Origin of the sequence: Thalassotalea sp. LPB0316, assembly GCF_014898095.1 — a bacterium.
GTDB lineage: Bacteria > Pseudomonadota > Gammaproteobacteria > Enterobacterales > Alteromonadaceae > Thalassotalea_G.
Genome location: NZ_CP062946.1, coordinates 2306855 through 2422197 on the forward strand (window position 1 = coordinate 2306855; position 115343 = coordinate 2422197).

General features: G+C 41.7%; 101 protein-coding genes, 7 tRNA genes, 3 rRNA genes and 1 pseudogene (1 of these 112 cut by a window edge). 77 read left to right on the forward strand and 35 right to left on the reverse strand.

Annotated features, from left to right (window positions below):
* The 9 genes from LP316_RS10235 to rrf form a co-directional block, all read left to right on the forward strand.
* Positions 1-472: the final stretch of an acyl-CoA dehydrogenase family protein gene (locus LP316_RS10235; protein ID WP_193020901.1), read on the forward strand. Its footprint begins 686 nt before the window's first position; the window shows 472 of its 1158 coding nt (coding positions 687-1158); its start codon lies off the left edge, out of view; its stop codon occupies positions 470-472.
* An 8-nt stretch (positions 473-480) separates the two neighbouring features.
* The gene (locus LP316_RS10240) at positions 481-1257 is read left to right on the forward strand and encodes an enoyl-CoA hydratase (protein WP_193020903.1); all 777 of its coding nucleotides are present in this window, start codon (positions 481-483) and stop codon (positions 1255-1257) included.
* A gap of 9 nt (positions 1258-1266) precedes the next feature.
* Positions 1267-2391, forward strand: a complete 1125-nt coding sequence (locus LP316_RS10245) for an enoyl-CoA hydratase/isomerase family protein (protein WP_193020905.1) — start codon at positions 1267-1269, stop codon at positions 2389-2391.
* A gap of 20 nt (positions 2392-2411) precedes the next feature.
* Positions 2412-3308, forward strand: coding sequence for a 3-hydroxyisobutyrate dehydrogenase (gene mmsB / locus LP316_RS10250; protein WP_193020907.1), 897 nt, complete (start codon positions 2412-2414; stop codon positions 3306-3308).
* A 9-nt stretch (positions 3309-3317) separates the two neighbouring features.
* Positions 3318-4079, forward strand: a complete 762-nt coding sequence (locus tag LP316_RS10255; protein WP_193020909.1) for an SDR family oxidoreductase — start codon at positions 3318-3320, stop codon at positions 4077-4079.
* 829 nt (positions 4080-4908) lie between these two features.
* Positions 4909-6449 (forward strand): 16S ribosomal RNA (locus LP316_RS10260).
* 71 nt (positions 6450-6520) lie between these two features.
* Positions 6521-6597, forward strand: a tRNA-Ile gene (locus tag LP316_RS10265).
* Positions 6598-7065: 468 nt separating this feature from the next.
* Positions 7066-9942 (forward strand): 23S ribosomal RNA (locus LP316_RS10270).
* A 102-nt stretch (positions 9943-10044) separates the two neighbouring features.
* A 5S ribosomal RNA gene (gene rrf / locus LP316_RS10275) occupies positions 10045-10159 on the forward strand.
* The 16S, 23S and 5S rRNA genes sit together here with 1 tRNA gene alongside, the layout of an rRNA operon.
* Before the next feature lie 382 nt (positions 10160-10541).
* Here the strand turns inward: rrf and LP316_RS10280 are convergent.
* The 7 genes from LP316_RS10280 to LP316_RS10300 all read right to left on the reverse strand — a co-directional run bounded on the left by LP316_RS10280 (position 10542) and on the right by LP316_RS10300 (position 18252).
* On the reverse strand, positions 10542-11351 hold the full coding sequence (locus LP316_RS10280) for a hypothetical protein (RefSeq protein WP_193020911.1): 810 nt from the start codon (positions 11349-11351) through the stop codon (positions 10542-10544).
* Positions 11352-11722: 371 nt separating this feature from the next.
* Entirely contained in the window at positions 11723-12022 is a 300-nt protein-coding gene (locus LP316_RS10285) for a hypothetical protein (RefSeq protein WP_193020913.1), read from the reverse strand.
* A gap of 130 nt (positions 12023-12152) precedes the next feature.
* Positions 12153-13298 carry a DUF547 domain-containing protein gene (locus tag LP316_RS10290; RefSeq protein ID WP_193020915.1) on the reverse strand — a complete coding sequence of 382 codons (1146 nt, stop codon included), beginning with the start codon at positions 13296-13298 and terminating at the stop codon, positions 12153-12155.
* 196 nt (positions 13299-13494) lie between these two features.
* On the reverse strand, positions 13495-13629 hold the full coding sequence (locus LP316_RS16080) for a hypothetical protein (protein WP_264298960.1): 135 nt from the start codon (positions 13627-13629) through the stop codon (positions 13495-13497).
* 62 nt (positions 13630-13691) lie between these two features.
* A complete protein-coding gene (locus LP316_RS16085) occupies positions 13692-13826 on the reverse strand; it encodes a hypothetical protein (RefSeq protein WP_264298961.1) in 135 nt (44 codons plus the stop codon).
* Between the two features lie 189 nt (positions 13827-14015).
* Positions 14016-15611 carry an ABC-F family ATPase gene (locus LP316_RS10295; RefSeq protein ID WP_193020917.1) on the reverse strand — a complete coding sequence of 532 codons (1596 nt, stop codon included), beginning with the start codon at positions 15609-15611 and terminating at the stop codon, positions 14016-14018.
* Between the two features lie 406 nt (positions 15612-16017).
* Positions 16018-18252 carry a YgiQ family radical SAM protein gene (locus LP316_RS10300; RefSeq protein ID WP_193020919.1) on the reverse strand — a complete coding sequence of 745 codons (2235 nt, stop codon included), beginning with the start codon at positions 18250-18252 and terminating at the stop codon, positions 16018-16020.
* Between the two features lie 281 nt (positions 18253-18533).
* Between LP316_RS10300 and LP316_RS10305 the strand changes: the two genes are divergently transcribed.
* Positions 18534-21014, forward strand: coding sequence for a S9 family peptidase (locus LP316_RS10305; protein WP_193020921.1), 2481 nt, complete (start codon positions 18534-18536; stop codon positions 21012-21014).
* A 147-nt stretch (positions 21015-21161) separates the two neighbouring features.
* Here the strand turns inward: LP316_RS10305 and rrtA are convergent, their stop codons facing one another.
* On the reverse strand, positions 21162-21770 hold the full coding sequence (gene rrtA, locus LP316_RS10310; protein WP_193020923.1) for a rhombosortase: 609 nt from the start codon (positions 21768-21770) through the stop codon (positions 21162-21164).
* A 137-nt stretch (positions 21771-21907) separates the two neighbouring features.
* Between rrtA and LP316_RS10315 the strand changes: the two genes are divergently transcribed.
* From LP316_RS10315 to LP316_RS16180, 4 genes are all read left to right on the forward strand, one after another.
* Positions 21908-22582: a tRNA-uridine aminocarboxypropyltransferase gene (locus LP316_RS10315; protein WP_226960720.1), complete on the forward strand. Its 675-nt coding sequence runs from the start codon at positions 21908-21910 to the stop codon at positions 22580-22582.
* Positions 22583-22585: 3 nt separating this feature from the next.
* Positions 22586-24355, forward strand: coding sequence for a gamma-glutamyltransferase (gene ggt / locus LP316_RS10320; RefSeq protein ID WP_193020925.1), 1770 nt, complete (start codon positions 22586-22588; stop codon positions 24353-24355).
* A 228-nt stretch (positions 24356-24583) separates the two neighbouring features.
* Entirely contained in the window at positions 24584-24838 is a 255-nt protein-coding gene (locus LP316_RS10325) for a type II toxin-antitoxin system RelB/DinJ family antitoxin (protein WP_226960721.1), read from the forward strand.
* Positions 24825-25106 (forward strand): type II toxin-antitoxin system YafQ family toxin, encoded by a 282-nt coding sequence (locus LP316_RS16180; RefSeq protein ID WP_193020929.1) that lies wholly within the window; start codon positions 24825-24827, stop codon positions 25104-25106. The genes LP316_RS10325 and LP316_RS16180 overlap by 14 nt, the downstream gene beginning before the upstream one ends.
* Before the next feature lie 153 nt (positions 25107-25259).
* Here LP316_RS16180 and LP316_RS10335 read toward each other — a convergent pair whose 3' ends face one another.
* Positions 25260-25691, reverse strand: coding sequence for a hypothetical protein (locus tag LP316_RS10335; RefSeq protein WP_193020931.1), 432 nt, complete (start codon positions 25689-25691; stop codon positions 25260-25262).
* A 133-nt stretch (positions 25692-25824) separates the two neighbouring features.
* Entirely contained in the window at positions 25825-26790 is a 966-nt protein-coding gene (cysK, locus tag LP316_RS10340; protein ID WP_193020932.1) for a cysteine synthase A, read from the reverse strand.
* A 152-nt stretch (positions 26791-26942) separates the two neighbouring features.
* On the opposite strand from cysK, the gene LP316_RS10345 reads away from it, so the two are divergent.
* Genes LP316_RS10345 through LP316_RS10360 form a run of 4 tightly spaced genes read left to right on the forward strand, consistent with a single transcriptional unit; the run spans position 26943 to position 30722 of the window.
* Positions 26943-27788 carry an AAA family ATPase gene (locus LP316_RS10345; RefSeq protein ID WP_193020934.1) on the forward strand — a complete coding sequence of 282 codons (846 nt, stop codon included), beginning with the start codon at positions 26943-26945 and terminating at the stop codon, positions 27786-27788.
* A gap of 3 nt (positions 27789-27791) precedes the next feature.
* Positions 27792-28964, forward strand: coding sequence for a vWA domain-containing protein (locus LP316_RS10350; RefSeq protein ID WP_193020936.1), 1173 nt, complete (start codon positions 27792-27794; stop codon positions 28962-28964).
* 17 nt (positions 28965-28981) lie between these two features.
* Positions 28982-30187, forward strand: a complete 1206-nt coding sequence (locus LP316_RS10355; protein ID WP_193020938.1) for an RDD family protein — start codon at positions 28982-28984, stop codon at positions 30185-30187.
* Entirely contained in the window at positions 30165-30722 is a 558-nt protein-coding gene (locus LP316_RS10360) for a hypothetical protein (RefSeq protein ID WP_193020940.1), read from the forward strand. The genes LP316_RS10355 and LP316_RS10360 overlap by 23 nt, the downstream gene beginning before the upstream one ends.
* A gap of 16 nt (positions 30723-30738) precedes the next feature.
* On the opposite strand, the gene LP316_RS10365 is transcribed toward LP316_RS10360, so the two are convergent.
* Positions 30739-31194, reverse strand: a complete 456-nt coding sequence (locus LP316_RS10365; protein WP_193020942.1) for a methylglyoxal synthase — start codon at positions 31192-31194, stop codon at positions 30739-30741.
* 162 nt (positions 31195-31356) lie between these two features.
* Between LP316_RS10365 and LP316_RS10370 the strand changes: the two genes are divergently transcribed.
* Entirely contained in the window at positions 31357-32364 is a 1008-nt protein-coding gene (locus tag LP316_RS10370) for a glucosaminidase domain-containing protein (RefSeq protein ID WP_193020944.1), read from the forward strand.
* A gap of 2 nt (positions 32365-32366) precedes the next feature.
* Here the strand turns inward: LP316_RS10370 and LP316_RS10375 are convergent, their stop codons facing one another.
* Positions 32367-32762, reverse strand: a complete 396-nt coding sequence (locus LP316_RS10375; RefSeq protein ID WP_193020946.1) for a DUF1761 domain-containing protein — start codon at positions 32760-32762, stop codon at positions 32367-32369.
* A gap of 221 nt (positions 32763-32983) precedes the next feature.
* On the opposite strand from LP316_RS10375, the gene LP316_RS10380 reads away from it, so the two are divergent.
* Together LP316_RS10380 and LP316_RS10385 are read left to right on the forward strand one after the other, a co-directional pair.
* A complete protein-coding gene (locus tag LP316_RS10380) occupies positions 32984-33235 on the forward strand; it encodes a type II toxin-antitoxin system ParD family antitoxin (RefSeq protein ID WP_193020948.1) in 252 nt (83 codons plus the stop codon).
* On the forward strand, positions 33228-33521 hold the full coding sequence (locus LP316_RS10385) for a type II toxin-antitoxin system RelE/ParE family toxin (RefSeq protein ID WP_193020950.1): 294 nt from the start codon (positions 33228-33230) through the stop codon (positions 33519-33521). Before LP316_RS10380 ends, LP316_RS10385 begins: the two co-directional genes overlap by 8 nt.
* Before the next feature lie 189 nt (positions 33522-33710).
* Here the strand turns inward: LP316_RS10385 and LP316_RS10390 are convergent, their stop codons facing one another.
* Entirely contained in the window at positions 33711-34589 is an 879-nt protein-coding gene (locus LP316_RS10390; protein ID WP_193020952.1) for a hypothetical protein, read from the reverse strand.
* 4 nt (positions 34590-34593) lie between these two features.
* On the reverse strand, positions 34594-35367 hold the full coding sequence (locus LP316_RS10395) for a hypothetical protein (protein ID WP_193020954.1): 774 nt from the start codon (positions 35365-35367) through the stop codon (positions 34594-34596).
* 344 nt (positions 35368-35711) lie between these two features.
* Here LP316_RS10395 and sbcD point away from each other — a divergent pair, with 344 nt between their 5' ends.
* The 4 genes from sbcD to LP316_RS10415 all read left to right on the forward strand — a co-directional run bounded on the left by sbcD (position 35712) and on the right by LP316_RS10415 (position 42767).
* The gene (sbcD, locus tag LP316_RS10400) at positions 35712-36962 is read left to right on the forward strand and encodes an exonuclease subunit SbcD (RefSeq protein WP_193020956.1); all 1251 of its coding nucleotides are present in this window, start codon (positions 35712-35714) and stop codon (positions 36960-36962) included.
* A complete protein-coding gene (locus tag LP316_RS10405) occupies positions 36959-40663 on the forward strand; it encodes an SbcC/MukB-like Walker B domain-containing protein (protein WP_193020958.1) in 3705 nt (1234 codons plus the stop codon). The genes sbcD and LP316_RS10405 overlap by 4 nt, the downstream gene beginning before the upstream one ends.
* Positions 40664-40731: 68 nt before the next feature.
* On the forward strand, positions 40732-41214 hold the full coding sequence (locus tag LP316_RS10410) for an FKBP-type peptidyl-prolyl cis-trans isomerase (RefSeq protein ID WP_193020960.1): 483 nt from the start codon (positions 40732-40734) through the stop codon (positions 41212-41214).
* A 260-nt stretch (positions 41215-41474) separates the two neighbouring features.
* Positions 41475-42767: a metal-dependent hydrolase family protein gene (locus LP316_RS10415; RefSeq protein ID WP_193020962.1), complete on the forward strand. Its 1293-nt coding sequence runs from the start codon at positions 41475-41477 to the stop codon at positions 42765-42767.
* Between the two features lie 63 nt (positions 42768-42830).
* Here LP316_RS10415 and LP316_RS10420 read toward each other — a convergent pair whose 3' ends face one another.
* From LP316_RS10420 to LP316_RS10435, 4 genes are all read right to left on the reverse strand, one after another.
* Entirely contained in the window at positions 42831-43700 is an 870-nt protein-coding gene (locus tag LP316_RS10420) for a DMT family transporter (protein ID WP_193020964.1), read from the reverse strand.
* The gene (tsaA, locus tag LP316_RS10425) at positions 43690-44424 is read right to left on the reverse strand and encodes a tRNA (N6-threonylcarbamoyladenosine(37)-N6)-methyltransferase TrmO (RefSeq protein ID WP_193020966.1); all 735 of its coding nucleotides are present in this window, start codon (positions 44422-44424) and stop codon (positions 43690-43692) included. Before tsaA ends, LP316_RS10420 begins: the two co-directional genes overlap by 11 nt.
* Before the next feature lie 3 nt (positions 44425-44427).
* Positions 44428-44742, reverse strand: coding sequence for an Rcs stress response system protein RcsF (gene rcsF, locus LP316_RS10430; RefSeq protein WP_193020968.1), 315 nt, complete (start codon positions 44740-44742; stop codon positions 44428-44430).
* 144 nt (positions 44743-44886) lie between these two features.
* The gene (locus LP316_RS10435; RefSeq protein WP_193020970.1) at positions 44887-47013 is read right to left on the reverse strand and encodes a cation:dicarboxylate symporter family transporter; all 2127 of its coding nucleotides are present in this window, start codon (positions 47011-47013) and stop codon (positions 44887-44889) included.
* A gap of 155 nt (positions 47014-47168) precedes the next feature.
* On the opposite strand from LP316_RS10435, the gene LP316_RS10440 reads away from it, so the two are divergent.
* The 4 genes from LP316_RS10440 (at position 47169) to LP316_RS10455 (ending at position 52121) form a co-directional block, all read left to right on the forward strand.
* A complete protein-coding gene (locus tag LP316_RS10440; protein ID WP_193020971.1) occupies positions 47169-47324 on the forward strand; it encodes a DUF3012 domain-containing protein in 156 nt (51 codons plus the stop codon).
* A 247-nt stretch (positions 47325-47571) separates the two neighbouring features.
* Positions 47572-48693 (forward strand): efflux RND transporter periplasmic adaptor subunit, encoded by a 1122-nt coding sequence (locus LP316_RS10445; protein WP_193020973.1) that lies wholly within the window; start codon positions 47572-47574, stop codon positions 48691-48693.
* A gap of 3 nt (positions 48694-48696) precedes the next feature.
* Positions 48697-51834 carry an efflux RND transporter permease subunit gene (locus LP316_RS10450; protein ID WP_193020975.1) on the forward strand — a complete coding sequence of 1046 codons (3138 nt, stop codon included), beginning with the start codon at positions 48697-48699 and terminating at the stop codon, positions 51832-51834.
* A 50-nt stretch (positions 51835-51884) separates the two neighbouring features.
* On the forward strand, positions 51885-52121 hold the full coding sequence (locus LP316_RS10455; protein ID WP_193020977.1) for a hypothetical protein: 237 nt from the start codon (positions 51885-51887) through the stop codon (positions 52119-52121).
* 75 nt (positions 52122-52196) lie between these two features.
* On the opposite strand, the gene LP316_RS10460 is transcribed toward LP316_RS10455, so the two are convergent.
* Positions 52197-53180: a rhodanese-related sulfurtransferase gene (locus LP316_RS10460; RefSeq protein WP_193020979.1), complete on the reverse strand. Its 984-nt coding sequence runs from the start codon at positions 53178-53180 to the stop codon at positions 52197-52199.
* Between the two features lie 313 nt (positions 53181-53493).
* Between LP316_RS10460 and LP316_RS10465 the strand changes: the two genes are divergently transcribed.
* The 3 genes from LP316_RS10465 to LP316_RS10475 all read left to right on the forward strand — a co-directional run bounded on the left by LP316_RS10465 (position 53494) and on the right by LP316_RS10475 (position 57233).
* Entirely contained in the window at positions 53494-54546 is a 1053-nt protein-coding gene (locus LP316_RS10465; protein ID WP_193020981.1) for a hypothetical protein, read from the forward strand.
* Positions 54547-54642: 96 nt separating this feature from the next.
* Positions 54643-55131 carry a YfiR family protein gene (locus LP316_RS10470; RefSeq protein WP_193020983.1) on the forward strand — a complete coding sequence of 163 codons (489 nt, stop codon included), beginning with the start codon at positions 54643-54645 and terminating at the stop codon, positions 55129-55131.
* Complete coding sequence (locus LP316_RS10475; protein ID WP_193020985.1) at positions 55128-57233, forward strand: EAL domain-containing protein; 2106 nt, start codon at positions 55128-55130, stop codon at positions 57231-57233. The genes LP316_RS10470 and LP316_RS10475 overlap by 4 nt, the downstream gene beginning before the upstream one ends.
* Before the next feature lie 45 nt (positions 57234-57278).
* On the opposite strand, the gene LP316_RS10480 is transcribed toward LP316_RS10475, so the two are convergent.
* The 3 genes from LP316_RS10480 to metG all read right to left on the reverse strand — a co-directional run bounded on the left by LP316_RS10480 (position 57279) and on the right by metG (position 60726).
* Complete coding sequence (locus tag LP316_RS10480) at positions 57279-58205, reverse strand: 23S rRNA (adenine(2030)-N(6))-methyltransferase RlmJ (protein WP_226960722.1); 927 nt, start codon at positions 58203-58205, stop codon at positions 57279-57281.
* 43 nt (positions 58206-58248) lie between these two features.
* Positions 58249-58599 carry a VOC family protein gene (locus LP316_RS10485; protein ID WP_193020987.1) on the reverse strand — a complete coding sequence of 117 codons (351 nt, stop codon included), beginning with the start codon at positions 58597-58599 and terminating at the stop codon, positions 58249-58251.
* 99 nt (positions 58600-58698) lie between these two features.
* Positions 58699-60726, reverse strand: a complete 2028-nt coding sequence (gene metG / locus LP316_RS10490) for a methionine--tRNA ligase (RefSeq protein WP_193020989.1) — start codon at positions 60724-60726, stop codon at positions 58699-58701.
* Positions 60727-60853: 127 nt separating this feature from the next.
* Here metG and apbC point away from each other — a divergent pair, with 127 nt between their 5' ends.
* Positions 60854-61963, forward strand: a complete 1110-nt coding sequence (gene apbC, locus LP316_RS10495; RefSeq protein ID WP_226960723.1) for an iron-sulfur cluster carrier protein ApbC — start codon at positions 60854-60856, stop codon at positions 61961-61963.
* Positions 61964-61966: 3 nt separating this feature from the next.
* Positions 61967-62560: a dCTP deaminase gene (gene dcd, locus LP316_RS10500; protein ID WP_193020993.1), complete on the forward strand. Its 594-nt coding sequence runs from the start codon at positions 61967-61969 to the stop codon at positions 62558-62560.
* A 94-nt stretch (positions 62561-62654) separates the two neighbouring features.
* On the opposite strand, the gene LP316_RS10505 is transcribed toward dcd, so the two are convergent.
* Positions 62655-63581, reverse strand: a complete 927-nt coding sequence (locus LP316_RS10505) for a gluconeogenesis factor YvcK family protein (RefSeq protein WP_193020995.1) — start codon at positions 63579-63581, stop codon at positions 62655-62657.
* A gap of 371 nt (positions 63582-63952) precedes the next feature.
* Between LP316_RS10505 and LP316_RS10510 the strand changes: the two genes are divergently transcribed.
* From LP316_RS10510 to LP316_RS10540, 7 genes are all read left to right on the forward strand, one after another.
* Positions 63953-64028, forward strand: a tRNA-Ala gene (locus LP316_RS10510).
* Between the two features lie 73 nt (positions 64029-64101).
* Positions 64102-64177 (forward strand) — tRNA-Glu (locus LP316_RS10515).
* Between the two features lie 77 nt (positions 64178-64254).
* Positions 64255-64330, forward strand: a tRNA-Glu gene (locus tag LP316_RS10520).
* Between the two features lie 41 nt (positions 64331-64371).
* Positions 64372-64447 (forward strand) — tRNA-Glu (locus LP316_RS10525).
* 43 nt (positions 64448-64490) lie between these two features.
* A tRNA-Glu gene (locus LP316_RS10530) sits at positions 64491-64566 on the forward strand.
* An 82-nt stretch (positions 64567-64648) separates the two neighbouring features.
* Positions 64649-64724: transfer RNA gene (locus tag LP316_RS10535), tRNA-Glu, on the forward strand.
* A gap of 193 nt (positions 64725-64917) precedes the next feature.
* Positions 64918-66141: an EAL and HDOD domain-containing protein gene (locus tag LP316_RS10540; protein ID WP_193020997.1), complete on the forward strand. Its 1224-nt coding sequence runs from the start codon at positions 64918-64920 to the stop codon at positions 66139-66141.
* A 37-nt stretch (positions 66142-66178) separates the two neighbouring features.
* On the opposite strand, the gene LP316_RS10545 is transcribed toward LP316_RS10540, so the two are convergent.
* A complete protein-coding gene (locus tag LP316_RS10545) occupies positions 66179-66811 on the reverse strand; it encodes an arylesterase (RefSeq protein WP_193020999.1) in 633 nt (210 codons plus the stop codon).
* Here LP316_RS10545 and LP316_RS10550 point away from each other — a divergent pair.
* The 3 genes from LP316_RS10550 (at position 66810) to LP316_RS10560 (ending at position 71141) form a co-directional block, all read left to right on the forward strand.
* The gene (locus tag LP316_RS10550; RefSeq protein ID WP_193021001.1) at positions 66810-67517 is read left to right on the forward strand and encodes an ABC transporter ATP-binding protein; all 708 of its coding nucleotides are present in this window, start codon (positions 66810-66812) and stop codon (positions 67515-67517) included. The two genes, LP316_RS10545 and LP316_RS10550, sit on opposite strands and share 2 nt — an antisense overlap.
* Before the next feature lie 2 nt (positions 67518-67519).
* Complete coding sequence (locus LP316_RS10555; protein WP_193021003.1) at positions 67520-70012, forward strand: ABC transporter permease; 2493 nt, start codon at positions 67520-67522, stop codon at positions 70010-70012.
* A gap of 73 nt (positions 70013-70085) precedes the next feature.
* Positions 70086-71141 carry an AI-2E family transporter gene (locus LP316_RS10560; protein WP_193021005.1) on the forward strand — a complete coding sequence of 352 codons (1056 nt, stop codon included), beginning with the start codon at positions 70086-70088 and terminating at the stop codon, positions 71139-71141.
* 30 nt (positions 71142-71171) lie between these two features.
* Here the strand turns inward: LP316_RS10560 and LP316_RS10565 are convergent, their stop codons facing one another.
* Genes LP316_RS10565 through LP316_RS10575 form a run of 3 tightly spaced genes read right to left on the reverse strand, consistent with a single transcriptional unit; the run spans position 71172 to position 72456 of the window.
* Positions 71172-71579 carry a lysozyme inhibitor LprI family protein gene (locus tag LP316_RS10565; protein ID WP_193021007.1) on the reverse strand — a complete coding sequence of 136 codons (408 nt, stop codon included), beginning with the start codon at positions 71577-71579 and terminating at the stop codon, positions 71172-71174.
* A 4-nt stretch (positions 71580-71583) separates the two neighbouring features.
* Entirely contained in the window at positions 71584-71886 is a 303-nt protein-coding gene (locus LP316_RS10570; RefSeq protein WP_193021009.1) for a YciI family protein, read from the reverse strand.
* Between the two features lie 3 nt (positions 71887-71889).
* A complete protein-coding gene (locus LP316_RS10575) occupies positions 71890-72456 on the reverse strand; it encodes a septation protein A (RefSeq protein ID WP_193021011.1) in 567 nt (188 codons plus the stop codon).
* A gap of 263 nt (positions 72457-72719) precedes the next feature.
* Here LP316_RS10575 and LP316_RS10580 point away from each other — a divergent pair, with 263 nt between their 5' ends.
* From LP316_RS10580 to LP316_RS10640, 13 genes are read left to right on the forward strand one after another with little or no spacing between them, the layout of a single operon-like run.
* Positions 72720-73001 carry an STAS domain-containing protein gene (locus tag LP316_RS10580; RefSeq protein WP_193021013.1) on the forward strand — a complete coding sequence of 94 codons (282 nt, stop codon included), beginning with the start codon at positions 72720-72722 and terminating at the stop codon, positions 72999-73001.
* A gap of 12 nt (positions 73002-73013) precedes the next feature.
* Entirely contained in the window at positions 73014-73376 is a 363-nt protein-coding gene (locus LP316_RS10585; protein ID WP_193021015.1) for a response regulator, read from the forward strand.
* Positions 73377-73380: 4 nt separating this feature from the next.
* Positions 73381-75441, forward strand: coding sequence for a chemotaxis protein CheA (locus LP316_RS10590; RefSeq protein WP_193021017.1), 2061 nt, complete (start codon positions 73381-73383; stop codon positions 75439-75441).
* A complete protein-coding gene (locus LP316_RS10595; RefSeq protein WP_193021019.1) occupies positions 75438-75971 on the forward strand; it encodes a chemotaxis protein CheW in 534 nt (177 codons plus the stop codon). Before LP316_RS10590 ends, LP316_RS10595 begins: the two co-directional genes overlap by 4 nt.
* Entirely contained in the window at positions 75964-76440 is a 477-nt protein-coding gene (locus tag LP316_RS10600; protein ID WP_193021021.1) for a chemotaxis protein CheW, read from the forward strand. Before LP316_RS10595 ends, LP316_RS10600 begins: the two co-directional genes overlap by 8 nt.
* A 26-nt stretch (positions 76441-76466) precedes the next feature.
* The gene (locus LP316_RS10605) at positions 76467-78827 is read left to right on the forward strand and encodes a methyl-accepting chemotaxis protein (protein ID WP_193021023.1); all 2361 of its coding nucleotides are present in this window, start codon (positions 76467-76469) and stop codon (positions 78825-78827) included.
* A gap of 9 nt (positions 78828-78836) precedes the next feature.
* Positions 78837-79685, forward strand: coding sequence for a CheR family methyltransferase (locus tag LP316_RS10610; RefSeq protein ID WP_226960724.1), 849 nt, complete (start codon positions 78837-78839; stop codon positions 79683-79685).
* Positions 79686-80327 carry a chemoreceptor glutamine deamidase CheD gene (gene cheD / locus LP316_RS10615; RefSeq protein ID WP_193021025.1) on the forward strand — a complete coding sequence of 214 codons (642 nt, stop codon included), beginning with the start codon at positions 79686-79688 and terminating at the stop codon, positions 80325-80327. It abuts the gene before it with no gap.
* Positions 80327-81391: a protein-glutamate methylesterase/protein-glutamine glutaminase gene (locus tag LP316_RS10620; RefSeq protein ID WP_193021027.1), complete on the forward strand. Its 1065-nt coding sequence runs from the start codon at positions 80327-80329 to the stop codon at positions 81389-81391. Before cheD ends, LP316_RS10620 begins: the two co-directional genes overlap by 1 nt.
* Before the next feature lie 12 nt (positions 81392-81403).
* Positions 81404-81715 (forward strand): STAS domain-containing protein, encoded by a 312-nt coding sequence (locus LP316_RS10625; RefSeq protein WP_193021029.1) that lies wholly within the window; start codon positions 81404-81406, stop codon positions 81713-81715.
* A gap of 3 nt (positions 81716-81718) precedes the next feature.
* Positions 81719-83440 (forward strand): SpoIIE family protein phosphatase, encoded by a 1722-nt coding sequence (locus LP316_RS10630; protein ID WP_193021031.1) that lies wholly within the window; start codon positions 81719-81721, stop codon positions 83438-83440.
* Positions 83431-84378 carry a GGDEF domain-containing protein gene (locus tag LP316_RS10635; RefSeq protein ID WP_193021033.1) on the forward strand — a complete coding sequence of 316 codons (948 nt, stop codon included), beginning with the start codon at positions 83431-83433 and terminating at the stop codon, positions 84376-84378. Before LP316_RS10630 ends, LP316_RS10635 begins: the two co-directional genes overlap by 10 nt.
* 23 nt (positions 84379-84401) lie before the next feature.
* A complete protein-coding gene (locus tag LP316_RS10640) occupies positions 84402-85565 on the forward strand; it encodes a response regulator (protein WP_193021035.1) in 1164 nt (387 codons plus the stop codon).
* 72 nt (positions 85566-85637) lie between these two features.
* Here the strand turns inward: LP316_RS10640 and yfaE are convergent, their stop codons facing one another.
* The 5 genes from yfaE to ubiG form a co-directional block, all read right to left on the reverse strand.
* Positions 85638-85901, reverse strand: a complete 264-nt coding sequence (yfaE, locus tag LP316_RS10645) for a class I ribonucleotide reductase maintenance protein YfaE (protein WP_193021037.1) — start codon at positions 85899-85901, stop codon at positions 85638-85640.
* A 41-nt stretch (positions 85902-85942) separates the two neighbouring features.
* Positions 85943-87073 carry a class Ia ribonucleoside-diphosphate reductase subunit beta gene (nrdB, locus tag LP316_RS10650; protein ID WP_193021039.1) on the reverse strand — a complete coding sequence of 377 codons (1131 nt, stop codon included), beginning with the start codon at positions 87071-87073 and terminating at the stop codon, positions 85943-85945.
* 107 nt (positions 87074-87180) lie between these two features.
* Complete coding sequence (gene nrdA / locus LP316_RS10655) at positions 87181-89451, reverse strand: class 1a ribonucleoside-diphosphate reductase subunit alpha (protein ID WP_193021041.1); 2271 nt, start codon at positions 89449-89451, stop codon at positions 87181-87183.
* A 357-nt stretch (positions 89452-89808) separates the two neighbouring features.
* A complete protein-coding gene (locus tag LP316_RS10660; RefSeq protein ID WP_193021043.1) occupies positions 89809-90510 on the reverse strand; it encodes an HAD family hydrolase in 702 nt (233 codons plus the stop codon).
* The gene (gene ubiG / locus LP316_RS10665; RefSeq protein WP_193021045.1) at positions 90507-91214 is read right to left on the reverse strand and encodes a bifunctional 2-polyprenyl-6-hydroxyphenol methylase/3-demethylubiquinol 3-O-methyltransferase UbiG; all 708 of its coding nucleotides are present in this window, start codon (positions 91212-91214) and stop codon (positions 90507-90509) included. The genes LP316_RS10660 and ubiG overlap by 4 nt, the downstream gene beginning before the upstream one ends.
* A gap of 101 nt (positions 91215-91315) precedes the next feature.
* On the opposite strand from ubiG, the gene LP316_RS10670 reads away from it, so the two are divergent.
* Together LP316_RS10670 and LP316_RS10675 are read left to right on the forward strand one after the other, a co-directional pair.
* Entirely contained in the window at positions 91316-92587 is a 1272-nt protein-coding gene (locus LP316_RS10670) for an APC family permease (RefSeq protein ID WP_193021047.1), read from the forward strand.
* 140 nt (positions 92588-92727) lie between these two features.
* Positions 92728-93261, forward strand: coding sequence for a DUF962 domain-containing protein (locus LP316_RS10675; protein WP_193021049.1), 534 nt, complete (start codon positions 92728-92730; stop codon positions 93259-93261).
* Positions 93262-93374: 113 nt separating this feature from the next.
* On the opposite strand, the gene LP316_RS10680 is transcribed toward LP316_RS10675, so the two are convergent.
* Positions 93375-93629 (reverse strand): TIGR02922 family protein, encoded by a 255-nt coding sequence (locus tag LP316_RS10680; RefSeq protein WP_193021051.1) that lies wholly within the window; start codon positions 93627-93629, stop codon positions 93375-93377.
* A 403-nt stretch (positions 93630-94032) separates the two neighbouring features.
* Here LP316_RS10680 and gyrA point away from each other — a divergent pair, with 403 nt between their 5' ends.
* The 10 genes from gyrA (at position 94033) to LP316_RS10730 (ending at position 105129) form a co-directional block, all read left to right on the forward strand.
* Positions 94033-96735 carry a DNA topoisomerase (ATP-hydrolyzing) subunit A gene (gyrA, locus tag LP316_RS10685; RefSeq protein ID WP_193021053.1) on the forward strand — a complete coding sequence of 901 codons (2703 nt, stop codon included), beginning with the start codon at positions 94033-94035 and terminating at the stop codon, positions 96733-96735.
* Positions 96736-96933: 198 nt separating this feature from the next.
* Positions 96934-98019: a 3-phosphoserine/phosphohydroxythreonine transaminase gene (gene serC, locus LP316_RS10690; RefSeq protein WP_193021055.1), complete on the forward strand. Its 1086-nt coding sequence runs from the start codon at positions 96934-96936 to the stop codon at positions 98017-98019.
* A 1-nt stretch (position 98020) separates the two neighbouring features.
* Positions 98021-99301, forward strand: a complete 1281-nt coding sequence (gene aroA / locus LP316_RS10695; RefSeq protein WP_193021057.1) for a 3-phosphoshikimate 1-carboxyvinyltransferase — start codon at positions 98021-98023, stop codon at positions 99299-99301.
* Positions 99302-99478: 177 nt separating this feature from the next.
* A complete protein-coding gene (gene cmk / locus LP316_RS10700) occupies positions 99479-100156 on the forward strand; it encodes a (d)CMP kinase (RefSeq protein ID WP_193021059.1) in 678 nt (225 codons plus the stop codon).
* Between the two features lie 98 nt (positions 100157-100254).
* Positions 100255-101919 carry a 30S ribosomal protein S1 gene (gene rpsA / locus LP316_RS10705; protein WP_193021061.1) on the forward strand — a complete coding sequence of 555 codons (1665 nt, stop codon included), beginning with the start codon at positions 100255-100257 and terminating at the stop codon, positions 101917-101919.
* Positions 101920-101995: 76 nt separating this feature from the next.
* Positions 101996-102283 (forward strand): integration host factor subunit beta, encoded by a 288-nt coding sequence (ihfB, locus tag LP316_RS10710; protein ID WP_193021063.1) that lies wholly within the window; start codon positions 101996-101998, stop codon positions 102281-102283.
* Positions 102284-102354: 71 nt separating this feature from the next.
* On the forward strand, positions 102355-102579 hold the full coding sequence (locus tag LP316_RS10715; RefSeq protein WP_193021065.1) for a lipopolysaccharide assembly protein LapA domain-containing protein: 225 nt from the start codon (positions 102355-102357) through the stop codon (positions 102577-102579).
* 18 nt (positions 102580-102597) lie between these two features.
* Positions 102598-103767, forward strand: a complete 1170-nt coding sequence (gene lapB, locus LP316_RS10720; RefSeq protein WP_193021067.1) for a lipopolysaccharide assembly protein LapB — start codon at positions 102598-102600, stop codon at positions 103765-103767.
* 233 nt (positions 103768-104000) lie between these two features.
* Positions 104001-104699: an orotidine-5'-phosphate decarboxylase gene (gene pyrF, locus LP316_RS10725; RefSeq protein ID WP_193021069.1), complete on the forward strand. Its 699-nt coding sequence runs from the start codon at positions 104001-104003 to the stop codon at positions 104697-104699.
* Positions 104700-104826: 127 nt separating this feature from the next.
* Positions 104827-105129 (forward strand): ComEA family DNA-binding protein, encoded by a 303-nt coding sequence (locus tag LP316_RS10730; RefSeq protein ID WP_193021071.1) that lies wholly within the window; start codon positions 104827-104829, stop codon positions 105127-105129.
* A gap of 75 nt (positions 105130-105204) precedes the next feature.
* On the opposite strand, the pseudogene rne reads toward LP316_RS10730, so the two are convergent.
* Positions 105205-108183 (reverse strand): annotated as a pseudogene (rne, locus tag LP316_RS10735) (ribonuclease E).
* 576 nt (positions 108184-108759) lie between these two features.
* Between rne and rluC the strand changes: the two are divergent.
* Positions 108760-109713, forward strand: a complete 954-nt coding sequence (gene rluC, locus LP316_RS10740) for a 23S rRNA pseudouridine(955/2504/2580) synthase RluC (protein WP_193021073.1) — start codon at positions 108760-108762, stop codon at positions 109711-109713.
* 60 nt (positions 109714-109773) lie between these two features.
* On the opposite strand, the gene LP316_RS10745 is transcribed toward rluC, so the two are convergent.
* On the reverse strand, positions 109774-110364 hold the full coding sequence (locus LP316_RS10745; RefSeq protein WP_193021075.1) for a Maf family protein: 591 nt from the start codon (positions 110362-110364) through the stop codon (positions 109774-109776).
* 119 nt (positions 110365-110483) lie between these two features.
* Between LP316_RS10745 and yceD the strand changes: the two genes are divergently transcribed.
* The 7 genes from yceD (at position 110484) to acpP (ending at position 115302) form a co-directional block, all read left to right on the forward strand.
* Entirely contained in the window at positions 110484-110996 is a 513-nt protein-coding gene (gene yceD, locus LP316_RS10750; protein WP_193021077.1) for a 23S rRNA accumulation protein YceD, read from the forward strand.
* Between the two features lie 40 nt (positions 110997-111036).
* On the forward strand, positions 111037-111207 hold the full coding sequence (gene rpmF / locus LP316_RS10755) for a 50S ribosomal protein L32 (RefSeq protein WP_193021079.1): 171 nt from the start codon (positions 111037-111039) through the stop codon (positions 111205-111207).
* A 40-nt stretch (positions 111208-111247) separates the two neighbouring features.
* Complete coding sequence (gene plsX / locus LP316_RS10760) at positions 111248-112246, forward strand: phosphate acyltransferase PlsX (RefSeq protein WP_413470677.1); 999 nt, start codon at positions 111248-111250, stop codon at positions 112244-112246.
* 7 nt (positions 112247-112253) lie between these two features.
* A complete protein-coding gene (locus LP316_RS10765) occupies positions 112254-113213 on the forward strand; it encodes a beta-ketoacyl-ACP synthase III (protein WP_193021084.1) in 960 nt (319 codons plus the stop codon).
* A 12-nt stretch (positions 113214-113225) separates the two neighbouring features.
* Positions 113226-114161 carry an ACP S-malonyltransferase gene (gene fabD / locus LP316_RS10770; protein WP_193021087.1) on the forward strand — a complete coding sequence of 312 codons (936 nt, stop codon included), beginning with the start codon at positions 113226-113228 and terminating at the stop codon, positions 114159-114161.
* A gap of 7 nt (positions 114162-114168) precedes the next feature.
* Positions 114169-114903, forward strand: coding sequence for a 3-oxoacyl-ACP reductase FabG (fabG, locus tag LP316_RS10775; RefSeq protein ID WP_193021090.1), 735 nt, complete (start codon positions 114169-114171; stop codon positions 114901-114903).
* Between the two features lie 165 nt (positions 114904-115068).
* Positions 115069-115302: an acyl carrier protein gene (gene acpP / locus LP316_RS10780; protein WP_193021092.1), complete on the forward strand. Its 234-nt coding sequence runs from the start codon at positions 115069-115071 to the stop codon at positions 115300-115302.
* Positions 115303-115343 lie beyond the last annotated feature (41 nt).

Below are 115343 nucleotides of genomic sequence, written 5' to 3' on the forward strand. Positions count from 1 at the left end.
TTTCAAGATTGCTATGAAAGGGCTTGATGGTGGCCGTATTAACATTGCTACCTGTTCAATTGGTACTGCGCAACAAGCATTAAATACCGCCCGTGAATACATGCAAGAGCGCGAACAGTTTGGCAAGCCAATCGCTGCCTTCCAAGGTTTGCAATTTAAGTTAGCCGATATGGCGACTAAGTTAGTTGCGGCGCGTCAAATGGTTAGATTAGCCGCGTTTAAGCTTGACAATAACGATCCAGAAAAGACCGCATATTGTGCGATGGCTAAGCAATTTGCCACAGATGTAGGTTTTGAAGTGTGTGATGCTGCATTGCAAATTCACGGTGGTTACGGCTATATCAAAGAGTACCCACTTGAGCGCCATTTCCGTGATGTACGTGTTCATCAAATCTTAGAAGGCACAAATGAGATCATGCGTGTGATAATTGCTCGCAGGTTACTAACCGAAGGCGCAGGCGAGTTAATTTAGGATAGGTTATGTCAGAATTTTTAAAATTAGAAAAACAAAAAAATACCGCAGTTATTACCTTTAATAACCCGCCAGCACACACCTGGACAAAGCAGAGCTTAACTGATTTGAAAAACATGGTGTTGTCGCTCAACGAAGATAAAGAGATTTATGCGCTCGTTGTTACTGGCGATGGTGAGAAGTTCTTTTCGGCGGGTGCTGATTTAAATGTGTTTGCCTCGGGCGATAAAACAGTGGCACGAGAAATGGCCGAAGTGTTTGGTCAAGCGTTTGAAACCTTATCTCAGTTTCGCGGAGTATCAATTGCGGCAATTAACGGTTATGCCATGGGCGGCGGTTTGGAAGTTGCGTTAGCCTGTGATATTCGCATTGCTGAAAGCCATGCACAAATGGCTTTGCCTGAAGCAACCGTGGGCCTATTGCCATGTGCCGGCGGTACGCAAAACCTACATATTTTAGTAGGAGAAGGCTGGACCAAACGCATGATTTTATGTGGTGAGCGCATCAAAGCTGACAAAGCGTTGCAAATTGGTTTAGTAGAAGAAGTTGTTGAATCAGGTCAGGGTCTAGCTGCTGCACTTGAGCTAGCAAGCAAAGTAAGTAAGCAAAGCCCGGTAGCGGTGACCGCATGTAAATCACTCATTCAGATGAATCGTTCAATGCCTATTAGCCAAGCGTTGCCAAAAGAGCGCGACGCGTTTGTCGATCTCTTTGATAGCTTAGATCAAAAAGAAGGTGTTAATGCCTTTTTAGAAAAGCGCTCACCGGTTTGGCAAAATAAATAGGAGATAGTAATGACAGATGTAGTGTTATTTGAAGAGTTAATTTGTGATAACGGTAAAAAGATTGGTGTCGCGACGTTAAACTCTCCAAAATCATTAAACGCGCTTAGTGGCGATATGATAGATTTACTATACCCGCAGCTTGAAGCGTGGCAACAAGCCAAAGAGATTTCAGCGGTGTTTTTGCAAGGCGCTGGTGAAAAGGCGTTATGTGCCGGTGGTGATATTGTTAAGCTTTACAATGATATGCAAGAAGCGGGCGAAGAATTTAGCCCATCAATCGAAAGCTATTTCACTCGTGAATATCAACTAGATTATCTCATTCATACCTATACCAAGCCATTTATTGTGTGGGGGCACGGTATTGTTATGGGCGGTGGCCTTGGGTTGATGGTTGGTGCGAGTCATCGCATTGTCACTGAAAGCTCACGTATTGCAATGCCAGAAATCAGCATTGGTTTATACCCCGATGTTGGTGGTACATGGTTCCTAAACCGCATGCCAGATAATTGTGGTTTGTTTTTAGGCTTAACTGGCGCCTCAATTAATGCGTCTGATGCTAAATATACTGGCATGGCAGATTATTTTGTTCCAGCAGAACAAAAGCAAGCCTTGTTAGCTACTTTAACATCGATTAACTGGGGTGATACCACAGCGTTAAATCATGAAAAGTTAAACGATGCGATGCGTGAGCTTGAAAGGTCGCACATCAGTAAAATGCCAGCGACTTTCGTAAAAGCAAATCAATCGCTAATTAACCAAACTACACAAGGCGAGAGCTTGGCGGAAATCGTCAACAACATCATCAATGTAGAGGTTGAAGATAAATGGTTTAATCGCGCGCAAAGCTCTTTAAAACATGGCAGTGCGATCAGTGCTCACCTAGTTTATCAGCAGTTAATTAAAGGTAAGCGCCTATCGTTAGCTGACTGTTTTCGGATGGAGCTCGACTTATCGGTAAAATGTGGCCAATACGGTGAATTCCAAGAAGGCGTCAGGGCATTACTTATTGATAAAGATAATCAGCCTAAATGGCGATTTACTGATGTAGAAAGCGTAGATGCGGCAACAGTAGAGTGGTTCTTTGACTCAAAATGGTCAGTACAAGAACATCCATTAGCGTCTTTGGGCAAATAAAGAAGGATTAGGGAATTATTATGGCTAATATAGCATTTATAGGTTTAGGAAATATGGGTGGCCCAATGGCTGCCAATTTAGTAAAAGCAGGTCACAGTGTTACTGTATTTGATTTATCTAAACAAGCCGTTGACGGTCTTGTTGCTCAAGGTGCAACAACAAAGCCAAGCGCTCAAGAGTGTGTCGTCGGCGCAGAATTTGTCATTTCAATGCTACCAGCAGGTAAGCATGTATCGGGCGTTTATTTGGCTGAAAATGGCCTTATCAATCATATCGCTCCAGGTACACTAGTTATTGACTCTTCAACTATTGATGTCCAAACGGCAAAGTCAGTTGGTCAAGCGTTGAGTGCGCAAAATATCGAATTCATTGATGCGCCAGTATCCGGTGGCGTCGGTGGTGCGACAGCTGGCACTTTAAGCTTTATGGTCGGCGGTAGTGATGAACAATTTAATAAGGCAAAACCTGTTTTAGAAAATATGGGTAAAAACATCTTCCACGCTGGTGAACTAGGCGCAGGCCAAGTTGCTAAGGTGTGCAATAACATGTTGTTATCAGTATTGATGGCGGGCACATCTGAAGCACTGCAGCTTGGTATAGCTAATGGTTTAGATCCAAAAGTATTATCAGATATTATGAGTAAATCATCGGGTAGCAACTGGACACTCGATGTTTACAACCCATGCCCGAATGTCATGGAAAATGTGCCATCGTCTAACGACTATCAAGGTGGCTTTATGGTTGACTTGATGGCTAAAGATCTTGGTTTAGCTATGGACACTGCAGTAGCAAGCCAATCATCAACTCCAATGGGCGCGCTTGCCAGAAGCTTATACGCAATGCATGCGGCGGCAGGCAATGGTGGCAAAGATTTTTCAAGCATTTTTAACATGTTTGAACATAAAAATAAGAATTAAGGCGGGATTATGGATTTAGAAAATAAAACAATAGTCATTACCGGTGGTGGTCAAGGGCTTGGCCGTGCAATGGCAATTAGTCTTGCCAAACAAGGTGCTAAGTTTGCATTAATTGACTTAAATGAAGAATTGCTGGCTGAAACGGTTGGTTTAGTAGAGCAAGCTGGCGCATCTGCTAAGTTTTATGTTGCTAATGTTACAAACGAGCAAGAAGTTGAATCGACTTTCAAACAAATCAAACAAGACTTTGGTTCAATTGATGTGTTAGTGAACAACGCTGGTATCTTACGTGACGGCATGTTGTTAAAAGCGAAAGATGGTGAAGTCGTTAAGAAAATGCCACTATCTCAATTTCAGTCGGTAATTGACGTAAACCTTACTGGTGTTTTCTTATGTGGTCGCGAAGCCGCAGTTCATATGGTTGAAGGTGGCACTAAAGGCGTTATTATTAATATGTCATCAATTGCTCGTAACGGTAATATGGGGCAAACAAATTACGCAGCTTCAAAAGCGGGTGTGGTTGCTATGACAGTTACATGGGCGAGGGAGCTTGGCCGTTACGGCATCCGCGTTGGGGCAATAGCACCCGGTGTTATTCGGACAGCGATGACAGATGCGATGAAGCCTGAAATGCGAGAGCGTTTAGAGAAAATGAAACCGGTAGGACGTTTAGGTGAAGCAGAAGAAATAGCTCACACCGTGCAATACATTTTAGAAAATGAATTCTTTACTGGGCGAGTTGTTGAAATCGACGGCGGACTTTCAATGTAATTATTAGTTATCGATGGTATTGATAAAAAGACGAGCTTAGCTCGTCTTTTTTTTAATAAGCGTTCAAAAAACTTTTGGTTGTTTTCGTTTGTTATTAATGCTCAATTAGTGCTTAAGCTAAGTTAATCAATAATCACACTTGTACAGGAAGCTGAGCGAACACTATTCTAGATTGTTAATTAAAGCCTACAATGTGTTTAGCCTAAATTGGGTGTAAAGGCGTAAATCAATAACTTACAGAGCAGGTTGTCTATAAAATAAGCGAACAGTAAGTTAACTTAAAAATAACTGTTGACGTGACAAATAAAATCCCTAGAATGCGCATCCACTTCAACGGGGCAACCTACTGAAGAAATCTGATAAGCTTTACAAATGGAGCTTATCCTTTCATTCAATAATGAAAGCCTAGTTTTGATACGTTTAATTCGTCATAAGAAGAATTAAATAGCCAACAAAACTTATGAAAACAGTTTTCTAAAAATAACGAAAAAAGTTTTCAAAAAGTGTTGACATCAAAACTGAGACGCGTAGAATGCGCATCTCTCTTCGGGTAAGGCCTGAAGCAAGCGGTCTAACAACGAATGCGATTGTTAGCTCGCGCCGAACAAAACGTTCATCCATGAACGGTTCGGCATACCTACTTCGTGTAGGCATCTTTAACAAATAGTTATCATGCAATTTGTGTGGGCACTCACATTAATAAATTCATATAAAGACCTGACGTTTCGTTAGGCAAATTTATCAATGTTGATGTTCACATAAAAACTTACATAAGTTTTAATGTACAACAGAATTCATTGAGCCGTATCGACAGATACACAAACGATTTTAATTGAAGAGTTTGATCATGGCTCAGATTGAACGCTGGCGGCAGGCTTAACACATGCAAGTCGAGCGGAAACGAGAAGTGCTTGCACTTCGGCGTCGAGCGGCGGACGGGTGAGTAATGCTTGGGAATATGCCTTTAGGTGGGGGACAACAGTTGGAAACGACTGCTAATACCGCATAATGTCTACGGACCAAAGGAGGGGATCTTCGGACCTTTCGCCTAGAGATTAGCCCAAGTGAGATTAGCTAGATGGTGGGGTAAAGGCCTACCATGGCGACGATCTCTAGCTGGTTTGAGAGGATGATCAGCCACACTGGGACTGAGACACGGCCCAGACTCCTACGGGAGGCAGCAGTGGGGAATATTGCACAATGGGGGAAACCCTGATGCAGCCATGCCGCGTGTGTGAAGAAGGCCTTCGGGTTGTAAAGCACTTTCAGTCGTGAGGAAAGGGTAGTCGCTAATATCGGCTATCTGTGACGTTAGCGACAGAAGAAGCACCGGCTAACTCCGTGCCAGCAGCCGCGGTAATACGGAGGGTGCGAGCGTTAATCGGAATTACTGGGCGTAAAGCGTGCGTAGGCGGATTGTTAAGCGAGATGTGAAATCCCGGGGCTCAACCTCGGAACTGCATTTCGAACTGGCAGTCTAGAGTATTGTAGAGGGTGGTGGAATTTCCAGTGTAGCGGTGAAATGCGTAGAGATTGGAAGGAACATCAGTGGCGAAGGCGGCCACCTGGACAAATACTGACGCTGAGGCACGAAAGCGTGGGGAGCGAACAGGATTAGATACCCTGGTAGTCCACGCCGTAAACGATGTCAACTAGCTGTCTGTGAACTTGATTCGTGGGTAGCGTAGCTAACGCGCTAAGTTGACCGCCTGGGGAGTACGGCCGCAAGGTTAAAACTCAAATGAATTGACGGGGGCCCGCACAAGCGGTGGAGCATGTGGTTTAATTCGATGCAACGCGAAGAACCTTACCATCCCTTGACATCCAGAGAATTTTCTAGAGATAGAATAGTGCCTTCGGGAACTCTGAGACAGGTGCTGCATGGCTGTCGTCAGCTCGTGTTGTGAAATGTTGGGTTAAGTCCCGCAACGAGCGCAACCCCTATCCTTACTTGCCAGCGGATGATGCCGGGAACTTTAAGGAGACTGCCGGTGATAAACCGGAGGAAGGTGGGGACGACGTCAAGTCATCATGGCCCTTACGGGATGGGCTACACACGTGCTACAATGGCGTATACAGAGGGCAGCGAGACCGCGAGGTGGAGCGAATCCCAGAAAGTACGTCGTAGTCCGGATTGGAGTCTGCAACTCGACTCCATGAAGTCGGAATCGCTAGTAATCGTGAATCAGAATGTCACGGTGAATACGTTCCCGGGCCTTGTACACACCGCCCGTCACACCATGGGAGTGGGTTGCAAAAGAAGTGGCTAGTTTAACCTTCGGGAGGACGGTCACCACTTTGTGATTCATGACTGGGGTGAAGTCGTAACAAGGTAACCCTAGGGGAACCTGGGGTTGGATCACCTCCTTATCTTGAAGAATTTATTTTGTAAGTGTCCACACAAATTGCATTGATAACGATAGTGTTTAAGACGAAAGTATAGGTCTGTAGCTCAGCTGGTTAGAGCGCACCCCTGATAAGGGTGAGGTCGGCAGTTCAAGTCTGCCCAGACCTACCAAATTCTTCGCTACTTGGCGTTAGTTAATATCTCATGTACAAACAAACGTACATATCGATATCCACTGCCTTGGTTAGCTTGAATTGACGCTCTTTGGTTGGAGCGCAGCCCGTCGCGAAGCGGTAAATAGCGGTGAGGTCAGTTTGGTTTTTCAAGTCTGCCCAGACCTACCAATTCTTATAGGGATTGACGACTTCGTCCATGGAAGAAGCCAAATTCAAATTATGCTTAGATAGATAATTTCAATTTGGTTTTTTATTCCCTGCTAAGGGAGAAAAACACTGCTCTTTAACAATTTGGAAAGCTGATATATATCCTTAAACAAGAAATTGTTTAAAACCTCTTAATTAAGTGTCGCGCTTAATTAAGAATTCTAATTCAAGATACTCTATTGAGTACGTGAAAATGTCAGAATACATTTAGTTGGCGGTTTGTCTCGTCAACACTCAAAACTATTTGGGGTTGTATGGTTAAGTGACTAAGCGTATGTGGTGGATGCCTTGGCAGTTAGAGGCGATGAAAGACGTGTTAATCTGCGATAAGTCTAGGTGAGGTGATAAAAACCGTTATAGCCTAGAATGTCTGAATGGGGAAACCCAGTGCCATAAGGCACTATCTTTACCTGAATACATAGGGTAAAGAGGCGAACCGGGAGAACTGAAACATCTAAGTACCCCGAGGAAAAGAAATCAACCGAGATTTCGTTAGTAGCGGCGAGCGAACGCGAATTAGCCCTTAAGCTTGTGGGCGTTAGTGGAATGTTCTGGAAAGGACAACGATACAGGGTGATAGTCCCGTACACGAAGACAAACACAAGTGAAATCGAGTAGGTCGGCACACGTGAAATGTTGACTGAATATGGGGGGACCATCCTCCAAGGCTAAATACTCCTAACTGACCGATAGTGAACCAGTACCGTGAGGGAAAGGCGAAAAGAACCCCTGTGAGGGGAGTGAAATAGAACCTGAAACCGCATACGTACAAGCAGTGGAAGCCTTCGGGTGACTGCGTACCTTTTGTATAATGGGTCAGCGACTTATATTTAGTAGCAAGGTTAACCGATTAGGGGAGCCGTAGCGAAAGCGAGTGTTAACTGCGCGTTCAGTTGCTAGGTATAGACCCGAAACCCGGCGATCTACCCATGGGCAGGTTGAAGGTTGAGTAACATCAACTGGAGGACCGAACACACGTATGTTGAAAAATGCGGTGATGACTTGTGGGTCGGAGTGAAAGGCTAATCAAGCCGGGAGATAGCTGGTTCTCCCCGAAATCTATTTAGGTAGAGCCTCGGACGAACACCACTGGGGGTAGAGCACTGTTAAGGCTAGGGGGTCATCCCGACTTACCAACCCTTTGCAAACTCCGAATACCAGTGAGTGATATCCGGGAGACACACTATGGGTGCTAACGTCCGTAGTGAAGAGGGAAACAACCCAGACCGCCAGCTAAGGTCCCAAAGTACTAGTTAAGTGGGAAACGATGTGGGAAGGCTTAGACAGCTAGGAGGTTGGCTTAGAAGCAGCCACCCTTTAAAGAAAGCGTAATAGCTCACTAGTCGAGTCGGCCTGCGCGGAAGATGTAACGGGGCTAAACTAGTCACCGAAGCTGCGGATTCACACTATGTGTGAGTGGTAGGGGAGCGTTCTGTAAGCCGTTGAAGGTGTGTTGTAAAGCATGCTGGAGGTATCAGAAGTGCGAATGCTGACATGAGTAACGATAAAGGGGGTGAAAAACCCCCTCGCCGAAAGACCAAGGTTTCCTGTCCCATGTTAATCAGGGCAGGGTAAGTCGGCCCCTAAGGTGAGACCGAAAGGTGTAATCGATGGGAAACAGATTAATATTTCTGTACTTCTATATAATGCGATGGAGGGACGGAGCAGGCTAGGCAAGCATGGCGTTGGTTGTCCATGTGAAAGTAAGTAGGCTGAGAACTTAGGCAAATCCGGGTTCTTAAGGCTGAGATACGAGACGATGCTCTACGGAGCAGAAGTTGTTGATGCCATACTTCCAGGAAAATCTTCTAAGCTTCAGTTATATAGGAACCGTACCCCAAACCGACACAGGTGGTTAGGTAGAGAATACTAAGGCGCTTGAGAGAACTCGGGTGAAGGAACTAGGCAAAATAGTACCGTAACTTCGGGAGAAGGTACGCTCTCTAATGTGAATGACTTGCTCAGTAAGCATAGGAGAGTCGAAGTAACCAGGTGGCTGGAACTGTTTATTAAAAACACAGCACTGTGCAAAATCGAAAGATGACGTATACGGTGTGACGCCTGCCCGGTGCCGGAAGGTTAATTGATTGGGTTAGCATTTGCGAAGCTCATGATCGAAGCCCCGGTAAACGGCGGCCGTAACTATAACGGTCCTAAGGTAGCGAAATTCCTTGTCGGGTAAGTTCCGACCTGCACGAATGGCGTAATCATGGCCACACTGTCTCCACCCGAGACTCAGTGAAATTGAAATTGCGGTTAAGATGCCGTATACCCGCGGCTAGACGGAAAGACCCCGTGAACCTTTACTATAGCTTGACAGTGAACATTGCTCCTACATGTGTAGGATAGGTGGGAGGCTTTGAAGCATGCACGCCAGTGTGTGTGGAGCCATCCTTGAAATACCACCCTTGTATGCGTGATGTTCTAACCTAGGGCCCTTAGCGGGCTTGGGGACACTGTCTGGTGGGTAGTTTGACTGGGGCGGTCTCCTCCCAAAGCGTAACGGAGGAGCACGAAGGTTGGCTAAGTACGGTCGGACATCGTACGGTTAGTGCAATGGCATAAGCCAGCTTAACTGCGAGACAGACACGTCGAGCAGGTGCGAAAGCAGGTCATAGTGATCCGGTGGTTCTGTATGGAAGGGCCATCGCTCAACGGATAAAAGGTACTCCGGGGATAACAGGCTGATACCGCCCAAGAGTTCATATCGACGGCGGTGTTTGGCACCTCGATGTCGGCTCATCACATCCTGGGGCTGAAGTCGGTCCCAAGGGTATGGCTGTTCGCCATTTAAAGTGGTACGCGAGCTGGGTTTAGAACGTCGTGAGACAGTTCGGTCCCTATCTGCCGTGGGCGTTTGAGAATTGAAGAGGGCTGCTCCTAGTACGAGAGGACCGGAGTGGACGAACCTCTGGTGTTCCGGTTGTTATGCCAATAGCATTGCCGGGTAGCTACGTTCGGAACTGATAACCGCTGAAAGCATCTAAGCGGGAAGCAGGCTTTAAGATGAGTTCTCACTGGAGATTTAATCTCCCTAAAGGGTCGTTGGAGACTACAACGTTGATAGGCTGGGTGTGGAAGCGCTGTGAGGCGTTGAGCTAACCAGTACTAATTGCCCGTGAGGCTTAACCATACAACACCCAAGTGGTTTTACACCATGTTGTATGAAGACAAATCACGTACTCAGAACTTGAATAGAATTAGATATCAGATTTCTAGATTGTAACGTTTTTAGTCTAGCGACAATAGCGTTGTGGTACCACCTGATCCCATGCCGAACTCAGAAGTGAAACGCAACTGCGCCGATGGTAGTGTGGGAGGTCCCATGTGAGAGTAGGTCATTGCTAGACACCTATTAAAAGAAAGAACCCAGCTAAGGCTGGGTTTTTTCGTTTAACAGCATTGAATATACATGACCTACTCTCGAGTAGAGGAAAAACGGTAAGCTCTACGCACTGTCAGCCAATTGCTAGACACCTAAGAAAACATGTCATTCTCGCGAATGCGGGAATCTCATAAATTCAATGTGAGCTTTTAATAATTAATGAAAAAAGGCAATGCTAAATGGCAGGAGATCCCCTGTAACAACGTCAGGGGATGACGGCCTCCGTAGTAGGGTTTGGTAAAGTATCTAAATCGCTCATAGCTGTTTGTCAGATGAATTCTAAACCTGTTAATCGAAGATATAAGCTACTACACCTATACTAGCTAATTCTTTTCTAAAATCGTTCGTTACGGATCAGGTGGGTCGTCACGCCTAATAACTTTCAACCATCGATTAACTATTTTTTGTTTTTGATGTGCTCGTTTTTTTCTTGCTAATTGTTGTAATTGATATTCTAAATTGGAATATTCGAGTAAAAATTGATGTTCTTCGCGAAACTTAATTTGCTGGTACAAGCGCCTGTTCTTGTCTGAACGGTAGTAATATGAGATGGCCTTTTTTAATAAGGGATTGGCAATACTAAAAACAAGAATTAAAAGTAAAATAACTGGCGCGACAAAATAGTTAAAAAGGCTACTCCATAAAATATATTCTGTTTGCCATGTATGAGCTGTTTTAAAAGTATAGCCAACGCTTATTTTAGTTGATTGTAAACTATAGAATTTGTCGCTGCTGTTAAAGGTAATATAGAGTTGGTAATGCCCAGGTTTGACTTGAAAAGAGCCTAAGCATTTATCGACATAATCGTTTGTCCATTTACATGTATCGACCGATATAATTTCATCAGATTCGATAACTCGCTCTGCTTGTTTTAGCTGCCAACTAACAATTAGTGGTATACCGGGCTGTTGGTATTTTGCAAGATTGCCAAGTGTGTAATTTAGGTACCAATATGCTTGATCTTTTCGCTCAAAACGCACCTTTACATCGTAGGTTTGTGTCATTGGAATGAAAATATCAAAGCGGTGAACTTGGCTAAGGTTGATGTCAAATGGTTGGTTTAAAGGGATTTTGGAATAGTATCTGCCAAATTGATCGGCGAAAATAAAATGTCCTATTACTATTAGGACAAAGACAACTCCTGTTGTTAATTTCATGACTATCCTTAGTCAAAATAAATTTTGCTTAACTATAGTCCAAAATTTAGCTTTCGCTAGTGTTATTTTTACAAAGTTGATTGAATAAAATCCGCTGAAATGACTCGATTGTTATTGTCGAAGTTTATTTGACACTGGTAATAATGAGCGTTAAAAACACTAGAAAATGAGATAACGGTCAGCTCGTTTATTTTATGTTGTTCAAAAGTTGCTAACGTAGCGGTATTAAGTTGACGGACCACACTCGCTTGGGTGGTTCCTGTGACAAAATTACCGCATAGATAAAAGACTTCTTTGCGCGCTAGGTCCCAAAGTAATCCAAGACAAATTAGTGGTAAAACTAGTGCGCTTATCTTCAAGTATTTCACGTTTTAGTTTTTAATACAGCTTATGGTATTTTGTCCTGGTGAAATGGTTACTATGTTGTTTTTGGTTTGCGTTGGCTGCCAACCAATAGGGCATGATTTACTTTGAAAGGTGATTATTGCGCCTGATGGTATTAAGCCTGATTTTTCTTTCTCATGGAGCTGTTGTTTTAACGATTTAATCTTGCGTTCTAAGCACTTTATGGCTTCTTGCTCGTTTATTGCTAAGGTACAGTCATTTGCAATGCTATAGCCACTTATTAGTAGGCTAAAACCCATCGCAACGATAACGTTTAATTTTTTCATGTTATTTTCCTAGTCACTGGTTTTACTTATGTAGCTCACTACGCGTAAAAAGTTTATTGCTAATCAACAAAAGTTGTATTGATTAGCAATCGGTGCCATACCTATTGAAAAATAGTTAATTCACTTGGTATTAGTTATCAGAAGCACTACTTTCAGTGGTTGTAGATTTGTCTGATTCTGTTGATGGCAAGTCAGTTACGGTTACAGAGCCACCACCAAAATTTATCGCTCGGATTCGCATGATGCTAGTTAGTTGCTCAACTTGTTCTTGAGAGAGTTTACTACCTCCAGCAAACCTTAGGCCGTCACCTGTGTTTACATAAGTACCATAGTCACGACGAGTTACGCTACCGTATAGATCAGTAACCCGCCAATTACTAATGTTCGCTTTAAAACTAGTGGCGTTATTCACTTTTTCAATAATTGTATTATTAGCATATTTTTGTAAGTGTACTTTGAGATCTTTCTCAAAGTTAGGAAACAAGTTAGCATTTCTCTGGTAAAAGCTTGAGACTCGTACGGTATCAGAACCGCCGTTAAATTGAGTGCCTCGATTAGAATTAACAAATTCAGTAGCATTATCAAATAGAGATTTTTCTACATTAGCACTGGTATAAGCTTTACGACGAATATTTGGGCTGCCTTTAATGCCTTGATATAACCCATAAATATATAGATCACTTTCTGGGTAGAGTGCAGGGAGTATGCGGTATTGAATATCGTTCAAGCTCAATGGTGTACCTTCAACCATCAACAGCTTTTTACTCAAGATTGAGTCGTCACCTTGGAGAATGGGCTTCAAGTTGTTTAATGGATATATACTTGCTATCTCATTGATAACGGTAACATTATATAAGTTTAACCAATAAGCTAGTTGCGTTTTTCTGTTGTATGCATTCAACGGTGTTTGCGTTGGCAAAGCTTCTAATTCTTTTCTCAGCTTTAAAATTTTGTCTTGATCTTTTTTGAGTCGTTCGTAAAAGAAGCGGTTTGCTTCATTTTCGGTAGCACCATCTACGTGTTGTTTAAAACGCGTACCAAGTGTGTGTTTTGATTTTTTGGCATAGGCACGGGTTGACGGGCCCATGTTAAGTACACCAGCGTGTAGTAAATGATCAACAACAGTAAAATCCATTGTAGCTGTTGACGCGTCATCATACTGGGTAAGTTTAGCAATGCTTTGCTTATCGACATCATCGGCTAAAACTTGAATAGGCAGAGTCGCAATAACACTTGTGATCAAAACCGCCATAGTTAATTGTTTAATTGAAATCATAGTAGTTCCTTTTAATGATTAGTGTGAGGTTTATCATAGTTCAACCTTCTAACATTAACAATTTATTAACAAGGGCGATTGTAACAGTTTATGTTAGTTGACATATATTGCGCTCAAGCAAACGGCCAAACCGAATAAAAAACGCGTTCGATTCACCGAGTGCTAATTACTATCAATAGATACCAATAGAGTCACGTTATTGCTTGTTTTGGTAACGGTTGAATTGCCCAAGCCCCCAAAATAATATGCCAACACCGGCACAAGAAAAGAAAAAGAATAAAGCTAAGCCTAATGGCGAGCCCCATGAAAAAATGTAGTAGAGAGCGTCCATTTTTGCTCCTTGTGTTATGTGTAGTAGTGAAGGTATTTAATAATAGGTTGGAGATTACTATTTTATGCGAGCAAACTTCCTAGCTGAACACCTAAACCGAATAAACAGATTATTGCAACAATGCACAGTAGCGTAACTAAACCAGGCTTTTCTTTGGCTGGAATATGTGCCCAAAATCCATTTTTTTGCTTCGACATTGATTATTCTCCTTAATTAATTGTTTTTTAGACAGGTTATTGATGTAATTAGGTTAGCGTGCAAAGTTTATACTATTACTGATGCCAATTGTAAATAAAAAGTTAATATCGTTGAGCTGGGCAGAAAAAAGCCTAAATAGCGTGAACTATTTAGGCTTTAATTTTTGCTTAGCAACGGATAAAAAGATGTTAGTTTTTATCCTGCGATGCAAGGTACTCATCATAGGTACCAGCAAAATCAACATAACCATTAGGTTTTAGTTCGATAATGCGTGTCGCTAAGCTTGATACGAACTCGCGGTCGTGTGAAACAAATACTAGTGAACCTTCGAACTTTTCAAGCGCTAAGTTAAGTGATTCGATTGACTCCATGTCTAAGTGGTTTGTTGGTTCGTCCATTACTAGAATATTTGGTTTTTGCATCATAAGCTTACCAAACAACATGCGGCCTTGTTCACCACCCGATAGTACTTTCACTGACTTTTTAATATCATCGGCGGAGAATAATAGGCGACCCAAGAAGCCGCGAACGACCTGTTCGTCATCACCTTCTTTTCGCCACTGACTCATCCAGTCGAAAAGTGTCATGTCTTGTTCAAATTCATGCGCATGATCTTGTGCGTAATAGCCGATGTTGTGATTTTCTGACCACTTTATTTCACCACTATCAATGGTAACTTCGTTCATTAAAGCTTTTAAGAACGTGGTTTTACCAATACCGTTTTCACCGATAACGGCGATGCGTTCACCCACTTCTGCCATTAAATTGATATTTTTGAGGATAGGGGTGTCAGCCTCATAGGCTTGGTTGAGATTCTCAATTTCAAGCACGTTTCTAAAGAGCTTTTTCTCTTGCTCAAAACGAATAAAAGGGTTTACTCGGCTCGATGCTTTGACTTCGTCAAGTTGAATTTTATCGATTTGTTTTGCTCGAGATGTCGCTTGTTTTGCTTTTGAGGCGTTTGCACTAAAGCGAGCTACGAAAGATTGAAGTTCAGCAATTTGAGCTTTTTTCTTTGCATTATCTGCTAATAAGCGAGCACGCGCTTGTGTTGCAGCCAACATATATTCATCGTAATTACCTGGATAAACACGAAGTTCACCGTAGTCGAGGTCGGCCATGTGGGTACAAACACTGTTTAAGAAGTGACGATCATGAGAAATAATGATCATGGTCGAATCGCGTTCATTTAACGTATCTTCCAACCACTTAATGGTGTGAATATCTAAGTTATTGGTCGGTTCGTCTAAGAGCAGAATATCTGGATCTGAAAATAGTGCTTGAGCGAGTAATACACGGAGCTTCCAACCGGGGGCAACTTCACTCATTTTACCGTAATGTTGCTCAACCGGTATGCCAACACCCATTAGCAGTTCACCTGCGCGGCTCTCTGCACTGTAGCCATCCATTTCAGCGTATTGTGATTCTAAATCACCAACGCGCATACCTTCTTCTTCGCTCATTTCTGGTAGCGCATAGATGCGATCACGCTCTTCTTTGACAGCCCATAATTCGGTATGCCCCATGATCACAGTATCAACCACTGAGTAGTCTTCAAAAGCGAATTGATCTTGGCGTAATTTACCAATGCGCTCATTAGGATCTAAGCTGACATTACCTGACGTTGGCTCTAAATCACTGCCTAAAATTTTCATAAAGGTTGATTTACCACAACCGTTTGCACCAATTAAGCCGTATCGGTTACCGCCACCAAATTTTTGGCTAATGTTTTCAAAAAGCGGCTTGGCGCCAAACTGCTGGGTAATGTTATTTGCTGCGAGCATGAAAGATCCAATTTGAACAATAAAATTGGTCGCGATTATAGCGATTTGCGTGCTTAACGTCACTTTAAAATTGGTCGATAGCATGCATTACAAAGTGATAGTTGTAATTTACAGTTTGTTACAGCGAAATTGGGTAAGTTTTAACAAGTTATTAAACAATTTGTGACGTAAACACTATTGAGGTGGCTATGTATAAAATTAGCAAAGCGCAATTTGACAAGCTTGTTTCCGATCCTAGCGTAGTTGTAGCACAAAGAACGCAGAGGATCGGTCAAAATCACTTACAAAGACACTTGGTTGATAAACGAGGTGATACTATTGCTGTGCAAATTATCAATAGTAAACACCAAGCCAGAGCAACTTTTTTAAGTGTAAATCAGTTGCGCTAGATAATTACATTGGTTTGTTATCTTCGTTTATTTGATGGCTTAAATTGGTTGTCACTAAATCGCGTTAAACCTTTTTTGCCTCGGCTATTACTGCTGCGTTTTACACCTTCGCCTTTTTTAAAGCCTTGTGCATTATTCTTACCTTTACCGCCTTTCTTATAGTGCTGGTAGTTGCCTTCACTTTTACTTTCTGCCGGCACTAAACACCCAGGTTTTGAACCGATAAGCTTTCTTGCTAGCCCCATTTTTGTCAGTGCCTCTCGAATAATTGGCCAGTTTGCAGGATCGTGGTAACGCAAAATCGCTTTGTGTAAACGACGTTGGCGGCCACCTTTGGGTACCGGCACGGCTTCACTGTTGCGTTTAACATTTTTAAGTGAATTTATTTCGGTGTGATACAGGGTCGTCGCATTGGCGAGCGGCGACGGATAAAAATTTTGCACTTGATCAAGCTTGAAGTCGTTCTCCTTCAACCAAAGGGCTAGATTGATCATATCCATATCTGTAGTGCCCGGGTGCGCAGAAATGAAGTAAGGGATCAAGTATTGCTTTTTACCCGCTTGTTTAGAATATTTATCGAATAACGTTTTAAAAGCATGGTAACTGCCCATGCCCGGCTTCATCATTTTATTTAATGGGCCGTCTTCAGTGTGCTCAGGGGCAATTTTTAAATAACCGCCAACGTGATGTGTTGCTAGCTCTTTAACGTATTCAGGATCTTCAATTGCTAGATCGTAACGAACGCCCGAGGCAATGAGCACTTTTTTAATGCCTTTAACATTGCGAGCTTTGCGATAAAGGTTGATGGTTGGTGTGTGATCGGTATCTAAATGGCCGCAAATGGTTGGCCAAACACAAGACGGTTTTCGACACGTTGCTTGTGCCTTAGGGCTCTTACAGTTCAATTGGTACATGTTTGCCGTAGGGCCACCTAGATCTGAGATTACGCCGGTGAAGCCCGGTACTTTCTCTTTAATATCTTCAATTTCTTGTAAAATACTTTCTTCTGATCGGCTTTGAATAATGCGGCCCTCGTGTTCGGTAATCGAGCAGAAGGTACAACCGCCAAAGCAACCTCGCATGATGTTAATTGATGTTTTGATCATATCGTAGGCTGGGATTTTGGCATCGCCATAAACAGGGTGTGGTACGCGTTGATAGGGCAAGCCAAACACGCCGTCCATTTCAGCTTCACTTAACGGGTAAGCCGGTGGATTTAACCAAATAATGCGATCGCCATGCTTTTGTACCAATGGCTTAGCTGAGCCTGGGTTTACTTCTTGGTGAAAAATACGCGAGGCATGCGCATACAGTACCTTGTTGTCTTTTACTTGCTCGTATGTCGGTAAGTTTATATAGGTTGTTAGCCACGGCTTTTTCTTATCTTGCCAAGATTTATTGCGATAATCGGCAATTTGAATTGGCTGAGCGGTTTTACTAATATCTGTGGCGACATCTTGCGCTTTGTTTTCATCACAACTCGTTGGTGTGATCTCTTGATAAGGGCTAATAATAGGGTCAATTTTGCCTGGTTTATCGATATTTCTCGAGTCAATACCGTGCCAACCCGCTAACGGTTGTTTGGCAATAAATGCCGTGCCTCGAACATCGGTAATGTCTTTGATATCTTCACCGCGAGCAATCCGGTGGCTCACTTCAACTAATGGTCTTTCAGCATTTCCGTAAATTAAAATGTCAGCTTTGGCGTCGAATAAAATAGAGCGGCGGACTTTTTCAGACCAATAATCAAAGTGGGCGATGCGGCGAAGGCTTGCTTCTATGCCGCCAATCACAACGGGTACGTCTTTGTAGGCTTCTTTACAGCGCTGAGAATAAACTAATACAGCGCGGTCTGGGCGCTTACCACCTTCATTATTAGGGGTGTAGGCGTCGTCATGACGAATTCTGCGCTCAGCGGTATAGCGGTTGATCATCGAGTCCATATTACCGGCGGTTACCCCAAAATACAGGTTTGGCTTACCAAGCGCCATAAAAGCATCTTTTGAGTGCCAATCGGGCTGGGCAATAATCCCGACTCGAAAGCCTTGTGACTCAAGCATACGGCCAATCACAGCCATACCAAAACTTGGATGATCAACGTAAGCATCGCCGGTTACGAGTATAATGTCGCAACTGTCCCAACCTAACTCATCCATTTCCGCTCGAGACATCGGCAAAAATGGCGCATTGCCATAACATTCTGCCCAATATTTGGGATACTCAAACAAAGTGGTTTTCGGTAATGGGATCATTAACTTGCCTTAATCGCCGGTAATTTGTTGCGAACACGCAAAGAAAAATAGTGTCGCTATTCTTTAAAGGGGCGAGATTATAGCAAATATCGTCACTGAAAGCAGACTCTTTTGTTGATCAAAGTACACAGGATTGTTAATGGTTGGGTTTTAAACCGAAATTGCCGACCTTTAGTCGAAAAGTTGATGTTTATCACTTGCACTATGTCGCTGAGCAAATAAGATAAAGCGATTGTTAACAAAGCAATGCAATTCATGTTGGACAACTAAAAGAATAGGTTATGAAAAAACAATTATTATCCATTGCCGTAGCGCTATCACTAAGTGCTTGTGCGTCGACGTCAGCACCTAATATCAACACAGATACCGCTAATGTACCGGTTGCTAGTGTTGCCACAACGGTTGAAACACAGCCAACACCAGCTTACTTAGCCAACGGCGATAAAGTTATTACGCTTGAGAAAATTATGTCAGATCCCGATTGGATGGGACGCTCTGCTGAGTCTTGGTACTGGGGAGATGATTCAAATACGGTTTTTTATCAGCAAAAGCGCGAAGGTAACCCGATAAGAGATTTATATCAGCAGTCATTGTCACAGCAGGCAGGCGCGCAAACCGTCAAACTTGCCAATATGCACATTGCCTCTGATCGTTTTGCTCAAGTCAACAAAGCGGGTACCCATGAAGTGTATATTTTTAGTGGCAACGTTTTTGTCAAAGCGTTAGCGAGCCAACAAGTACAACAGTTAACTTATACCTCTGTTACTGAGCGTGACGCGATGTTTTTGACCAATGGCGATGTTGCCTATCGCGTTGGTGATAAATTTTTCCAACACAGTCTTCGCGATAATCGCATTGTTGAGCTAGCAAGCCTTGTCATGAGTGAAGCGCCTAGCAGTGATGAGAGTTTGAGTTACATTGCGCAAGAGCAGCACGAATTAATTGATTATATTGCACTGCAAAAGCGCAATGACAACTTAAGGGCAGAGCAAGCCGACAAGCTCAAAGCGCAAAATAGTTCAATTACCACGACTGAGTTTTACTTAGGCAAGGGTAATCGCGTGGTTCACGCCAGTTTATCGCCCAAAGGTGACAAGATGGTAGTGAGTATTACTAAAGCAGGCCCAACCCGTGATGAAAGCGACATTATGCCAAATTATATTGCCAGCGATGGCCATATTAAGGCTGAAAAAGTGCGCCACCGGGTTGCTGACAACCGCAAATATCAAGAGCAGCTGTTTTTACTCGATTTAAAATCAGGCCAAAAATTTCCATTGAGCTACGATCAACTGCCGGGATTTGACGAGGATGTTTTAGCTAGCGTGCGCCAAGAAAACTATCAGCGTGAAGGCAAAACCTATGAGTCAAAAAAATCACCGCGTAATATCCATGTCATGAGAACATGGGATCCGATCAAGTGGCAAGCAGATGGTAATCAAGTTGCCGTAATGCTTGAAGCATGGGACAACAAAGATCGTTGGATCGCAACGGTTGATTTACTGCAGAATAAGCTGACCAATCAGCACCGTTTACACGACGAAGCTTGGATCAACTATACCTTTAACGAATTTGGTTGGTTAAACAAGAGCAACACGCTTTATTTTTTATCTGAGCAATCGGGTTACTCGCATTTGTACACCAAATCACTAAAAGGCAAAGTTAAGCAAATTACCTCGGGTCAATATGAAGTTAGTGATTTGACGCTTAGCCAAGATGAGAGTGAAATTTACTTCAAAGCTAATGTTAAACACCCCGGTATTTATGAGATATACAAAGTCGCTACGGCAGGCGGTGAAATTCAAGCGTTAACCGATATGGGCGGGATGAATGACTACGCACTCAGCCCTGATGAGTCAAAGCTGTTAATTGAACACTCTACGGTGACTATGCCGCCAGAGTTATATGTTATCGACATGGCCAATAACGCACAGCCACAGCAAATAACTTATACGGTATCGGATGAGTTTAAATCGATGCCTTTTGTTGCGCCATCGGTTGTTGCTGTGCCATCTTCACATCAAGATGAGCCAATCTATTCGCGCGTTTACTTACCAAAGAATTTTAACCAAGCTCAAGAGAAACATCGCGCGGTCATGTTTAGTCATGGCGCTGGTTATTTACAAAATTCACACTTGGGTTGGTCAGGATACTTTAGAGAGTACATGTTCCACTCGATGTTGGCACAGCAAGGTTACGTAGTTATCGATATGGATTATCGAGCATCAAGAGGTTACGGCCGAGATTGGCGCACTGCGATTTATCGCCACATGGGCAAGCCGGAAGTGCAAGATATGTTAGACGGCGTTGAATGGTTGGTGGAAAATGCCAATGTAGATCGCAACCGCATCGGGACATATGGTGGTTCATACGGTGGTTTCTTAACCTTGATGGCGTTATTTAACGAGCCAGAGACCTTCCAATCAGGCTCGGCGCTGCGATTAGTTTCTGATTGGGCGTATTACAATCACGGTTATACGTCGAACATATTAAACACACCAGAAGATGATAAAATCGCATATGAGCGCAGTTCACCGATTTATTTTGCCGAGGGGTTAAATAAACCCCTGTTAATTAATGCGCCGATGGTTGACGACAACGTATTTTTCCAAGATAGCGTTCGTTTAGTGCAGCGTTTAATCGAACTGGAAAAAGAGAACTTTGAAACCGCTATTTATCCGGTTGAACCGCATGGCTTCGTTCAGCCAAGCTCATGGTTAGATGAATACCGCAGAATTTATAAGCTGTTTGAAAACACACTTTAACCCATTAAAGAAAAGCCACCGTTTAGGTGTAATGCCAGTTAGTTAAGCTAGGAAATAAGATACCGGCCTTCGCCGGTATGACGATTATGAGTCATTCCGACGAAGCTCGGAATCTAAAAACACGATTAACTGATCGGCGTTAACCTTTTAGGTGGCTTTTTTGTTGGCGTCTGTTTTATTTTTTACATCTAACAAATAAGCTAGCACACCGCCTATCGCACCAAATAAATGGGCGTTAACCGCAACGTTCATCTCAATAAGTTTTACCACTTCATCGCTAGCACCAAAGTATTGCTCAAACCCAATTTTTCCGATCGTAGCAAATAGCAATAGGTAACCCATATTGTACTTGTGTTGGATATCTTTTAATGCACCCCAAATCAACACGCCATGTAAAATGCCCGACAAGCCGACGTAAATTTCAACATCAGGATCAAAATAGAACATACCAAGCCCAGTCGTTATAGCGCTAATGAGATATAATGCGGCCATGTTTCGGTAGTGATAATAATCACCGTGTAATAACCATAAGCACCACAGGCCCATTAAATTCATTATTAGATGATTGTCATTAGCATGAAAAAAATGACCGCTTAACAAGCGCCAAACTTGCCCTTCACTAATTGCCATATGGCTGTAACCTAACGAGCCAAAGAGATGTGATTCAAAGATAAAGCATATTAGTGCAATCAGGCTAACCAGAACAGGGATAAACCATTGATGAGGTTTTGACGGGGCTGCGTGAAGTAACTTCATAACAAAATGACTAATGGTCGTTATTATTGTTGGGCTAGGGTAGCAAGCAATCAGCGAAAATCAAAGCCGATAGTTTTTCCTTAACACATTATGGGTTAGCACATACAATATAACGATAATTAATTAGCTGTAGCATCGTGTTACCAGAAATGTCATCAGAAAACCTGTCAAAGAGCGGCTCGAATCAAACAGTAAAGAAACGCGCCTATTGTTCCAGTTGCCAACGGCCGGAAAAGGCGTGTATTTGCCAATTTACTTGTGATGTGCAAAATTCAATCAATGTTTTGGTGTTGCAACATCCAAGTGAAGTTAAACAAACTAAGGGCACGGTTAGCTTATTAGCCCAATCGTTAGACAAGATTGATATTCTTGTCGGCGAAGACTTTTCAACCAGCATGGAATTAGCGCAATTTATTGAGCAAAATTCACCGTGTTATGTGTTACACCCAAACGAGCAGGCAACGAGCTTAACTGAAGTAAGTAACGGGCAAATAAATGGTCAATCCATTAAAGGACTGATAATTATTGATGGCACGTGGAAAAAGGCGTATCGAATGTATCAGCTGACAAAACCACTACAACAATTACCAAGCTTGGCGTTGCCTGATAATATTGAATGTTTTTATCACATTAGAAAAACCAAAAAACAACAAGCGCTATCGAGCTTTGAAGCCTGTGTGCACGCACTTGCATTACTTGAGCAAGATCAGGCAAAGTATCAACAAATGATCGATAACTTTATACGGTTCAATCAATTTCAGTTATCTTTTACCCCGAGCCACCATCAATTGAATGGAAAAAGTGAACAATAAAAAATGCCAGTAAAAATAAACGCTAAATTCAAAATTAAAGCATTACTACTTATTGCAGCACTGCTTAGCACAAATGTTTGGGCAAAAGCACCGCGCGCTATTGAAGTACGGGAGCCAGAAGCCGCAACCGGTTATGAGCAAAAAGAAGGGGTTGTTGGCACAAGTTATATGGTGGCGGCGGCTAACCCATATGCTAGCGAAGCAGGGCGTAATATTTTAGCCAAAGGTGGTAGCGCAATCGACGCGGCAATCGCAGTACAACTGGTGTTAACCCTCGTTGAACCGCAATCGTCAGGAATTGGTGGTGGTGCCTTTATTTTACATTTCAATGCCAATAATAAAGCACTCACCACATTTGATGGTCGTGAAACTGCGCCAAAAGCCGCGACACCTGATTTATTTATTGGTGAAGATGGCAAAGCCGTACGTTGGATAGAAGCCGTTGTTGGTGGGCGGTCGGTTGGTGTGCCCGGTGTATTAGCTGCGCTAAAACAAGCGCATGATCAATACGGTCACTTACCATGGCATGAGTTGTTTAGCGACGCGATTGAATTAGCAGACAATGGCTTTATCGTTTCACCTCGATTAGCCAAATTAGTTGAGATGCAATTTAACCCCGGTATTACGCAATTACCTGAAATTTCAAGCTACTTTTTTCCAAATGGCAAAGCGATTCAAGCGGGTGATGTCTTAGTTAATAAACCGTTAGCGCGGGTATATAAAGCCATTGCTCAAGAAGGCATTGATGTTTTCTATCAAGGATGGATCGCAAAAGATATTGTCAGCAAAGTACAAAACGCAGCGATTGCGCCGGGTCGTTTAACACTCGACGATATGCAACATTATCAAGCCATAGAGCAGGCGCCCGTTTGTGGGCCTTATCGTCAATACAAAATTTGTGGCATGGCACCACCTAGCTCAGGTGGTATTGCTGTTGTCCAAATGCTGGCGTTATTAGAGGGCTTTGATTTAGCTAAAATGACACCAAACTCGCTTGAGGCTGTGCATTTATTTACGCAAAGTTCACGCTTAGCATTTGCTGATCGCGACAAATACGTGGCCGATCCGGCTTTTGTTCAAATGCCAATCGAAGGTTTATTAGCGCCTCAGTATATTGCCAGTCGCGCTCAATTAATCGATAAAACTAAAGATATGGGCAAGGCTGTTGCGGGCTCGCCACAAGGGGCTTTTGCTTTTGCTAATAACGATAGCTTTGAGTTACCGTCAACTAGCCATATCGTGGTGGTAGATGCCAAAGGTAATGCCATTTCAATGACTAGCTCAGTAGAAATGGCGTTTGGCTCGGCATTAATGGTTAATGGTTTTATTTTGAATAACCAGTTAACCGATTTTGCACTATCGCCAAAACGCGATGGCAAGTGGGTCGCCAATCGGGTGGAAGGAAATAAACGCCCACGCAGCTCAATGGCGCCAATGATGGTATTTAACAAAGACGGTAGTTTGAAGTTAGCGATAGGCTCACCAGGCGGCAGTCGTATTATTAATTACGTCGCGCAATCGATGATTGCTATCCTCGATTGGCACATGACACCTCAAGAAGCGATTAATTTACCGCGTGTTACTAATCGCAATAAGGTGACAACGTTAGAGCAGGGGACGGACGTCGCAAAACTTAAAAGTCAGCTTGAAGCGATGGGCCACGAAGTTGTCATACGCAACCTAAACTCAGGCATTCAGGCGATTGAACTTGAAGGTAATCAATTAATCGGTGGCGCCGATCCTCGCCGTGAAGGTAAAGTCTTTGCAAAATAATCTTGATAGCATTAATGGTGCCTAAGGTATCTGAGATTATCGAGTTTAATCGATTAGGGGGCAGAGTTCGCTGACTCTGCCCCCTAATAGTATAGTATCGTCAAGTAACCACTCTCCCAAAAGCTAATCAGTACGTTCTTGCAACGAATATTTATGTCTAGCTATGAACGTCTGTCATTGCTATACTAAATTTGTAGCACATACGAGGTACAAATTATGAAAACTGAAATGGTTAGAGCTAGAGTTTCTAGTGAGTTAAAACACGAATCTGAAGCTATTCTTTCGGAGTTAGGTATGAGTATGTCTGATGCTATCCGAATCTTTTTAAGTCAAGTCAAGTTGCGCCATGAATTTCCAGTTGAATTAAAAGTGCCTAATCAAGACACTTTAAAGGCGATGGAGGCGCCTGTTACTGAAGATGTTTATGATTCTACTGACGATTTATTTAACGATATTCTAGGCAGTAGCAGTGCTAAAGATTAGAACGAAGAGTTCTTTTAAAAAGGATTTGAAACGAGCTGCTAAGAATAATCGGCATAACACTAAACTATTAAAAGAGTTAATAGATAAGCATCTAATTATAACAGGAACAGTACCAAGTCAATACAAACCACACCTGTTGCAAGGTAATTGGCAGCCTCACATGGAGTGTCATATTCAACCTGACTTTTTACTGATATGGGATGTTGATTGGGAAGCCGAGGAATTGATCTTAGTGCGCTGTGGCTCTCACTCTGAACTGTTTGGTTAATCCATGAATAAGTGCACATCACTTGAATAAAGCAGTTAAAAAATAAGGGCTATGAATTTTTCATTCACAGCCCTTAAATTATACGTGACTTTTATATTTGCCCATTCCAATATGCAAAGGCTAGGGGAAAGGTTCGTTACGAATATTTCAGCACTAGAACGGATCTTTTAAAATTTTATCAATAACCCATTTGCCGTTGACTTGTAACATGGCAACGCGCTTAACGTCGCGGTGTTTTTCTTCTAAGTAGGTCCCTTCGAAGTACAACGTAACCGTCGCATTATCTTTAAATTGTTCTCGTACTTTAACGCCGCTGTCGTCAGGTGTTATTTTTACTTGGTCATACTGCATGTTAAATAAGTGACGAGCGACCGCTTCTGGTGAGTGATAGTGCATCACAATACGCGCCAATGCTGGGCTACACACACTGGCTGCTTTTTTTACGTTGCGCTCGTTGTAGAGCGCATTAAAAAACTCAACGGCGACAATTTCGGGGTTAGGGATTTCGGTAATATCATCTTCACTCTCACAACCAAGCAAGAATAAAGAAAATAACAGCACTGACAGTTTGGCAAAGGTTTTCATCGGGTTTTAATCGTTAATTACATCCATTTGAATTTATCATAACTAATTTTTGATAAATAAAAAGCTATTAAGCTTTAGTAAAAACAAAAAAAGCACCGTTAGGTGCTTTTTTAATCAAATAATCAATAATTGATTACTGAACGAGTTCTTTGTCGGTAAATGACTCAGAAAATAATGGGCTCGACAAGTAACGCTCTGCAGAACTTGGCAAAATAACCACGATATTTTTATCTGCATTTTCAGGTTTTTCGGCTAAACGTTTTGCCGCTACAACTGCCGCTCCTGACGAAATACCCGCTAAAATACCTTCTTCACGCATCAGTAAGTGCGCCATTTCCATTGCTTCTTCGTTTGATACTTGCTCAACACCATCAATGATTTCAAGATCTAAGTTGCCAGGAATAAAACCGGCGCCAATACCTTGGATTTTATGTGGTCCAGGTTTTACTTCTTCACCTGCTAAGGTTTGGCTGATCACTGGAGAATCTGTCGGCTCAACAGCAATTGACGTAATCGCTTTACCTTGGGTGTTTTTGATGTAACGGCTAACACCCGTGATAGTACCACCTGTACCTACACCAGCAACGAAAATATCGATATTCCCATCAGTATCTTGCCAGATTTCAGGGCCAGTGGTTTGCTCGTGAATTTCTGGATTCGCTGGATTGTCGAACTGCCCTAGCAACACGTACTTTTCATCTGACTCAGCAATTTCTTTTGCTTTTTCGATTGCGCCTTTCATACCTTTAGCGCCTTCGGTGAGCTCAAGCTTTGCACCAAGCGCCGCTAACAACTTACGACGCTCAAGGCTCATAGTATTTGGCATGGTTAAAGTGATTGCGTAGCCACGTGCAGCTGCCACGAAAGCAAGGGCAATACCTGTATTACCACTCGTCGGTTCAATAATCTCTTTACCTTGGGATAATACGCCACGCTTTTCAGCATCCCAAATCATGTTAGCGCCGATACGACACTTTACTGAGAAACTTGGGTTACGTGCTTCGATTTTCGCGTAAACGTTACCACCGGTTACACGGTTTAATTTAACTAAAGGCGTTTTGCCAATAGATGTTGAATTGTCTTGGTATATGCTCGCCATTTCAAATCCTGTGGAATATTTTTCTTAACTCGTTAAGATTAGCCTCTATACAAATAAAAAGAAGTGATATTTCGTTATAACATATATATAAAAAAGTTATAAAGAACGATAAAAGTATCACAGAATTTAAAATTTAAGGTGTAATACAACTCATGACAGCATTTAAGGGCACAAGTAATTACATTGCTTCAGACGATCTTCAATTAGCCGTAAACGCAGCTATTCACTTACAACGTCCATTATTAATTAAAGGTGAACCCGGCACCGGTAAAACGATGTTGGCTGAGGAGTTAGCCGAAAGCCTAGGTACTGAGCTGATCCAATGGCATATCAAATCTACTACTAAGGCACAACAAGGCTTATATGAATACGATGCGGTCTCACGCTTGCGCGATAGCCAGTTAGGTGACGATAAAGTTCATGATATCGCCAACTATATTGTTAAAGGTAAACTCTGGCACGCTTTTACCAAAGACAAGCGCCCAGTATTACTCATTGATGAAATTGACAAAGCCGATATCGAGTTCCCGAACGACTTACTTCAAGAGCTCGATAAAATGGAGTTTTTCGTTTATGAAACGCAAGAAAAGGTGGTAGCGACTCAGCGGCCAATTGTGATTATCACATCAAATAATGAAAAAGAATTACCCGATGCGTTTTTACGCCGCTGTTTCTTCCATTACATAAAGTTTCCAGATGCTGAGCAAATGCAAGCGATCGTTGATGTGCATTTCCCAACCATCAAAAAAGATTTACTCGATGAAGCGTTAGCTATGTTTTTTGACTTACGCGAGATCCCTGGCTTAAAGAAAAAGCCGTCAACCTCTGAGCTTATCGATTGGTTAAAATTATTATTAGCCGAAGATATTGATCCTGAGTTAATTAAAGAAAAACGCCAAAGTAAAGTGATTCCACCACTACACGGTGCATTATTGAAAAACGAGCAAGACGTTCACCTGTTTGAAAAACTAGCCTTTTTACAACGCGCTGGACGCTAAAACATGCTAATAAGTTTTTTCTTTAAGCTAAGAGAATACAAAGTTCCCTGTACTTTACGTGAGTTGTTGGATTTGCTTCGCGCATTAGAGCAACATTTGGTTTTTGCTGATTTAAATGGTTTTTATTCACTGAGTCGGGCAATTTTGGTGAAAGATGAGCGTTTTTACGATCGCTTTGATCGCGCCTTTGCAGATTACTTTGAAGGTGTTGAGTCACTCGAATTAGATTTATCTGAAATTCCTCAGTCGTGGCTAGAAAAGCAAATGGAAAAATTACTGACCGAGGAAGAGAAGGCGCAAATAGAGGCGCTTGGCGGTTTTGAAAAGCTGATGGAAACCTTGCAAGAGCGATTAAAAGAGCAAGAAAAACGCCACCAAGGCGGCAATAAGTGGATAGGAACCGGTGGTACATCGCCCTTTGGGGCTTATGGTTATAACCCTGAAGGTGTTCGCATTGGTCAAAAGGAATCTCGTCATCGCAAAGCTGCAAAGGTTTGGGATAAACGAGAGTTTAAAAACCTCGATCACGAAGTAGAAATAGGCACGCGCAATTTAAAAGTAGCCCTGAGAAAGCTCAGACAATTCGCTCGCACTGGCGCGAGCGAAGAGCTTGATATGGACGACACAATATCGGCAACGGCCAAAAATGCTGGTTACCTTGATTTAAAAATGAAGCCCGAGCGTCATAATGCGGTCAAGCTATTGATGTTTTTCGATATTGGTGGCTCAATGGATGATCACATTAAGGTTTGCGAGCAACTTTTTAGTGCGGTGCATACCGAATTCAAACACTTAGAGTTTTTCTATTTTCACAATTGTGTTTATGAAAAAGTATGGCAAAACAATCAACGGCGCCACAGCGAAACGATTGACTTATACGATGTGCTGCATAAATACTCTAGTGATTACAAAGTGATTTTTGTTGGCGACGCCACCATGGGGCCTTATGAAATCACCTATCCAGGCGGTAGTGTTGAACACTGGAACCAAGAAGCGGGTGAAGTCTGGCTGCGAAGAGTACTCGATCATTTCGACAAAGTGATTTGGTTAAATCCACAACCCGAAGAAGCGTGGCGCTATTATCACTCGATTGGCATTATCAATCAGATTTTTGAGCAGCGCATGTATGGTTTAACCGTTGCTGGATTAACCCAAGGCATTAAAAAACTGCTTTAACTAGAGCAAGGAAGAGTATGAGCGAGCCTAAAAACGAGCAGGAACATCCACTTTATCAAGAACAAGCGGCAAGTGAGACCATTTTATCGAAAAACGATACTATGAAAGTCTTAACGCCGTTTGCTTTTCAGATTGACCAATCACTATTCGGCTTATCACTCGCTACGCCGTCGCGGCGCTTACTGGCATTGATTGTTGATTTGTTTATCATCGCTTTACTTAGCGATGCACCGGGCGAGCTGTTAGCCATCTTTTTGTCGATCACGTTTTACCGTGTATCAAAGACCCAGTTTTTTGATAAAAACGCGCAACAAAATAGAAAATATGGCAAAAAACGACGAGCAATAGCCAGATGGCTGGCGGCGATATTTCTATTTATTGCATTATTTTCTCTCCTGCCAATGATCATTGACCCATTAAACAAATCATCAAACAACGAAGTGGTAAATACTCAGCCTTTGTTAGTAGGCGATAAAGAATTATCTGCCGATGAAGCGATTGCCTTTACCGCAACCACAGGTTTAGTCATAAGTACCATTAACACCAGTGAATGTAGTTCGATAGAGTGTTGGCAACAAGAGTTAGTCACCAAACTTGATCTGCTTGAGGGCATCGCCTTTAAGCGCGATGTTATCGAACAAATGTATGGTGAATTAGCGACTCACACGCCATTACCTGTTGAAGAGCAAAGGCAATTAGCCAAATATTTGATTAGCTATCACGAGCAGTCGCTAGCACCACAGCACAGTACTGAGCAAAACACCCCGCCATTAATTACAAAACCACAGCAAAGCGTAGCTACTTTGCAAGCAGATGAGCAACCGAAAAAAGACCGGCCCGTTTATTCGATTATTCAATATATTGAAGCCCTTATTCAGGACTTGGGCTTAGGCTTTGGTTGGGCAGCCTTTTATTTTACGGTTTTAACCTCTGCGTGGCACGGTCAAACGTTAGGCAAAAAGCTTTTGGGTATTAGAGTTATTCAACTTGATGGTACGCCATTGTCGCTGTGGGACAGCTTTGGCCGTTACGGTGGTTATGGCGCTGGTATTGCAACAGGCTTACTTGGCTTTTTACAAGTGTTTTGGGACCCTAATCGCCAAGCAATACACGATAAAATTTCTGCTACAGTTGTAATAGATCACAAACGAGAACAACTAGACAAATACGTTGAGCAACAATCGAAAGAGCAAACGAATAATGACAACAGTAAAATTAATTAGTACCTTGATGCTATGTACTTTCATCTCACTGGTTACATTTGCTAGTCATGGCAAGACGCCAACCCCAACTGAGCAAACAGGCTTTGTTAAAGAGCTTGAAATGTTTGCCGGATATTTAGGTACTTGGGAGTCAAACTTTGCCGTCGCAGAAGGTGAGCGCCCGGTTATCGATGTCACTCGATGGGAGCGAGCGCTTAATGGTAAAGCATTAAAAACGATACACTCGATAAATAACGGTGAGTATGGTGGTGAGTCATATATCTTTTTCGATCACGATAAACAAGCGCTTGTATTTTACTATTTCACCACCGCAAATTTTTACACTCAAGGCAGTCTTGAAATCATTGATGACACCAGTTTTGCTGCGTATGAGGATGTGACAGGCAATGAAAACGGCATTACCAAAGTAAAATCAACCAGTAAATTGATGGGCGAGACGATCAGTGTTTCAACCTCATACTTAAAGAATGGCCAATGGACCAAGCCACAAACGCGCACTTATGTGCGCTCGACCAAAGACGTGATTTTTAAGTAGCGCACATTTTCGGGTATTAGGTTCTTTGAGCAATGTATTTGTCGTAATCTGGTACAGATTTTTCGTAGCTCTGATCAAATAAGCTCGAGGTGATCAGAAAATCAGCAGAGGCTTGATTACAGGCGACGGGAATATTCCAAACGGCAGCTAACCTCAGTAGTGCTTTAACATCGGGATCGTGGGGTTGCGCTTCAAGCGGGTCCCAGAAAAACACCATCATGTCGACTTTTTGTTCCGTGATCAGCGCGCCTATTTGCTGGTCACCGCCAAGCGGGCCACTGATCAAGGCAGTAATGTTTAGGCCCGTTTCGTTTTTTAATAAACTTCCCGTCGTACCGGTCGCAAATAACGCGTGGTTAGTTAATTTATCAACATACTTTTTGCACCAAACAACTAAGTCGGCTTTCATATTGTCGTGGGCTACTAAAGCAATATGCTTTTTAGCACTGCTGGTTATCGTTTTATATTCCACATAATCTCCTAACTTACGTTGGCAAAAAAGCCACTTTTTACTGATCTAAAAATCTTATTCAAGTTGTATCACGAATAACAATGTTTAACACAAAATTTGTTTGATTTTCACACAAGATTGTTAGTCTGTTATTACATATGTTATTTAAAAGGCAATTTTTGAATGCTAATTGATCAATGTAAAGCGCTATTATTTATTGGTGCCGTTATCGGTCTCGTGGGTTGCACTGAGCAGCCAGAGCAAAAGCCAGATAATAATCAACCGGTAAAAAAAATAACGCAAGAGCAAAAGACGAGTAATAATCAGCTTGATGGTACGCTTGAATCGAAACAAAAGCATGCTGCTTTTGAGCAGGAACAAGTAGTTTATGTCGACTCATTAGATGAACTCTATGCCCTATTTAAAAAGCACCGTTACACTAATGAAGAGTGGCAAAGTGGTCATAGAGAGGTACCACCGTTTACATTTGAGCGAGTTAATGAAACTTGGCAACATTCCTCATCATCATTGCCTGTGGCGATAAAAAAAGAAGTGTTTTTTCGGCTGATGGCGCCACTGGTATTATTGGCAAATGAAGAAGTACTAGCACTTAGAGAATTGGTAATTAACAATCAAATCACAGAAGCTGACTATCGAGCCTTGTTAATTAAGTACCGCGTAATTAGCAAGTCCTTTGACTCAACGTTGACTAAAACACACAAACAAACGCTATTAAAGCGCTTAGATATTGTGCCACCGTCATTGGCGTTAGCACAAGCGGCTGAAGAGAGTGGCTGGGCAACCTCGCGCTTTACTCTAGAAGGTAATGCCTTTTTTGGTCAATGGGACTACTCTGGTAGAGGAATGAAGCCAAAAGCTCAACGCAAAGAGCTGGGAAATTATGGCATTGCTAGGTTTGATAGCCCGCTTGATTCGGTACGAGGCTATTTACTCAACCTTAATCGAGGTAGCGCGTATCAAAAGCTTCGCAATAAACGGCTAGAATTAAGAGAACAAGGGCAACTAATCAGTGGGCTTGAACTCGTAACGACTTTAGATAAGTATTCAGAGCGCGGGCAGGCATATATTGATTCGATCAGCTCGATGATTCGCTACAATAAATTGATGACCATTGATGAAGCAAGCCTAGCGACGGGGCCGACTATAACCATCAAAAGCCATCAACAATAAGCCTATTGTGGCCAAAAGGCGTAAACTAGCGCGAACAGTAAAAACTGTCCTAAGTGATAACCACTATCTATAAACAGTAAGGTCCAGCTTTTGTTGCTAAATTGATAATTAACGCCAAAACTCATGGCAACAAAACCTATGCCAACGATTAAGGCGTAGTGAATGGCAACCATCAACTCAGGCGCTGGGCCGACAAGGCTGGCAAAACAAAGTGCAGCAATAAACGAAAAGAGGAAGGCAAAGCCAAACACTTTCGCTGGATGGCCAGCCTGATTTTCATCAAAATTTGCTTCACGCATCCACGCTTTACCAAAGAGGGCTGGCGAATACCATAGACCACCTAAGATAAAGCTCGATACAGCCGCCACTATCACCGCCAGATAATTTACTTCAAACATATGACTTTCCTATAGTTATTATTGTTTAATTGTAGCAAGTTTCGATGAACAGGGTTGAACTTCATCTGACAGATAGAATAGGGCGGGCTAGAGACATGCAATCAGTGAAACACTTTACTCTGCGCTTGGCATAAGACTCTCCTTAATTTACCTACCTTTATTGTGATATTTACACTACAATGAACCAATAGTGTTAATATTGGTGTTAATTTGAGGTTTGTATGGCTGTTGTAAGAAAAACAATTACGTTCACTGAGCAACAAGATGCTTGGATTAAAAGTCGAATTAGTTGTGGTGACTATACTAACGATAGTGAGTATGTAAGAGATCTAATCAGAAAAGATCAGCAAAATAATGATAGGTTACGTATTCTTCAATCAGCAATATCAGATGGTCTAGCAAGTGGTGTTAGTACAAGATCGGTAACAGATATAATGAAAGACGTTGACGCTAAGCTAGGATTAAATGGCTAATTATATTCTTTCTAATAAAGCTGATAGTGATCTGGCTGAAATTTATGAATATGGGGTGCTAAACTTTGGTAAAGAACAAGCATCAAATTACTTAATAGGATTACATGATAAGTTTGAACTTATTATTCAAAATAAATTCATCGGTCTCTCTGCAGATGAAATAAGCTTAGGCTTAAAGCGAGCCTTACATAATTCTCATGTTATTTTTTATCAAGAACAAGATGCAAATATTCTAATTGTCAGAGTATTGAGAAGTGAAATGGATTTTGAGCGCCATTTATATTAGAGAGTCCAGAAGGACGGTTGTTGGCACGTAGTTCTGATTCTGCTTTGAGCGATTTGCAGACATTCACGCCTTTCAAATTAGGCAGAATTAACTTCGCTAAAGCAGACGTTAAAAAGCCTCAAAACTTGGGGAAGTATTAACCCTAGTTGAGAGGCTGAGCTGATTTATCTAGGCAAATGCCCTAGTTAATCAAGTGTCATTTTTATAACAATAAGCCATGCCTTCTGTATCAAAGCTATTGTAACCTATTTCTTCTCGCCCTTTGTTTATATTGTTAATCATGATCGTTACTTTTTCATCGTTATTCCAATAGCGTTGATTGACTTTCTCTAGATAGTTAATTACCGCTTGCTTTTCACCTAAAGGGAGTAACATATTCGCTAACAGAAGGTTTGGGCCGTATGTTTTCATGAAACTACTTGGTTCACTCTCAGCAGCCATGTTTAGATAAAACGTCGCTTTATCTATGTCTTGTTGAAAAATAGCTACAACGCCTTTTAACTCAGCTTGTAAATGTTTTGCCTCCAGCGGAGAGTAATAATTCTCGGCTTGATCTAGGAGATTAATAAAATACGTTACTTTTTCAATATCTCGAATAGAGATAGCTAAATAGGCGAATTCTCTAATAAAAACGTTATGTGTTGTTACTTTGTCTTCATAAAAAGACAGTAGGCGTAACAATTCTTTTTCAAGACTAGCTTGTCTTTCTTCACAGCTTGATAGAGGCTTTTCAACAACAAATCTCTCCCATTTGAGCCATCGAGTTTCGAAAACTAGACGTTGACCATCGCACTCCATAACATGATAGTAAGGATTGTCCCAAAACTTCATCCTTCCTGAACCTAAATTTTTGCATTTACTGCGTTTTATAGTGTTCCCTTTATTATTCAGCATATATAAAGTTGGGTAAGTTGCTCCCATACTATAACTAAGATATGCAGAGTGAACAGGTTTACTAATATTTATATGTTCTGGAAGTTTATTCGCGTTGATAATTGAAAATTTCGCGGTGGTCAACAAACTACACCCTGAAATATTGATCAATAAAAAAATTAAAACAAACTTCATGTGATCAATCCTTAAAAAAGTCAAGGTTACATGCTCCGCATACACTATCTTTGAAAGGAGTTGTCAACCACGATGAACTATTACATAAATATTCATTCATGCATTGGTCATGTTTAATACACTTGTCAAGGATAGATGGTATATTGTCAGCGATATAACCTAGCCCAAACATGCTACAAAGGTTATCTTGTGGTTCATAAACGCCGAACAAATTACCGTTTATAGAAGTCATATAGTCATTGAGTTCAATATATTCAAAAGAGTCTAAGCCTGTTATCTCTTTAAATTTCGCAAATGATATATATTCAATTTTATAACTTTCAGAAAACTCAACAGCACCTTCTTGTATTGCAATTAACAAGCTATCGTTTTCAATATAGCTTTTCAAAGCGTCACAATACTTATCGGCTTCCTCCTCATTATCAGCTTCAACAACCGCGTTAACACCATTAGTACAATAGTATTGATTATCATAGCCTTTTTTAAGAATAGAAGCATAGAGGCAAGATGTACCATATAATGATAAATTGTTCATACAACCAAATGCGCTATTAGAATAACCAAATCCATCATAACCATAAGGGTCATTCCAACTATTAAAACTGCCAAATCCGCCAAAACCACCAAAACCATAAGGGTTGTTCCAGTTGTTGAAACTACCAAAGCCACCATACCCGATAACATGAGCGGAGAGGTTTTGTCCTAAGAGAGGGTCACTTACTCGCCCAAAGCAGACATTAACGTTGGCATCAGTGACTAAGTTACCGTTATTTCGCATACATCCTTCCTTTGCTTTAATGATTATGTTTATCTTTCCCTTGTTACAGCTTTGTCAGCAACGATTGAGGCGAGGTGGTTCAATGCCCTGATCCGTTTAGGTTAATCCACGCCTGTTATTTTCAACCGAAAATACAATTGTAAAACAGTAAATTAACCTTGATGTATTTTTATAGCAGGTTATTGATACAAACAATGTAAAGACATGTTAATAAATTAATTTGAAATGATATAAATTGCTGGTTGTTTCAAAGTTAAATGGGGGCAGGTTTACTTTATTTATTTCTATGTACCTGACCCTATTTATTTTAGTAGAATGAGTGAAAAAATAATGCTTTGGAAATCATGCGATTAATCCATACCTCAGATTGGCACCTCGGCCAGTATTTTTACGGCAAAAGCCGGGCAAATGAACATCAGGCATTTTTAACTTGGTTGGTCGAGCAAGCTATAACACATCAAGTTGATGCGATTATTGTGGCTGGCGATATCTTCGATACCGCAAATCCGCCAAGCTATGCTCGCGAAATGTACTTCGATTTTATTGCCAAAGTAAGCCAACTTAATTGCCAACTTATTTTGTTGGCAGGTAATCATGACTCAGTGGCTATGTTGGGTGAATCAAAACAAGTATTGGCTTATTTAAACAGCCATATCGTCACTCATATTGACAGTAATCAAGCGCAAAACATTGTCATTAACAACAGCGCGGGCGAGCCTGTCGGTGTGATCAGCGCCATACCTTTTATTCGCCCACGAGATGTTGTCAAAAGTATTGCTGGTTTAGATGCGCAAGCAAAACAACAACAATTACAACAGGCGATTGCCGATCAGTATTTACATCATTTTGAGCAAGCAAAAACCTGTACTTCGGGTAACGCGTTACCTATTGTTGGCACAGGGCATTTAACGACAGTCGGTGCCAGCACAAGTGATTCGGTAAGAGAGATTTATATTGGTACGCTAGATGCGTTTCCCGCCGATGCGTTTCCACCCTATGACTATTTAGCGCTTGGACACATTCATCAAAGCCAAAAAATTGCCAAGTCTGAACACATCCGATACTGCGGTTCGCCAATTGCCTTATCGTTTGATGAAGCGCGTCAGGAAAAGTTTGTTCACCTAGTTGATGTCACGAATGAACGCTGTGAAGTTGAGCGACTCACCGTGCCAACGACACAGCAATTACTGATGGTGAAAAAGCCGGTTGAGCAACTTAAGGCAATCTTGACTGAACATATAGCATTACTTGAATTGAGTGAGGAACAACTCAAAGACAAACCTATTTGGCTTGATGTTGAAGTCGATAGTGACGAATATCATCACGATATTTCGCAACGCATTGAGCAACACTTGTCTGATATGCCAGTAGAAGTATTACGGGTAAGAAGAAGCAAATCGCAGCGCAAAATATTACTTGAGCAACAAGAAAAAATCACCCTTGAAGAGCTTGATGTCGATGAAGTCTTTAAGCAACGGTTGTCGTTAGAACGCGAAGAAACAATTGATAGCGCTGAAAGCGCTGACCAACAAGAACGATTGATGGCGCTCTATAAATCTGTGGTTGAGCAAGTACACAATGAGGAAGAGCTATGAAAATTCTCTCATTGCGCTTTGAAAACTTAAACGCGTTAAAAGGTCATTGGTTTATCGATTTTAGTCAAGCGCCTTTTGATCAAGACGCCTTATTTGCTATTACGGGCCCAACAGGTGCCGGTAAAACAACCATTCTCGACGCCATTTGTTTAGCGCTATATCACCAAACACCGCGACAAAAGATCTCGAAAAGCCAAAATCAAATAATGACTCGGCATACAGCGAGTTGTCTTGCGGAAGTAACCTTTGAAGTTAAAGGACAAGGTTATCGCGCTTTTTGGTCTCAGCGTCGTGCTAAGAACGATTCACAAGGTAACTTAGTTGACGCCAAAGCTGAACTCGCCACGATAGATGGTCAAATTTTGGCGGAGAAACCGACCCAAGTGAAAGCTCAGGTTGAAGCGCTAACTGGCTTAGACTTTGCCCGCTTTACTAAGTCGATGATGCTTTCGCAAGGTCAGTTTGCCGCCTTTTTAAATGCTAGCGCTAACGAGCGAGCAGAGTTATTAGAAGAGCTGACGGGTACTGAAATTTACGGTCAGATTTCTATCCAGGTGTTCAATCAATACAAATCGTGTGACAGCGAATTAAAACAACTAGAGCAACAAAAACAATCACTGAGTTTGCTGAGCCCCGAAGCATTGCGCGAAGTAGAGCAGGCGATTGTTCATGCCGTTGAAAAGGAGCAGGCACTAGTAAAACAAATTGACACCTTGACAGGGCAAAAGCAGTGGTTGCAACAACAGCGTGAATTAACCGACAAATTAGCTACTGAAAAGCAACACTTAGCTACGGTGGAACAAGGTTTTGAAGCCCAGCAAGCTGATTTCGCCAAGCTTGATAGTGCGCAGCCTGCGCTCAAAATAAAGCCTGAATACGAACAGCTAGTTGAGCTCAAAAAGCAAGTTATTGCTCAGCAAACTCAACTTGATGAGCAAAGCCAACAACAAGCGCAAAAACAAGCGCAGTTTGTCGCGTTAGAAAAAGAATACGCCGGATTTAATCAGCAAAGTGAACAAGCGCTTAAAGCCATTGATGAGCAAGAGCAGCGTATAATTGATCAAGTGATACCGCTTGATCACAAGATCAATCAATTAACCGAGCAACAAGCTACAAGTGCCAAAGCACTCGATGAGCTAACGAAAAAGCTTGCCAGTGAAAACTCCGTATTGACTCAAAGTCAAACCGCGTTAAATCAAGCCAATGTCGCGATTAAACACCAAGATGATTTTGTCTGTGAGCATCCTTACATTAACGACTTGAAATCACAACTGCCTGTATGGCAAGCCACTTGTTTACAATTGAGGCAATTACATACTCAGCAAGAAAATCTTAGCGCGCAACAAAACACACTACAGCACACGTTGCAGAACGAGCGTGAAAAGCTCAATCAATTAGCTTTACAAGTAAAGGCTCAAGAGCAAACTAAAACGCAAGCTGATCATCAGCTACAGCAGGCACAGGCTGATATTCAACAATTGCTCAACTCGCAATCTGTTAATTCAGTGGAGCAGTTTTATCAGCAATTAGCGGTCAAACAAGAGCATAGCACGCAGTTAGCTTTGGCTAAGCCACTGATCAGCTCATACACCAAGATTTGTCAGCAGAAAACTGAGCTAGAACAGGCGAAAGCTAATTTAGCGCATCAGCATCAAAATTTAACACAGCAGCGCAACCAGTGCCGTGAGCAATATAAACAGATCCAGCGTCAGGTTAAGGACGCGCGGTTAATTGTTGAGCAGCAACAAGCGATTCAAGCGTTAAGTGATTATCGCGATCAACTACAGCCTGAACAAGCCTGTCCATTGTGCGGTTCAACTACACACCCCGCGATTGAGCAGTATCGAAATTTAATAACGAGCTCGCATCAAGAGTTATTGGCTCAGGCAGAACAAGCGCTAAAAGCGGTTGAGCAACAAGGCAGCCAATTTAGCCAACAAATCGCCGTGCTTGAAGAGCAATTGACTCAAAATGAGCAGCGCTTATCTGGGATAGTGCAAGATATCGAACAAATGACGGCACAATGGCAAGCAATCGCAACACAGCTGCAAATAACCCTTTCGCTCAGCGACACGATGCAACAACCAGAGATTTTACAAGCGCTCGATATGCAAGTACAGGCTTGGCAAGCTGCTGCGAGCCAGCTTAAAGCACTCGAGTCCGTTTGCCGACAAGCGATTGAACAACTACACCAGCAAGAAAGCCAGTTTACCAAATTGCAAAATGAGCAATCATTAGCTGAGCAACGCATTCAGTCGATTGAGCAGCAAGGTGTTGAGATCAAGAGCAGCGTGGCTGATATTAATGAACAATTATCAGAAAACTATCGTCAGATAAATCAAAGCCTAGCCGCATTAGGGTTTAACCCATTTGACAAGCGCCTTGAGAGCTTGGCTGATTTTGAACAATTGCTAGCGCGAACGCATCAACTTGTTGAGCAATTTAATGCCATTGAGTCAAGCGCGCAGGAAGCGAGGCAGCAGCGTCAACATATTGAGCAAGCTATTGCATTATCTGAGCAACAGATCAAACAACTCAGCGCCCAAGAACAACAGATCGTCCAATCCAATCAGGCTGAGGAGCAACAACTCATCAAGTTAAGGCAAACGCGATTCGAGATGATTGGCAATAGTAGTGTGGCAGATAAGCGCCACGAGTTTGCCGAGCAAAAGCAATCGTTTAAACAAGCGGGTGATAAATTAGCGCAGCAGTTAAAACAATTGAGCCAAGCGTTAAGCAGTTCTGAAGGTCAAATCAATGCGCAAAAAGCCCAACTCGGGCAATTATCTGACAAATGTATAGCACTGAATGACAACTGGCAAAGTACCATAGCCGCTAGTAATTTCGCAGACGAGCAAGCATTTTTGCAGGCGCTATTGCCAGAAGAGCACATTGAGCGATTAGAAAAGGCGCGTAAAACCGCTCTTGAAAACATGGCAAGCGCTCAAGACAGGGTTAACTTGTTAACTCAGCAGTTAACTGAATTAATCGAAAAAGCGTTGACTGATCAAACAATTGAACAGGTACAAGTGCAGCTGACTGAACAACAGCTATTACTGAAAACACTGCAAGTTAGCTTAGGACAACACCAGCAACAGTTGGCGCAACATCAACAAGAATTACAAAAACAAACGGCGCTAATTGATAAAATCGCCCAGCAACAGCAGGTGGTAGATGATTTAGCTAAGCTCAACACGTTAATTGGCTCCGCTGATGGGGCAAAATACCGCCGTTTCGCCCAAAGTTTAACCTTAGAGCATTTAGTGTATTTAGCGAATTTGCGGTTATCGGCACTCGATGGGCGATATCAGCTTCAGCGCAAGCAAACCGATGGTCTTGCACTGGAAGTGATTGATACCTGGCAAGCTGATAGTGTTCGTGATACCTCTACGTTATCGGGCGGTGAGAGTTTTTTAGTTAGTTTAGCGCTAGCGCTCGCATTAAGCGATTTGGTCAGTAACAAAACCTCAATTGATTCACTGTTTTTAGATGAAGGCTTTGGCACCTTAGATAATGAAACCCTCGAAATGGCTTTAAACGCCCTGGATAGTTTAAATGCCAGCGGTAAAATGGTGGGTATTATCAGTCATGTTGATGCCTTAAAAGAGCGAATTAATGTGCAAATCAAAGTGAAAAAGGGCAGTGGTTTAGGGATCAGCGAGTTATCAGAAGAATTTAAATTTACCGCTACGCCGCGCTAGGTTTGTTATTTAATATTTGATAGGATCTGCGCGAATTTTTCGCGCACATGCGCATTTCAAGGATCATTATGAATATTACCAAAGACAATGTTGTCCAATTTCACTACACATTACGTGATGAACAAGGCGAAGAGTTAGAATCATCACTTAGCGGCGATCCGATTGCTTATTTGCACGGTCATAAAAATATGATTGTTGGCGTGGAAAACGCTTTAGAAGGCAAGCAAGCCGGCGATGAGTTTTCGGTAACAGTATCACCTGAAGACGGGTATGGCGAACGCCAGGACGATGCTATTCAACGTGTACCAGTAAAACACTTACAAGGCGCGAAAGTATGGAAACCTGGTATGGTAGCAACTGTTCACACAGAGCAAGGTCAACGCCAAGTAACTGTCGTTAAAGCAGGTCGCTTTATGGTCACTGTTGATTTAAATCATCCACTAGCAGGCAAAACGTTAACATTTGACGTTAAGGTCGTTGATGTACGTGAAGCGAGTCAAGAAGAGATAGAACACGGTCACGCCCATGGCGTTGGTGGTCATCAGCACTAGTTTTGACAGGCAATTCGTTTTTGAAAAGTCAGCTTATTAGCTGACTTTTTTGTTCATGGACGAACATTATTGATGAATTGCCATGGACGGTGTAATTCATATTTTGTTCATGGACGAACATTATTGATGAATTGCCATGGACGGTGTAATTCATTTTTTAACCTGAATTCGCGTTAATTCATCTCGTTAGTTTTGTCTTTTTTAAACTTCTTGCTAAGGTGAACATTAGTTTACATAACTGAATAATAATAAGAGGCTCTATGAAAACGATACCGTCAATTCTCGCAACTTTATCGCTTGCCGTTTCTAGCGTTGTTTCCGCACAAACGACTGTGATCCACGCGGGTGAACTATTAGTCACGCCGGGCGACAAGCCACTTAAAGCACAAACGGTAGTGATCAAAGATGGCAAGATCTCACAAGTCGTAAGTGGCTACGAAAAACCAAGTAAATACGGTAAAGAAGTCCAATTAATCGATCTTAAAGATCGTTTTGTTATGCCGGGATTGATGGATATGCACGTTCACTTACAAGGAGAGCTTGGCCCTAATAACGATAGTGAAGCACTGCGTATGTCAGGCACTGATGTCGCCATGAGAAGCACAATGTTTGCTAACAAAGTACTTCAAGCAGGCTTTACCACCGTGCGTGATTTGGGCGCCTCTCCGGAAGAAATATTTGCCTTACGTGATGCCGTTAATAATGGCTGGGTTAATGGTCCTCGGATTATTGCTGCTGGCTCTTCGGTTGCCGTAACCGGCGGCCATGGTGATGTTGACGGCATGAAAGCTGAGCTGATTGAAAAATACACGCCAAAAACCATTTGTGACGGGCCATATGATTGCCGGCGCGCGACCCGTCATGCAATAAAATACGGCGCAGATGTCATTAAGATCACCTCGACTGGCGGAGTTTTATCAGATACCAATACCGGCACTGGCCAACAAATGACCGATGATGAATTAAAGGAAATCGTTGAAACTGCCCATGCCTTAGGCCGAAAAGTAACGAGCCATGCGCACGCGGCTGCAGGCATCAATGCCGCTCTGCGCGCGGGTGTTGATAGCATAGAGCATGGCAGCTACGCCGATGAAGAAAGTATTCGCTTGTTTAAAGAAAATGGTGCGTATTTGGTGCCTACCTTATTGGCTGGCGATACCGTTGTAACCCTAGCTAAAACATCAAACTTTATGTCACCAGCAATTAAAGCCAAAGCCATTCGCGTAGGTGCCGATATGACGGCAAACTTTAAGCGTTCATATCAAGCAGGCGTTAAAATCGCCTTTGGTACCGATTCTGGCGTATCAAAACACGGTATTAATGCCAGAGAAGCTGTGTTAATGGCAAATGCGGGCATGTCCAATAGTGACATTTTAAAATCAGCAACCGTTAATGCCGCTGAGCTGATTGATATGTCAGCTAGCCTAGGCACGATTGAACAGGGTAAATTAGCCGATATAGTGGCTTACGACGAGAGCCCGTTAAAAAATATTGAAGCACTGCTTGATGTCGACTTCGTCATGAAAGGCGGGGTTGTACATAAACAAAAATAAGCTTTTTGTTATTATACGGATTGTTATCAGCTATCAGCTATTCAAACACTGATAGCTGATAAGCTATTTCCTCTTCCCTATAACACCTGTTGTCAAACCAACACCGAATAAAATGGTCAAAGAGCCAACTATCGTCATTGTGGTAATGCTTTCCTGTAAAAACATTGTCCCCCACAAAATACCAAATACTGGGATCAAATAAGTAACGGTTATTGCGTTATTTGGCCCCATGGCAGCGATCAAGCGAAAAAATAAGATATAGGCAAAACCAGTACAGACAACACCTAACACAATAACAGCGTAAATAGCGTCGTTACTGATGGGTTGGTCGGGTAAAAAGCATAGACTCAGGGGGAGTAGGACTAAGGTGGCAGAAACTTGGCTGCCAGTTGCTAATGCCAGTGAGCCAATGCCTGATAATTTGGCTTTGGTTAAATTAGCGGCAAAACCATAACAAAATGTCGCTAATAACACAGCTATTGTCGGCAAGATAATACTGCTGGCATTATCTGTTGATTTATCCGACATCAACAAATAGACACCAATAAACCCCACTACTAAGCCCAAAACATTATTGCGTTTGGGCTTTTCCTTAAACCAAAGAAAGGCGACTAACACGCCAAACATAGGTGTTGTTGCATTCAAGACCGAGGTAACACCGGCTGACAATGTTAAGGTGGCATAGCCAAATAATACAAAAGGAATCGCTGTGTTAAACATGCCAACGATAAATATTTCTTGGTACTTGCCGTGAAGTGCCTTGTGTTGTTTTTTCAAAAAAAGTACCGGTAGTAGCACTAAACTAGCGATCAAGGTTCTTAGTGCCATGAGTAACACAGGGCCAAATTCAGGGCTGGCGATGCGCATAAATAAAAAAGAAGCCCCCCAAATAGCGGCGAGGATCACTAATTCAATTAACGGGTTAGTTTTCATCTTTTCTTTGTTCTATCACAGTGACTTGGGCTGTCGTTGCGTCAAGCATGTGCCAGTTAATATTGAGGTTGTAAAGGCTCATGCCGTAAACCTTATCGTCTTTGCTATTGCGCTTATACGCAGGCCGAGGATCTTGTGAGAGCACTTGGCTGATCATAGTTTTTAACCTAGGGTATTTGTTCGCCAACTGTGCGAGTAACTTTTCACTTTGCGGGTTAAAGCATACCGCGATGGTTTTACCAGCGTGTTGTGCTATCGAGCTAGTCGCGTCAACTATCGCATCAGCATAGGGAATATAGGGCTTAATATCGATAATTGGCGTGCCATTTAACAAATCCATACCTGAAATATTAATGCGAGTAGTGCCATTGACGGTTGATATATCTTCTAGCTTAACGACTGACATACCAATAGGATTGGGCCTAAAAGTTGAGCGCGTAGCTAATACACCTAACTTTTTATTACCACCGAGGCGAGGTGGACGCACCATAGCTTTCCAACCTTTATCAGCGGTTGCGTGAAAAGCAAATAAAACCCACAAATGTGAGTATTGCTCAAGACCTTCTACCATTTGGTTAGCGTGGCATTTGTCGTATAACTCAATGTAACCATGAGCATCTTTCACTAGCCCTGGTTGCCTGGGTATAGCAAATTTTTCGTTGTAGGGGGTATGGGCTTGACCTATAAACTTTAGGTTTAATGAGCTATCAAGTGCGTTACTCATTAACTATGACTCATCAAGCTGTACTTTATAAGCGCGACCAAAACAGACTTTTTCTTGCAGGCAAGCTGTTGACTCGACAAACACACATTGCGAAAAAATAATGGCGTTAGCGTCGAGTTTATTGGCTTTGCGTTTCGCCATGTTTTTTGCCTCAATTTCATCTGGCTCAGCCAAGTGGGCTTTTTCTTGACAAGAATTACCTTCAACAATTGCGATGAATTCATTGTTTTTGGGCAAGTCATTAGCAGATTGGTAGGTTTTTACTTTGCCTACGGCAAAATAGTTATCAAAGTTTTCTTTATCAAGGTTGGTCGACACGGTGTATCGGCTGCTGCAGCTTGTCAGTAGCAGTATTGAAAGCAGAATAAAGCTTGTTCTCATGGTCTTTTCGTTACAATCCTTGGGTTAGCGCACATTGTACGTACAATATGCGGTGGTTAACAGCTTCTTAAACCGGCAGGTTTAGTGCGCTTCTGACATATTGACAAAATCGACAGGTGGTTTGCCTGCAATCCAGTAATTAAAGAGCTTGTCGATGGTTTTGTTTTTCTTTTTCATTAAAATCCAGTTGCGAATATAGCGCTCAAACTGGTTATCATCTCGACTTAATGCAAATGCAAGGCTTACTGGCTCTAGGCGTGGTGTTGGCACAACAACCGTATAATCTGGGTAGAGTAGATTCCAACCAGATGCTGAAGGAGCACCGTAAAGCATGGCATCAATGTGTTGATACTTCTCTTTAAAAAACAGGCGTGGGGTTGATATTTCCCAAACCTGAGCACCAGTAAAAAACTTGGCGATAGCATCTTTGTAAAAGAAAGTTTCGGGAATACCAATAATGAGCTCTTTGCGATCAACGATGTTTTTCCACTGAGTAAATTCACCGCGGCGTTCATCTTTGACGATAAAGGCAATTGTTTGCTCACTATAGGGAATAGATAACGCATAATTTTCCATATTATCTGGAATTACTGGTATGCCGGTTGTCATATCCAAATAGCCTTGCGCTAACAGTGATTTTGCCTGATCGCGATAAATTTTAACAAACTCAATCTTAACACCAAGATCACTCGCAATATGGTGCATAATGGCAATGTCAAAACCAACTAGCTTGCCATTTTTGTTGTGAAAAGCGTACGGCAAATCGTCTCTAAAATAACCGACCCGCATAAAACCACGTTCTTTGATGCGCTCCAACGCTGATTGACCCGTTTCGCGATACTTAGGAACTTGTGGCTGTGCTAATACGGTGTGAGCTACTTCTTTGTAATATAAATCTCGATCAATAAAGTTTTGATAGCCTTGATATTGATAATCAATTGAAGCAAGGGATACGCGCAATAACAAAAATAGTCCAATCGATAAACTCGGTAATAAGATGCCTGCTCGAATCAATCGACTTACGTTGATCCGAATCTTTTTGATAACGGCTGAACTAATCAGTAATACCAGACTAAAAGCGCTAATTACTGATAGCATGGCAACTAATTTACCCGTTAAAAGGTTATCGGCGACCACAAATACCTCAAACATAGTCGCCGAGACATTAAATGATTCAAGCAGTTTGGGCATGGCAACCGTTGTTGATGAAAATAACTGCGGAACGCCGTGAACAACTAGGTTTGTGTAATCATTCAAACCAACATTAGCGCCGGAGAACCAAGCTGCGAATATCGGAAAGAGTAAGACCAGTAGCTTGCCGCCAATCGGGATACTAAAACACAGTGGAATAACAATATTAGGCACTTTATCAAGCGACGCATGATCGTGCTTCCCTTGTTGAAATAGCTCTTTTGATTTTTCGACAAGATTAGGGATAACGAGTAAAAAGCTACCTGTAGCAAACGCCGCCATCATTGATGAGCGCGTTGCTCTTATGATTTGCTTATAACTAAACGGCGTTAACATCGAAATAATTACGGGTAAGACTACCCAGCTTAATATCTGGACCAGTAAAAACGCTGTTAATAAATAGACCATTAGCCCATCAAGCGTATGTGGCTCGATATTAGACACAGCCCTAAAAGCAATACAAAAAATGCCGATTGGCGACCATGTCATCACCACTTTATTAATCGTCGAGATGCTTTCTAATAGCTGATTGAGAGAGCTAATTAAGGGCTCTTTGTTGTTCAGTGGAATTAAGCCTAAACCTAGTAAAAAGCTAAAAAATACCACCCCTGGAATGTTTGCATTGGCTAAGGCTTCAAAAGGGTTTTTGATGATAAATAATGAAAGCAACGACTCGGGAGCCGGCGTGTGTATCGTGTTTGCACTGTAGAATTCAGCATTTTGCCAATCGGGAAAAGCCAAAGGTGCACTAAAGACAAATGCTAAGATAACACTACCAACGAGCAATAGCGCAAGTAATACCGGTTTTAAGGCCCAGCGCGCCTCTTTACCGGTTAACTGGCTGACGCCTATCACCATAGATAACGCGATATATGGAATCGCCGTTAGTTGTAGTAATGACAGAAACGCATCGGCAATTTGATTTATTATATCCGGCATATGCTGCGTGTAATAGCCTGCGGCTAAGCCGAAAATAATTGCAATGATAATTTGAATAGCAAGTGGTATGCGCGTCATAACTGCCTTAATTAAACTTATATGATTTCAATAGATTAAATTATTCTATTCATTGTAAATGATAAGCGATAGCAATTTGCATTTGTATTACTTTTCACAAATTGAATATGTTATCTTACGTAATCTATTGTAAATAAACTGTCAGGGAATGCCCAATGAAGAAGCTATCAAGTTTAGTATTTGTTTGTTTTATCGCCGCTTGTACACCAGAAGTCGGTAGTGAAAAGTGGTGTAAAATGATGGACGAAAAACCCAAGGGAGAGTGGACAGCAAACGAGGCTAGTGACTACGCTAAACACTGTGTATTCTAGTGTTTACCTTTGTATCCATACACTTACTAAGGGGTTAACAGGTTGTTAACCTCGCTTTTTACTGCGGCTTGTTAGCTGATCTCTTTGGTTTGTTTTATCGCGTTCCTGTTCATTTTATTGCCCTTCCATTGTTCAATCTTAACATCACAAAAAATAACATTTTTTTTCGCGTTTGGGGTTCGATTAACACGATTTTTAGCCTATCCTTATTCTGTTAACATTTTTTTTAATAAACGGAAGGTAAAAAATGAAATCAACACCGAGACTGCTATCAGCTATTTTCGTAGCTGCCTCTATGGCTACATTGGTCGGTTGTAGTGATGATAAACAAGAAGTGGTGCGTGAGGTTGTGCGCCCGGTAGAGTTTTTTAACGTCACTTCTGTAACGAGTCAATATATCCAAAACTTTCCAGCACTTGTTCAACCGTCAGAGGAATCTGCTTTGGCATTGCGTGTTGGTGGTGAGTTAATTGAAGTTAATGTCGTCGCCGGCTCGACCGTACAAAAAGGTGACGTTATAGCTCGAGTTGACCCAACCGATTATCAAGTTAAGGTAAACGAAGCGCAAGCGGCGTTTGACTTAGCGAAAAAGACGTTCGAGCGTCAACAGCGTATGCTAAACCTTGAGCTGACATCGCAAGCTGATTATGACATGGCGGCCGCACAATTAGCCCTTTCTGAAGCATCGTTAGAAACTGCACAAAATAATTTAGCGTATACTGTGCTTAAAGCTCCTTATCAAGGCGTTATCTCAAAAGTCCACGTTGAAAATCGCGAAATGATTCCTAACCTTATGGCGCAGTCTAAGCCCATTGTGACCATTCAATCACAAAACGGTATCGATATTTCATTTCAATTACCTGAATCAATCTTGAGTCGTGTTAAGCCGGGTGCTTCATCTTATAAACCACAAGTAACTTTTACTTCGTCGCCAACGCATAAAAACAAGCCTTACACGGCAATATTTAAAGAGATGGATCGCACACCAGATCCAAAATCTCGTTCATACAATGTTGTGTTAACAATGCAAAACCCGAAAGACATCAATATTGTTGCAGGTATGACAGCCAACGTTCGTATTGAATTAGACCAAGTACTTGAAGGTTTAGGTGAATATGTTTTAGTACCTGTTGAAGCAGTGTTCTCACCGTCTGATACGGATCCAGCCAATAAAGAATTTGCTGTTTGGAAAGTCAATCCAGAAACCATGACGGTTCATCGTCAAAGTGTCACTATCGATGAGTTGACAGATCAAGGCGTTAAAGTAACAAGTGGTCTTAAAGAAGGCGATATTATCGCCGCAGCTGGTGTTCATTCATTATTAGAGAATACTAAAGTTCGCGAGTGGACTAAGCAAAGAGGGATCTAATCGATGACTACTACGACAGCTCCATTACCTGAAGGAGGCGGTGTAGCCGGCTTCTTTATGAGAAATGGCGTAATCGCTTGGATGGTTACGCTAATACTACTATTTGGTGGTATTAATAGCTTTTTTAAGCTTGGTCAGCTAGAAGATCCTGACTTTACCATAAAAAATGCAATTGTAGTGACCCTTTACCCAGGTGCTTCGGCACAACAGGTTGAAGAGGAAGTCACCCACGTTATAGAGACTAGCCTACAAAATATGAAGATGATTGATTACATCGCTTCATACTCGAGTAAAGGCTATTCTTATATCGAGTTTAACTTACCGCGCGATGCACAGAAAAAAGACGTTCAGCAATTTTGGGACGACTTACGTCGCAAAGTAGGGGATGCTTCTCGCAGCCTACCACCAGGTGCGATGCAACCTATCGTAAATGATGACTTTGGTGACGTTTACGGCATGATGATGCAGGTATACGCAGACGGTTACGGCTTAAACAAAGTAAGTGAATATGTTGAGTTAGTTAAACGTGAGTTATTACTCGTACCTGGCGTTGGTAAAGTAGCAACCAAGGGTGAGCAGCAAGAGCAAATCTTCATTGAGTTAGAGCGCTCTAAAATTGCTAACCAAGGCTTAACGTTCAACAACGTTGCTAATGCGATTAAACAGCAAGACAGTATTTCGCTTGCTGGCGATGTTCACATTGGTGAAGAAGTCATTCGCTTTTATCCAACGGGCGAGTTCCAAACAATCGATGATTTGAAAAACATCATTGTATCGCCGACGGGCTCAGAAACTATCTTATATTTATCTGATGTTGCTAACGTTTATCGCGGCTATAAAGATAAACCAGCTAATTACATTACGATTAATGGCAAAGAAGCTATTTCAATGGGGATTTCATTTGCGCCAGGCGTCAATGTTGTTACTGTTGGTAAAGCAGTGCAAGAGCGCATGGACCAATTAGAAGAAATGCGTCCTCACGGCATTGAATACGAATTTGTCTACAATCAACCAGAGCGCGTAGATAACTCGGTTAAAGGTTTCTTAGGTAACCTACTTGAAGCGTGTGTCATCATATTCTTCACCTTGTTATTTACTATGGGCCGTAAAGCCGGTTTACTGATCAGTTTTATCCTAGTCGTGACGATTGCCGGTACCTTCATTCTAATGGAAATGCACGGTATTCAGTTACAACGTATTTCGTTAGGTGCGTTGATCATCGCCTTGGGTATGTTGATTGATAACGCGATAGTTGTCGTCGAAGGCCTGATAATAGGGATGGAAAAAGGCAATAAGAAATGGGATTCAATGATTGCCATCGTTAAGCAGACACAATACCCGCTTTTAGCTGCGACAGTTATTGCCATTATTGCTTTTGCACCGATTGGTTTATCACCAGATAGTACGGGTGAAATTGTTGGCTCATTATTCTGGGTATTACTGTATTCATTATTCTTAAGCTGGATCACCGCTATCACTATTACGCCATACTTCTGTGAAATCTTTTACAAAGATGGCGAGTTTGATGGCCATGCCGAGGCACATGGTGATCACGACCCATACGGTGGTTTTATCTTTGTCGGCTTCAAGTGGTTATTAGACAAGTGTATGCGCTTCCCATGGGTGTTCACCTTTGCATTAATTGCTATGTTGGTGGTTTCAGCGAAATCGTTTAAGTATGTTAAACCTGAATTCTTCCCGCCTTCAACGATAGCTCAATTCCAACTTGACGTGCGTGACGGTTTTGGTACTGATATCCGTACGATGAAAGAAAAGGTTAATGAGTTTGAAGAGTTCTTATTGTCTTATGACGAAGTAACCCAAACTACAGCAGCGATTGGTGGTGGTCATGTTCGTTTTATGCTTTCATACAAGCCTGAAAAACAATATGACAACTATGCAAACATAATCGTATCTACTCAAACACCAGATGACGTGGTTGAGGTGATTAAAAAGTTACGTCAGGATGCCCCTGAAAAATTCCCGACATTGCAGTTAACGCCTAAGCGCTACTCTGTTGGTCCACAAACAGCGGGTGCCATTGAATTACGTATTTACGGTTCAGATCCTGTCGTTTTACGTCAATTATCAGAGCAAGCTAAAGACTTTATGCGTGCTACACCTGGCGCAGAATCTGTGCGTGACGATTGGTTTGAGCGCTCTAAAGTGATTCGCCCTCAATTTAATGAAATCAAAGCGCGTCGTTTAGGGATAACTAAGCAACACTTAGATCAAACGATTCTAGCGAACTTTACGGGTCGTGCGATTGGTCAGTTCAAAGACGGTACAGATGTATTACCCGTTATTGCTCGTCCACCAAAAGATGAACGTGTAACTTTATCTAACTTAGGTGAATTAAATATCTGGTCGCCGGTGAAACAAGGTTTTGTGCCAATTTCACAAGTTGTCGATGGTTTTGAAACAACATTTGAAGACAGCTTTATCAACCGTCGTAACCGTGTCCGCACGATTACCGTAATGGCTGATTACGATGTGACTTCTGATGCAACTTCAGCCTCTGTTCGTCAATTGATGTTACCAGCAGCTGAAGAGTTTGAGAAAAACTTGCCAACGGGTTACTCAATGGAGTGGGGTGGTAGTCATGAGAAATCAACCAATGCTAAAGCATCGGTATTTACTTCTATTCCAGCAGGTTACTTAATCATGTTTATCTTAACGGTTATCTTATTTAACTCGCTGAAGAAAGGTTTAGTGATTTGGTTTGTTGTTCCGTTATCGATTATCGGTGTTGTCGGTGGCCTACTTGCCTTTAACATGCCGTTTACGTTCATGGCATTACTTGGTGCGCTGAGTCTTACCGGTATGATGTGTCGTAACGGTATTGTCTTGGTCGACCAAATTACGATTTACCAAGAGCAAGGCGCTGAAGACTACAAAGCGATTTTTGATGGAGCTGTCTCTAGGGTTCGCCCAGTATCGTTAACAGCGATCGCGGCAATCTTAGGTATGATCCCATTATTGAAAGACGCATTCTTCGCTGCGATGGCTGGCTCTATGATGGTTGGTCTGGCGGTAGCAACCTTCTTAATCTTGTTTGCAGTACCTGTGTTCTACATGCTGATTTACCGTGTTAAATACCGTAAGTTGGCTGATATTCAGGCAGAAGGTTCTTTAGAGTAATCGATAGAGTGCCTAGTGTTAATGCTAGGCACTTTACATGAGGATTTATAATGAGTTTATTTGATGTATTAAGAGAAAAGGATGAACAAAAAGCTCACGAAGATGCACGTGAAGTGCTGATCAAAAAAGTTGCGACTTTGTTCAACCCAAAAGAAGATATTACCACCTATGAATTAGCGATTATTTTGAAGCTTTTTGCTGTTGCCAATGTCGATATGGATATCAATGCCATTCGTGAACAAGCTAAGAAATATCAGATTGATCGCCATTTCGATATAGAAGCGTAAGGCGAAATTAAAACGATGAAAAAAGGCTTCAAAATTATGAAGCCTTTTTTATTGCCGGTGTCTCAGTCGATTAGACTATTTTTGTTGCGCTTGCTGCGCTTTAATTTTGGCTTGCTTGTTTTGCTTACGTTTTGCAATAACAGCAGCTGCGTCGCTACCGATATGTGATTCACCACGTTGTTTGGCAAGTTCCATCTGCTTTTCACGTTCAGCGTATCGAGCGCGTTGTTCATCGCTCACTGAGTCGATACAATGATGGCAACTAACACCTTTTTGATATGCTTCGCGTTGTTTGTCTTCTTCTAAAATCGGCATGCGACAAGCATGGCATTGATCGTATTTACCTGCTTTTAATTGATGATCGACAGTGACTCTATCATCAAAGACGAAACATTCACCTTTCCATAAACTTTCTTCTTGTGGTACTTCTTCAAGATATTTAAGAATGCCGCCTTCAAGATGATAAACTTCTTCAAAGCCTTGCTCTTTCATGTAGGCTGTAGACTTTTCACAGCGAATACCGCCAGTACAAAACATTGCGACCTTCTTTTGCTTTTTCGGGTCCATGTTTTGCTTCACGTAATCAGGAAACTCTCTGAACGTTTTGGTTTTTGGGTCAACGGCATACTCGAAGGTGCCAATATCGACTTCATAATCATTACGTGTGTCAACGAGTACAACATCGGGATCGGAGATAAGCGCGTTCCAATCTTTTGGTTTGACATAGGTACCGACAACATGGCGTGGGTCAATCCCCTCAACGCCCATGGTAACGATTTCTTTTTTAAGCTTTACTTTACAGCGTTTAAAAGGCTTTTCTTCACTGTAAGATTCTTTGTATGACAAACCAGCAAAGCGTTCATCTTGTTTTAAATAAGCGACGAGCTTATCGACACTTTCGCGCGAACCTGCAATTGTGCCATTGATGCCTTCTTTGGCGAGTAAAAGGGTGCCGCAAATCTCGAGGGTTTCCATTGTTTTTAACAAAGGTTCACGGATTGCTTGATAGTCGTTTAAGGCAACGAATTTATACATTGCACAGATTACGTAGTTTGACATTGATTTTTCCTATTGCGATCTGAAGCGTAAATTCAGAGCTAATAACGTTGGCTTAACGATGTAAATGTATCGTTATAAAAACTTTACTCAAACTTGAGCGGCGAGGATTATAGGTGGTTTACTCGACGTTGTAAAATCGCCATGAAGAACTTAAATTTTGTGAATATTTTGCCCGTTGTCATTTAACCTGTTGAATTGGTTACAAAACACGATCAATTTTGCTTTTTCGGTTAAAAAAACGTAAAATCGCGCCCAATTTTTCGGCTCAAGTTAGTCTCTTGTGTTGTCGTCTTCAAAAGTTTAGGTTGTATTTATGAAGCTTCGTTTTAGTCAGTTATCAATGCTAAGTTTTGGCTTGGTTTTGTTTTATAGCGGTATCGTTAACGCTAAAACGCCAGCAGAAATGGCAGACCTAAGTTTAAACGACTTATATATGATGTCAGTTGATGAAAACGAACAAGATTATGGCTTTCAATTTGGTGTGCTACTAAAAAAACGTAAACTAGATGGCTATATGTCAGGTACTAAAACGCTCTCTTATGATGATGTTTTATATCAGCCACCTGAACAACGCACTAACCAAAACTATCCTGTCGTACCGACGGTTATTAGTCAGCAAACACTGGTCTTAAACTTCGCATTTGGTATCGATGAAAAAAGTACGGTAAGCATTAGTATTCCCTATATTGAGCAGGATACCGATCACATCAGTATCGTACCTGGTTACGATACCTTCAATATTGCTTCCCAAGGACTTGGCGATATCAGATTGAATTACCAACATCGGGTATATAAGGTCAATAATACTCATGTTGAATTTTCTCTTGGAATATCGTTACCAACAGGCTCAATCGATGAGCGAGGTGATACGCCAAGAGCACCAGGTGATCAGCAATTGCCTTACACCATGCAATTAGGCTCGGGAACATTTGATTTACCGGTAGGCTTAAATGTTTCACATTTAGTTCAAGATTACAGTGTCGGCTTAAGTTTATATGCCAATGTTAGAACGGGTAAAAACGACAGAGACTATCGACTAGGCAATAAGTTTGCACTATCTAGTTGGATCAAATACGAAGGTTGGGCCAGTCTAGACCCGACGTTAAAGTTAACTTATATCCATTGGCAGGCGATCCAAGGTCAGGATGAGGAAATAACAGTGCCGGGACAATTTCCTTATCCTGCAGGTATTACAGATCCTGATAATTATGGTGGTCAGCAGATTAATGTTTCTGCAGGGGTAGATGCGTACTTTGGTGATCAGCGTGCCAACATTAATCTAGTACTGCCGGTGTATTACAATTTAAATGGCGTGCAACCTAAGCAAAAACTAGGCGTTAGCTTGCAATGGCATCAACAGTTTTAATAATGATGGCGATGGTTCATGATTCGTTTTAGTACAATCTACAAAGTTTTAGTAATAACCTTATGTCTAATGCTGTCTGCGCCGACTGCATTTGCGATGGCTAACGTTAAAAATAGCGATAAGATCAAGGCTGCGTTTTTAATGCACTTCACCGGTTATACCACATGGCCCGGCAATAAATTAAACGAGGTTAACATTTGTCTGTTAGGTGATGTTAGCTTCGACAATTTTTTAAAGAGTATGATCAAAGCGAAGCCACAAAATCGCACGGGCCAACAACTCAATCTGTTTTACCTTGAAAAAGCTGAAGACATTGACACTTGCCAAGTTGCTTTTGTTGGTAATGCTCATGTTGAACACGTCGTTAAATATAGGCAAGCTAAGCAACTTCCTGTCTTGTTAGTAGGTGGCGGCACCGGTTTTATTGAGCGGGGGGGTATGATTAGCTTCTTCCAAGAAGAGCAACGGATACGCTTTAAGATATGTCCTGAAAAGCTCGCGCAAGCTAATATCAAAATGAGTGCAGAACTACTGAGATTGGCGGTGATTTATCACGCTCACCACAACGAGGAGGTCGCACCATGAGGCAGTTATTGATCCGACTTTCAATAAAACAAAAGATTATCGCAGTCAGTTTATTTATTAGTTTGGCTGTTGTAAGTGTCACAGCGAGCGTATTCTATTTCAAAGAAGTCCAGTTGCTGCGCACAGCAATGGTTGTAAATACCCAAACGCAGGCAACGTTGATCGCCTCGAGTGTTGTCGCTGCGATAACCTTTGACGACAAACTTGCTGCTACTGATAGTGTACGATTACTAGAGAACAATGATGATGCTTTATACGCAGCCGTTGTTCTGCCTGATAATACGGTGTTTGCACAATACCAGAGTCAACCGATGCTCCCAACGCCGATAATAGATTTGAGCGAAAACATTAAGTTCAGCGAAGATTATCTTGAGATAGTTACGCCTATAGTGGACAACGGAAATGTCTTAGGGCACCTGTATATGTGTGTGGGCTTAGATACACTTAATGAGCTATTAAACAAGTATCGCATCATTTTTATCGTGACTTTGTTACTGAGCGTCTTTGCGTCTTATTTGTTGGCACTTAAGTTTCAGCGTTTGATTACTAGACCTATTATGGCAATGGTAAAACAAGTGGAAACGCTTGCTGCACAACGTGACTACTCTAAGCGGTTATCACTATCGCTCAATAATGAACTGGGACGACTTCAACATGGTTTTAACCATGTGCTCGATGTGGTTGAAGAGCGAGAATCCCAACTCCAGCGTCATAGTGAAACCTTGCAAGAAATTGTCAATAAACGCACCAAGCAGCTCTATCAAAAGGCCCACTTTGATGCCCTGACAGGATTGCCTAATCGCTATTTATTACTCGACAGATTAGATCATGCAATTTCAAACGCAAAGCGCAATAGCGGTCAGCTGGCGGTACTGTTTATGGATCTTGATCGCTTTAAAGTGATTAATGACAGCTTGGGACATGAAGTGGGTGATCAGTTGTTGCAAGCGGTAGCTGTGCGATTAAAAAATGTTGTCCGTGAATGTGATACGGTTGCTCGTCTTGGTGGTGATGAGTTTATTGTTTTATTGGAAAACATTGACCATGCCAGAGATTGTGCTCGAGTAGCACAAGCGATAAATCAATTGTTTGAAACGCCCTTTAAGTTGGAACATCACGTGCTCCACGTAAGCACGAGTATTGGCATATGTATTTACCCTGATGACGGCGTTGATGCTAAAGCGTTACTCAAACACGCTGACATCAGTATGTACCACTCAAAGCGCAAAGGTCCGAGCAATTATAGTTTTTACGAAGCGCAAATGGATGAAAAAATTCATCTACGCTTAGAATTGGAAAATCAGTTGCGCCATGCGATTGATTACAATGAGCTTTATCTTCACTATCAACCGCAAACATGTATTAAAACTGGCCAAATAACTAAGGTAGAGGCGCTTATTCGTTGGCACAATAAGTTATTAGGTCATGTTTCACCGATTGATTTTATTTCTGTTGCCGAAGAGATTGGCATAATCAACCAAATTGGTTTCTGGGTTGTTGAGCAGGCTTGTCGTCAAGTGAGTGATTGGCAGAGCCAAGGGGTTAATTGCCCGAAGATTGCAGTGAATATTTCATCGACTCAGTTGCTTGATGGCGATCTCATTAATCACTTCTCAAGACTTATTGATAAATACGAGATAGAGGCTCATTACCTCGAAATTGAGATCACTGAAGATGTTTTTGTTGATCAATCATCACGTACGATTGAGGTAATTAGTCAACTCAGAGAAATGGGCATTAATATTGCGATTGATGATTTTGGTACTGGCTACTCTTCCTTGAGTTACTTAAAAAAGCTACCAATAGATACCCTAAAACTCGATGGCGCATTTGTTAGTGACGTGCAATATAGTGCTTCAAGTCAAGGTATTGTCAGTTCAACGATAATTTTAGCTCACAGTTTAGGTATGAAGCTTGTAGCAGAAGGTGTTGAAACGCGATCGCAATTAAACTTTTTAAAATCTCAAAATTGTGACTATGTCCAAGGTTATTACTTGTATCAGCCAATGCCAGCTGATGAGGTGACCAAGTGTTTAGCGGCATTTTACCTCGGTAGCGCTGAGCACCAAGCAGAAAGCACGCTAGACAATGCAAATATTTAATTGCTATTTACATTGTCGCTTTAAGTAAGCTGAACTCGGGTTAACTTACTCGTCAATTAATTGTTTCGCTCGATAACTAGACTCACTTGTTCCTAGGTGCTCTTTCATGCATGTCAGTAAATCCTTAGCTTGACTGAGTAATTGCCAAGGTGGGTTGATTATAAATAAGCCTGTGCCTGTCATCCCATAGGCGTCGCTATCAGGTTTTTGGCAATACTCTAGCTGAAGTACGTTTTTCACAGAACTTTGGCAAAAGGCTTGCTCCATGGCGTCGACATTTTCGCGCTTAACAACTGGATACCACAATAAATAAGTGCCTGTGGCAAATTTCCGGTAGCTCTTGATCAGTGTATTAACAGATTTGAGGTAATCCTCTTTGAGCTCAAATGGCGGGTCCATTAATACCACACCACGGCGTGTCGGCGTTGGCAGTAAATCAAGTAAACCTTGATAACCGTCGCGGTGATGAACTCGTGCTTTTCGCCAACGCGCACAATAGCTTTCGAGTAGCGCTACATCAGTAGAATGTAATTCGAATAAGTGAGCAATGTCTTGGCGACGCATTAATTGTTTAGCGATGCCTGGCGAGCCAGGATATAGGTCGAGGGATTGCTCGTTATTAATGGCTTTTATCAACGCAGTATAATCAGCTAGTATCTCTGGTAACTCATCGAGCTGATATAGCTTTTCAATACCGTCTTTGTATTCTCCTGTCTTTTGGGCATATTCATCCTTGAGTGTATACATGCCCGCGCCGCTATGGCTATCAATATAACTGTAGCCCTTGTCTTTGCGATTCATGTAATTGAGTACATAGGCAAGGACACTGTGTTTTAACACATCGGCAAAATTGCCGGCGTGATAGGCATGACGATAACTTAACAAAATAGCCTCTTTAAATGAGCAGTTGATAACCGCTGCGATAATAACAGGTTTAGCATAGCCATAGTGAGTGTTAAGATTCTGCAACACTAAAATTTGTCATGATTTTAATGTAACTAGACCCTACCAGTTACTATTTATCCGACCAAATCGCTAATTCATTGCCACTGGGTTCGAGAAAGTGAAAACGCTTACCACCGGGAAACTCAAAAATCTCTTTGTGGATGATACCGCCGTGTGCTTTAACCTTTTCCAAGCTCGCATTGATATCTTCGCTATAAAGCACGATTAAGCAGCCGCCTGTGCTTTGCGTTGAACTCATCGGTGCGTGGAAAAAACCGCCATCAAAACCCTGGGCATTAAATGCGGTATAATCAGGGCCATAGTCAGTAAATTGCCAATTAAAGCAGCGAGTAAAAAAAGCTTTGGTGTTGGCTAAGTCTCTTGCTGGCAGTTCGAGATAATTGATGGTTTCTGGTGACATTTAACTATTCCTTAGTATGGGTTAGGTCATCATGGTAAACAACAGACAAAAATAAAGCGAGCCTTAGCTCGCTTTATTAAAAAGTTAATTTCTATAACGTTACTTAACACGCATACCTGGTTGTGCGCCTTCTTCTGGGTTTAGAATCCATAAGTCTTTGCCACCGGGGCCGGCAGCTAATACCATGCCTTCTGACATACCAAAGCGCATTTTACGCGGTGCAAGATTTGCTACCATAACGGTTAACTTGCCTTCGAGATCTTCAGGCTGATACGCCGATTTAATGCCAGCAAAAACTTGGCGTGTTTCACCGCCTAAGTCTAATTCTAGGCGCAATAATTTATCGGCTTTTTCAACGTGGTCTGCTTTAACAATTTTGGCTACGCGCAAATCGATTTTAGCAAAATCATCAAATTGAATTTCTTCACTGATCGGATCGTCAGCAAGTGGACCTGTGACTACTGGCTTTTGCTCTTGCTGCAGTGACTCTTTCGATGCTTCAACCATAGCTTCAACCTTATCCATTTCTATTCGTTGCATTAAGGCCTTAAACTTATTGATTTTGTGGTTTGCTAATAATGTTTTGTGGCCTTCCCATAAAAGCTCATCGTTTAAGAATGCTTCTGTTTTTTCAGCAAGTGCTGGTAACACTGGCTTTAAGTAAGTCATTAAAATACGGAATAGGTTAATGCCTAATGAGCAAATGTTGTGAACGTCTTGCTGTTTGGTTTCGTCTTTGATTAACTGCCAAGGCTCTTTAATCGCAATGTATTCGTTGACCTTATCGGCAAGCGCCATAATCTCGCGCATCGCTTTACCAAATTCGCGATTCTCGTATAGCGTTGCTAGGTTATCACCGGCTGCCATTACTTCATCAGCCAGTTTTTGATCGTCAACTTCGCTAGATAACATGCCATCGAATTTCTTAGTAATAAAGCTTGCACAGCGTGAAGCGATATTGACGACTTTACCGACTAAGTCAGAGTTTACACGTTGGGCAAAATCTTCAAGGTTTAAATCTAAATCATCAATTTTATTGGTTAATTTAGCTGCGTAGTAGTAACGCAGATACTCTGGGTTTAGGTGATCTAAGTAGGTGCGACCTTTGATGAAGGTGCCTTTAGATTTAGACATTTTAGCGCCGTTCACTGTCACAAAACCGTGAGCGTAAACCGACGTTGGTTTTCGGTAGCCAGCGCCTTCAAGCATTGCCGGCCAGAATAGCGAGTGGAAGTAAATAATGTCTTTACCAATAAAGTGATAGAGCTCAGCGCTAGAGTCTTTTGACCAGAAGGTATCAAAGTCGATATTTTGTTTGTCACATAAGTTTTTAAAGCTACCCATGTAACCAATTGGTGCATCTAACCAAACATAGAAGAATTTGCCCGGTGCGTTTGGAATTTCAAAGCCAAAATAAGGGGCATCGCGGCTAATGTCCCATTGTTGCAGGCCTGACTCAAACCACTCGGCAAGTTTGTTGGCCATTTCGTCTTGTAATGAGCCACCAGTTGTCCAATCTTTTAGCATTTGTTCAAACGCTGGTAAATCAAAGAAGTAGTGCTCTGAATCGCGTAATACCGGTGTAGATCCTGAAACGACTGAACGAGGGTTAATCACTTCTGTCGGTGAATACGTTGCGCCGCAGTTGTCACAGCTATCACCATTTTCATCTTCACTGCCGCATTTCGGGCAAGTACCTTTAACGAAACGATCCGGTAAGAACATACCTTTTTCTTCGTCGTAAAGTTGTGAGATAACACGTGTTTTGATATGACCGTTATCGTTGAGTTTATTGTAAATTTCAGTGGCGAATGCGCGGTTTTCATCACTGTGGGTTGAGTGATAGTTGTCAAAACTGATTAAAAAGTCGTTAAAGTCACTCATGTGCTCTTCGCGAACACCGTCGATCATTTGCTCTGGTGTTATGCCTAATTCTTGAGCCTTTAGCATAATTGGCGTACCGTGGGCATCATCGGCACACACGAAGTAAGTTTCGTTGCCGCGCATGCGTTGAAAGCGAACCCAAATATCCGTTTGGATATGCTCTAGTAAATGGCCTAAGTGGATAGAGCCGTTGGCGTATGGAAGCGCACAAGTAACGAGAATTTTACGATTTTCAGTCGACATAGAATTTGCCATCAAGTAAATAATTTATTTTATATGGTAATCAATGGCGCAATGGTACAAAATTTACCGTCATCTTTCATTAATATTTCTGTTGTTTTTTGCTTTCAACGTTATAAAGGTCAGTATTTTGTTTAGTAAGCTTTTTTCTTCTTCGAATAATAGTCGTAAAGTCAGCGATGAATGGGTTGACTTAATCGAACAAACCTTAGCTCAGTATCGCTCTTCGGCATTTCCCGAAGGCGTATTGGTGTGTTGTCAGCAACTTAGCTTTAATTACCGTAATGAGACAATCGTAGGCAGCGGACAAATTAGCTTTCCCTGCCAAAGTGAATTGGTAGAACTTGCCGTGCAACTTAGCGAAGTAATAGGGCAGAAGGTTGAACTGAAGCTTTCGTTAAATGTATTAGCGGTAAAAAAACACGAGATTAACGGCGTAAAAAATATCATTGCTGTTGCCTCGGGAAAAGGCGGCGTTGGCAAGTCTACAACAGCGGTTAATCTGGCCTTAGCATTACAGGCAGAAGGCGCGCGAGTTGGTATTTTAGATGCAGATATTTACGGGCCTTCAATCCCTAAAATGTTAGGTGTAGAAGGGCAAGCACCGCAAAGTGATGACGGCAAATCGATGATCCCGATTGACGCACAGGGCTTAGATGCGATGTCGATTGGCTTTTTAGTGCCAGATAGCGATGCTGCAATATGGCGCGGGCCAATGGCGAGTAGGGCGTTTGATCAATTGCTTAATGAAACCCAATGGCATGATCTCGATTATTTAATTGTCGATATGCCTCCGGGTACGGGCGATATTCAGTTAACATTGTCGCAAAAGGTGCCGGTATGTGGGGCGGTAATCGTTACAACGCCACAAGATGTTGCACTCGCGGATGCGACTAAAGGCATTGCGATGTTTAACAAGGTTAACCTACCCATTTTGGGGTTGATCGAGAATATGAGTTATCACGTGTGTGACAACTGTGGTCATCACAGCCATTTGTTTGGCGTTGATGGTGGCGTTGCTGCGGCAAAAGCGCACAATGTGCCCTTCTTGGGTCAGTTGCCATTAAATATTACCATTCGTGAGGACGCCGATAACGGCACGAGTCAAGTTATTGAAAATTCTACTAGTCAGATAGCCCAACAATACCTTAAGATAGCTCGTAATTTAGCGGGCCAATTGTTTTTATCACAAGACAAACGCAGCCCAAAAACCTCGGATATTTTGATAAAAGAAGTATAAGCCATGAGATTGTGCGATAAAGACATTGAACAACACATCGAACAAGAAAAAATAATTATTAGTCCAAAGCCCGATCCTTCAATGATCTCAGGGGTTAGCGTTGATATTCGTTTAGGCAATGAGTTTCGTGTATTTAAAGATCACACGGTACCCTATATCGATTTAAGTGGCCCTAAAGCAGACGTTCAACAAGCAATGAGCTCAGTGATGAGTGAAGAAATTGTCATTGCCGATGGTGAAGCGTTTTTTCTCCATCCTGGTGAGCTAGCCTTAGCTGTGACGTATGAGTCGGTAACGTTACCAGATGACATTGTTGGTTGGTTAGACGGCCGCTCGTCTTTAGCTCGACTAGGCCTGATGGTGCACGTGACTGCACACAGAATTGATCCAGGCTGGTCAGGGCAAATTGTCTTAGAGTTTTATAACAGTGGTAAGTTACCGTTGGCATTACGCCCTAAAATGAAAATTGCTGCACTTAATTTTGAAACTATGTCGGGCAGCGCGTTAAAGCCTTATAACAAGCGCAATGATGCGAAATACAAAGGGCAGATGGGCGCGGTTGCCAGTAGAATTAGTGAAGACGATACGAGTAACTAAATTAGGCTCGATTCGGGATAACTCAAGGCTACTCTTGATAGAACTATGAATAAAATTAAAAGCATAGCAGTAATATTACTATGCTTTTTTGGTATTATTTCTTAACTAAGCTCAGCGGGTTTTTATTGCGCTCGCGCTCTTGAATTTCCATGCATAAGTTAATGGCTGAAATGAGCTTTGCTTTGTCGTGGTGATGCGCAACCTGATCACAGGTCAAATCGTGCAAGATAATACTGACCTTGTCTGAGGTCATTGTTTGATCTTGCGTAATGACTGTATGAATGGGTTGGTTGCCTGTGTTTTCTTCTATCCATGCAAGCTTTTCATCAATCGTTAACGCTGCTGCAGGACTTCTTTCTTTAACGACATTATCAAGAAATATACAGTGCGCTTTACTTTGTTTAATGGCCTTAGATATATCGCGCACCAGTAATGGTGGAACGACACTGGTTAAAAAGCTTCCAGGCCCTAAAATAATAATATCTGCGTTGGCAATGGCCTTGAGGCAAACACTCGGCGATTTAACAAGCGGCGCAAGTAGCAAACTTTTCGGCATTATCGGCATATCGTCAACCGATAACTCACCGACGCGGCAGCGACCTTCAGGATAAAATGCCATAAGGTCGGTGGGCGCTTCTGACATGGGTAAAACCTGCGTTGGCACTTGTAAAATATTTCTAACTAATTCTATTGATTCTAGCGGGCGCGATTGAATTTGACCTAAACCATAAAGAATAAGGTTACCCAAGTTATGGCCGCCTAATTCATCTTCACCGTCAAATCTAAAGTTAAATAGTTGGCTACCAACAGACTGATCGTCGACTAGTTGGGTTAAGCAATTGCGCAAATCGCCCCATGCAATGGAGCTACTTCTTCTGCGGAGTCTACCGGTTGAACCACCGTTATCGGTTGTTGTTACTATGCCTGTTAATTGGTCACCGAGAAAGGATAGGGTAGAGAGTGTTCTTCCTAATCCATGTCCGCCACCAATAGCGACAACATTTGCCTGTTTCAGTTGCATGAAATAAAAGTGTCATAAAAGGTTAGTCTAACCATAACGCTAAAGTCGCCAAAAATAAAGTCCCTAAAGATTTGTGTTAACAATTGATTAAAATATCGACATGCGCTTTGATTGTTGCGTTGAGCTTATCAAGACAAGGTAATTGATAAGTTCAAATAGTGAGGTTAGCGTTACTGCCGCTAGCTAGTAAACTATTGAATTGCGATATAAACTGCTAAAAAATGAACGAATTGATCGTTTGGTAAGCACTTAATCACGATATTGTAAAAAAATGCCAATTTATTTGAATTAATGGTTGACAGTTAGCAGGGTGGTGCTTAGAATTCGCCTCGCTTTCAACAAGTACTAGGTCACTTGTTAGCGGCTTCAGTGGGGCTATAGCTCAGCTGGGAGAGCGCTTCGCTGGCAGCGAAGAGGTCTGCGGTTCGATCCCGCATAGCTCCACCACTTTAGCTTAGTCTTTTGTGTCGTGTGAAAGCAGTAAATAGTAACGTCTAGGTCCTGTTATTATTTATGTTGCGTCCCTATCGTCTAGAGGCCTAGGACACCGCCCTTTCACGGCGGTAACAGGGGTTCGAATCCCCTTAGGGATGCCAAAATTCTTGAAATGAGAAAGGCATTTGTAGGTTTTACCTATTATAATCAGATGCAACAGTACGCAGTTTTACGGTGTGTCCCTATCGTCTAGAGGCCTAGGACACCGCCCTTTCACGGCGGTAACAGGGGTTCGAATCCCCTTAGGGATGCCAATTTCTCGTTTCACAATTTTAAATGCAAGTAGCATCTTAGCGTCCCTATCGTCTAGAGGCCTAGGACACCGCCCTTTCACGGCGGTAACAGGGGTTCGAATCCCCTTAGGGATGCCACTTTTGCATGTTATTGGATTTGTGCATACATAGCACACTTAGTGTCCCTATCGTCTAGAGGCCTAGGACACCGCCCTTTCACGGCGGTAACAGGGGTTCGAATCCCCTTAGGGATGCCAATTTCCAATAACAAATCACTTAAGTGTCGCTTTCATTAGGCCGAAAGCACATTGTTAATAAGTGAAAGCTGCAAAGCTTGATGTCCCTATCGTCTAGAGGCCTAGGACACCGCCCTTTCACGGCGGTAACAGGGGTTCGAATCCCCTTAGGGATGCCACATCGAAAAAACCGACGCAAGTCGGTTTTTTTTCGTCTCGAAAAAATAAGACAAAGAATTATTATTGAGATAACAATATCGTCGATAGTTTTACGAAGTGTTAACAGCGCTGTTTATTGTAGGGAATATAATAGCTTCACGAGATTTTCTACTTTAATTCACTTGGTATCAATCTGAGAACGAGGGCGACTACATGCAACTTTATTTGGCGCGACAAGCGATACTGGGACGTAAGCAAAATTTAGTCGCTTATGAGTTGCTGTTTCGAGATGGTCCTGAAAATAGCTTCCCGAATATTGATCCGCATGTGGCAACGTCTAAATTGATCAATCGTACTCACTTCAATAAAGGGCTCAGCCATATCAGTGGTGGTAAACGTGCGCTGATCAACTTCTCTGAAGTCAGTTTACTCAAGCGTCTTCCCTTACTTTTGCCAAAAGATGAAATTATTATTGAAATCTTAGAAGATGTGACACCATCAGATGCGGTGTATCAGGCTTGTGTTGAAATGTACCGTCAAGGGTATGTTTTTGCGCTAGATGATTTTGTTTACCGATCAGAGTGGCGTCGTTTTTTGCAGTTAGTAAAAGTGGTCAAGTTCGACTTGATGCACACGCCACTAAATACGATCGGGCCTATTGTCAATGCGCTTAGAAAGAAGACTAAAATAAAACTCTTAGCTGAGAAAGTTGAGACCCAAGAAGTGTATCAGCAAGCCATGGCAATGGGCTTTCATTTTTTTCAAGGCTATTTTTTTACTAAGCCCGAGATGAAAACTGTTCATGAAAATGAAACAAATCAACACTTGTTGGTGCTTATTCTTCAAGAGGCAATTGCTAAAGACCTAAACCACAAGAGAATCCAAAACCTGCTAGAGCAAGATAGTGCTTTAGTCTATCGCTTACTGTGTTTTGTCAACTCAGGTGGTTTTCCATTAAAGACAAGAATATCATCGGTTAAACAAGCAATGGCTTATTTAGGCGATATTCAGTTACGCCGTCTATTGAGTTTATTTGCGACCGCGGTTTTAGCGAGTGAAAAAACGGTGGAGTTAACCAAAATGTGCGTAGTGCGTGCTAAGTATTGTGAGGCAGTGTGTAGCAAAGTCGCGCCAGGTCAAAAAGAATCTGGATTTTTGACAGGCATGTTTTCGTTACTTGATGCCGTTTTGGAATCGCCAATGGAGCAAGTGTTGGAGCGCTTACCCATGTCTGATGATATCGAGCAAGTGTTGCTCGATACTGATGACAAACTACAAACGCCAATAGCCATGGCATTGCGCTCAATTAGACATATTGAACAGGGCCATTGGCATTTCACCGAACTAGAAGCGAAAAAAATGAATGTTAGCTCTGAGTTTTTACATCGCTGTTATCAAGATGCGGTCAGTTGGGCTGAAAATTATCAGAATGTTTAACTTTACATATATGATACCAAGTCTAAATCATTTGTTATTACTGCTTCGCTAATTTAATAATTTCTCTTTCAATGACTTCCTTCATTGTTCGGGCAATAAGCGGCTGTGCCTTCTTGTTTGGGTGAATACCGTCATTTTGCATCAATTCTGGCTTTATCGCTATATCAGTTAAAAAGAACGGCAATAAGGTGATCTGGGCTTCCTCGGCAACCGTAGCAAAAACATCAGTAAACATTTTGCTGTAGCGAGGGCCGTAATTCGGGGGAATTTGGATTTCCATGATATAGACATCGATGTCTTGTGCTTGGGCCAGTCGAATAATTTGTAAGAGATTGTGTTTAATCGTCACTGGTGGAAAGCCACGTAAGCCGTCATTACCACCTAGCTCAATGATCAAATGATCAAATGATTGTTTCGATAAAATCCCCGGAAGTCGAGACAGGCCGCCACCTGTAGTCTCTCCGCTTATGCTAGCATTAACAATTTTATAACCTGTGTTTTCAGCTTGGAATGTTTGATTGAGTAGATGAACCCAGCCTTCATTTTGTTGCATTCCATAACTTGCGCTTAAGCTGTCGCCAAGTAATAAAATAGACGTTGTAGCCTGTGTATGTGAAGATAGCGTACATAAAATTAAGAAATTTAATAGAAGAAAAGCTTTTTTAATCATGAAGATAGATCCTAAAACAATATTAGATGTTCGCCAGTTAAGTAAATCAGTTAACTTAGGAAGCAAGACGATAGATATTCTGCAGAATGTTGATCTAGAAGTAAATGCTGGTGAAACGATCGCCATTGTTGGTTCTTCGGGCTCAGGTAAAACAACACTACTTTCGATCATTGCCGGCTTAGATATTCCTACTGCGGGTGAGGTTTATTTGAAAGGTCACGCGCTGCATCAAGCGGATGAAGAAACGCGAGCGCAAATTCGCGGTAACTATGTCGGCTTTATTTTTCAGCAGTTCTTGTTGATTCCAAGTTTGAGCGCGAAAGAAAATATTATGTTACCAGCTGAGTTGGCCAATTTGCCCAATGCTGAAGCATTAGCACAAGAGTTATTAGAAAAAGTTGGTTTGGGTGAGCGGGCAGACCATTTCCCTTCTCAGTTATCAGGAGGAGAGCAACAGCGGGTAGCGATTGCAAGAGCCTTTATTACTCAACCTGATATTTTGTTTGCTGATGAGCCAACGGGCAATTTAGACAAACAAACAGGTAGCCAAATTGAGAATCTGTTATTTGAGTTGCATCAACAAGCAGGGACTACTTTGGTCGTTGTTACTCATGATCCCAAGCTTGCACAGCGTTGTCAGCGACAAGTGGTTATGGATAGTGGCCATCTTAACGAACAAACACCTAAATTGGTTGAGGTTGTTTAAGGATGAAAAACTGGTTTAAGCATTCAGTTTCTTTGCTAAAGCACGAGTTAAGACGCGGTGAATTAACCATTGTCGCACTAGCAATTGTGCTAGCCGTTTCTGCGGTATTTTCGTTAACCGGGTTTTCCAACCACATTAAGGATGCCTTAGTTAATGAAAGTACCGCCTTTATTGCGGCAGACAGGGTTTGGGCGACATCTCGTGAATTACCGCAAAGCGTCAACGACAAAGCAAGCGAACTTAATTTGGCTACAGCAAAGCAAGTTTTTATGAGTTCTATGGTGTTCTCGAAAGATCGCATGGTACTGTCTTCGTTAACAGCCGTAACAGACTTGTATCCATTGCGTGGTGAATTACTCGTTGAAATAGATGCAAAAGAGCAGGCGGTTAACGCGCCAAATCCAGGCTATGTTTGGGTTCAGCCGGCTATTTTGACTAAACTGGCCGTTGGCTTAGGTGATGCGATCGAAGTAGGCAACAAGTCCTTCATTATTGCTGGTATTATCAATCAAATACCCGACGCGTCATTTAGTGTTTTTACCTCTGGCCCAACGATTATTCTGCATGCTGATGATCTTGAAGCGACGGGGCTTATCCAGCCCGGTTCTCGCATTTGGTATGAGTATTTGTTTGCCGGTGAACCAAGTGATATTAATGACTTTGAACAATGGGTTAAGCCGCAAGTTAACGAGTCACAGCGATGGTACGATATCAAAGATAGTCAATCATCATTAGCGAGCGCATTAAATCGCGCAGAGCAATACTTATCGTTAGCTAGTATGCTTGGTGTTGTGCTTGCCGCGGTCGCAGTTGCTGTAGCTGGCCGTCGATATGCCCAACGACAGCAAAGTGTCGTTGCTATTTTCAAGGCAATGGGCACAAGTAAAGCTTATGTTCGCCGAGTTTATTTATTACATTGGAGTTTATTGAGCACGGTAAGTATTTTAGTTGGCTTAGTTGTTGGTGCATTACTGTTAGCATTAGGGATCAACAGCGTTAAAGAACAATTGAAAATTCAAGGCGCATTGATTCAGCTTTACCCTGTGTTGGTGGCAAGCTTTACCGGTATTATTTGTGCGTGTGCATTTGCTTTCGTACCTCTCAAACAATTACTAGACACCTCGCCGTTGAGTATTCTGCGTGGTTTTAATCAACATAAGTTACCTTGGTATGCTCATATTCCGGCGATTTCAGCGCTGTTTTTACTGCTGTTCTTATTTAGTCAAAACTTAGCTTTATCAGTTGCCCTTGTCTTAGGAGGGCTGTTGGTTTCAGGTATTATTCTGCTTTGCGCTAAATTTATTTTATTGCTCAGCCGCAGCGCGGGTGCTCGTGCCGGCAAAGCATGGCATTTGGCATTGGCAAATTTGAAACGCCGGGCCAATGAAAATGCAATTCAATTGATTAGCTTTACCGTCGCGATTGAGTTGTTATTGCTTATATTCGTCATGAAAGGCGCGATTATTGACGAATGGCAACGACAATTGCCCGATGATACCGCAAACCGTTTCTTGATTAATATTGCCCACGACAATATCGATCAAGTGTCGGCATTTATTGAACAAAACAATATTGTCTCAAGTGGCTTATATCCCGTTGTAAGAGGGCGTCTAACGGCAATTAATGATACTCAAACAGCGAGAAGAGTAACCAAAGAAGACGATAGTAAAGACGACAATGCTCGTCGCGGCGTTGGCCGAGAACTTAACCTTACATGGCGAGCTGATTTACCGAGTGAAAACACGATCCTAGCAGGAAGTTGGTGGCAGGCGGATAGTGAACAAGGACAGGTCTCTATCGAACATAAACTGGCTGAGCGTTTGGATGTTGCGATTGGTGATAACCTGACCTTTCAAATTGGCAGTGATGTCGTCACCGTACCGATTACGAGCATTCGGGAAGTGAACTGGAATTCCCTACAACCTAATTTTTACATGATATTTAGCCCAAGTGTTTTGGCAGATTTTCCAGCTAGTTACATTAACTCGATGTATATCAGCGAAGAGAACAAACCCAAATTACAGCGATTCTTAACTGACTACCCAACGATATCTATGATCGATGTTGAGGCGATTATCCGTCAGTTACGCAGTGTTATTTCACAAGTGTCGCTGGCTATCGAGTTTGTCTTAATTCTCGTCGTACTTGCTGGCTCACTGGTACTTGTCGCGCAAGTACAAGCGAGTATGGAAGAGAGAGAGCGCGAATTGGCTATTTTGAAAACACTAGGCGCGAAAAGTCGCGTGTTGAATTTTAGTGTCTTATATGAGTTTATCGCGCTCGGTGCTGTTGCTGGTTTGATGGCGAGTATCGCTATGGAGTTAGCCGTTTACATCTTGCAAACTCGTGTATTTGATATGGCGCCAAGTTGGCATTTGAGTTACTGGCTTTTAGGGATCGCTTCTGGCGCCGCTTTTGTTGGCACGGTTGGTTTTTTATCTTGTACACGTTTACTGAAATTGTCGAGCGTGACATTAATTCGCCGAACCATGTAAAAATTTGCTGTAGAAACTTTGCTGTTCAACTATGATATAACTATCTAACAATAAAACTAAAACGATGAATTAAATGGTTAAAAAAGTCATTCTGGAAACGCCTATTGCCGGCAATAAACAAAGTATTATACGCAGTGTTGTTTTTATCGCGGCATTGGTGGTGATCATTGCAGGCTTGAAAGCGTCAACCAACCTGATACTGCCTTTTTTAATGTCGGTATTTATCACCATCATGTGTAATCCTTTGGTTAAGAGAGCCGACGATTACAACATCCCCAAGGTGATTTCTGTTTGTACAGTCATTTTCTTGTTTGTTATCTTAGTGATGATACTCGCTGGTGTTGTTGGCAGCTCACTTAATGAACTCTCTCGCTTATTACCTGGGTACAAAGAGCAACTTGACGATAAATTCGAGTGGTTGGTTGCAAAACTCAATGAGTTTAATATTCAGTTGTCGTCGGACCTGGTTTTAGAATATTTTAATCCATCAGCAGCCATGGATTTAGCCACTAATATGTTTTCAAGTTTAAGTGGTGCAATGGCGAATTTGTTTTTGATTATCCTTACTGTTGTTTTTATGTTGTTTGAAGCATCGGGACTACCGAGAAAATTGCATTTAGCGCTCGATGACCCAGAAATGCGTTTGAATCAAATTGAGCGCTTTGTTTCATCAGTAAACAGTTATATCGCCATTAAAGCAGCAGTAAGTGTTGTAACAGGTGTATTGGTCAGTTTGATGTTGTGGGCCTTTGGCTTAGACTTTTACTTACTATGGGGTGTGCTTGCCTTCTTACTAAACTTTATACCTAATATAGGTTCTATTTTAGCCGCGATACCTGCAGTGTTGTTAGCACTGGTTCAACTTAATCCGGTAACAGCAGGTTTTATTGGTTTAGGCTATTTGATCATCAATTTAGTCATGGGTAATATCGTTGAGCCAAGATACCTGGGCAAAGGCCTTGGTTTATCTACACTGGTTGTTTTCCTGTCTTTAATTTTTTGGGGCTGGCTATTTGGTACGGTAGGTATGCTTTTATCTGTTCCGTTAACCATGATCATAAAAATCGGTTTAGAAAACTCTGAAGAAGGTCGGTGGTTTGCTGATTTATTATCATCGGATGACGAATAGCGCTAACAAGCGCTATTCTTCATTGTTTGGTTAAGAAAGCTCGTCTAGCTCGGCTATTCGAGCTTTTGTCATTTTTATGTAGCACTTTTTATAAGCCGATGCCGCGCCTGTACCAGGTGATATTTCTAGATAATAGAATTTACAGTTGTTTTCACGGTAGGTTTCAAAGTTTTTTTGTGCTTTTTTGAACATATTCAATGCACCACTTCGGCCTGTAACACTAACTAAATCTTCCAACTCAAAGGTTTTGTTATTTACCCAAGCGGTAAGTTCGCGTTCAGCAAGTGTTTTCACGGTATCTAAACACTGAGAAAAGGCAAGGTTATCAGTAAACTTTTGTTCGCACTGTTCAATGGTTCTGGCGGTTTTAGCGTGAGCTGGCAATGCCAAACTAGTCCCAGCAATAAAACTTAATAAAATAAATGTTTTAGTATTCATTAACTTAACTTGGTAAAACTTTTTTAAATGGTCTAACAATAACTTTAGCATAGACGCCGGCGTCAACATATGGATCAGCGTCGGCCCACGCTTGAGCATCTGCTAGTGAGTTGAATTTTGCGATCACGGTTGAACCGCTAAAGCCAGTTTGGGTATCGTCATGATCACCCATTGGACAAGGGCCCGCCACTAATAAACGCTGTTGAGCGTCTAACTCCGCTAACCTTGCAAGGTGTTTGTCTCTTACCTGCAAACGCAGTGGTAAACTATTCTCAACGTCGTGACTGAAAATCACATAGTAGTTCATCTGTTATTTCTCCGCTTGATTTGACTCATCCGATGCGGTTTCTTCTTCTGGAATATATTTGTACAGAGAAAAGATCGTTCCGATGGCAAAGATAAAGGTTAAGCCGGTTAACCCGAAAACTTTAAAGTTAACCCAAGTTTCTTGTGAATAGTGAAATGCGATATACCAATTTAATACGGCACATAGGGTAAAAAAACTCGCCCATGACCAGGTAAGCTTTAGCCATACTTTATCGGGTAACTCGATCGCTTCACCTAAAAAGGTTTTCAAAATTATTTTGTTAAAGGCGTAATAACCAATCACTAGCGCACTGGCAAAAAATAGGTTGATTATGGTGACTTTCCACTTGATAAAGGCATCGTCTTGCAGTGCTATTGTTAGGCCACCAAACGCTAAGATAAGGACAAAAAATACCAGTGTTTGCTTGGGAATAGGTTGCTTTTTGACGATATAAAACAATAGTTGGATTGCTGAGGCAATTATTAAGGCACCTGTTGCCCAATAGATATCTTGAAACTTGTAAACAATCAGAAAAACAATCAGGGGAATGTATTCTAGTAATACGTGCATAACCTAAATCTCGACATTCATAATGACATCATTTTAGCTAAACAACCCCGTAAATAATACCGTTTATTCATGCAAAGCCCTACAGACGCGTGTTTATTTACGGAATGTTTTTTAACTAGCTGAATTATTTAGCAATAATTAAATGTTCTAGTTTTTTATTCAATGTAGCTTGGCTTAGCAAAAATAAATAACTGTCTGATTTCTTGCAGATTTACCAATCTGAAATATAGTTAAAATAGTGTTGGTTTCTCGAGAGGGAGCTTATGACGGTTCAAACTTGGACGTTACCGAGTGAATTAATTATTAATGACATAGATGATATCAAGAGCCTTGCCAGTCAACAGTACCTTGAGTCTGTCGACTTAGTGATTGATAGTACACATCTCACTCGAATAGATACCATTGGCGTGCAGTTTCTTTTAGCTTTTGTTCAAAAGCGTACCAATAACAACTATAAAACACGGTGGCAAAACCTTTCAGAAATTCTATTACAAAGCCTTGAACAATTAGGTATCGCAAAATCTCGAGTAGCGATAGACGAATAATAAGGAAAATAAATGAGTAAGATTTTGGTCGTCGATGATTCTAATTCCATTCGCGATATGGTGACCTTTACCCTCGAGAGTGCAGGGTATTCCACTGAACAGGCAGCCGATGGTTTACTTGGCTTGAACAAGGCTAAAACGACAGCGTTTGATCTTGTGATTTCAGATGTCAACATGCCAAATATGGATGGTATTAGTTTGTGCCAGGAGCTACGTAAATTGCCTGCGTTTAAATTTACCCCGATTTTAATGCTCACTACCGAAAGCTCAACCGATATGAAAATGAGAGGCAAAGCAGCGGGCGCTACTGGTTGGTTAGTAAAGCCATTTAATCCAGACAAACTATTAGCTACGATAAAACGGGTTATTAGATAGCGTTATGACTGTCGATCTGTCTCAATTCTTACCCACTTTCTTTGAAGAGAGCTTCGAAGGCGTTGAGGTAATGGAATCAAATTTATTGTCACTTACTAGTGATGATAGAGAGACGATTGACTCTATTTTTAGAGCTGCACACTCAATAAAAGGTGGGGCAGGTACTTTTGGTTTAGAGCGTGTAAGTGAATTTACTCATCTAGTCGAAACTTTGTTAGATGAACTAAGAGATGGCCGAAGGCAATTTAACGAGCAAGACAAAGAGTTATTGCTACGAGCCACTGATACCATTAAAGCCTTATTAGAATGTGAAAAAAATGGCGTAGCAATTGAGCAAGCGACAGTAGATGAAGTTACAACACAATTAAACAATGCATTAAATGGGAGAGTGTCACTAGTATCGAATGAAAGTAGTGGTTGGCGCATCATCTTTATTCCTGAGCCGGATATCGCTCAAACCGGCAACGATCCGTTATTACTATTCCAAGCTTTAGCTGACTTAGGTACGGTTCACGCGACCTGTAATGATGAGCATTTACCAGATTTTGATACGTTAGATGTTGAAGAGCTTCATTTAAGCTGGCAATTGACCCTCACCGACACCCAAGCAAGCCAACTCGATATTGAAGAGATTTTTGAATGGGTTGAAGACGAATGCACACTCGAGATAGCCCCCTTATCTGAACCTCAGAGCCAAACTCAGGTTAATCAAGCGCAATCTAGTGGACAGTTGCCCAATGCTTCTGAGCAACAAGTATCAAACCTTGCTCCTAGCAGCGAAGTAACGATTACGGGAACACCTGAAGTGATTGAGAGTAAAGAGCCAAAACCTAGCCGAGGGAAACACACCGACGCAGGCTCGATTCGTGTAGGTGTTGATAAAGTCGACAGCTTAATTAACTTAGTCGGTGAGTTAGTTATTACGCAGTCTATGCTGTCGGAATTAGGTCAAGATATAACATCTGCGGATTCTGAAAAGTTGAAAGCAGGGCTTGAACAATTGATGCAGAACACGAAAGAATTACAGGAAAGTGTGATGCGCATCAGAATGCTGCCGATTAGCTTTACTTTTAACCGGTTTCCGCGCTTAGTTCACGATTTAGCCAAAAAAATCGGTAAAGAAATTAATTTGGTTATCCAAGGTGAACACACCGAGCTTGATAAAACGGTACTAGAGCGCATAGGTGATCCGCTTACGCATTTAGTACGCAATGCGATAGATCACGGTATTGAAGCACCGGATGTTCGAACAACAGCAGGTAAGCCACCTGAAGGGCAGATTACTTTATCTGCTTATCATTTAGGCGGCAATGTTGTTATTGAAATCGCCGACGATGGCAAGGGTATTGATACTGAACTAATTCTTGCTAAAGCAAAAGAAAAGCAACTCATCGATGGCAACTATCCACTCAATATCCAGCAGATTTACGATTTAATATTTGAACCTGGCTTTTCAACGGCAGCGTGTGTCAGCGATATTTCTGGTCGCGGTGTTGGTATGGATGTAGTCAAGCGCAATATTCAGGCACTAGGTGGGAGAATTGTCATCGATTCTGCGCTCGGTAAAGGTAGTAATATTAAAGTCTACCTGCCACTTACCTTAGCTATTTTAGACGGGCAACTCGTTAAAGTCTGTGGCCAAACATACATTATTCCATTACTTATTATTGTTGAATCTGTGCAGATGCAGGCTGACAATATTGTCACTGCTTCCGGCGGCCAATATTACTATCGGCTACGCGATGATAATGTGCCTATTTTACCCCTCGGAAAGCTCTTTAATCTTGGTAGTCAAGCCTCTCCAAGCGCTGAAGGGTTATTGGTCGTAACCGAGTGTGAGGGTCAAAAGGTCGGCTTATTGGTTGACGATTTATTAGGCCAGCAGCAAGTTGTCATTAAGAGCTTACAAGAGAATTATCAACAAGTTAATGGCATTTCAGGGGCAACTATTTTGGGTAATGGTGCCGTCGCACTGATCATTGATATCGCCGGTATTATTGACCTATCTAAAAAGCATACCAATGGTGTAAGTAAGCAAACTTCCGCTCAGGAGGTTGAACAATGAACTTACAAAACCTGATTAATGACGTGCCGGTAGAAGGCGAATATACCCTGGAAGGACTCGATTTTATCACCAGTGGCGATCAATACCTTAGCTTTAAGCTGGCTGAAGAATGTTATGCCGTTGATATTTTAGCCGTCGAAGAAATCAGAAGTTGGCAAGAGCCAACGATTATTCCCAATGCGCCTAAGGAGGTTATTGGTGTTATTAATATGCGAGGCACCATCGTCCCGATTGTCGATTTGCGTATCAAATTTAATGTCGGGCAAGTTAGCTATACACCGACCACGGTTGTCATTGTCCTTGCTATTGATACGGTTGACGCACTAAGAAAGGTCGGCTTTGTCGTTGACGCGGTTGAAGACGTTATTAACGCAAAGGCCGAAGAAGTAAAGCCATACTTTGAACTATCAGGTGGTATTGCTAGTCGATTTGTCGAAGGCCAAATTAACGTTAACCAAGCAATTGTTACCGTTGTCAACTTGCGAGCATTACATCAGTTCAATGACCAAAGTGAGGTTGCATATGAGTGAGCAAAGTCATGAGTATTTAACCTTCTTTGTCGCCGGCGAAGAATTTGGCATTGAAATTCTTGCCGTACAAGAGATTCGCGTATTGCGAAAAATCACCGAGTTACCCAATAAACCTGAATGTGTCCTAGGAGTGATTAACTTGCGTGGCACCATTATACCTATTGTGGACTTAAGACTTAGATTTAATAAACCACAGGTCGATCACGGCGATAAAACGGTGGTCATTATCTTAAAGCAGCTCCATGAAGCATCTGACAACAGCATAGGCATTGTCGTTGATAGCGTGTCAGAAGTTTACCAAGTCGCAGCTAATCAAGTGAATTTATCACCAAGCTTTGGCAATCACGTTGATCATTGTTTTATTCATGGCCTAGCCAATGTTAACCACAAACTCATCGTATTACTTGATAGTCAAAAAATCTTTGATACTGAACTTTTGTATCAAGCTAACCCAGTATCAACGATTTAGTTATAGACAAGCGAGATTTAAACAATATGACACCAAAGCAAATAACAATAATTCAAGATACTTGGCAGGAGATCACCGAACAATTTGAAGCTAAGCAGGTCGCTCAGATTTTTTATGCGCGACTTTTTTCGCTTGATAATTCGCTCAAAGCGCTATTTGCTGACGATCTAACTGAGCAGGGTGAAAAACTGGTGAATATGATCAACCTGGCTGTGAACAATATAGACAAACCACAGGTTTTAATCCCAGCGTTAGAAAAGCTTGGTGAGCGCCATGTTACTTATGGGGTGCAAGATCAGCACTATCAGATCGTTGGCGAGGCACTCCTGTATACCTTAGAGCAAGCGCTTGGCGAAGCCTTTGACGAAGCAACAAGCAAAGCGTGGCAATCGACTTATCAATTAATCGCAAAAACCATGATGGAAGCCGGCCATAAACAACAAATAAGTGATGAAGGGGATACCCAAATGAGTAAGGGAATTCATGATCTAGGTGCTTTTATACAAGGCGCTATAGAGCAGTCAAGCACTGCATTTATGATGATTGATCGCGATTTTATTATTACTTACGTAAATCAAGCGACGTTAACACTTTTAAGCAAACACGAGCAAACACTTCGAAGTAAATGGCCTAACTTTTCTGCTGAAAAAAACGCAATTATAGGTGCTTGTATTGATATTTTTCACGAGCGGCCAGAACACCAGCGACGATTACTTGATGATCCAAATAATTTGCCTTGGGTTACTGATATTAATATCAATGGCTTGTTAATTGAACTCAACGTGACGGCGATATTTGATAACCAAGGTAACTACGTGGGTAACTCGTTAGAATGGCAAGATGTTACATTAGCCAGAAAAAACACCATTGAAGTTGGACGCTTAACATCTGCAGTCGAGGGCATGACAACTAATTTAATGATGGCTGATCCGCAAGGTAACATTGTTTACGCTAACCCTGCGGTGTTAAAAATGTTGAAATCTCGAGAGGCTGAATTGAGAGCCGTACTACCACAATTCAATGCCGACACACTCATCGGTACTAACTTTGATACGTTTCACAAAAATCCTCATCATCAGCAAAGCTTGTTAGGCGACCCGACGAAACTGCCATATCGCACAGAAATTAAAGTTGCTGACCTGTGTTTTGAGTTAATCGCTATAGCGTTAATCGATGAAAATGGCACGCATCAAGGTACTGCGGTGCAGTGGTTAGATCTAACTGAGCAACGCGATGCGCAAGAGCAAGTTGATCAGTTGCTGAGCGCAGCAATCGAGGGCCGGTTAGACGAGCGTATCGATACGGCGAGGTATCAGGGCTTCATGAAGGAGCTTGGCGAAAATATTAATGGCCTGATGGACTCAGTGATCCAACCGATCAGTGACGCGATTGAAACAGCTAAGTCCCTAGAGCAAGGTGATCTAAACAACTTGATGGATGAAAGTTATCAAGGAGAATTCCAAGCATTAGCTAATGCTATGAACGCCTCTATCTGCAATTTAACCAATATGGTTGGTGAGATCCGCAGTGTGTCAAATAACGTGTTTGAAACCGCTAAAGAAATTGCTGCGGGTAACTCAGAACTGAGCCATCGTACTGAGTCTCAAGCGTCGAGTTTAGAGGAAACCGCTTCAGCAATGGAAGAGATCACATCAACGGTTGTTCAAAATGCTGAAAACGCCACGGAAGCGAGTAAGTTGTCAAATGAGGTCATGGCCAAGGCGAACAATGGCGGAGACGTCGTTAAAAATGCAATTTCAGCAATGAGTGAAATTAATAAATCGAGTAAAAAAATTGCCGATATTATTAGTGTCATTGATGAAATCGCATTCCAAACCAATCTACTTGCGCTTAATGCTGCAGTTGAAGCGGCACGAGCTGGTGAACAAGGCAGGGGATTTGCGGTGGTTGCTGCAGAAGTGCGCAACTTAGCACAACGCAGTGCCGGTGCAGCTAAAGAAATAAAAGGTTTGATAAACGATAGTGTTGAAGCTGTTGGACAAGGTACTAAGCTGGTCGATGAAACAGGTCAAACTTTTACTGATCTTGCTGCTGCCATAGAGGAAGTCAGTCAAATGCTTTCAAGTATTGATACAGCAAGTAAAGAGCAAAGTGCAGGTGTCGCGGAAGTCAGTACTTCGATTAGCCAAATGGATGAAATGACCCAGCAAAACGCCGCCTTGGTGGAAGAAGTTAGTGCATCGAGTGCCGCGATGGAAGATCAAGCCCAAAACCTGTTAGAGCAGGTGGCGGTATTTAAAACGAAAGATAATGAAACCCAACAGCCAATCGCCTCGCGTAATCAAGTGCAGCGCAAGGTTGTCACGCCAGTGAAGTCACCAATGAATAGATTATCGAGTTTAGATGACGAATGGGAAGAGTTTTAATGGAGTAAAATGGTGATCTCTCAACCTATGGTTATTGAGCGACTTAATCGTAAACAATATGAGTTCTTATGCCAGTTCATCTATAAAGAGACCGGTATAGTGCTTGGTGATGCCAAGGTAGAAATGGTGCACAGGCGCTTGTCAAAACTGGTGAAAACCAAAGGGTTTGACAGCTTAGCTAGCTATTACCAATATTTTGTCGCGCACCAACAAGAGGAAAAGAGCGACTTAGTTAATGCATTGACCACTAACTTGACGAGGTTTTTTAGAGAAAGCCATCATTTTGATTACCTCAAAAATCACTTTATTCCTTTTTTACTCGTGCGAAATAAAAGCACCAGACGCATAAGAATTTGGTCGAGCGCGTGCTCAACTGGTGAAGAGCCATATAGTATTGCCATGCTACTGGTGAGTCACTTTGGCCAGTATCTGCAACATTGGGATATTAAGATTTTAGCAACAGATATCGACACTGATGTGCTTAATATTGCCATGGAAGGAATTTACCCTAAAGCTGCGATTAGTGACATTCCAGCTGATTTACGCAGTAAATGCTTACGTGCAGTTGGTAACGATTCCGTTGAGATGGCATCACAAGTGCGCTCATTAATCACTTTCAAGCCACTAAACTTACTTGAACGATGGCCAATGAAAGGGCCTTTTGACGTGATTTTTTGCCGTAACGTGATTATTTACTTTGACAAAGTGACTCAACAACAACTTTTCCACCGATTTGAGCAATACTTAAGTGATGAAAGCCTATTGATACTAGGTCACAGTGAAAGTCTTGGTGGAGCCGCGGCATTGTTTACTAACCAGGGTAAAACGATTTTTAGCAAACAGGCGCAGGACGCATAGATGGCAGATCCTACTATGCCACCATCCCATTACCATGAGTTCGACCATGTTAATCACTATTGGGATAAGCAAAAACAAAAACACATAGCGAAAATTTTACCCGGTGAGTTTTATTTAAGTCGCTCAGATATATTAATTGCAACGACATTAGGTAGTTGTGTGTCAGCTTGTATTTGGGATGAACAGATGAAGATTGGTGGCATGAACCATTTTATGCTACCGAACACCGATAAGGAGGCCGACAATGTCTTGTGGGGTAGTCAGCACAAAATATCGACAGCGACACGATACGGTAATTTTGCCATGGAGCACTTAATCAATGGCTTATTAAAGTATGGTGCAAACAAAACTAACTTAAAGGTTAAAGTATTTGGTGGTGCAAAGGTGGTAGGTTATATGACGGATGTTGGCGAAAGAAATATCAACTTTGTTCAGCATTATTTAAAAACCGAAAAGTTAGTAGTGGTTAGTGAGGATTTAGGAGATTTCTATCCTAGAAAACTTCTCTTTGATCCTCTTTCAGGCAAGGTGTTGATGAAGAAGCTTAGAAACCTTCACAATAATACTATTGTTGCTAGGGAACAGTCATACCAAAGTGCTATTGCATCATCTAAAATTGATGGCGACGTGGAGTTGTTTTAATGACAAAAATTAATGTACTCGTCGTAGATGACTCTCGGGTGATACGCGATGTTATTCGCACTATGCTCGAAGGCAGTGAAAGCATTAATGTGATCGGCGAAGCTGAAAACCCCTACGAGGCTCGAGAGAAGATAAAACAACTCAATCCCGATGTCTTAACGCTTGACATAGAAATGCCGCGAATGGATGGTATAACCTTCCTGAAAAATTTGATGCGTTTGCGGCCAATGCCGGTGGTAATGTTATCAAGTTTAACCAAAAATGGCGCCGATATTACCCTAGAAGCGCTTGAGATAGGGGCAGTAGACTACCTTGAAAAGCCAAAGCCAGCAGATTTACTTGTCCATAGTGAGCGTTTTAAACACCAACTCGAAGAGAAATTAAGCCAAGCGGCCCAAGCGAATATTCGCCGTTATCAATCGGCGGTACAAAAACTCAATGATAGGGATATTACGTCAATAGAAAATAGCCAATATAAAGCTAATCATATTATTGCGATTGGCGCATCCACTGGGGGCACAGAAGCAATATCACATATACTTGCCAAGATGCCAACAAATTGCCCTCCTATTGTGATTACTCAACATATTCCTGAGCATTTTAGTAAGCGTTTTGCAACGCGATTGAACAAGTATTGCCAAATTAAAGTTAAACAAGCACAAGATGGCGCAATCCTAAAAAGTGGTGTTGCATATATTGCGCCCGGTGGACTGCATTTAGTCTTTGAGCAAGAGGGCAGTAAGATCACTTGTCGGTTACTTGATAGCGATAAAATTAATCGTCATCGACCCTCAGTCGATAAAATGTTTGAGTCGTTACTGCCGTTTGCAACAAATGTTCAAGCATTACTATTAACCGGGATGGGGGCAGATGGTGCTCATTCGATGTTAGCGTTAAAAAAAGCAGGCGCAACCACGATCATTCAATCGAAATCGAGTAGTTTAATTTGGGGGATGCCGGGGGCTGCTTATCGGCTCAATGCTCATCAACAAATTTGCCATTTAGAGGATATACCCGCTGTCGTGCTACAAAATGCACAAGTGTTAAAAGCTAACTCGCTATAAGGAGATTAATTCATGCCAATAACTAGCCACTATGATCAAGCACAACAGGCTTTAGTAATAGCTATTGATCAACAATTTGATTTTTCTATGCATCAAGCATTTAAGGAGGCCTATAGCCAAATTGACAATAGCCAGAGCACACACTACATCATAGACTTGGCAAATACGACTTATATGGATAGTTCCGCATTAGGGATGATTTTACTGCTTAGGGAGCACGCACTGGCAAGTGATGGCAAGGTAACGATTAAAGCGCCAAGTGATAGTGTCTTAAAAGTACTCGAAATTGCCCAGTTTCAAAAGCTGATTGATATCCAACGTTAGATTATGGTTAAAACCAAAGACAAAAAGTCAGCACTAGTTGTCGATGACTCCCGAAGTCAGCGCAGCTATATTCGAGCATTACTTATTGAACTAGGATATCAAGTACACACTGCCGAAAACGGTGCTGTAGGTGTTAATAAATTTAGTAAATATCATCCAGATATCGTCTTAATGGATATCAATATGCCAATTATGGATGGTTTTGAGGCGGCAAAAATTATTAAATCAACGAGCAATAATGGTTTCTGCCCATTGATTTTCGTCACAACGATGAACTCTGAAAAAACAACCTTAGAAAGTGCACAGGTTGGTGGTGATGGGATTTTAGTAATGCCATTCACGCCTGAAGTCTTCAAAGCTAAAATTATGTCATTACAGCGGATTAGTGACTTATATCAAGAGCTCACTTTGCTTCAACAATCTCAACTCCATGATGCTGAGTTAGCAGAGCAGGTTATGGCGAGTGTCATCGATAGTCGAAATTATTCACCTGAGTATATCGCTATTGTCAAACAGGCTGCTTCACTTTTTAGTGGTGATATTCAGCTAAGCGAACGCTGTCCAAATGGTGATGTAAACATTTTACTTGGCGACTTTACAGGCCACGGTTTGCGCTCATCTGTTGGTGCTATTCCGGTAGCCGAAACATTTCGAACCATGACAAAAAAAGGCTTTTCATTATTAGAGATCACCAGTCAACTTAATCAACAGCTCTACGAGTTGCTACCAAGTGATTTATTTCTTGCCGCAGGTTTAGCAACGGTTTCTTTTGACGAGAAGTCGTTTTATGTGGTCAATGCGGGGATTCCAGACATTTTATTGATCGGTGATGAGGGGATGGTCAAACATCATATTACATCGAGTCATCCTCCTTTGGGGATTATGCCAAGGCTGTTACCAAGTGCTGCGTTAGATGTATTTGCAATGGAAATCACCGATAACCTACTGATGATAAGCGATGGCGTTATCGAAGCCCGAAATAGCGCAGGTGAATTTTACGGCGAACAACGTTTACATCAATTGATTAGTCACCTAGTAGGAGAGCATGACGTAGCTAGGTTATTACTAAATGACGTTAACTTATTCGTCTCTGGCGTAGAGCAAGGCGATGATATTTCTATTATTAATGTCGCCTGTAAATTATTTCAGAAATCTGAACAAGAGCCACTTTCTAGCCGTGAGTACCCTCAACTTGCTCCTGACTCCTTGCCTTTGAGTGAAAAGCCAAGTTGGTCATGGCGCGTAGTATTAAATGATCAGCGGCTAGCCAGTGTCAATCCCGTGCCATTAGCGATGAATCAATTAAAAGATATCGAAGAAGACGGTGAGCACTGGCAAAGCGTCTATACTATTTTAACAGAGCTCTATATCAATGCTTTAGATCACGGCATTTTATTACTTGATTCTTCGCTGAAAAATTCTGTCGAGGGTTTTTCACAGTATTTTAGATTAAGAGCAGAAAAGCTCAACCAAGCGATAACAGGCTCAATTGCTATTTCGATCGACCTCTATAGTTTTAGTCGAGGAGGTAAAGTAGTGATCAGAGTTAACGATAGTGGTGCTGGTTTTGATGTAGAAAGCGTGTTGAAACAGCGTATCAATCATGCACAAGCCAATAATCAAGTGTTGTCTGGGCGTGGAATAGAATTGGTTAGCAAATTATGTGAAACCTTAAGTTACAATAATTTCGGGACGTCGGTGGAGGCTTCATACTTATGGGAATAGAAAATCAAATAACGGTACTGGTTATTGAAGACTCAGAAAGTATGCGCAAAGTTATTTGTGGTTTTGTTGAAGGGGAGGGGCATATAGCGCTTGAAGCCGATGGTCACATCGAGGCGTTTGAGCAACTCGAGGCAAACACAGTCCAACTCATTTTAATGGATATTGAAATGCCAGTTGTCAATGGTATCGAGTTGACCAAGCAGATCAGAAAAAGGTATGAGCGTTGGATTCCGATTATTTTCTTAAGTGGTAATGATCGAGATAAATTTCTAACGCAAGGCATCGAAGCCGGTGGCGATGACTACTTAACTAAGCCAGTCAAACCGACCATCCTTCATGCAAAAATTAATGCCATGGTACGCATTGCAACAATGCAACGCGAATTAAATTTACTTAACCAGAAGCTCGAAAAACTCACGTTGCAAGATCCATTAACTAAAGTGATGAATCGTAGAGCTTTGGATAAAAAGCTCAAAGAAGACTGGTATACCTGTCAGCGAATCAATCAGCCGCTTTCGGTACTTATGATAGATATTGACCACTTTAAATCCTATAACGACCATTATGGCCATGCCCAAGGCGACAATTGTTTAAAGAAAGTTGCCTTGTCTTTAAAACAAAATATCAATAGAGAAACGGATAGCATTGCGCGATATGGTGGTGAAGAATTTACCGTTTTACTGCCATTTACTTGCTTAGAGCACGCAGAAATCAAAGCGAAGCAACTTGCACGCCTGCTTGAGGAACGCAGCATTGAACACATTAAATCGCCAACCGCGAAAGTTGTAACAATAAGCATCGGCATTGCTTGTACAAGCCAAGAGATAACTTCTTATAAAGAGCTTATCAATAATGCGGACAGTGCTTTATACCAGTCAAAAGTCAACGGGCGAAATCAAACCTGTATTTATGAGCAAAGCATAAGAAAAATAAGTTAATTGTCTGTGCATGGAAGGTAAGAATGAATAAACCTAATGTTTTAATTATTGATGATGATCAGGAATACCTAAATCTTTTAAAGGTCGGGTTAGAAAGCCAATTTGAGATAACGTTAGCACTTAATTTTGAACAAGTTGCAGAGCTAGAGTGTGACCAACAAGTTTTTGATATTGCACTTGTTGATGAGCACGTTGGACAAGACCATGGTTCAAGTTGGATCGCGCAACAAAAACAAACACACGCTATTGCTAATTCTTATGTGCTTTATTCTGGGCTGGCCAATGAAGAAGCTATATTGGAGGGACTAGCCTGTGGCGCGGATGATTTTCTTGCTAAGCCTCTATCAATAAAGGCACTGTGTAGTAAGCTCAGCCGGCTAGTCGCTTATCAAAATAAAATCAGCGCGTTTGAACAACAGCTTCAATCAAAAGATAAGGTGATCAATATATCAATGTCGCAAGCATCGAAATACGGTGCCTGTATGTTACTGACTTCTAAGCTAAACCACTGTAATTCAATTAACGAAATAAAAGATAAAGTGTTTAGTTTTTTAGATAATTTAGATCTTCATGGCTGTGTTGCTTTTTATCCAGTTCAGTCTGATCCTCAATATTTCCACTCGCTCAAAGGCACGTGTTCGCCGGTTGAAATCGAAGTCTTAGAAATATTAAAAACCAAGCCTCGGTTATTTCGATTTGGCTGTCGCACGATATTTAATCACCACCTAGTCTCATTACTTATTTTAAATCTCCATGATGACGATCCTGATACCGATATATATATTGATGCCTTAGCATCTTTGATTGAGTGCATCGGTGCGCGGGTTGCATTTCTAGCATACAAGGATTCGTTAGCTCAGGTACAAAGTCAGATATCGTCGGCAGTTAACACGACGAAAAAAATGGTTGAAGTGTCTAAATATCATCAACAAGAAATCATGGGAGAAATCGTTGAAAAAATCGGTTTGAGCTTTCATGTTCTCGATTTAGATGAAAAGCAGGAAGAGTATTTGATGAAATTAGTTCACGATGTGCTTAAAAAACATTCACAGGACGATATGAACTTTATTGAAGTCACTCAGTTGCTCGATCAAGTCCTGACAAATGTTGAGCGGATCAAACAATTAGATAAGTACCAAGAAATTCAAACACCTGATGATGAATTCGATGATGACGAGCTTTTCTAACGGACCGTTGTTAATGTGCTAACAGATAGAGAAAGTTTGGTTAAGCAATTTGGTTTGCCGGTTGCCAAGGGGTTAATCGATGCTCACGCGAATGTCTGAAACAGGTTGACAGCAACAGGCTAGAATTTCACCTTCGCCGACAAAAGCGAGTGGTTCGCCATGGGGATACGCTACTTGACCTTCTTCTAACGTGATTCGGCAAGCACCACAAAATCCATCGCGGCAGTGAAAATGCACTTCGACATTGGCCGCCTCTAGGCAGTTCAATATCGTTTGATGTGATTCAAGGTAGGTGACAGTAATGTCACCTACTTGAATATTGACTCCGTTAGCCATGTTGTTTGCGCTCAGGTAATCGCAATAACAAAAGCAATGGCTTATAAGTCGAAATCATCGAAGTCGTCAGATGAAACTTCTGAGTCGACTTGACCAACTAAATAACTTGAAATCTCAGTTTCTTGAGGAGCAACTTGAACATTATCGCTCACGAGATACGCGTTCATCCATGGCAATGGGTTACTCTTAACAGCAAACGGTGGCTCGAAACCAATTGCTGCCATACGTTGATTACTAATGTACTCAATATATTGGTTCAATATTTCAGCATTTAAGCCGATCATTGAACCGTCCTTAAACAAGTACTGAGCCCATTCTTTTTCTTGTTCAACAACATCTAGGAAAATTTGTTTACCTTGAGCGGCAAACTGCTCAGAAATTTCCTTCATTTCAGGATCATCTTTGCCTGACATCCAGTTATTCAAAATGTGCTGAGTACCTGTTAAATGCAAAGCTTCATCACGTGCAATTAACTTGATGATTTTTGCATTACCTTCAAGCAACTCACGTTCAGCAAAAGCAAATGAGCAAGCAAAGCTGACGTAGAAGCGAATTGCCTCAAGCGCATTAACCGAACAAATCGCCAAGTATAGTCGCTCTTTTAATTTACGCTCAGTCACTTCGATAGTGTTACCATCAACCTCGTAACTACCTTCACCTTGAGACTGCAATAATTGAGTCGTCAGAATAACATCATCAAAGTACTTTGCGATGCTTGATGCGCGTTTTAAAATCGCTGGGTTTACTACAATGTCATCAAACACTTCACTTGGATCAGTAAATAGGTTACGTAAAATGTGCGTGTAAGATCTCGAGTGAATGGTTTCACTAAAAGCCCATGTTTCAATCCACGTTTCTACTTCCGGCAGTGATACCAATGGCAACAAAACGGCGTTTACTGAACGTGCGGCCATTGAATCAAGTAGTGTTTGATACTTGAGGTTTGAGATGAAAATATGTTTTTCAGAAGGTGTTAATGATTGCCAATCGGCGCGATCTTTAGATACATCGACTTCTTCAGGACGCCAGAAAAACGATAATTGTTTTTCAATAAGCTTTTCAAACGCCATAAAACGCTGTTGGTCGTATCGAGATACGTTAACGCTATTACCCAAAAACATTGGCTCTAATAAAGCATTATTTGGTTCTTGGTTAAACGTAGTGTAGGCCATTGTGTACTCCGAAAATTACTTGGCAATTATTATTATATTTTTTAAACGAAATAGAGTGATTTATACAAAACCACAGTAACTATAATCACTACGGTTTTGCTACTGAATTAGATCTTACAAGCGCCGCCTGCACAGCCATCATCTTCCTCAATTTGGCCGTCTGCTGCACCATCACGGGTGTTGTGATAGTAAAGGGTCTTTACACCAAGCTTGTAAGCCGTTAGCAAGTCTTTGATGATTTGCTTAACAGGGACTTTACCGCCTTCAAAGCGCGAAGGATCGTAGTTAGTGTTGGCAGAAATTGTTTGGTCAATAAATTTCTGCATAATGCCAACAAGCTCTAAGTAACCGTCGTTTGAAGGAATATTCCATAACAGTTCATAGTTGTCTTTGAGCTTTTTATACTCAGGCACAACTTGCTTTAAAATACCGTCTTTACTTGCTTTAATTGAAATTAAACCGCGCGGTGGTTCAATGCCGTTAGTCGCATTTGAGATTTGAGATGACGTTTCTGATGGCATCAATGCCGATACCGTAGAGTTACGCACGCCGTGCTGTTTAATACTTTCGCGTAAACCTTCCCAATCTAGGTGTAATGGTTCAGCAGTGACTTTATCAATCTCTTTTTTGTAGGTATCAATTGGCAGGATACCTTGGCTTAACTTAGTTTCGTTAAATTTAGGACACGCACCTAACTCTTTCGCTAAGTTGTTTGATGCTTTCAATAAGTAATATTGGATCGCTTCAAATGTGCGGTGAGTCAGGTTGTTAGCACTACCATTAGAGTAGAACACGCCATTTTTAGCTAAATAATAAGCGTAGTTAATGACACCTATACCTAAGGTACGACGCCCCATAGTTGCATTGTGAGCTGCTGGTACAGGGTAGTCTTGATAATCTAATAGACTATCTAATGCGCGAATAGCTAAATCCGCTAAACCTTCAAGTTCATCTAATGAATCGATAGCGCCTAAGTTAAAAGCCGATAACGTACATAGTGCAATTTCACCTTCAGGATCGTTAACATCGCTTAATGGCTTAGTTGGCAAGGCAATTTCTAAACATAAGTTCGACTGTCTAATCGGCGCTTGCTCTGCAATAAATGGACTGTGCGTATTGCAGTGGTCAACGTTTTGTAAATAAATACGACCTGTACTTGCGCGCTCTTGAGCGAATAAGCTAAATAATTCTAACGCCTTAATGCGCTTTTTGCGGATCGACTCATCTTGCTCGTATTTAAGGTATAACGCTTCGAATTTGTCTTGATCTTCAAAGAACGCATCGTATAAACCAGGTACGTCACTTGGGCTAAATAGCGTAATCGACTCGCCTTTGATCAAGCGTTGATACATTAATTTGTTAAATTGAACACCGTAATCTAAATGACGAACTCGGTTTTCTTCAACCCCACGGTTGTTCTTCAATACGAGTAAGCTTTCAACTTCTAAGTGCCACAAAGGATAGAATAGGGTAGCAGCACCACCGCGAACGCCGCCTTGAGAACAGCTTTTAACCGCTGTTTGGAAGTGTTTGTAAAATGGGATACAACCTGTATGGAAAGCTTCACCATTGCGAATAGCACTTCCCAAAGCGCGAATACGACCCGCGTTGATACCAATACCAGCGCGTTGTGATACGTATTTTACAATCGAACTCGATGTTGCGTTAATTGAGTCTAAGCTATCGCCACATTCAATCAATACACATGATGAGAACTGACGTGTTGGCGTGCGTACACCGGCCATAATTGGCGTAGGTAATGAAATTTTAAAGGTTGAAATTGCGTTGTAGAAGCCTTTGATGTAATCGAGGCGTACTGCTTTGTCATACTTGGCGAATAAACAAGCCGCCACTAACATATATAAAAACTGTGCGCTTTCGTATATTTCACCCGTAACGCGGTTTTGTACCAGGTATTTACCTTCTAATTGCTTGACTGCAGCGTAGCTGAAGTTTAAATCGCGCGAATGGTCGATAAATGCTTCCATCGCTTCAAAATCTTCTTTGCTATAGTCTTGGGTTAAGTGCTGGTCATACTTACCCAATTCAACCATATTTAATACGTGCTCGTATAATTTGGGTGGTTCAAACTGGCCGTAAGCTTTTTTACGCAAGTGGAAGATCGCTAAACGAGCAGCTAAGTACTGATAGTCTGGTGACTCTTCTGAAATCAAGTCGGCAGCCGATTTGATAATTGTTTCATGAATATCTTCAGTTTTAATACCATCGTAAAACTGAATGTGCGATTTAAGTTCAACTTGAGACACAGAAACATCTTCGAGATTTTCTGCTGCCCATGCGATGACTTTGTGAATTTTTTCAAGATCAATGGCTTCTTTCTCACCATTGCGTTTTGTGACGAAGAGGTTGCTGTTCATGAAAGTCCTGTAAATCTTTTGTTATTGTTGTTCTATTAAAGATTGTTAACGAGAATCCTATATAGTGTGCTGAATAAATCTTAAACACAAGATATAGGGCTGATTCAAATTATAATCACAAGATAATGGGGTTTAGTACGGTTTGCAAGGGTAAAAAGATGACAATTTTTCACCTGTAAAACACACTGGTCAATCTTGTTAGTAGTAACTAACTTAGCAGTACGTCAAACGATAGCTATTGTAAAAACGCAACTGTTATTTTGATAAATTTCTATTAATAGAATTATTTAAATTATTTTACCTGAACTTTTATACACTTTTGTAATAAGAAGAATTAAATTCTTTTAAAACAAATGATTAGCTTGTTTGGTTATAGTTTGTGCGATCTGCTGTAAAAATAATCTGATGCAAATCTTCGGTAGTTTTGGCGAAAATATCAGCATGCCATTGGTTACATTTTGCATGATCTAAAATATAACCCCAGCCGGCAATTACCGTGGTCATATTTGCAGCGTTACCTGCTTCGATATCTCGCGGCGCATCTCCAATATAAAGACAATTTTCTGGTTTAACGTTGAGCGCTTGACAAGCGACGTGCATAGGTAATGGGTCTGGCTTTTTCTTAGCGAGTGAATCACCGCCAAGATTTATTGCACTGTCCGCTAACAGCGGGAAGTGCGGCAATAATTCATTCGTTAGGCCGATAGGCTTATTAGTGATGATCCCCCAAGGGATAGCTGCTTGAGAAAGTGATTGAAGGGTATCTTCAAGACCAGCGTAAATTTTAGTGTGTGTCGCGATATTCTGTTGGTAATACTCGAGAAACTCTGCCCGCAATTGCTCGTAGTCGTAATTATCAAGTAAATCACCAAAGCCCAAACGCAATAGCCCCAATGCGCCATCGGAGGCAACAGGTCGGTAATCATTTGGCGCAACGAGCGGCAATTGGTATTGCGTTAAAACGAAGTTGAGCGCCGCACCCAGATCGTCAGCTGTATCTAAAATCGTACCGTCTAAGTCGAATAGGACGGCTTCTATCGGATGGTTAACTTTCTTCATAGCTTTTTACAACACAAAATGTAATTAACGTCTAGACCAGGTGCTAGCTTGTGGTTTTCGGTGATAGGATTGTAATGTATTCCCGTTGCATCAACACATTTTAAATCATATTGTTCTGCCCAGCCGATTAGGGTTGATGGGCGAATAAAGCTGTCGTGGTGATGAGTCCCCTCTGGTACTATTTTTAATACCTTTTCTGCGGCAAAGATTGCTAATAAATAACTCTTAATCGTTTTATTCAAGGTTGAAAAAAACACATAACCACCAGGCTTAACCATATCGCTACAGGCTTTGATAATTGACTCAGGATCCGGTACGTGCTCTAACATTTCCATACACGTGACAATATCGTAGGTTTGTGGATTAGTTTGTGCTTTTTCTTCAGCGGTAATTTTTTGATAATCAACTTTAGTACCGCTTTCAAGGGCGTGAAGTTTAGCAACGTTAAGCGGCTCTTCTCCCATATCGATACCGGTGACATCAGCACCAAGCTTAGCGAGGCTTTCAGCGAGTATACCGCCACCACAACCTACGTCGATTGCTTTTTTACCGAATAATTCGCCAACGTGTTGAATAATGAATTGGCGGCGTAACGGGTTAATTTGATGTAACGGCTTGAAATTGCCTTCTAAATCCCACCATTCATGGGCGACTTCTTCAAATTTGGCAATTTCGGCGAGATCAACATTTACTTCTTTAGACATTTCGGTTGGCTTATTTGGTAATTTTTCGTTAGATTCTAAAACAATTAAGCTAGCTCGCAAAGCTGTGAGTTAATAAAAACAACAATAAATAAGAAAGCCCTATGTCTGAAAATAAATTTAAGCGAGTTATCGGCCGGCTAGGTGTAGCTGCGCTCGCTATTAATGGCTTAATTGGTGCGGGTATTTTTGCCTTACCGTCAGCAGCAGCAGGAATAGCAGGGCTGTTTAGCCCTTGGATGTTTTTACTGTGTAGCCTGTTGATGGCCACTATATTGCTGTGCTTTGCTCAGCTTTCAGCTGGCTTTGACGATAATGGTGGGCCAGTCGCCTATACCGAGAGAGCCTTTGGCCATCAACTGGCATTCCAAACGACTTGGCTTTTATATATAGGTCGCGTGACCGCACTTGCTGCCAATGCTAACGCCTTAGTTTTTTACTTGTCGCAGTTTTTTGTCATGTTTGCTGAGCCATTATATAAAGGTATTGCGATCGTTTTTATCCTGTGCTCGCTAGGCGGCGTCAATATATTTAATGCGGCCAAAGCAATGCGTATTATTCATGCTATTACGCTAATTAAGTTGGCTCCGTTACTGCTGTTTATCGGTTTTGGCATCCCCTATTTAACAGCCGAAATATTTGATCTAGCGACTATCGAGCAAGTAACCGATTTTGACGGTGCATTGCTGCTACTTATATATGCCTATATCGGCTTTGAGGGGGCGGTAGTACCTGCAGGGGAAACCAAAAATCCCAAGCAACAAATTGCCAAGGCATTGATTGCGACTTTGCTTGCCACGAGTGTGTTGTACTTTTTTATCCAATGGGTAAGCGTCAGTGCGATTACCGAGCTTAGCGCGTCGAAAACACCGATGTCTGATGTCGCGTATATTACAATGGGGCAAGCGGGACTTGTCATCATGACACTCGCTGCAATCTTTTCGATTAGTGGTAATCTAACGGTCGTTATATTTACGGCTTCAAGAATGACACAGAGTCTAGCACAGCTTGGCCAGTTACCAACTTGGTTTGCTAAATCACATGACGTTGAGAATAGCCCAATCCACTCCACGTATTTTCTCGTAGTGCTTGCAGGGGGACTCGCGTTAACCGGCAGTTTTGTATGGCTTGCTATAATCAGTAGTTTAGCGAGGTTGATTGGTTTTGTTATCTCGATTGCCGCTTTAATTAAATTACACGATGATTTTAAACAAGCAGGTCACTGGTTTTTACCAGCAGGTAAAATACTCCCCTTAGTGTCACTGTTAGTATGTGGCTGGTTAAGTATTCAAGCTAGTGTTACTAGTTGGTTAATGACAGGTTTATTCATGCTCTTAGGCTTTGCTTTATTTCATTGGAATAAACGAGTACAGTAAATGGTCAGATGAGTTGATATGAATGATAGGATACGTTAGCTTTGTATTGAAACAGAAAAATAGCGTATCGGTTTTGTTCATATTGAACGGAATTCAACAAATTAAAAAGATAATAATAGTATGAATAAATGGGGGCAGTGATGAAATCGATTGTAGAACAATTATCAACCTACAAGAGTGTTCATTTAAATAAGAAAAACGTGAGAACACATTTTTTTGGTGTGCCACTCATTGTTATGTCAGTCATGGTACTGATCAATATGTTAAATATTACTTGGCGATCAGACAGCAACGAGGTAACTTTGCCACTGATGCCTGTAATAGCGCTATTAGTCGTGCTGTATTATCTATTACTCGATGTAAAAATTGGCCTAATAGCGACCTTATTATTTGCCCCTGTTTACTGGGCTGCGATTAATATCAGTGCACTTCCTAATGCGGCTTGGTGGGCTTTAGGGATTTTTGTCATAGGTTGGATTATTCAATTTGTTGGTCATGCGTATGAAAAAGCGAAACCGGCGTTTGTTGATGATTTAAATCAACTATTAATAGGCCCGTTATTTTTGGTATCTGAAGTGGTCTTTGCTCTGGGAATGAATAAAGATATGGAGCAGGAAGTTACAGATATTGCTCGCGATAAGCGCCGTGCGTTTGAGAAAGCGAAATTAACTTAGGGTGAAATACGCGACTTTTATGATCGCAAGTGCTTAACTTTCTCAAGTACTTGCGATATACCGATAACTATGGCGCTGTTGCTACTCGAACTCAATAAGGGCTAATGAGACTTCTAGTGACATGAAGCAAGTGCTTGACCTTGCATGTTAGTCGCATCATTTGGCAGGATTCTGTCACCAACCTTATTTAGCACATTAATTTTTCCTTCACATACCGCAATCACTGATTTTCCCTCTTTATAGCACTCAGGCAAGACAATACGGCCATTTGGTGAAACCTTAAATGTTTTTATATCGTGTTTGATCACTAGCGATGCTTCTTCGTAATAAATGACGGTTACTAGCTGTTGATGATTTAATTCACTCACTTTGAGTCCATTGGGGGTTATTGAATCGATTAAGTGATTTTAGAGAAAATACTTAACCCGTTTGTGTTTCTTTGATACCTTGGTGTTTCAGGTTGTAATCAGGGTAAATATGACGCTGTGAAACCTAAAGATTTAGTGGCTTTGATTGATTTTTGAACCATTATTTTTATTATTTACAATCTTTAAATTTTTAGGAAAAATTAGTGTTTGTTTTAATTGTTTAAATTCATATGGTTAGGCGTAATTCATAGGGGTTTAAATAGAGGCTTGAAATACGCGCTAATCCAGTACAAAATGGTTGTCTATTTTGAGTGTGGCTTTACACTTTTTTGTGTTAACATTCACACCACATAAAATTATAAAAATTTCGAAATTTTTCAGTATTTAGGGATACCATCTATTTATGACCGATCTGGCAAAAGAGATTGTTCCAGTCAATATAGAAGATGAACTAAAAAGTTCATATCTAGACTATGCAATGAGTGTAATTGTTGGTCGTGCGTTACCAGATGTACGTGACGGCTTAAAACCAGTACATAGACGCGTGCTGTATGCGATGAATGTACTCGGTAACGATTACAATAAACCATATAAAAAATCAGCTCGTGTAGTCGGCGACGTAATCGGTAAATATCACCCGCATGGTGACACAGCAGTTTACGATACTATTGTGCGTATGGCACAGCCGTTTTCACTGCGTTACATGTTGGTTGACGGCCAAGGTAACTTCGGTTCAGTAGACGGTGACTCAGCCGCTGCGATGCGTTATACCGAAATTAGAATGGCGAAAATTTCTCATTCAATTTTGGCTGATCTCGAAAAAGAAACTGTCGACTTTGTACCTAACTATGACGGCACCGAACAAATTCCTGCAGTCATGCCAACCCGCATTCCCAACCTGTTGGTAAATGGTACTTCTGGTATCGCAGTAGGTATGGCAACTAATATTCCGCCGCACAATTTAACGGAAGTGATTAACGGCTGTTTAGCGCTTATCGATAATGATGAATTAACGATAGATGAGCTAATGGAATATATTCCGGGCCCTGATTTCCCAACGGAAGGTATTATCAGTGGTAAGGCCGGTATTGTTGAGGCTTATAAAACAGGCCGTGGTAAAATTAAGATCAGAGCTCGTGCTGAAATTGAAGTGAATGAAAGCACGGGCAAAGAAACTATCGTGGTTCACGAATTACCTTATCAAGTTAACAAAGCTCGCCTTATTGAAAAAATGGCGGAGTTAGTAAAAGAAAAACGCCTTGAAGGTATTTCAGCCCTGCGCGACGAGTCTGATAAAGACGGTATGCGTATGGTTATCGAAGTAAAACGCGGTGACGTTGGTGAAGTTGTCTTAAACAACTTATACAAATTAACGCAAATGCAAGTTTCTTTTGGCTTAAACATGGTAGCGCTAGCAGATGGCCAACCTAAGTTGTTTAACCTAAAAGAAATGCTCGAAGCATTTTTACTTCATCGCCGTGAAGTTGTTACTCGCCGTACTATTTTCGAATTGCGAAAAGCACGTGACAGAGCCCACATTTTAGAAGGCTTATCTATTGCTTTAGCCAATATCGACCCGGTAATCGAATTAGTTAAAAGCTCAGCAAACCGCAAAGAAGCGGAAGAGAAGTTAATTTCTCAAGGCTGGGCTTTAGGTAATGTACAAGGCATGCTTGAAGCTGCCGGTAACGATGCTGCGCGCCCTGAATGGTTAGAGCCACAGTACGGTATTCGCGATGGTTTATACTATTTAACACCTGAGCAAGCTAAAGCGATTGTTGACCTACAACTATACAAGTTGTCAGGTATGGAACATGAAAAGATTCTAAGCGAGTACAAAGAGTTATTAGACTTGATTGCAGAGCTATTGCATATTCTTGCAAGCCCTGCGCGCTTAATGGAAGTGATCAAAGAAGAGCTCGAAGTGATCAAAGCCGACTTTGGCGATGAACGCCGTACAGAAATTACTTCTGCTTCTCATGACATTTCATTAGAAGACTTGATTAATGAAGAAGATGTCGTAGTGACACTTTCTCATGAAGGTTACGTTAAGTACCAAGCGTTATCAGATTACGAAGCGCAACGTCGCGGTGGTAAAGGTAAGGCAGCGACTAAGATGAAAGATGAAGATTTCATAGAACGTCTATTGGTTGCCAATACCCATGATACCATTTTGTGTTTCTCTAATCGCGGTAAATTGTACTGGTTAAAAGTTTACCAGTTGCCATTGGCAAGTCGCACGGCTCGTGGTCGTCCGATAGTTAACTTATTGCCACTAGAAGCAGATGAGCGTATTACTGCAATTTTACCAGTACGCGAATACGAAGAAGACAAGTACATTATTATGGCAACGGCTTCGGGTACAGTGAAGAAAACACCACTGACCGCGTACTCTAACCAAAGAGCTAACGGTATTATTGCCTTAAACCTTCGCGATGACGATACGTTAATTGGTGTCGATATCACCAATGGTGAAAATGACATCATGTTATTCTCAGACGAAGGTAAAGTTGTGCGCTTTAACGAGAAACAACGCGATAGTGAAACTGGTGCAGTAAAACTTGATCCTGAAACCGGCGAAGAGCTATTAGCACTGCGTCCTATGGGACGCACAGCAACGGGTGTTCGTGGTATTAACCTAGAAGAAGGCCAAAAAGTGGTATCACTAATTGTGCCTAAAAACGAAGGCCCGATTCTAACTGTCACTGAAAACGGTTACGGTAAACGCACTGCAATTGAAGAGTACCCCGCGAAGAGTCGAGCGACTAAGGGCGTTGTTTCAATCAAAGTGAGTGAGCGTAACGGTAAGGTGGTTGGCGCCGTACAGGTTGAAGAAAACGATGAAATCATGATGATCACTGATAGCGGTACCTTAGTTCGTACTCGTGTCAATGAAGTGAGCGTGATTGGACGTAACACTCAAGGTGTTCGTTTAATTCGCACTGCAGATGATGAGCATGTTGTTGCGCTTCAACGCATTGACGAAATCGAAGAAACTGATGAAGTTATCGAAGGTGAAGTTGAACAAGTAACTGATGCGGAAGACGCAACAGATACAACTGCGCCACAAGCTTCAGCAGATGATTCTGCAGAAGGCGACGCCTAAGCGCCTAATAATAAAATAAAGATGGGCGGTTTATCCGCCCATTTTTTTTGCTGACAAATGCCGTAATCGCCCAATAGTTTGTGTGGGTTCTGCTAACGGTTAAGTGATAATTACTCCGAGATTCCATGCTCGCTACGCTCCTTGGAATGACGAGAAGTTACTCTTTGGAGTAACGTTTACATATAAAGGAAATAATAAATGTCTGGTGTATTTAACTTTTGTGCCGGCCCTGCGATGTTGCCAACGCCAGTAATGGCACAAGCACAGCAAGAGCTGGTTAATTGGCAAAATCTTGGTGTTTCTGTGATGGAAATTAGCCATCGCAGTACAGAGTTTATTGAGGTAGCAACTAATGCAGAGCGTGATCTGCGCGAACTGTTAAATATTCCTGATAATTACAAAGTCTTGTTCTGTCATGGCGGTGGCCGTGGTCAGTTTTCTGCTGTGCCATTAAACCTCTTACCTAAAGGCAAAAGTGCTGACTATATCGTGACGGGTTCCTGGTCAAAAGCGGCAGTAGCAGAAGCAGAGCATTATGGCGATATTCGGATCATTAACGCTGTCGAAGAAGTTAGTGGCCAGCAACAAGTAACAGACGTTAACACTTGGGATTTAGACCCGAACGCAGCCTATGTTCATTATTGTCCGAATGAAACTGTTGACGGTATTGAAATGTTTGAGATCCCCGATACTAAAGGCATTCCGTTAGTGGCTGACATGTCTTCAACCATACTTTCAAGGCCAATCGATGTCAGTAAATTTGGTGTTATTTACGCGGGGGCTCAGAAAAACATTGGCCCATCTGGCTTAACGCTAGTGATAGTGCGTGATGACTTGTTGGGTAACGCCCGTAAAACCACACCGGCAGTGCTTGACTACACCATCACTGCAGCTAAAGAATCAATGTTTAACACGCCACCAACTTACGCATGGTATTTAGCAGGCTTGGTATTTCAATGGTTAAAAGCGCTTGGAGGCGTTGACAAAATAGAACAAACCAATATTGAAAAAGCCGAAAAACTATATCAGTTTATTGATCAAAGCGATTTTTATATCAACCGGGTAAACAAGCAAAATCGCAGTCGAATGAATGTACCGTTTTGGTTAAAAGACGAGTCACTAAATAGTGCGTTTTTGAGCCAAGCACAAGAAAATGGTTTACTGGCTTTAGAAGGCCATCGCAGCGTCGGTGGCATGCGTGCGAGTATATACAATGCCATGCCTTTAGCTGGTGTTGAAGCATTGATTAGGTTTATGAGTAGATTTGAGCAGGAGAACAAATAAGGTGAAGCAATTAACATTACAGCCAATTAGAAAGATTGATGGAGAAGTGTTTTTACCTGGCTCAAAAAGCTTGTCTAACCGTGCCTTACTTATCGCCGCATTAGCACATGGCACCACAAAAATTACTAACCTGTTAGTGAGTGATGACATCAATCATATGTTGAATGCACTTAAGTTACTAGGTGTCGAGTACACAATAAGTGATTGTGGTACTGAATGCACGGTTGTTGGCAATAACGGCCTATTTAGCGTTGATGCACCTGTTGAGTTGTATTTAGGTAACGCTGGCACAGCAATGCGCCCTTTATGTGCCGCGTTGGCAGCAAGCCAAGGCGAATTCATATTAACGGGAGAACCTCGCATGAAAGAAAGGCCAATTGGTCATTTGGTTGATGCGCTGAACCAGTTAAATGCCAACATCAGTTACTTGGAAAACCAAGACTACCCACCAGTAAAGATCATTGGCAGTAAATTAGGTGGCGAAATAGTCTCGATTGATGGCTCTATTTCAAGCCAGTTTTTAACGGCTATCTTGATGGTCGCACCGCTATTAGCTTCCGACACTGAGATTGTGATCGAAGGTGAGTTAGTCTCTAAACCCTATATTGATATCACGCTAAATATTATGGCGCGCTTTGGGGTCGAAGTGAAAAACAATAATTACCAGTCGTTTTTTGTCAAAGGCAATCAATCTTATCGTGCACAAGACAAGTACATGGTGGAGGGGGATGCATCATCAGCATCTTATTTTCTCGCTGCCGGTGCAATCAAAGGTGGCGAAATAACCGTTCATGGCGTGGGCAAACTCAGCGTTCAAGGCGATAAGCACTTTGCCGATGTATTGGAAAAAATGGGGGCAGAGGTGATTTGGCACGATGAGTCGATTACCGTAAAAGGCAAACCATTGACCGCCGTTGATATGGATATGAATCACATCCCTGATGCTGCCATGACGATCGCAACAACTGCATTGTTTGCTACTGGTACAACAAGCATTCGCAACATCTACAACTGGCGAGTAAAAGAAACTGACCGTTTACACGCGATGGCAACTGAGTTGCGAAAGGTTGGGGCAACAGTGGAGGAAGGTGAGGACTATATTTCAGTAACACCACCTAAAACTTTGAATCACGCTAATATTGATACTTACAACGATCACCGCGTGGCGATGTGCTTTTCACTCGTCGCCTTAAGTGATACACCTGTTACAATCAATGATCCTGATTGTACAGCGAAAACCTTTCCAGATTATTTCGATAAATTAGCGCAAGTCTCGTACTAGAAAATTAATCGCTAGCACAGGCTATTAAAGGTTAAGCTCTAACAATGCTTGACCTTTTTTTATTTCTGATTACTCGCGTTTATTTTGTTACAGAATATTGAAATTGGCATAATGTCGAGATTTTGCCAAATAAATACCGTATAATGCGCCGAATTTTCGGCATTAGGAGAGAAATGTATGCAGGAAAGCGTTCCAGTTATCACCATTGATGGCCCAAGTGGCGCAGGTAAAGGGACAGCTGCAAAAATCGTCGCAGAGCAGCTAGGCTGGCATTTATTAGATAGTGGCGCTATCTACCGCGTATTGGCGGTCGCAACTCAACATCATCAAATTAGCGTTGAAGAAGAAGAGCCGCTCATTCCAATTGCGACGCATCTCGATGTTCAGTTTGAGGTCAATGGCGACAAAGTCAAAGTGGTACTTGAGGGTGAAGATGTCACCAAAACCATTCGCCTTGAAGAAGTTGGCGAGTTAGCGTCTAAAATCGCTGCCTTCCCACGTATTCGTGAAGCGTTATTACGCCGACAACGCGCATTTAGAACCTTACCGGGCCTCGTGGCAGATGGCCGTGATATGGGCACTGTGGTCTTTACCGATGCACCCGTAAAAATATTTCTGACGGCCAGCGCAGAAGAACGCGCACAAAGACGTTTTCAACAGTTGAAAGACAAAGGCTTTGATGTTAATATCGGGCGCCTTTTGGAAGACATTAAAGCTCGTGACGAGCGCGATCAGAACCGCAAAGTCGCGCCATTGGTGCCTGCCGAGGATGCGTTAATTATTGATTCTACTGAGCTTTCTATTGACGAAGTGGTCGCTAGAATGTTGACATTCGTCAACGAGAAATTAGCGTAATTATTTTTTACTTGAGGTAAGGATGCTTTGAGTTTTATTAACAACCCCATGAAACAATGATGTTGATTGGTTAACTATATTAGAGTTCATAAAACATTATGACTGAAAATTTTGCACAACTTTTCGAAGAAAGTTTAAAAGAAATCGAAACACGCCCTGGTTCAATCATCAAGGGTACTGTAGTACAGATCAACAAAGACAACGTTTTAGTTGATGCTGGCTTAAAATCAGAGTCTGTTATCTCAATTGACCAATTCAAAAACTCAGCTGGTGAAGTTGAAATTAATGTTGGTGACGAAATTGACGTAGCATTAGATGCAACAGATGACGGTTTCGGTGAAACTGTACTTTCTCGTGAAAAAGCAAAACGTCACGAAGCTTGGCAAGTTCTTGAAAAAGCTTACGAAGAAAAAGAAACTGTTATCGGTGTTATCAACGGTAAAGTTAAAGGCGGCTTCACAGTTGAAGTTAGCAATATTCGTGCTTTCTTACCAGGTTCATTAGTAGATGTACGTCCAGTACGTGACACTGCACACCTTGAAGGTAAAGATTTAGAATTCAAAGTTATTAAGCTTGATCAAAAGCGTAATAACGTTGTTGTTTCTCGTCGTGCTGTTATCGAATCAGAAAGCAGTGTAGAACGCGATGCATTATTAGAGTCTCTACAAGAAGGTCAAGAAGTTAAAGGTATCGTTAAGAACTTAACAGACTACGGTGCATTCGTAGACTTAGGCGGTATCGATGGTCTTCTTCACATCACTGACATGGCTTGGAAGCGTGTTAAGCACCCAAGTGAAATCGTTAACGTTGGTGACGAGATTCAAGTTAAAGTACTTAAATTCGACCGTGAGCGTACTCGTGTTTCATTAGGTATGAAGCAATTAGGCGAAGATCCATGGGTAGCAATTGCTAACCGTTACCCTGAAGGCGCTAAGTTAACAGGTCGTGTGACTAACTTAACTGACTACGGTTGTTTCGTTGAAATCCAAGAAGGCGTTGAAGGTTTAGTTCACGTTTCTGAAATGGATTGGACTAACAAGAACATCCACCCATCTAAAGTTGTTAACTTAGGTGACGAAGTTGAAGTTATGGTTCTTGAAATTGACGAAGAACGTCGTCGTATTTCATTAGGTCTTAAGCAATGTATCCCGAACCCATGGGAAGAGTTTGCTAAGAACTTCAACAAAGGTGACAAAGTTTCTGGTAAGATCAAGTCAATCACTGACTTCGGTATCTTCATCGGTCTTGACGGTGGTATCGACGGTTTAGTTCACTTATCTGACATTTCTTGGAACGGCGGCGAAGAAGCTGTTCGTGATTACAAGAAAGGTGATGAAATCTCAGCTGTGGTATTACAAGTTGACCCAGAGCGCGAGCGTATCTCATTAGGCGTTAAGCAAACTGAAGACGATCCGTTTAACAACTACACAACTGAAACTAAGAAAGGTGCAATCGTTACTGGTACAGTAGTTGAAGTTGACGCGAAAGGTGCTAAGATTGAATTAGCAGAAGGCGTTGAAGGTTACATCCGTGTAGCTGACATCTCTCGTGAACGTGTTGAAGACGCAACAACTGAGTTAAGCGTTGGTGATAGTGTTGAAGCTAAGTTTGTTGGTGTTGATCGTAAGAACCGCACTGTAAGCTTATCAATCAAAGCGAAAGACCAAGCTGACGAGCGTCAAGCAATGGACAACTTAAACCAAGCTGATGATGCTGGCTTTGCTAATGCAATGGCTGAAGCATTTAAAAACGCTAAAGGTTAATAGTTAGTCGATAGAGAGAGCAATACGCTCTCTCTTTTACCATTTTGGGCACTTAGATTAGCACTGGAGGGTCATGATGACCAAATCAGAACTTATTGAAAAATTGACAGACTCATTAACTCATTTATCACCAAAAGAGGTAGAGTCATCTATCAAAGAAATTTTGGAAATGATGGCGCAAACCCTATCAAAAGGTGAGCGTATTGAAATTAGAGGGTTTGGTAGCTTTTCATTGCATTATCGAGCGCCGCGAGTTGGTAGAAACCCTAAGACAGGTGAGTCGGTAGAATTAACAGGTAAATATGTTCCTCATTTTAAACCTGGTAAAGAATTACGCGAACGCGTAAACGCCTCATTAGCTTAATGGTATAGAATTTCTTAAAAACGGCATGCTTTAGCGTGCCGTTTTTTTTCGTAGATCAAAAGGAAAATTTGATGCGTTTAGTGATAACATTACTTATATTATTTGCTTTGTTGGTGGTCGCCTTTGCATTCGGTAGCCAGAACAACGGTATGATTACTTTAAATTATTTTGTTGCTCGTACTGAAATGTCAATTGCCAGCGCAGTGAGTTTGTTTACATTTATCGGTTTTTTACTCGGCATATTTACCACAGTATTGTGGCGTTTATTAAGCCATATGAAGAAACGTTCGAAGTAGTATAGGGTTAGGTTTTACATGCTAGAGCTTTTATTTCTCTTGTTACCAGTAGCGGCAGCTTATGGCTGGTATATGGGGCGAAATAGTATTAAGCAGAATGATCAAACTGCTAAAGCTGACCTATCCAAAAAATATTCACAAGGTATTAACTACCTACTATCTAACCAGCAAGATAAAGCAATCGCGCATTTAATTGAAACACTTCAGGTCGAAGATGAGTCAATTGATGCACACTTTGCAATGGCGAATTTATTTCGCAAGCGTGGTGAGCTTGATCGTGCACTAAAAGTTCACGAGCATTTAGTGCGCCATAAATATTTACCTGATTCGGCTAAACGAAAAGCAGCATTTGAGCTCGGTAAAGACTTTTTCAGTGCAGGGTTGTTTGATCGTGCCGAAGCAATGTTTGTTCGCTTACTCAAGTCTAAGCATTACGAACTCAAAGCACTGTCTTATTTGTTACAGATTTATCAATCAACTAAAGATTGGCAAAAGGGCATTACGCTAGAAAAAAATATCATTAAGTCTAATGATAAAAAATTATTACACGTATTGGCGAATTTTTATTGTGAATTAGCCATGCAAGCCCGATCCGATGACGATAACATCGAAGTTATTGAGTTACTTGAAAAAGCACTGGAATTAGATAACAAATCTTGCCGTGCTAACTGCTTAATGGCTGAAGTTTATGAGCAAAATGAACAATATGATCACGCGATCAATTGTTATATGGAAATTTATCAGCAAGACACCGAATTTTTTCCTGAAGTTATCGATAAGCTTGAGTTTTGTTTCGAGCAAAACAATGATCAAGCAGCATTTTTCGACTTTATTAAGAAAGTGTATAGCGAAACAGGCTCAACCTCTGCATTAATTAAATATGTTGATCTCCTTATTGCGCAAGGTAAGGTTGATCAAGCAAATCAATTTATTTTAACGGCGATGAAACGCCGCTCGACTATTCGTGGTTTCAGGCATTTTGTTAAAATGCAATTGAGTGCTAATAACACGCCGCAAGAATCAGAGAGCTTAAAAGTGATTAGAGAGCTGGTATCTGAGTACCTTAAAGTCAAGCCGCGTTACAGTTGTCGAAACTGTGGCTTTAACAGTTCAACCCATTACTGGTCATGCCCATCGTGCCATGAATGGGAGCAACTAAAGCCTGTTAGAGGCCTAGAAGGCGAATAACAAAAAATATACGAAAAAGGCTGGGAGGCTTTAAGGTTGGAAGGTTTTAAGGTAGCAAGGTTTTAAGGTCAAAACAGTGTGTCATTCCCGAGGTGTTTTAATTGGGAATCTTGTGTTAAAGGTAAAAACATTAAACTTTTAAACTTTTAAACTTTAAACACCCAACCTTATAACATTAGTCGTTATTTCCATGTATAATGCCGGCGAAATTTTAATGTGAATAAGGGCCTTACATGACAGATCCAAAAGTTGTTGTTGCTTTAGACTTTAATAAGCAAGCAGATGCGCTATCTTTTATCGATAAAATCGAGCCAACGGATTGTCGATTAAAAGTTGGTAAGGAGATGTTTACCCATTTTGGTCCTGAATTTGTTAAAACACTGAGCAATAAAGGTTTTGATGTATTCCTAGATTTGAAGTTTCACGATATCCCAAATACCGTTGCCAAAGCGGTGAGTGCAGCAGCAGACTTAGGTGTGTGGATGGTCAATGTGCACGCTAGTGGCGGTCAGAAAATGATGGAGCAAGCCAAAATAGCGTTGGAAAGTTATGGCAAAGATGCGCCATTTCTTATTGCCGTTACGGTACTTACGAGTATGTCTCGCGAAGATTTACAAGGTATAGGTATCGACATGGAGCCGCAGGAGCACGTGATGCGCTTAGCCAGCTTAACTAAACAAAGCGGGTTAGATGGTGTTGTTTGTTCGGCGATGGAAGCACAAATGCTTAAGCAAAACCTTGGTCATGACTTTAAACTAGTAACACCAGGCATTCGTCCAGCGGGTAGCAGTGTCGATGATCAAAAGCGGATAATGACACCAAAACAAGCCATTGATGTTGGTGTAGATTATTTGGTTATTGGTCGACCAATTACCAAAGCAGTCGACCCTCGAAAAGTCCTTGCTGATATAAATCAATCGATTCTTCGATAAATTATCTCTCCTTATTTGACACAATGAGTTTCTGGGTCTAAACCTAATACCAATCCGAGTTATTTATTATTCGGATTGGTTTATCGTCACTAATGGAAGTGACGAGCAAAATTAAAAGGAACTTATTATGTTAAAACACGTTTTATCCGCATCGCTTATTCTACTCGCTAGTTTATCTACATTTGCTGTAGCAGACTCTGTAAAGCCTGAACCTGTTGTTAACTCAAGCGACTCACTAACCTTAATTAATATTAATCAAGCTGATGTTCAAGCATTATCGAGCTTGAAGGGGATTGGTAAGTCGAAAGCCCAGGCGATTGTTGAATATCGTGAGCAACACGGTCAATTCAATACACTAAATGAGTTATTGAAGGTCAAGGGAATAGGGGCGAAAGTACTAAGCGCCAATGCTGGCAAAATGACGATTTGATAATGGTCTATTGGTTCTAGGCATAAAAAAACCGCAGTAACTACTGCGGTTTTTCTTTAAGCAATAAGCGGTTGATTACGGCTTAGTCGGGCCTGCGCTACTCGAGCTTGTGGCAAATGCGCGACCTGCAGCCTTCTCACTGCGCTTAACACTTGCGCGAGCATCGGCTTGCATAGCGACAATTTCAAACGTTGATTCAACGAGTTCAATGGCTGCTGGTTTTGCCATTTGAGCTGACGCTTTACCAGATGTTTTGTTCGACAGCGCTACATAATAGCTTGTTGAGCCGTTTACAGGTGTTTTGGTTTCTTGCACGGCACTTTGAGTTTCAACTTCTACTTCAACTTGCTTCGGTTCAGCTTCCTTTGCAACTTCTGCTGGTGCGGCTTGTTGTTCACTTTCAGTATCAGTTTGTTCGACAGTGGCTTTTGATTCTGCGGTTTGGCTAAAGTCGATTTCCTGCTGAACTTCTTGGCTCGCTTGCTCAGCTCGTTCAACAACTTGTTCTACCGTTACCGTTTCATCAGTGCTTTCTTGCTCAACACTATCAGCTTTTTCTTGTTCAACAAAGGGTAAATCTTGCTGAATTTCTTCAGCTACCGCTGCTGCATCTTTAGCTTCTGCACCTTCAACTTTTTCAGGCGTCGCAGGCGCTACTTGCTCTGCTACTTGTACTGGTTTAGTTTCGGTGTTATTGGTTGCTTCATCAAACACATTTTCAGCTTCAGGATAGCGCGCTTCAATTGCTTGAGCAGCATCTTGTGCATCCTGCTCTGGGTTCACATCAACATGTGTTGGTTTGTTGTCGTCTTGAGTACGACGACGCTTTTGGCCATGTGAACGCAGGTGGCGAGGAGAGCGACGGTTTCTAGAGCGCTCTGTCTTTTCAGACGCTGTTTGCTCTTCGTTATTACTATTTTCTTCAGCCGTTACATCGTCAACTTTTTGTGCCTTAGGCTTTTGTTTTGCTTTTGGCTTATGAGCTGGCTGTTTTTGCTGAGCTTCAAGATTGTTAGCTTGCTCGTTGTTTTACTCAGTTGTGTCAATGTTTTGCTGCTCCACACGTACTTTCTTACGCGTGTTACGGCGTTGGCGTCGTTCAGCAATTTTTTCTTCTTTTGGCTTTTGCTCTTTGTTGTGCTCTTGTTTACGCGTCGGTTTTTTATTACCTTGAGCAGTTTGTTTGTTTTCTTGGTTTCTATTACCTTGATCACGGCTACCCTGATCTCGACGATTTTTATTACGTTGATTGCGAGGTTTACGTTGGCCGCGGTTGTCGCCTCGGCTATCACCTTGACTACGTGACTTACGAGCAGGCTTTTTCGCTGGTTTTTCTTCTTCGCCAAATAAGCCTTTAACCCAAGACACTAGCTTTTCAATCAAGCCTTTTTCTTGCTTTTTAGGCGCAGGCTTTTGGCTTTCTTTTGCCTTTGGTTTTGAGGTTGCAGCGCGATTAGGAGCAGACATACCTTGTAATACAGGCTCGTCTTTTTTCACAGCTGACGAGTCAAACTTAGGCATTACAGCTGCTTCTACCTTTGCTTGCTTCAATTCTAAGTCATAACTTGCTTCAGCAACCGTTTCATCTTTACGAACTCGCAATACTTCGTACTGTGGCGTATCCATATTAGGATTAGGGATGATCAGTACATTAACTTTGTGTTGGCGTTCAATGTGAAAGACACTGCGACGTTTTTCGTTTAATAAGTAAGTAGCTACAGGAACAGGTACTTGGGCTTGAATATACTGTGTGTTTTCTTTAATGGCTTCTTCTTCCATTAAGCGCAATACCGACAGTGCTAGTGATTCGATACCTCGAACATGTCCAGTCCCGTTACAGCGAGGACAAACATCTTGGCTTGTTTCGCCAATTGAAGGGCGTAAACGTTGACGAGACATTTCCAATAGACCAAAGCGAGAGATACGGCCAAGTTGAATACGCGCTCTGTCTTGACGGACAGCTTCTTTCATTCGGTTTTCAACTTCGCGCTGATGGCGAACCGGTGTCATGTCGATGAAGTCAATTACCACTAAACCACCTAAGTCGCGCAAGCGCAATTGACGAGCAATTTCATCTGCTGCTTCTAAGTTGGTGTTAAAAGCCGTTTCTTCGATATCACCACCTTTAGTAGCACGCGCAGAGTTAATATCGATTGATGTCATCGCTTCAGTAGGATCGATAACAATAGAGCCACCAGAAGGTAGGCGTACCTCACGTTGAAACGCTGATTCGATTTGCGTTTCGATTTGGAAGTGAGTAAAAAGAGGCGCGTCATTCGTATAAAGCTTAACTTTACTTAAGAAATCAGGGCGTACTAATGAGATATGATTTTTAACGCTCTCATAAACCTTAGGACGGTCAACCAGTACTTCGCCAATATCGCGACGTAAGTAATCGCGAATTGCCCGTAATATAACGTTACTTTCTTGGTGAATTAAAAACGGAGCAGGGCGGCTAGCGGCTGCTTCTTCAATCGCTTTCCAGTGTTGAAGTAAAACGGCTAAATCCCATTCTAACTCTTCGTAGTCTTTACCAACGCCTGCAGTACGGACAATTAAGCCCATGCCTTTCGGCAGATCTAACTTACTTAATGAAGCTTTTAATTCACTGCGCTCATCGCCTTCGATGCGACGAGAAATACCACCTGCGCGAGGATTATTTGGCATCAGTACCAGATAACTACCAGCAAGCGAGATAAATGTGGTTAGGGCCGCACCTTTTTGGCCGCGTTCTTCTTTGTCAATTTGAACGATAACTTCTTGGCCTTCGGTCAAGACGTCTTTTATGTTCGGGCGACCTTGGAAGCTGTAGCCTTCAGGGAAGTATTCACGAGCAACTTCTTTCATTGGTAGGAAACCGTGGCGCTCTGCACCATAGTCTACGAAAGCTGCTTCTAATGAGGGCTCTATACGGGTAATTTTACCTTTATAGATATTGGCTTTTTTTTGTTCGTGACCTGGGCTTTCGATATCTAAATCGTATAGCTTTTGGCCGTCAACTAGTGCTACGCGCAATTCTTCTGATTGCGTAGCGTTAATTAACATACGTTTCATAGTTTCTGTGACCTAAATTTTGTCACAGCACACCATGTGCTTATAACACAAAGCATTTGTTATCTGTTAACAGCAGCTTGTCAGCCTCACGGGTGTCAATCTTATTACGCCATATTACGCAATAAGCTGTTATTTCAATTTGTCAATTTTACATAATAAACAGTAGTTTACTGTTTATCTTTAAACTTTATGTGGCAAAGCGTGTGCTGTGCATATACGCAGAGCTGTCTTGATCAAACATTTACTTGTTACGTTTTTCTAATAAGCACAAAGTAAATGGAGTTATCTGCGTTTAATCTCTAATAAATACCATTACGCTGGGCAAAATGTTTATGCTTTTTTCAACATGTGTTAGCGTTGAATCTTCACAACAGGCGTTCCGTTAGCATGTCTTGGTTTGCATACTAAGGTGCCGCATTTCACCTCTTACGGTTCATAATTGGCGTCGTAATTTAAAAGTTACTAATTTATTTGCATTAGTAACTTTTTTATTATCCCACTAACTATAGCGCAAAGGCAATAAATTACTTGATTTATTTAGCGAAAAACTCCGTTTTAATGTGCTAGAATGGCGAAATGACAGAAAGTAGCAAACCCCAAGTTCGGTTTTACACCATTGACGGTGATGAAGCCGGCCAAAGAATAGACAATTATCTATTAAAAACATTAAAAGGCGTCCCTAAAAGCATGATCTATCGATTATTGCGCAAGGGAGAAATTCGCGTAAATAAAAAACGAACAAAGCCAGAATACAAACTCAACGATGAAGATATTATTCGCGTTGCGCCAATTCGCATCTCTGAAAAAACCGATACCGTGTCAACTCAGCTCAATGTTGTTGCTAATTTAGAAAAACAAATTTTGTTTGAAGATGACTTGTATATCGTTTTGAACAAACCATCGGGAATGGCAGTTCACGGCGGTAGCGGTTTGAGTTTTGGTGTGATTGAAGCGATGCGAGCTTTACGACCAAAAGCCAAAATGCTTGAGCTTGTTCATCGCCTTGATAGAGACACGTCAGGTTGTCTGGTGATCGCGAAAAAGCGTTCGGCACTTCGCCATCTACACGAACAACTGCGTAATAAGCAAGTACAAAAATTTTATCATGCGTTAGTTAAAGGCAGTTGGTCAACGAAGCTAACTCGGGTGACAGAAGGGCTGAAGAAGAACGATCTTAAGTCAGGTGAGCGCGTTGTCATTGTTGATAACATTAATGGCAAGGAATCAGAAACCCGTTATAAAGTGTTACAGCAATATCAAGGGGCAACCTTAGTTCGGGCGTTTCCTGTAACTGGCCGTACCCATCAAATTCGCGTTCACTGTCAGTGTAAAGGTCATCCTATTGCTTGCGATCCAAAGTACGGCGCTGAAGACTTTGATGGAGTAATGAAAGACTTGGGCTTAAAACGCTTGTTTTTACATGCAGCGAGTATTGAGTTTTATCATCCGAAAAAAGAAGCGCGGATAAAAATTGAAGCACCGCTCGAGCCTGCTTTAAATAATGTGCTTACAAAATTGACTAAGCTTTAAGGCTGGAATGCCAGAATGCGATAAGGCAAGTACATTACAGCCTTATCGCCTTTAAGCCTTCTAGCGTTGATGCTCTAGCACATCTAGTCCTGCTTCTTTTAATAAAACATGGAGTTTAATCAAAGGTAAGCCGATTAAGCTATTCGGATCATCTCCAACTAACTTTTCAAACAAGGTAATACCTAAACCTTCACTTTTAAAACTACCGGCACATTTTAGTGGTTGTTCTGCGTCGACATATGCCTCTATTTCTTTGCGAGTTAATTCTCTAAAGTAGACTTCAAAAGGTTCTACGAGTGAATATGATTGTTTAGTGCCGCTATCAAACACACAAAGACCCGTGTGAAAAACAACTTTATCACCACTAAAGCGCATCAGTTGCTCAATCGCATTTTCTCGAGTGTGGGGTTTACCTAAAATATCGCCTTGGTGTAGAGCGACTTGATCTGAGCCGATGATAAGTGCATTGGGAAAATCATCAGCGACTGCTTTTGCTTTTTCTATCGCTAAACGTTCAACAAGCGCGATTGATGTTTCATTTTCTAACGGGGTTTCATCGATGTCTGGTTTAGCACATTTAAACGGGACATTGAGCTTTTCTAGTAAGCTTTTTCTAAATGGGGAGGTTGAGCCTAAAACAAGTGTTTTCATCGTATCTACACAAAAAGTAATCAGTTAAATGCTAATATATGGCTTAACTTGTAAATTTAAAGCAAATAGTGCATTTTTCTTTTGACACCAAGGTAGCATCGCTTTATCATGCGCGCCTTATGAAAGATCTTAAACTTCCAATAACGATAGACCCGTATAAAAGCGCTCAACGTAGACTCGAGTGTGACGGTTACTTTGAACTTAGTGGAATGGAGAGGTTACTTGGCGAATGTGGTAACACAGATGGTCAAGTCGAAGTTAAAGTTAAATTTGATGTTGATGAACAGGGGCTGGTAGTTATATCAGGCAACGGCTCAACAACAGTTTCTTTAACTTGTCAGCGTTGTAACGATTTATACGACAAGGCATTGAAAATCGATTTTTCATTTAGCCCTGTTAAAAATGAAGATGCAGCGGCTGATTTACCGTCATATTATGACGCAATAGCATTAGATGAAAATGGTGAAGTTAACTTACGCACATTGGTGGAAGACGAGCTTTTGCTTGCGATTCCATTGATACCGAAGCACGAACTAGACGATTGTAAAGCACCTGCTGACAGCGTTTGGGGAGAATTGCCGGAAGCGTTAGATAAGCCGAACCCATTTGACGTATTGAAACAACTCAAGTAGTTATATTTTAGTTACCAACCGATATTAGGAGTTTGGCACAATGGCAGTTCAAAAGAGCAAAAAATCTCGTTCAAGACGTGGTATGCGCCGTTCACACGACGCGTTAACAGCAGAAAACTTATCAGTAGATCCAGTTTCTGGTGAAACTCACCGTCGTCACCACGTAACAGCTGACGGTTACTACAAAGGTGTTAAAGTAATCGCTAAGTAAGCGGTGACCTTTGAATAATCTAACCATCGCGTTAGATGTTATGGGGGGCGATCAAGGCCCCCATGTAACACTTACTGCTGCGTTAATGGCAGTAAACCATCTTCCTCATCTTCACCTTATCCTGTGTGGAGACAGTTCAGTTATTGCTGAACACCTTGAAAAGAAACATTTTTCAGCGCATCCCCAAATTAGTTTTGTCCACAGTTCGCAAATTGTCGAAATGGACGACAAACCGGCTTATGTGATTCGTCACAAGAAAGATTCTTCAATGCGACGGGCCATTGAGCTTGTCAAAGAAGGCAAAGCACAAGCATGCGTTAGCGCAGGTAATACAGGGGCGCTATTTGGCACTGCTCATGTGTTATTAAAAACACTACCGGGTGTTGAGCGACCAGCATTAATTTCGGCACTGCCAACTCATTTGCCAAATAAGAATGTATTTTTACTTGATTTAGGTGCGAATGTGTTTTGTGACTCAAATGTCTTGTATCAATTTGGCTTAATGGGCTCAGTTCTGGCCGAAGAGGTAGATGGCATTGATAATCCGCGCATTGCGCTGCTCAACATGGGTCAGGAAGACATCAAGGGCAGTGATACCATCAAGCAAGCGGCACTGCAGTTAAAAGAAAATCCAGATATTAACTATGTCGGCTTTGTTGAAGGTAATGATATTTTTACTGACAAAGCTGATGTTATTGTGTGTGATGGCTTTGTTGGTAACGTTGCCCTTAAAACTTGTGAGGGGGTTGCTCGCATGGTGGCAACAAAGCTACAACAAAATCTCGAAAGTAGTTTTTTTAGACGAATTTTGAGCAAAATGTTAACGCTGCCAGTAAAAAAAATGTATAAATCGATGAACCCCGACCAGTACAACGGTGCAAGTTTGATAGGATTGCGGGGCATTGTGGTTAAAAGCCATGGAAATGCAAATTCACATGCTATTTTTGCCGCGCTAATGGAAGCGGTAAAAGAAGTAGAAAGACAGGTTCCAGAAAAAATACAGCATAAACTGGAGCAAAGATTATTGCACAGGCCATAAAATTTATATGTACTCAAAAATTATTGGTACTGGAAGTTATTTTCCAGCGCAAGTCCGTACTAACGCAGATTTAGAAAAGATGGTTGATACCTCAGATGATTGGATCATTGAGCGTACTGGCATCAAAGAGCGCCGTATTTCCGCAGAGCATGAAAATGTTGCTTATATGGGCGCACAAGCCGCTAAAAAAGCACTCGAAATGGCTGGCTTAGCAACAACCGATATTGACATGATTGTGATGGGAACAACCAGCTCTCATGTTGACTTACCAAGTGCAGCTTGTAACGTTCAAAAATATTTAGACTTACCACATGTGCCTGCATTTGATGTTGCAGCAGCGTGTTCAGGCTTTATCTACAGCTTAAGTATTGCAGACCAATACATTCGTACAGGTATGGTAAAACGCATCCTAGTGATAGGTGCAGATGCGCTTTCTCACATGTGTGATCCTACAGACCGCTCAACAATTATTTTATTCGGTGATGCGGCAGGTGCTTTTATATTAGAAGCAAGTGAAGAGCCGGGTATTGTCTCGACACATCTTCATGCTGATGGTAATTTTGGCCATTTATTAGGCGCTGATTCGCCAAAACGCGGTGAACCATTAACAGAAGAAAAAGCCTACATGTATATGAAAGGTAACGAAGTATTCAAAGTTGCTGTGACGCGTTTGAGTGAAATTGTTACTGAAACACTAGCGCACAACAACATGGATAAGTCAGAAATTGACTGGCTTGTTCCTCATCAAGCAAATTTACGCATTATTAAAGCAGCAGCTAAGAAACTATCATTACCGATGGATCAAGTTGTTGTCACCTTAGACAAGCACGGTAATACCTCTGCAGCAACTATCCCTACCGCTTTTGACGAAGCCGTTCGCGATGGTCGTATTCAGAAAGGCCAAACAGTTTTAATGGAAGCGTTTGGTAGTGGTTTTACCTGGGGCTCAGCACTCATAAAATATTAATAGGTTAGGTTAATGAATAATAATTTAGCATTTGTGTTTCCTGGTCAAGGTTCACAAACTGTTGGCATGTTAGCTGATTTTGCTGACGATGCGATAGTGCAAGAAACTTTTAGACAAGCGTCAGCTGCATTAGGCTATGATGTTTGGCAACTTATTTCGACAGATGAAAGTGAACAGTTAAACAAAACTGAGTTTACTCAACCTGCATTATTAACAGCAAGCGTTGCTATGTATCGCTTGATCACCGAAAAAACCGGTGTTAGCCCTTCAGCTATGGCGGGTCACAGTTTAGGTGAGTATTCAGCATTAGTGTGTGCTGGCGTATTGTCGCTTGAAGATGCGGTAAAATTAGTTGAACAGCGCGGACAATTTATGCAATCGTCAGTACCTGCTGGTACAGGTGCGATGGCAGCAGTTATTGGCTTAGCTGACGACAAAATTATTGAAGCGTGTAATGCAGCAGCCCAAGATCAAGTGGTTTCTGCAGTCAACTTCAACTCACCTGGTCAAGTGGTTATCGCCGGCAATAAAGAAGCGGTAGAGCGTGCAGGCGAGTTATGTAAAGAAGCGGGTGCAAAGCGCGTATTACCTTTACCGGTAAGCGTTCCATCACACTGTGCATTAATGAAGGATGCAGCAGAAAAATTAGCGCAAGCATTTGATAGCGTGACGTTTAACGTGCCAACAACTTCGGTGATCAACAATGTTGACGTCAGGGTTGAAAGTGATGTTGAAGCAATCAAACAAGCACTGATTAAGCAATTATATAGCCCAGTTCGCTGGACTGAGACTGTGGAGCACTTAGCTGCCCATGGTTGTGAAAAAATGTTAGAGGTAGGCCCAGGTAAAGTATTGCAGGGCTTAGTTAAACGCATTAACAAAGCAATCACTTGTGTGTCGGTTAACGACAATGCAAGTGTTGATAAAGCAATTGAATTATTACAATAGGTGAACAATGTTTTCATTAGAAGGTAAAGTAGCACTAGTTACAGGTGCTAGCCGCGGAATTGGTAAAGCCATCGCGACACAATTACAACAACAAGGCGCAACAGTATTAGGTACAGCAACCTCAGAGTCAGGTGCACAGCGCATCAGCGAATATCTTGGTGAAGGTAATGGTCTTGTTTTAAACGTTACCGAAAACGACTCAATAGAAGCATTATTTGCAGTTATCAAAGAGCGCTTTGGTGGTATCGATATCTTAGTTAACAACGCTGGTATCACTCGAGACAATATCTTTATGCGAATGAAAGATGAAGAGTGGGATGACATTATTGACACCAACTTAACGTCGATTTTTAAAATTTCTAAAAATGTCCTGCGCCCAATGATGAAAAAGCGCAATGGCCGTATCATCAATATTGGTTCTGTCGTCGGTACTATGGGTAATGCTGGGCAGGTTAACTATGCAACGGCTAAAGCCGGTTTAATAGGCTTTACGAAGTCACTCGCTCGAGAAGTTGCATCTCGCGGCATTACGGTTAATACTGTTGCACCTGGTTTTATTGATACGGATATGACACAAACCTTAACTGATGAGCAAAAAGAAGGGATTTTCTCTCAAGTACCTGCTAATCGTTTGGGTAAACCAGAAGAGATTGCAAGTGCTGTAACCTTCCTAGCATCTGATGCTGCAGCTTACATCACTGGCGAAACATTGCATGTCAATGGTGGCATGTACATGGTTTAATCGTTTTGTAGCTTGTCAGCTAACAGATTTGCTGTAATCTTATACAAAACAATAAATAACAGGTTTGACCAGAAGAAAAAGCAAAACTAATAACTTGCATGGTCACCTGTTGACGAATAAACTACCCGCAATTAAAAAATTGCATTTTCTAGTAAAGGAAACAAAATGAGTACTATTGAAGAACGCGTAAAAAAAATCACTGTTGAGCAATTAGGTGTGAGTGAAGATGAAGTAAAAGCAGATTCATCTTTCGTTGACGACTTAGGTGCTGATTCATTAGATACAGTTGAATTAGTTATGGCGTTAGAAGAAGAGTTTGACACTGAGATTCCAGACGAAGAAGCTGAGAAAATTACTACAGTTCAAGCTGCAATTGATTACGTAAAAGCGAATCAATAAAAATTAAAGAATCAGGCGGTATTAACCGCCTGATTTGTTTC

Bases quoted from the DNA above. Each gene is read 5' to 3' on its own strand.
- nrdA (WP_193021041.1), bottom strand. From the start codon at position 89,451: ATGAACAGCAACCTCTTCGTCACAAAACGCAATGGTGAGAAAGAAGCC.
- LP316_RS10465 (WP_193020981.1), top strand. From the start codon at position 53,494: ATGAAGCTTCGTTTTAGTCAGTTATCAATGCTAAGTTTTGGCTTGGTT.
- LP316_RS10470 (WP_193020983.1), top strand. From the start codon at position 54,643: ATGGCTAACGTTAAAAATAGCGATAAGATCAAGGCTGCGTTTTTAATG.
- LP316_RS10455 (WP_193020977.1), top strand. From the start codon at position 51,885: ATGAGTTTATTTGATGTATTAAGAGAAAAGGATGAACAAAAAGCTCAC.
- fabG (WP_193021090.1), top strand. From the start codon at position 114,169: ATGTTTTCATTAGAAGGTAAAGTAGCACTAGTTACAGGTGCTAGCCGC.
- LP316_RS10580 (WP_193021013.1), top strand. From the start codon at position 72,720: ATGACGGTTCAAACTTGGACGTTACCGAGTGAATTAATTATTAATGAC.
- LP316_RS10555 (WP_193021003.1), top strand. From the start codon at position 67,520: ATGAAAAACTGGTTTAAGCATTCAGTTTCTTTGCTAAAGCACGAGTTA.
- LP316_RS10635 (WP_193021033.1), top strand. From the start codon at position 83,431: ATGGGAATAGAAAATCAAATAACGGTACTGGTTATTGAAGACTCAGAA.
- LP316_RS10550 (WP_193021001.1), top strand. From the start codon at position 66,810: ATGAAGATAGATCCTAAAACAATATTAGATGTTCGCCAGTTAAGTAAA.
- LP316_RS10475 (WP_193020985.1), top strand. From the start codon at position 55,128: ATGAGGCAGTTATTGATCCGACTTTCAATAAAACAAAAGATTATCGCA.
- sbcD (WP_193020956.1), top strand. From the start codon at position 35,712: ATGCGATTAATCCATACCTCAGATTGGCACCTCGGCCAGTATTTTTAC.
- LP316_RS10295 (WP_193020917.1), bottom strand. From the start codon at position 15,611: ATGCTCGCAGCAAATAACATTACCCAGCAGTTTGGCGCCAAGCCGCTT.
- LP316_RS10290 (WP_193020915.1), bottom strand. From the start codon at position 13,298: ATGATTTCAATTAAACAATTAACTATGGCGGTTTTGATCACAAGTGTT.
- LP316_RS10350 (WP_193020936.1), top strand. From the start codon at position 27,792: ATGCTAATAAGTTTTTTCTTTAAGCTAAGAGAATACAAAGTTCCCTGT.
- LP316_RS10435 (WP_193020970.1), bottom strand. From the start codon at position 47,013: ATGACGCGCATACCACTTGCTATTCAAATTATCATTGCAATTATTTTC.
- LP316_RS10410 (WP_193020960.1), top strand. From the start codon at position 40,732: ATGAATATTACCAAAGACAATGTTGTCCAATTTCACTACACATTACGT.
- LP316_RS10355 (WP_193020938.1), top strand. From the start codon at position 28,982: ATGAGCGAGCCTAAAAACGAGCAGGAACATCCACTTTATCAAGAACAA.
- LP316_RS10375 (WP_193020946.1), bottom strand. From the start codon at position 32,762: ATGTTTGAAGTAAATTATCTGGCGGTGATAGTGGCGGCTGTATCGAGC.
- LP316_RS10730 (WP_193021071.1), top strand. From the start codon at position 104,827: ATGTTAAAACACGTTTTATCCGCATCGCTTATTCTACTCGCTAGTTTA.
- LP316_RS10575 (WP_193021011.1), bottom strand. From the start codon at position 72,456: ATGCACGTATTACTAGAATACATTCCCCTGATTGTTTTTCTGATTGTT.
- LP316_RS10385 (WP_193020950.1), top strand. From the start codon at position 33,228: ATGGCTAATTATATTCTTTCTAATAAAGCTGATAGTGATCTGGCTGAA.
- LP316_RS10565 (WP_193021007.1), bottom strand. From the start codon at position 71,579: ATGAATACTAAAACATTTATTTTATTAAGTTTTATTGCTGGGACTAGT.
- LP316_RS10335 (WP_193020931.1), bottom strand. From the start codon at position 25,691: ATGAAAACCTTTGCCAAACTGTCAGTGCTGTTATTTTCTTTATTCTTG.
- mmsB (WP_193020907.1), top strand. From the start codon at position 2,412: ATGGCTAATATAGCATTTATAGGTTTAGGAAATATGGGTGGCCCAATG.
- LP316_RS10420 (WP_193020964.1), bottom strand. From the start codon at position 43,700: ATGAAAACTAACCCGTTAATTGAATTAGTGATCCTCGCCGCTATTTGG.
- LP316_RS10300 (WP_193020919.1), bottom strand. From the start codon at position 18,252: ATGATCCCATTACCGAAAACCACTTTGTTTGAGTATCCCAAATATTGG.
- gyrA (WP_193021053.1), top strand. From the start codon at position 94,033: ATGACCGATCTGGCAAAAGAGATTGTTCCAGTCAATATAGAAGATGAA.
- LP316_RS10395 (WP_193020954.1), bottom strand. From the start codon at position 35,367: ATGCGAAATAACGGTAACTTAGTCACTGATGCCAACGTTAATGTCTGC.
- LP316_RS10625 (WP_193021029.1), top strand. From the start codon at position 81,404: ATGCCAATAACTAGCCACTATGATCAAGCACAACAGGCTTTAGTAATA.
- LP316_RS16085 (WP_264298961.1), bottom strand. From the start codon at position 13,826: ATGTCGAAGCAAAAAAATGGATTTTGGGCACATATTCCAGCCAAAGAA.
- ubiG (WP_193021045.1), bottom strand. From the start codon at position 91,214: ATGTCTAAAGAAGTAAATGTTGATCTCGCCGAAATTGCCAAATTTGAA.
- LP316_RS10380 (WP_193020948.1), top strand. From the start codon at position 32,984: ATGGCTGTTGTAAGAAAAACAATTACGTTCACTGAGCAACAAGATGCT.
- LP316_RS10660 (WP_193021043.1), bottom strand. From the start codon at position 90,510: ATGAAGAAAGTTAACCATCCGATAGAAGCCGTCCTATTCGACTTAGAC.
- LP316_RS10450 (WP_193020975.1), top strand. From the start codon at position 48,697: ATGACTACTACGACAGCTCCATTACCTGAAGGAGGCGGTGTAGCCGGC.
- acpP (WP_193021092.1), top strand. From the start codon at position 115,069: ATGAGTACTATTGAAGAACGCGTAAAAAAAATCACTGTTGAGCAATTA.
- LP316_RS10305 (WP_193020921.1), top strand. From the start codon at position 18,534: ATGAAAAAACAATTATTATCCATTGCCGTAGCGCTATCACTAAGTGCT.
- lapB (WP_193021067.1), top strand. From the start codon at position 102,598: ATGCTAGAGCTTTTATTTCTCTTGTTACCAGTAGCGGCAGCTTATGGC.
- LP316_RS10245 (WP_193020905.1), top strand. From the start codon at position 1,267: ATGACAGATGTAGTGTTATTTGAAGAGTTAATTTGTGATAACGGTAAA.
- ggt (WP_193020925.1), top strand. From the start codon at position 22,586: ATGCCAGTAAAAATAAACGCTAAATTCAAAATTAAAGCATTACTACTT.
- LP316_RS10460 (WP_193020979.1), bottom strand. From the start codon at position 53,180: ATGTCAAACTACGTAATCTGTGCAATGTATAAATTCGTTGCCTTAAAC.
- LP316_RS10560 (WP_193021005.1), top strand. From the start codon at position 70,086: ATGGTTAAAAAAGTCATTCTGGAAACGCCTATTGCCGGCAATAAACAA.
- rpmF (WP_193021079.1), top strand. From the start codon at position 111,037: ATGGCAGTTCAAAAGAGCAAAAAATCTCGTTCAAGACGTGGTATGCGC.
- LP316_RS10280 (WP_193020911.1), bottom strand. From the start codon at position 11,351: ATGAAATTAACAACAGGAGTTGTCTTTGTCCTAATAGTAATAGGACAT.
- LP316_RS10540 (WP_193020997.1), top strand. From the start codon at position 64,918: ATGCAACTTTATTTGGCGCGACAAGCGATACTGGGACGTAAGCAAAAT.
- tsaA (WP_193020966.1), bottom strand. From the start codon at position 44,424: ATGAGTAACGCACTTGATAGCTCATTAAACCTAAAGTTTATAGGTCAA.
- serC (WP_193021055.1), top strand. From the start codon at position 96,934: ATGTCTGGTGTATTTAACTTTTGTGCCGGCCCTGCGATGTTGCCAACG.
- LP316_RS10255 (WP_193020909.1), top strand. From the start codon at position 3,318: ATGGATTTAGAAAATAAAACAATAGTCATTACCGGTGGTGGTCAAGGG.
- yceD (WP_193021077.1), top strand. From the start codon at position 110,484: ATGAAAGATCTTAAACTTCCAATAACGATAGACCCGTATAAAAGCGCT.
- LP316_RS10640 (WP_193021035.1), top strand. From the start codon at position 84,402: ATGAATAAACCTAATGTTTTAATTATTGATGATGATCAGGAATACCTA.
- LP316_RS10620 (WP_193021027.1), top strand. From the start codon at position 80,327: ATGACAAAAATTAATGTACTCGTCGTAGATGACTCTCGGGTGATACGC.
- LP316_RS10415 (WP_193020962.1), top strand. From the start codon at position 41,475: ATGAAAACGATACCGTCAATTCTCGCAACTTTATCGCTTGCCGTTTCT.
- LP316_RS10745 (WP_193021075.1), bottom strand. From the start codon at position 110,364: ATGAAAACACTTGTTTTAGGCTCAACCTCCCCATTTAGAAAAAGCTTA.
- LP316_RS10545 (WP_193020999.1), bottom strand. From the start codon at position 66,811: ATGATTAAAAAAGCTTTTCTTCTATTAAATTTCTTAATTTTATGTACG.
- LP316_RS10325 (WP_226960721.1), top strand. From the start codon at position 24,584: ATGGTTAGAGCTAGAGTTTCTAGTGAGTTAAAACACGAATCTGAAGCT.
- ihfB (WP_193021063.1), top strand. From the start codon at position 101,996: ATGACCAAATCAGAACTTATTGAAAAATTGACAGACTCATTAACTCAT.
- LP316_RS10765 (WP_193021084.1), top strand. From the start codon at position 112,254: ATGTACTCAAAAATTATTGGTACTGGAAGTTATTTTCCAGCGCAAGTC.
- metG (WP_193020989.1), bottom strand. From the start codon at position 60,726: ATGTCGACTGAAAATCGTAAAATTCTCGTTACTTGTGCGCTTCCATAC.
- LP316_RS10485 (WP_193020987.1), bottom strand. From the start codon at position 58,599: ATGTCACCAGAAACCATCAATTATCTCGAACTGCCAGCAAGAGACTTA.
- cheD (WP_193021025.1), top strand. From the start codon at position 79,686: ATGGCAGATCCTACTATGCCACCATCCCATTACCATGAGTTCGACCAT.
- yfaE (WP_193021037.1), bottom strand. From the start codon at position 85,901: ATGGCTAACGGAGTCAATATTCAAGTAGGTGACATTACTGTCACCTAC.
- LP316_RS10370 (WP_193020944.1), top strand. From the start codon at position 31,357: ATGCTAATTGATCAATGTAAAGCGCTATTATTTATTGGTGCCGTTATC.
- LP316_RS10605 (WP_193021023.1), top strand. From the start codon at position 76,467: ATGACACCAAAGCAAATAACAATAATTCAAGATACTTGGCAGGAGATC.
- LP316_RS10570 (WP_193021009.1), bottom strand. From the start codon at position 71,886: ATGAACTACTATGTGATTTTCAGTCACGACGTTGAGAATAGTTTACCA.
- LP316_RS10585 (WP_193021015.1), top strand. From the start codon at position 73,014: ATGAGTAAGATTTTGGTCGTCGATGATTCTAATTCCATTCGCGATATG.
- cmk (WP_193021059.1), top strand. From the start codon at position 99,479: ATGCAGGAAAGCGTTCCAGTTATCACCATTGATGGCCCAAGTGGCGCA.
- LP316_RS10405 (WP_193020958.1), top strand. From the start codon at position 36,959: ATGAAAATTCTCTCATTGCGCTTTGAAAACTTAAACGCGTTAAAAGGT.
- dcd (WP_193020993.1), top strand. From the start codon at position 61,967: ATGAGATTGTGCGATAAAGACATTGAACAACACATCGAACAAGAAAAA.
- LP316_RS10445 (WP_193020973.1), top strand. From the start codon at position 47,572: ATGAAATCAACACCGAGACTGCTATCAGCTATTTTCGTAGCTGCCTCT.
- LP316_RS10675 (WP_193021049.1), top strand. From the start codon at position 92,728: ATGAAATCGATTGTAGAACAATTATCAACCTACAAGAGTGTTCATTTA.
- LP316_RS10715 (WP_193021065.1), top strand. From the start codon at position 102,355: ATGCGTTTAGTGATAACATTACTTATATTATTTGCTTTGTTGGTGGTC.
- LP316_RS10595 (WP_193021019.1), top strand. From the start codon at position 75,438: ATGAACTTACAAAACCTGATTAATGACGTGCCGGTAGAAGGCGAATAT.
- rluC (WP_193021073.1), top strand. From the start codon at position 108,760: ATGACAGAAAGTAGCAAACCCCAAGTTCGGTTTTACACCATTGACGGT.
- LP316_RS10590 (WP_193021017.1), top strand. From the start codon at position 73,381: ATGACTGTCGATCTGTCTCAATTCTTACCCACTTTCTTTGAAGAGAGC.
- cysK (WP_193020932.1), bottom strand. From the start codon at position 26,790: ATGGCGAGCATATACCAAGACAATTCAACATCTATTGGCAAAACGCCT.
- LP316_RS10440 (WP_193020971.1), top strand. From the start codon at position 47,169: ATGAAGAAGCTATCAAGTTTAGTATTTGTTTGTTTTATCGCCGCTTGT.
- LP316_RS10670 (WP_193021047.1), top strand. From the start codon at position 91,316: ATGTCTGAAAATAAATTTAAGCGAGTTATCGGCCGGCTAGGTGTAGCT.
- LP316_RS10390 (WP_193020952.1), bottom strand. From the start codon at position 34,589: ATGAAGTTTGTTTTAATTTTTTTATTGATCAATATTTCAGGGTGTAGT.
- fabD (WP_193021087.1), top strand. From the start codon at position 113,226: ATGAATAATAATTTAGCATTTGTGTTTCCTGGTCAAGGTTCACAAACT.
- LP316_RS10610 (WP_226960724.1), top strand. From the start codon at position 78,837: ATGGTGATCTCTCAACCTATGGTTATTGAGCGACTTAATCGTAAACAA.
- rpsA (WP_193021061.1), top strand. From the start codon at position 100,255: ATGACTGAAAATTTTGCACAACTTTTCGAAGAAAGTTTAAAAGAAATC.
- LP316_RS10285 (WP_193020913.1), bottom strand. From the start codon at position 12,022: ATGAAAAAATTAAACGTTATCGTTGCGATGGGTTTTAGCCTACTAATA.
- nrdB (WP_193021039.1), bottom strand. From the start codon at position 87,073: ATGGCCTACACTACGTTTAACCAAGAACCAAATAATGCTTTATTAGAG.
- LP316_RS10240 (WP_193020903.1), top strand. From the start codon at position 481: ATGTCAGAATTTTTAAAATTAGAAAAACAAAAAAATACCGCAGTTATT.
- LP316_RS10360 (WP_193020940.1), top strand. From the start codon at position 30,165: ATGACAACAGTAAAATTAATTAGTACCTTGATGCTATGTACTTTCATC.
- rrtA (WP_193020923.1), bottom strand. From the start codon at position 21,770: ATGAAGTTACTTCACGCAGCCCCGTCAAAACCTCATCAATGGTTTATC.
- LP316_RS10600 (WP_193021021.1), top strand. From the start codon at position 75,964: ATGAGTGAGCAAAGTCATGAGTATTTAACCTTCTTTGTCGCCGGCGAA.
- plsX (WP_413470677.1), top strand. From the start codon at position 111,248: ATGGGGGGCGATCAAGGCCCCCATGTAACACTTACTGCTGCGTTAATG.
- pyrF (WP_193021069.1), top strand. From the start codon at position 104,001: ATGACAGATCCAAAAGTTGTTGTTGCTTTAGACTTTAATAAGCAAGCA.
- LP316_RS10345 (WP_193020934.1), top strand. From the start codon at position 26,943: ATGACAGCATTTAAGGGCACAAGTAATTACATTGCTTCAGACGATCTT.
- LP316_RS10505 (WP_193020995.1), bottom strand. From the start codon at position 63,581: ATGCAACTGAAACAGGCAAATGTTGTCGCTATTGGTGGCGGACATGGA.
- LP316_RS10630 (WP_193021031.1), top strand. From the start codon at position 81,719: ATGGTTAAAACCAAAGACAAAAAGTCAGCACTAGTTGTCGATGACTCC.
- LP316_RS16080 (WP_264298960.1), bottom strand. From the start codon at position 13,629: ATGGACGCTCTCTACTACATTTTTTCATGGGGCTCGCCATTAGGCTTA.